Raw genomic sequence first — 112,879 nt, 5'->3', positions numbered from 1 at the left:
ACCTTGCCAATGCCGCACTTGCCTTCGCCGCACTTGCCTTCCTGCGCCTTGGCGGCGTCGCTGGCGGCGAGCATGTAGCCCTGGGCCAGCGGCTCCATGGCGAAGGCCGAACCGGCGAGGGTCAGGCCGGCGAGGGCGGTACCCAGGGCGAGCGCGGCGGGTTTCTGCTTGGTCATGGCGTAACTCCGGAAGGAAGGCGCGGGTGCGGTGCGCCGGGCCGTCGTGGGGCCGCCAGTCTACCCCCGGCGCCGGCCCCGGAGGTTATGCGCGCGTTGACGTCCCGCTCACGGCAGGGCCGTGGGGGCGCTGGTCCCGTCGCGCTTGTCGCGGGGCGGCAACGGCTCGTCGCCATGCCGCAGGAACCAGACGTTCTCGGCGATGTTGGTGGCGTGGTCGCCGACCCGCTCCAGGTTCCGGGCCATGAACAGCAGGTGGGTGCAGGGGGTGATGTGGCGCGGATCCTCCATCATCCAGGTCAGCAGCTCGCGGAACAGGGCGGTGTACTGCTGGTCCAGGCGGGCGTCGTTGTCGCGCACCTGCAGGGCCAGCGTGTCGTCGCCCGTGGCGTAGGCGCGCAGGGCCTGGCGCACCTGGCCGGCGGCCACCATGCCCAGGGCACGCAGCCCGGCGACCTGCGGCAGCGGCGGTGCGGCATGCAGGACGATGGAGCGTTTGGCCACGTTGGCGGCGTGGTCGCCGATGCGCTCGATCTCGGCGGGGATGCGCAGCCCGGCGAGGACCGCGCGCAGGTCGCGCGCCATCGGCCCGCGCAGGGCCAGGCGCATCACGTCCTGGCTGACCTGGCGCTCGGCCTCGTCGATCGCCTCGTCGTTGGCCACGACCCGGCGGGCGGCGCCGTCGTCGCGGCGCTCGACCACGTCCAGCGCCGCCTCCAGCTGCGCCACCGCGGTGTGGCCCATGGCCACGATCCGTTCGACCAGCTGGCGTTGTTCATCGTCGTAGCTCCTGACGATATGCATGGTGCACCTCCGGTGCGTGATTGGTGATTGGTGATTCGAAGAGGCGGAGAAGCACCTGGCTTTGGCTCTTACCAATCACGAATCACAAATCACCAACCACAAGTCTCGAATCCCGAATCCCGCACCGGGCGCTTCGGCGTCAGCCGAAGCGCCCGGTGATGTAATCCTCCGTCCGCCGCTCCGAAGGACTGGAGAAGATCGTTGCGGTGCGGTCGTGCTCGACCAGGTCGCCCAGGTACATGAAGGCGGTGTAATCCGACACGCGCGCGGCCTGCTGCATGTTGTGGGTGACGATCACGATGGTGTAGTCGCGCTTGAGCTCCTCGACCAGCTGCTCGATGCGACTGGTGGAGATCGGGTCCAGCGCCGAGGTCGGCTCGTCCAGCAGCAGCACGTCCGGGCGCAGGGCCACGGCGCGGGCGATGCACAGGCGCTGCTGCTGGCCACCCGACAGGCCCAGCGCCGACTGGCCGAGCTTGTCCTTGACCTCGTCCCACAGCGCGGCCTGGCGCAGCGCCTGCTCGACGCGCCCGGCCAGCTCGGCCTTCGACGGTTTCTCGTGGTGGCGGATGCCATAGGCCACGTTCTCGAAGATCGTCATCGGGAACGGCACCGGCTTCTGGAACACCATGCCCACCCGCGAGCGCAGCCGGTTCATCGGGTACTTCGGCGCGAGGATGTCCTCGCCGTCCAGCAGCACCTGGCCGCTGGCCCGCAGCTTCGGATACAGGGCGTAGATCCGGTTGAACACGCGCAGCAGGGTGGACTTGCCGCAGCCGGACGGGCCGATCAGGGCGGTGACCTGCTTCTCCGGGATGTCCAGGCTGATGTTCTTCAGCGCGTGGAAGCGGTCGTAGTGGAAGTCCAGGCCGCGCGCGGACAGCTTCGCCGGGGTACCCGCCACGGGTGCGGGACGCGCGGCGGCCAGGGGCACGGGCCGGACGGTGGCGGCGGCATTGGTCAGGGGCATGGCCAGGTTTCCGTGGACGTCAGTCATGGGCGATCCGGTTGCGCAGGAGGAGGCCGCGGGCGAGCAGACCCACCAGCAGCACGAAGACGGTCAGCACCAGGGCGCCGGCCCAGGCCAGCACCTGCCAGGATTCGTAGGGGCTGGCGGCGAACTGGTTCATCACCACCGGCACCGTGGCCATCGGCCTGGACACGTCGGTGCTCCAGAACTGGTTGCCGAAGGCGGTGAACAGCAGCGGTGCGGTCTCGCCGGAGATGCGCGCCAGGGCGAGCAGGATGCCGGTGACGATCCCGGCGCTGGCGCTGCGGTAGAGCACCTGCATGGTCACCTTCCACTGCGGGATGCCCAGCGACAGCGCCGCCTCGCGCATCTGCACCGGCACCAGGCGCAGCATCTCGTCGGTGGTGCGCACCACCACCGGCAGGACGATGAAGGCCAGCGCCAGCGCGCCGGCGAACGCGGAGAAGTTGCCGCCGGTGCGCATCACGTAGAGCGTGTACACGAACAGGCCCAGCACGATCGACGGCGCCGACAGCAGGATGTCGTTGACGAAGCGCACCACCGTCCCGATCCTGCGCGCCTTGCCGTACTCGGCCAGCCAGGTGCCGGCAGCCACGCCCAGCGGCGTGCCGATGGCGATGGCCATGGCGCAGACCACCGCGCTGCCGAAGAAGGCGTTGGCCAGGCCGCCTGCTTCCTCCATGGGCGGCGGGGTCACGCGGGTGAACAGGTTCCAGTCGATCCCGGCCAGGCCCTTGGCCAGCAGGGTCCACAGGATCCAGCCGAGGAAGAACAGGCCGAACAGCGCGGTGGCGCAGGACAGCAGCAGGGCGACGGCGTTGGTGATGCGGCGGCGCAGGTACAGCGCACTGGCGCCACGGGGGTTGCCGGCCATCAGTTGCCCTCCCTGCGCGCCAGCTGCATCAGCATCAGGCGGGCGATCGCCAGCACCACGAAGGTGACGATGAACAGGACGAAGCCGAGCAGCAGCAGGGCCGAGCGGTAGGTTTCGGTGGCCTCGCCGAAGTCGTTGGCGATCAGCGCGGCGATGGTGGTGCCCGGCTCCAGCAGCGAGGGCGACAGCCGCACCGCGTTGCCGACCACGAAGGCCACGGCCATGGTTTCGCCCAGGGCACGCCCCAGGCCGAGGAAGATGCCGCCGATCACCGCCGAGCGCGTGTACGGCAGGACCACGTCCCAGCTCACCTCCCAGCGGGTGGCGCCGAGCGCGTAGGCCGACTCCTTCAGCCGGGTGGGCACGGTCAGGAACACCTCGCGCATCACCGAGGAAATGAAGGGGATCACCATGATCGCCAGCACGAAGCCGGCGGTGAGCAGGCCGATGCCCAGCGGCGGACCCTGGAACAGCGGGCCGATGACCGGCAGCGTGCCGAGGTGGTCGTTGAGCCACGGGGTGACGTGTCCGGTCATCACCGGCACCAGCACGAACAGGCCCCACATGCCGTAGATGATCGAGGGGATGCCGGCCAGCAGCTCGATCGCGGTGCCGACCGGCCCGCGCAGCCAGCGTGGTGCGACCTCGGTGAGGAAGAAGGCGATGCCGAAGCTCACCGGCACGGCGATGACCATGGCGACCAGCGCAGTGACCAGGGTGCCGTAGATCGGCGCCAGCGCGCCGAAGCGTTCCTCCACCGGGTTCCATTCGGCCGAGTAGAAGAACGCCATGCCCTGGGCCTGCAGGGCATGGCGTCCGCCCCACAGCATCGACAGTGCCGCGCCGGCCAGGGCAACCAGTACGAACGCCACGCAGGCGCCGAGGGCGTAGCGGAACAGGCGGTCGGCGCGGGCGTCGCTGCGTTCGCGTGCGGCGGCGGTACGCAGGGAATGGGGAATGGCACTCATCGGCGCGTCGGGAGGGCGGGCAGCGGCGGGTCGGTGGGTCGGAACCAGGAAGGCTTCATCGGGGAAGACGCTCCAGGCCGGGAAGGCCGCCGGGATGTGCACATCAGAAGATGTTTCTGTGACATCCGTATGACACCGGCCCCGTCGTGTCGCCGGCGGGCCCCAGCCTGTGGACGAGAAGAAGCGCGGGCCGTCGGGCCCGCGCTCCGCTGCGCGACAGCGGGAGAGGAACTGCCGCTCAGTACTTCAGGTTCTGCGTCCAGTAGGCCTCGATCTGGTGGACCAGCGGGTCCGGCAGCGGCACGTAGTCCAGCCGGCGCGCCTGCGCGTCGCCGTTGGCATAGATCCACTGGAAGAACTGCCGGGCGTTGCGCGCGCCGGCCACGTTCTTCGGCTGCCGCTGCATGAGGATGAAGTTGGTCGCGGTGATCGGCCAGGAGCCTTCGCCCGGGGCATTGGTCATCACCAGGTGGAAGTCCTTGGCCGCGCCCCAGTTGGCGCTGGCCGCGGCGGCGGCGAAGCTTTCCTCGGACGGCTGCACGAAGCGGCCGGCGGCGTTCTTCAGCGAGGCATGCGCCAGCCGGTTCTGCAGCGCGTAGGACAGCTCGACGTAGCCGATGCCGCCCTTGACCTGCTTGACGTAGGCGGCCACGCCCTCGTTGCCCTTGCCGCCGATGCCGGCCGGCCACTGCACCGAGGTGCCTTCGCCGACCTTCTGCTTCCACTCCGGGCTGACCTTGGACAGGTAGTTGACGAAGTTGAAGGTGGTGCCCGAACCGTCGGAGCGGTGGACCACGGTGATCTTCGCGTCGGGCAGGGCCAGGCCGGGGTTGAGCGCGGCGATCGCCGGATCGTTCCAGCGGACGACCTTGCCCAGGAAGATGGAGGCCAGCGTGGGTCCGTCGAGCTTGAGCGCGCCGGGGGCGATGCCCTGCACGTTGACGATCGGCACCACGCCGCCGATCACCGAGGGAAACTGGACCAGACCGTGCTTCGCCAGTTCCTCCGGCTTGAGCGGCGCGTCGGAAGAGCCGAAGTCCACGGTGCCGGCCTTGATCTGGGCGATGCCGCCGCCCGAACCGATCGACTGGTAATTGACCTGCTTGCCGGTCGCCGCCTTGTAGTCGGCCGACCACCGGGACATCACCGGATAGATGAAGGACGCCCCGGCGCCGGTGGCGTCGTTGGCGTGGGCGAGCGGGATGGTGGAAGCGGCCGCGATCAGCACGGCGGCGACGCGGGTCTTGAGCGGAAGGTTCACCAGGCGACTCCGTAGCGGATGGACAGGCCGGATGCGGTCGATGCATCCGTCGCCGCACATTGCAGCGGCATCCGATGACCGCCGTGCGTCGCTTCGATGACGATCCGGTTACAGCGGGGGCGGAGGCCGCTGCACGGCGGGAGGTCTGGTGGGCGGGGGATTGCGTCATGCGGCTGTCATGCGCCGGTCGCATCGCTGTCAGGGAAGCGACGCAAGCTGCGCGGCGACCGGTGGGCTGCCGTCTGCCCGCCCCATTCCATCCACGGAGAAGCCTGCATGCGTCATACCCCCCTCGCCATCGCCCTGGCCGCGGTCCTGGGCAGCACCGCGCCGTTCGCCGCTGCGGCGGCCGATTCCGGCGAACTGGCCGCGCTCAAGGCGCAGCTGGCCGAGCTGCAGGCCAAGGTGGCCGAGCTGGAAACGCGTACCGATGCGCAGTCGGACATCAATGTCGGTACGCAACAGAACCTGGAGGCCATTGCGGCATCCACGCCCAAGGTGGAGACCAAGGGCGGGGTCAAGGTGACCTCGCCGAACGGGAAGTTCGAGGCCTCGCTGGGTGGCCGCATCCAGTTCGACGCCTACGCCTTCGACCGCGACCTGGCCGCCACCACCGGCACCAGCGAGTTCCGCCGCGCGCGCCTGACCCTGTCCGGCAAGGCGCTGGGCTGGGACTACAAGCTGGAGCAGGACTTCGCCGCCGGCAGCAACCTCGACGGCCTGCGCGACGCGTACATCGCCACCGGACTGTGGGGCGGCAAGGCGACCATCGGCCACTTCAAGCCGTACCGCGCGATGGAGGAGCTGACCAGCTCCAACGAGATCCTGATGATGGAGCGCCCGTTCGCCTCGGCCACCGGCCTGTTCAGCGGCCGCCAGTTCCAGCAGGGCGTGGGCTACCTGCGCGCCGGCGACAACTACACGGCCGGCTTCACCGTGTTCAACCTGCGCGGGGCCTCGGGCGCCCGCAACGAGGGCATGGGCGCCTCCGGCCGCGTGACTTTCGCGCCGGTCAACAACGACCGGAACACGCTGCACTTCGGCGCCTGGGCCAGCCAGGAGAACGCCAACCAGGGCTCGGCCGACCTCACGGCCACCGCCAGTTACGCGGGTCGTCGCGGTCCGTCGCTGGCCATCGCCACCACTTCCGGCGCCAGCGGCGACTCGGTGAGCGCGTACGGACTGGAAGCGGCCGGCGCGTTCGGCCCGCTGTTCTTCCAGGGCGAGTACGTGCGCGCCGCGTTCGGCCAGCCGGCCGGCCCGGATCAGGACGTCGAGACCTGGTACCTGCAGGGCAGCTGGCTGCTCAACGGCGGGCACAAGGTCTACAAGTCCGCCACCGGCGTGTTCGGCTCGCCCAGGGTCGACCGCGGCCTGTGGGAGCTGACCGCGCGCTACGACACCATCGGGAACCGCGACCTCGCCGGTCGCGAGGCCAGCAGCACCATCCTCGGCCTCAACTACTACGTGAATCCGAACCTGCGCTTCATGTTCAACTGGACCCGCGGTGACAACGGATTCACCGGCGACCAGACCGGCCAGTACGCGCTGCGTACGCAGTTCAGCTGGTAGGCATCGCCGTCGCACCGGCCACGACCGGCCACGACGCCCCGCTTCGGCGGGGCGTCTGCTTTCCGGGACAGCGTGGCGCGTGACGTTCCCGTCGGCCTGCCCTGGCGTGAGGCCGTGCACCGGGTCGGCGCCGAGCTGCGCCAGGCGTTCAAGTCACGCCGCGACGGCGCGCGGGTCTACGCCGGCACCTTCGCCGTCAGTCGCAACGTGCTGCGCGTCGCCGACGCCCTGGCGCGCGCCTTCGGCGAGGCCGGGGTCGCGCCCGAGGACGCGGCCATCGCCGGGATGCAGGTAATGCATTACGTGCTCGGCTTCGTGATCGAGGAGCAGGCGCTGCCGACCGATCCTGCGCAGGTGGAGCAGCTGAAGGCCGCCTTCATCGAAGCCGTCGAACATGACTATCCCGGCCTGCGCGCGGCCCGCGACGGCCTTCTGCAACCGGACTTCGACGCGCGTTTCGCCGCAGGCCTGGACCTGCTGCTGGACGGGGTGCAGGCGCGCCTGGATGCCGATGGCAGGGAGACGCGTCGATGAGCCGCTTCGAGCCCTGGCGACCGCCTGACCTCGCGCGGCGCGCGCACCGCCTCTGATCCGCTCCACCCGGTGCCCCCAACCGTTCCCCCACCCGGGCGTGCCTTCGCGGCGCGGCCCATCGACGTGACCGGAGTTCCCATGCGGCAAGGATCCTGCGCTGGCCACTGCTGGCGATGGCATCGCTGACGTTGTTGGCCGCCTGTGGCGGCAAGGATGAGGCGGATGAGCCGGCACAACCGCCGGCTGTCACCGTGGCCGCGCCGCAGCCGCAGCAGGTCGCGCGCAGCGTACGCGTATCCGGGCCGGTCGCCGCCTACGAGGAAATGCAGATGGGCGTCGAACTCAACGGCCTGCGGGTGACCGCGCTGAACGTCGACGTCGGCGAGCAGGTACGTGCCGGGCAGGTGCTGCTGACCCTGGACCACCACGCGCTCGACAGCGACCTGGCGCAGGCCCGCGCCTCGCTGCAGCAGGCCGAGGCCGCGCTGGTGCTGGCGCAGGCCAACTACCGCCGCGCCGAAACACTGGCCGTGAAGCGGCTGATCAGTGCCAGCCAGCTGGACGAACTGCGCGCGGCCCGGGTGCAGGCGGAGGCGCAGGTCGCCACCGCGCGCGCCGGACGCGACGCCGCCCAGCTGCGCCGCGACTACGCCGAGCTGCGTGCCCCGGCCGACGGCATCATCTCCAGGCGGCTGGTGCAGCCGGGCCAGGTGGTCGCCGCCGGCACCGAGCTGCTGCGTCTGATCCGCGACGGCCGTCTGGAATGGCGCGCCGAACTGCCCGAGCAGCAGCTGGCCCTGGTCGAGGTCGGCAATCCGGTGGAACTGGCCTGCCAGGGCCGCACCGTCACCGGCCGCGTGCGCGCGGTCAGCCCCGGCGTGGATGCGCAGTCGCGCACCGGCACCCTCTACGTCGACCTGCCCGAGCCCGGCCCGCTGAAGGCGGGCGTGTACCTCGAAGGCCGCATCGTCACCGGCAACGGCCAGGCGCTGATGCTGCCCAGCGAGGCGGTGGTCCAGCGCGACGGCCACAGCTACGTGTTCGTGCTGGGCGAGGACCAGTCGGTGCAGCGCCAGCGCGTGCGCACCGGGCTGGCCGATGGCGGGCGCATCGAGATCGTGGAAGGCCTTGAGCCCGGCCGCGAGGTGGTGGTGAAGGGCGCCGGCTTCCTCGGCGAGGGCGACCGCGTGCGCGTGGTCGCCGACATGGGGGCAGGCGCGCCATGAACATTTCCGCCTGGGCGATCCGCCGGCCGTTGCCGGCGGTGATGGTGTTCTTCGTGCTGTGCGTGGCCGGGTTGTGGGGCTTCCACAAGCTGGCGGTGGCGCGCTTCCCCGACATCGCCTTCCCGATGGTCACGGTCACGGTGATGCAGCCCGGCGCCGTGCCGTCGCAACTGGAAGCGGAGGTCACCCGCCGGGTCGAGGACTCGGTCGCGACCATCCCCGGCATCAAGCGGATCATGTCCACGGTGAACGAGGGCGTGAGCACCACCATGGTCGAGTTCCAGCTGGAAACCGACCTGGCCACCGCGCTGGACGACACCCGCGACGCGGTCACCCGGATCCGCACCGACCTGCCCCAGGACATCCAGGAGCCGGTGATCTCCAAGGTCGACATCGGCGGCGCGCTGATGACCTACGCCCTGGTCGCGCCGCGGATGACCGCGGACGAGGCCAGCTGGTTCGTCGACCGCGAGGTGACCCGCGCCATGTATGGCGTGCCCGGCGTGGCCGAAGTGACCCGCGTCGGCGGCGTCGACCGCCAGGTGCGCGTAGACCTGGATCCGGATGCTCTGCAGGCCTTCGGCGTCACCGCCGGCGACGTGTCCGCGCAGCTGGCGAAGATCCAGGTCGAGCGCGCCGGCGGCCGCGCGCTCCAGGCCGGCAGCGAGCAGGTGATCCGCACCATCGGCACCGTGGCCGATGCGCGCGCGCTGGAGGAGTACAGCATCAGCCTGCCCGATGGCCGCGCGGTGCGGCTGTCGGCGCTGGCGCGGGTCCGCGACGCGGCCGCCGATCCCACCGAGGCCGCGCTGCTGGACGGCGAGCCGGTAGTGGCGTTCTCGATGTCGCGCACCCGGGGATCCAGCGAGGTGGAGGTGGAAGCGGGCGTGCAGGCCGCGCTGGAGCAGCTCAAGGCGGAACATCCGGGCATCGACTTCCGCCTGGTGACCACCGCCATCGACGAGACCCACCGTTCCTATGACTCTTCGATGACGATGCTGTGGGAAGGGGCGCTGCTGGCCCTGCTGGTGGTGTGGCTGTTCCTGCGCGACTGGCGTGCGACCTGGGTGTCGGCGGTGGCGCTGCCGCTGTCGATCATCCCCACCTTCGCGGTCATGCACTGGCTGGGCTTCAGCCTCAACATGATCACCCTGCTGGCGCTGGCGGTGGTGGTCGGCATCCTGGTCGACGACGCGATCGTGGAGATCGAGAACATCGTCCGCCACCTGCGCATGGGCAAGAAGCCGGTCGAGGCCGCGCGCGAGGCCGCCGGCGAGATCGGCAACGCGGTGATCGCCACCTCGCTGACCCTGGCGGCGGTGTTCGTGCCGGTGGCGTTCATGCCCGGCATCGCCGGCAAGTTCTTCCGCGAGTTCGGCTGGACCGCGGCCACCGCGGTGCTGTTCTCGTTGCTGGTGGCGCGCCTGCTCACGCCGATGATGGCGGCCTACCTGCTCAAGCCGCACGACCACGAGGAACGCGAGACGCGGCTGATGCGCTGGTACCTGGGCTGGGTCGACGCCGCCCTGCGCCATCGCGCACGTACGCTGTGGATCGCCACCGGCCTGTTCTTCGCCTCGCTGGCGCTGGTGCCGCTGATCCCGACCACCTTCATCCCGACCTCGGACATGGGCCGCAGCAACCTGAGCCTGGAGCTGCCGCCGGGCACACGCCTGGAGCGGACCCTGGCGGTGGCTGAGCGCGCCCGCGGCCTGCTCGCCGACATCCCGGAGCTGAAGCAGGTCTACACCACGGTCGGCAGCGTGCTCGACCTGGGCGATCCGGGCGCCTCCAGCGTCGGCGAGGCGCGCAAGGCCACCCTGGTGCTGGACTGGGGCCCGGCCGACGGGCGCGGGCGCGACCAGACCACACTGGAACGGGAAGTGCGCCGGCGCCTGTCCGACCTGCCGGGCGTGCGCGTGAGCTACATCAGCTCCGAACCGGGCAACGTGATGCAGCTGGTGCTCTCCGGCGACGATCCGCGCCAGCTCAACGAGGCCGCGCTGGCGCTCGAGCGCGACCTGCGCACCATCCCCGGCCTGGGCAGCGGCCCCCCGCAGATCTCGCGCTACCAGCGCCAGCGCAACGTCACCCTGACCGCCGAACTGAGCGGGCGCCCGCTGGGCGAGGTGATGGAGGCGGTGCAGGGCCTGCCCAGCGTGCAGAACCTGCCGCCCGGCGTGGGCTTCCTCAACGCCGGCGACGCGGAGGTGTTCGTCGAGCTGTTCGTCGGCTTCCTGCTGGCGATGGTGGCCGGCATCGTCTGCATCTACATGGTCCTGCTGCTGCTGTTCAACCATGCGCTGATGCCGCTGACGATCCTGGTGGCGGTGCCGCTGTGCGCCGGCGGCGCCTTCGGCGCGCTGCTGCTGACCCAGAACATGCTGTCGTTGCCGGCGCTCATCGGTTTGCTGATGCTGATCGGCATCGCCACCAAGAACTCGATCCTGCTGGTGGACTACGCGGTGATCGCCGAGGACGGGCAGGGCATGAGTCAGCACGATGCGCTGATTGACGCCTGTCGCAAGTGCGCCCGCCCGATCGTCATGACCACCCTGGCGATGGGTGCGGGCATGCTGCCGATCGCCTTGGGCCTGTCCGTCGACTCCAGCTTCCGCGCGCCGATGGCGATCGCGGTGATCGGCGGCCTGATCACCTCGACCCTGCTGAGCCTGATCGTGATCCCGGCCGTGTACACGGTGCTGGACGACCTGGGCGAGTGGTTCGCGCGGCGCTTCCGCCACCGTTCCAGCCATCCGCCGCGCGAGGCCGAGGCGGGCTGAGCCGGAGCACGCCCTTCCGGCACGGCAGTGCGGTTCCTGCCGTGCCGGCAAGGGTGCTCCCGTGCTGCTCCGGCCGCCGATGCACCCAAGGCAGTGTGTGCAGGGTGCGCGGCAAGGCTTACGATAGGCGCATGGCCGCCGTGGCTTCCCGCGGATGCGCGGGAACGCAGGCGGCCTTCTCGTGGGCGCTTCCAGCCGGCCATCCCGGCCGGCATGGGGTTGCCCGGTTCTGCAAGGGGAAGACGAGTGGCAGGTGTGTTGCGTGGCGTGGTGCTGGCGGGACTGCTGTCCGCCATGGCGTTGGCGGATGCAAGGGCGGAGGAGAAGGTCGATCTGGACATGGTGTCCAGGATCCGGCAGGAGGCCTTCGCGCGGTCGCAGGTGGCGGCCAACCTCAGGGAACTGACCGAGACCGTCGGGCCGCGCCTGACCGTTTCGCCGGCCTACGCGCGCTCCACCGCGTGGGCGCGCGGCAAGCTGCAGGGCTACGGCCTGGCCAACGTGCACGAGGAAGTCTTCGACCCCGCGTTCGGCCGCGGCTGGGAATACCGCAGCTCGCGGGTGGAGATGCTGGCGCCGCGGCAGATGCCGATCCATGCGGCACCGAAGGCCTGGACCCCCGGCACCGGCGGCCCGGTCGAGGGCGAGGTGGTCAAGGCCACGCTCAAGACCACCGAGGACCTGGAGAAGGCCAGGGGCACGCTGCGCGGGAAGATCGTGCTGCTGGAGGACGCGCGCGAGTACAAGCCGTCGGACAAGCCGGATTTCCGCCGCCATGACGAGCAGGGCCTGGGCGAGCTGCAGACCTTCCCGATCCCGGCGGAGAACGGCCCGGAGGAGCAGGAAAAGCGCCTTGCGGAATACCGCAAGCGCCAGGCCTTCACCCGCGGACTCAATGCTTTCCTGGAGCAGGAGGGCGTGCTGGCGACGCTGTCGTTGAGCTCGCGCGACAACGGCATCCTCCGCGTCACCGCCGGTGGCGCGCGCAAGGCCGGCGAGCCGGTGGGCGTGACCGACCTGGTCGTCGCCGCCGAGCACTACAACCAGCTGGTGCGCGCGGTCGAGCGCAAGCAGGAGGTGCGCCTGCGCCTGGACGTCGATGCGGATTTCACCAGCGCGGAGGACCTGGCGGCGACCAACGTGTTCGCCGACCTGCCCGGTTCCGGCAAGGCTGGCGAGGTGGTCGTCATCGGCGCGCACCTGGATTCCTGGCACACCGGCACCGGCGCCAGCGACAACGGCGCCGGCGTGGTGGTGATGATGGAGGCCATGCGCATCCTCAAGGCGGTGGGCGCGAAGCCGAAGCGCACCATCCGCCTGGCCCTGTGGGGCGGCGAGGAGCAGGGCCTGCATGGTTCCTCTGGCTACGTGGCCAGGTACCTGGCCGACTGGCCGGAGCCGACCGATCCGGAACAGAAGGCGCTGCCGCGCGCGTTCCAGCGCGGCACCGGCCCGCTGCAGCGCAAGGCCGGTTACGAGCGATTCTCCACCTACTTCAACTTCGACAACGGCACCGGCCGCATCCGCGGCATCTACGCGCAGGAGAACCATGCCGCGGTGCCGCTGTTCAAGGCCTGGCTGGAGCCGTTCCGCGACCTGGGCGCGGAGATCGTCACCGTGCGCAACACCGGCAGCACCGACCACATCGCCTTCGACCGCGTCGGCCTGCCGGGCTTCCAGTTCGTGCAGGACCCGGCCGACTACATGAGCCGCGTCCACCACACCCACCTGGACACCTACGACCACGTGGTGCCGGACGACCTCAAGCAGGCGGCGGCGATCATCGCCTCGTTCGCCTGGCACGCGGCCAACCGCGAGGAGCGTTTCCCGCGCAAGCCGTTCCGCGACCGCGACGAGCAGTAAGCGGGATCGAGGGGTCCGGTTTCCCGTAGCGGGAAACCGGCACCAGGGAGGCCGCGCGAGCGGCCTCCTTGCGTTTCAGGGCTCCACCGGCCCCGGCGTCTTGTCCGGGAACAGGCACAGGTCGCGGATCACGCACCGGGGGCAGTCCGGCCTGCGCGCCTTGCACACGTAGCGGCCGTGCAGGATCAGCCAGTGGTGCGCGTCCTGCAGGAATTCCGCCGGTACCCGGCGCAGCAGCGCGTCCTCGACCGCGCGCACGTCCTTGCCCGGGGCCAGGCCGGTACGGTTGGAGACGCGGAAGATATGCGTGTCCACGGCCATCGTGGGTTCGCCGAAGGCGGTGTTGAGCACCACGTTGGCGGTCTTGCGGCCCACGCCCGGCAGCGCTTCCAGCGCGGCGCGGTCGCGAGGCACTTCGCCGCCGTGCTGCTCGACCAGGATCCGGCAGGTGGCGATGACGTTCTTCGCCTTGGCGTTGAACAGGCCGATGGTGGAGATGTAGCGCTTCAGCCCGTCCTCGCCCAGGTCGAGGATCGCCTGCGGCGTGTTGGCGACCGGGTACAGGCGGCGGGTGGCCTTGTTGACGCCGACGTCGGTGGCCTGCGCGGAGAGGATCACCGCGACCAGCAGCTCGAACGGCGTCGAATACTCCAGCTCGGTGGTCGGGTGCGGATCGAGTTCGCGCAGGCGCTCGAACATTTCCTGGATCGAGGCCGCGTCCATCAGCCGCGGACGGCGATTGGTGGCGGTCTTCGCCGGGGGGCGCGCCTTGGCGACGGCCTTGGCCACCGCCTTCGCCATGGCCTTCTTCGCCGGCTTCGCCGTCGGCGTTTTCGCCGTCGCGGCTCTCGTCGCGGCGCGGCGGGGTGCGTTCGCCGCCATCAGGACGTGCGCCCCGCGGCGCGGGCCTTGGCCCGCGCCAGCGCGGCGGCAGCCGCCGGTGGCAGGGCCGGCGCCGCGCGCGCTGCAACCGGCGTTTCCGCAACCGGCGCTTCGGCGATCGCAGGCGCCGCGGCCTGCGCGCGACGCGCGGCGCGTTCCTGCGCGCGCCGTTCCAGCCGCGCGGCGCGCGTGCGATAGCGTTCGCGCGCCGCCCAAGCCGTGCGCAGGCGCTGCTGCGCGGCATGGATCGGCGCGTCGTCCCCACCTGCGGCGGCGGGGTAATCCATCAGGCCGGCCTGCAGCGCGGCATCGATGTCGCCGGCGGCCAGCGCCGCCAGCAGGCGTGCGCGCAAGGCGCCATCGGCAAGCGGGGATGGGGGCGCCATGGCTCAGCGATTGCGGAACTGCGGCTTGCGCTTCTCGAGGAAGGCGCCCGTGCCTTCGCGCATGTCCTCGCTGGCGAACAGCAAGGCGAACTGCGCGCTCTCGAACTGCAGCCCTTCCTCCAGTCCGCACTCGCCGCCATGCACGACCGCGTCGAGCACGCCGCGCAGCGCCAGCGGCGCGGACGCCGCCAGTTGCGCGGCCAGCTTCATCGTTTCCGCCTCGAGCTCGGCGGCCGGCACGACGCGATTGACCAGGCCCAGCTGCAGCGCGCGCGCCGCATCGACCGGCGCACCGACCAGGCACAGCTCCAGCGCCGCGGCGCGGCCGGCCAGGCGCAGCAGGCGCTGGGTCCCGCCGAAGCCGGGGATAAGGCCCAGGTTCACTTCCGGCTGGCCCAGCCTGGCGCTGTCCGCGGCGATGCGCAGGTGGCAGGCCATCGCCAGTTCCATGCCACCGCCCAGTGCGTATCCGTTCACCATTGCGATGACCGGCTTGGGCAGGGTTTCGATGCGGCGCATGAGTTTCTGGCCCAGCAGGGAGAACTCGCGGCCCTCGATCGCGGTCAGGCCGTTCATCTCGGCGATGTCGGCGCCGGCGACGAAGGCCTTGGCGCCGCTGCCGGTCAGCACCACCACGCGCACGCCCGGATCGGCCGCCGCCGCTGAAAAGGCGGCGTCCAGCGCCTCCAGCGTCTGCCGGTTCAGGGCGTTCAGCTTTTCCGGGCGGTCGACGGTGATGGTGCGGACGCCATCGGCGTCGCGGCTGAGGACGGGGCTGGCCGTCATGCAGGGCTCCTGTGTGAAGGTGGGGAGGCCGGGAACTTGTGGCCCGACCACCGGTCCGAAGGCCTTGCCCGCTGTGTGGCGGGCCGCCTGTGCGGCCGCTATCCTAGCGCGTCCGATACTGCCGGGACCCCGTCCCGGCGCCACCCTTCCGGAGAAGATCTAGATGAAGTTGCGTCCGATCGCTGTCGCCGTTGCCGCCCTGGCCCTGGCTGGCAGTGCCCTCGCCCAGGACACCACGTCCGAGAAGGGCAAGCTGAGCTACTACTTCGGCTACGACTACGGCAACAACCTGGCCGAACTGCAGGATCGCGGCGAGCAGCTCGACGTGAACTCCGTGGTCAAGGGCCTGCAGGATGCGCTGGCGAAGAAGCAGCCGGCCATCACCGCCGAGCAACTCAAGCCGGCGCTGGAAGCGTTCCAGAAGCGCGAGCAGGCCCGTGCCCAGCAGGCCAAGGCCCAGTACGACAAGGTCGCCGCCGAGAACAAGACCAAGTCCGACCAGTTCATCGCCGGCTTCAAGAGCCAGGCCGGCGTCAAGACCCTGCCCAGCGGCGTCGCCTACAAGGTGATCGAGGCCGGCAGCGGCGCCAAGCCGACCCAGGCCAGCACCGTCGCCCTGCAGGTCGCCGGTCCGTTCCCGTTCGGCCAGCGCCCGGAGCAGGCGCGCCCGGCGCAGGACATCCCGAGCATCAAGGTCAGCGAGGTCGAGATGGCCGCGATGCGCGAGGTGCTGCTGCAGATGCCGACCGGCGCCAAGTGGGAAGTGGCGCTGCCGCCGGACAAGGCCTACGGCGCCGACCCGCGCACCCCGTTCCCGCCGAACGTGGCCGTGGTGTTCGAGATCAAGCTGGTCTCGGTCAAGTAAGCCACCGATCCAGCCTTGTCCCGACTGCGCCGGCCCAGTGGCCGGCGCAGTCGTTTCTGCCGGGCGCGTTCCGCGCTAGGCTTGCCCGAACCATGTGCGTGCGTCCGTGCTTCCGTCCGACTTCCCACCCATCCAGATCGACAGGCCGTCGCCGGCCAGTCCGTGCGTGCGGATCTGCCGCATCGGCGAGGACGGGCTGTGCGGCGGCTGCCTGCGCACCGGCGAGGAGATCGCCGCGTGGTCGCGCATGCACGATGGCGAGCGGCGCCTGCTGATGGACGAGGTGCTTCCCGGGCGCGGCCGCGAACGCCATCCGTTCGTCGAACGCCTGCCGCTGCGCGAGCGCCTGCGCACCGCGCTGTATCCGCTGCGCCATCCGCCGGCCGGCGACGGCTGGAACCGCCGCGAACTGGACGACCTGCTGCCGCCGGCGTCCGCGCTGGCCGAGGCCGCGGTGCTGGTCGGGCTGGTGCCGCGCGAGGACCGCGGCACCCAGGTGCTGCTCACCCGGCGCACCGACGCCCTGCGCCACCACGGCGGCCAGGTGAGTTTTCCCGGCGGTCGCGTCGAACCGGACGACGCCGGCGTGCTCGGCGCGGCGCTGCGCGAGAGCCAGGAGGAGATCGCGCTGGAGCCCAGGCAGGTGGTGCCGCTGGGCTACCTTGATCCGTTCCTGACCATCAGCGGTTTCCGGGTTACCCCGGTGGTCGCCGCGGTGGACCCGGACTACGTCGCGCGTCCGCATCCGGACGAGGTGGCGGAGGTGTTCGAGGTGCCGTTCGATTACCTGATGGCGTCCTCGCACCTGCGCCAGGTGGAGATGGAATACAGCGGCCGCCGGCGCAGCGTGCTCGAGTACGACTGGCCGAACCAGCGCATCTGGGGCGCGACGGCGGCGATCCTGTACAACCTGCGGCGACGGCTGGAGGAAAGCGCATGAGCGGGAGCACGCCCGGTCCCTGGCGGACCCTCGTGGCGGTGGAGCAGCTGGCCGCGGCGCTTGGCGATCCGCAGCTGCGCCTGGTCGATGCACGTGCGGTGCTGACCGACCCGGCCGCAGGCCGCGCCGCGTGGGAAGCCTCGCACCTGCCCGGCGCGGTGCACGCCGACCTCGACAAGGATCTTTCCGACCACTCGGTGGTCGGCCAGGGCCGCCACCCGCTGCCCGATGCCGGGGATCTCGCGAAGCGCGTGGGCGGGTGGGGCATCGGCCCGGAGCACCAGGTGGTGGTCTACGACGCCGGCGACGGCAGCATGGCCGCGGCGCGCTGCTGGTGGCTGCTGAAGCTGCTGGGCCATGCCGACGTGGCGGTGCTCGATGGCGGTTTCGCGGCTTGGCAGGCCGCCGGCCTGCCGGTGGCGACCGATGCCGCCGCGCTCACGCCATTGCCGCCGTATCCGTCCGTCGGCTTCGACCGCTCGCGGATCGCCCGTGCCGAGGACGTGCTGGCGCGCCTGGGCGAGGAGCCGGGCTGGCTGCTCGATGCGCGCGGCGGCGAACGTTTCCGTGGCGAAATCGAGCCGATCGATCCGGTCGCCGGCCACGTGCCCGGCGCGCTCAACCGTCCGTTCGCGCTGAGCCTGCGCGATGGCCGCTTCCGTCCCGCCGCGGAGCTGCGCGCGGAACTGGAACCGCTGCTGCACGGGCGCGCGCCGGACGAGGCGATGCTGATGTGCGGCTCCGGCGTGACCGCCTGCCACCTGCTGCTGGCGATGGAGCACGCCGGCCTGCCCGGGGCGAAGGTCTACGCCGGTTCCTGGAGCGGCTGGATCGCCGATCCCTCGCGCCCGGTGGCGACCGGCGCCTGAGCGCCGTCCAGCGGAAGGGACGTGGCGTCCCTCCCATGCGTCGTCGCCGCGATGCGCCGGTGCAGGGTGGCTTGCGGCAGGTTTAACTCTTGCCGAGCCGGGCCAGCAGCGCGCGCAGGCCGGCCTGGGTGTCCGGCTCGTACCAGTCGTCGGCGAAGCGGTCCAGGTGCAGGTTCTCCGGCGCCAGCGCCTGCACCAGGTCGGCGCGGGCCAGGGCGCGGGTCTGCAGCATCGGCGCGCGCGGCAGGCGCAGCAGCGGTTCCAGCCAGGCGATCGCGCGCGGCACCACCTGTTCGTCCTCGACCAGCTCGTCGACCAGGCCGATGCGCAGCGCTTCCTCGTCCGGGACCATGGCGCCGGCGACCAGCAGGCGTTCGGCGCGGTGCTGGCCGACCACCCGGCGCATCAGCTGCTGCGCGCCATCGGGCACGTGCAGGCCGACCTGGGTCTCGTTCATGCCGATCGCGTAGGGCTTGGCCGGATCCGGCGAACGCGCCATCACCCGGTAATCGCAGCACAGCGACAGCACGCAGCCGCCGGCCGGCGCGTGGCCGGTGATCGCCGCCACCACCGGGATGCGCAGCCCGGCCAGCGCGCGGGCCGCGCCGAAGAACGCGCCCCAGGCCGCGCGCAGGGCGTGGCGGTCCTCGCCCAGCGACATCAGGTGCGGCACGTCGAGGCCGGCCGAGAAGATGCCCTGCGCACCGGACAGCACCACCGCGTCCATGTCCCCGGCCACGGCGGCGTCCAGCGCCGCGATCAGCGCGCGGCACAGCGCCGGGTCGAGCGCGTTCACCGGCGGGCGGGCCAGGCGCAGTTCGCGGATGCGGCCATGGTCGAAGGTCTGGACGTAGGTCATCGGGTGGTCGGGAGGAAGTCGTGGAAGCGGCTATGATAGGGGCATGCTTACCCGTACGTTCCTGCTGGCCCTGGCCCTGCTGCCGTTCGGCCAACCTGCGGCGCAAGCCGCCCCCCCGGCGCCTGCCGCGTCCTGCGTGAGCGTGGAGGACGGCTGGATCCGCCTTCCGCCCGCGCCCCGTCCCATGCTTGCCGGCTTCGGCCGCATCAGGAACGACTGCCGCGACACGCAGGCCGTGGTCGCCGTGCGCAGCCCGCGTTTCGGCGAGGTGTCGCTGCACGAGACCACCGTGGTCGACGGCGTCAGCCGCATGCGCGAACTGCAGCGGCTGCCGCTGGCGCCGGGCGCCGAAGCGGCGCTGCGGCCGGGCGGCCTGCACCTGATGCTGATGCGGCCGGATGCGGCCGCGTTCGCCGAAGGCGAGCGCGTGCCGCTGGTGCTGGTGCTCGAAGACGGCGCCGAAGTGCCGGCCACCTTCGTCGTGCGCCCGGCGGCGCCGCCACGCGGCGACTGACGCAGGCCCGACGCGCGGCGCCGGACGCCGTGCGGCACCCGGTTCGATGACGGCGCGCTGCCGGAACGGCAAGCCCGGCGGCGCAGGCGCGGAATGGAGGAGGCATGAACGTGGCGAGTGAAGGCGGCGGCCAGCCGCGATCGATCCTGCTGGCGAGCGACCTGGACGCGCGCAGCGACCGCGCGCTGGACCGCGCCGTGCAGCTGGCGCAGGCCTGGGGCGCGCGCCTGGTCGTGGCCAACGTGGTCGAGGAGCGGGCGATCGAAGCCCATGCCATCGTGGTGCGCGATCCGCCGTCGTGGTACCGCGGCACCGATCCCGTCCACCTCGCCGAGAAGCACCTGCTGGAGGCCGCCTCCGCGCGCGGCGTGCAGGTCAAGCTGCGGGTCGAGCGCGGCGACCAGGTCGCCGACCGCCTGCTCGAGGTCGCCCGCGAGGAAGGCTGCGACCTGGTGGTGACCGGCGTGGCGCGGCAGGAGTGGCTGGGCCGGATGATCCTCGGCTCCACCGTCGACCAGCTGGCGCGCCGTTCGCCGCTGCCGGTGCTGGTGGTCCGCAATCGCGCGCACGCGCCGTACCGGCGCATGGTGGTGGCCAGCGACTGGTCGCCGTCGTCGGAGAACGCCTTCCGCACCGCCACGACCCTGTTCCCGGAGGCGGCGATCAGCGTCCTGCACGGTTACGACGTGCCGATGGCGGGGCTGATGGATACCGGCCGCGACGACATGCTGGCCATGGCCCGCAAGGACGCGCTGGCCGAGGGCCAGGCCTTCGTCGAACGCTGCCGCCCGCCGGGCGGGGCCAGCTCGGTCAGCCTGGTGGTGGAGCGCGGCGATCCGGCGCTGCTGATGCGCCTGTACGCCGAGCAGTTCCCGGTGGACCTGGCGGTGGTCGCCTCGCACGGCCGCAGCGCCGTGTTCGACGCGCTGCTGGGCAGCGTGGCCCGGCGCCTGGTCGAGGATTCGCCGGTCGACACCCTGATCGTGCGCGATCCGCGCGCGGCCGCGCGCACCGGCTGAAGCGCCGGGAAGCCGGCCGTCCGCGGGAGCAGGGCACGGCCAAGGCATGGACCCGGCAATGCCGCGGATGACGCCGAGTCGGAAGTGCCATGCGGCGAACGCAGGATCTGATCGCGGCTATCCGGAGGATGGTTCTCGGCCAGACAGGCCGCCCGGCGCGGAACGTCCCCTCGCTCGAGCACGAGAGGTGATGGCCATCGTGCGGTGCGGATGGCGCTTGCCCGCCTGGGGCGACCAGGCCAGGCGGCGCGCCTGCACCGTGATGGAGGCGCTTCTGCACAGGTGGGCGGGGCAGTCCGCGTCGCCCGGCGTCCCGGCGCGAAGGCGGGGACTCAGGTCGACGCGGCGCGGATCGGTTCCGGCAGCGGGGCGCTCTTGCCGGTCTGGGTGTCCATCCACACGACCACGACGTTGCCGTCGGAATACAGCACGCTGTCGTCGGCCTGGTCGACGATGCGATGGCCGATGGTGACGCTGCTGGAGCCGAGGCGGTCGACGTACAGCTCGACGATCACGTCGTGCGGCCAGGTCAGCGGACGGCGGTAGTTGATGTTGTTGGCGGCCACCACCGGGGCGACGCGGTCGCGCATCGACACGCCCGGCACGGTAAGCAGCCAGCGCACGCGCGCTTCTTCCAGGTAGGCGACGTACTTGGCGTTGTTGACGTGGCCCATGCTGTCCATGTCGCGCCAGCGGACGCTGATCGGGATGCGCGCGAGCAGCTTGCGCGTCTCGCCGTTGGCGGGGGTATCGGTCATGCGGATGCCTTCTTGTTCCTGTTGTTCTTGCGTGGCGGCAGCACCTGCGGGCGCGGCGTGGCCGCGGGCTTGGTGCCCTTGGCGGTGGTCGACGGCAGCAGCTTCGCGAGGAAGCGGCCGGTGTGCGAGGCCGGGTTGGCGGCGATCTCCTCCGGCGTGCCGGTGGCGATGATCTGGCCGCCGCGGTGGCCGCCCTCCGGGCCCAGGTCCACGACCCAGTCGGCGGTCTTGATCACGTCGAGGTTGTGCTCGATCACCACGATCGTGTTGCCCTCGTCGCGCAGGCGGTGCAGCACGCCGAGCAGGTGCTCGATGTCGTGGAAATGCAGGCCGGTGGTCGGCTCGTCGAGGATGTACAGGGTGCGGCCGGTATCGCGGCGCGACAGTTCCTTGGACAGCTTCACCCGCTGTGCCTCGCCGCCGGAAAGGGTGGTCGCGCTCTGGCCCAGTTTGACGTAGCTCAGGCCGACGTCGACCAGGGTCTCGAGCTTGCGCGCGATCGCCGGCACCGGCTCGAACAGCTTCAGCGCGTCCTCGACGGTCATCTCCAGCACGTCGTGGATGCTGTGGCCCTTGTACAGGATGTCCAGGGTCTCGCGGTTGTAGCGCTTGCCGCCGCAGACGTCGCAGGGGACGTACACATCCGGCAGGAAGTGCATCTCGACCTTGATCAGGCCGTCGCCCTGGCAGGCCTCGCAGCGGCCGCCGCGCACGTTGAAGCTGAAGCGGCCCGGTGAATAGCCGCGCGCGCGCGCTTCCGGCACCTGCGCGAACAGCTCGCGCAGCGGGGTGAACAGGCCGGTGTAGGTGGCCGGGTTCGAACGCGGAGTGCGGCCGATCGGCGACTGGTCGATGTCCACGACCTTGTCGAACAGGTCCAGGCCCTCGATCTCGCGGTACGGCGCCACCGGGTGCGAGGCGCCGTTGATCTCGTTGGCGGCCAGAGCGAACAGGGTGTCGTTGACCAGGGTCGACTTGCCCGAGCCGGATACGCCGGTGACGCAGGTCAGCAGCCCGGCCGGGATGTCCAGGTCCACGTCCTTGAGGTTGTTGCCGCTGGCCCCGCGCAGGTGCAGGGTCATCTTCGGGTTGGGCTTGTGCCGCCTGGCCGGCACCTCGATCCTGCGCTTGCCGGACAGGTACTGGCCGGTGATCGAGCGCGGCGACTTGAGGATGTCCTGCAGGCTGCCTTCGCCGACGATCTCGCCGCCGTGCACGCCGGCGCCGGGGCCGATGTCGAGGATGTGGTCGGCCGAGCGGATCGCGTCCTCGTCGTGCTCGACCACGATCACGGTGTTGCCGAGGTCGCGCAGGCGGGTGAGGGTGCCGAGCAGGCGTTCGTTGTCGCGCTGGTGCAGGCCGATGGACGGCTCGTCGAGCACGTACATCACCCCGACCAGGCCGGCGCCGATCTGGCTGGCCAGGCGGATGCGCTGGGCCTCGCCGCCGGACAGGGTATCGGCCTTGCGCTCGAGCGTCAGGTAGTCCAGGCCCACGTCGACCAGGAAGCCCAGCCGCTCGTTGATCTCCTTGACGATCTTGGTGGCGATCTCGCCGCGCCAGCCGGTCAGCTTGAGGCTGCTGAAGAACGCCAGCGCCTCGTCGATCGGCAGCACCACCAGCGAGGGCAGGGCGCGGTCGGCGACGAAGACGTTGCGCGCGGCGCGGTTCAGGCGCGCGCCGCCGCAGTCGGGGCACGGGCGCTCGCTGATGTACTTGGCCAGTTCCTCGCGCACCGCCGGCGACTCGGTTTCCTTGTAGCGGCGTTCGAGGTTGTTGATGATCCCCTCGAAGCGGTGCTTGCGCTGGGTGCGGCCGCCGCTCTCGGTGAGGTAGGTGAAGGTGATCAGGTCGTCGCCGCTGCCGTACAGCACCGCCTGGCGCGCGTCCTCGGGCAGGTTCTGCCAGGGCGTGTCCACGTCGAAGCGGTAGTGGCGGGCCAGCGAGTTGACCAGCTGGAAGTAGTAGGCGTTGCGGCGGTCCCAGCCGCGCACGGCGCCGGCGGCCAGCGACAGCTCCGGGTGCGCGACCACGCGCGCCGGGTCGAAGAACTCGGCCACGCCCAGGCCGTCGCAGGACGGGCAGGCGCCCATCGGCGCGTTGAACGAGAACAGGCGCGGCTCCAGGTCCGGCAGCGAGTAGTCGCAGACCGGGCAGGAGTACTTGGAGGAGAACAGCTGCGCCGGCGCCGCCGGATCGTCCAGCGACATGACCATGACCATGCCGTCGCCGAGCTTGAGCGCGGTCTCGAAGGATTCGGCCAGGCGCTGCTTGATGTCCTCGCGCGGGCGGAAGCGGTCGATCACCGCCTCGATGGTGTGCTTCTGGCGCAGCGCCAGCGGCGGCACCGCGTCGATCTCGTGCAGCTCGCCGTTGACCCGCACGCGCACGTAGCCCTGCGCGCGCAGCTGCTCGAACACCTGGGCATGCTCGCCCTTGCGCTCGCGCACCACCGGCGCCAGCAGCATCCAGCGCTGCTCCGGGTCCAGCGCCAGCACCTGGTCGACCATCTGGCCGACGGTCTGGGCTTCCAGCGGGTAGCCGTGGTCCGGGCAGCGCGGGATGCCGACGCGGGCGTAGAGCAGGCGCAGGTAGTCGTAGATCTCGGTGATCGTGCCGACGGTCGAGCGCGGGTTGTGCGAGGTCGACTTCTGCTCGATCGAGATGGCCGGGGACAGGCCGTCGATGTGGTCGACGTCCGGCTTCTCCATCACGCTGAGGAACTGCCGCGCGTAGGCCGACAGCGACTCGACGTAGCGGCGCTGGCCTTCGGCGTAGATGGTGTCGAACGCCAGCGACGACTTGCCGGATCCCGACAGGCCCGTGATCACGATCAGCTTGTCGCGCGGGAGGTCGAGATCGATGTTCTTGAGGTTGTGGGTACGGGCGCCGCGGATGCGGATCGTGTCCATCGCCATCGGGCAGGGGTCCGTTGTGGCTGGGGGGAGAGGCCGCGCAGGACGACCAATCGATCAGCCTACCGGGCTGCCGATTTGGGGGCAATTGCCCGGATTGCCAGCCCGCGGTGACGTGGATTCAGCCTGCCGTGGATGAACGCATTCCGTAGCCCGACGCCAGCGCTGCCATCGCCTTCAGGCCCAGGCACCACTCAGCCGCAGGCGCTGCCCTCGGCAACCAGCGCCTTCGGTTGCCGCCGCGCCAGCGCCAGGCTCCACAGGGCCACCGCGAATGCCGATGCCGGCACCAGCGCGCCGACCCAGGGCAGGGCGCCCAGGCCGCCGCCATGCGAGATCACCGCACCGCCCAGCCACGCACCCAGTGCGTTGCCGAGGTTGAATGCGCCGATGTTCAGGCTCGACGCCAGGCTCGGCGCGTCGCCGGCCTGGCGCAGCACCCACAGCTGCAGCGGGGCGACGGTGGCGAAGGCGGCCGCGCCCAGCACACCGGTGGCCAGCACCATCGCCCACGGCTGCGCCAGGACCAGGCCCATTGCCGCCATCACCAGGGCCAGGGTGGCCAGCGTCCACAGCAGCGCCGGTTCCAGGCGGCGGTCGGCCAGTCGCCCGCCCAGCAGGTTGCCGACGATCATGCCCACGCCGAAGACCAGCAGGATCGGCGAGACCGCCGCATCGGCGAAGCCTGTCACCTGGGTCAGGATCGGCTGGATGAAGGTGTAGACGGTGAACATGCCACCGAAGCCCAGCACGGTCATCAGCAGGCCCAGCAGCACCTGCGGCCGCCCCAGTACGCGGAACTCGTCGCGAAACGCCGGTGCCGCTCGCTCGCCGCGCTCGGCAGGCACCAGCGTGGCGATCACCACCGTCGCCACCACGCCAATGGCTGCCACCGCCCAGAACGTGGCGCGCCAGCCGGCCTGCAGGCCCAGCCACGCGCCGGCCGGCACGCCCAGCAGGGTCGCCACGGTCAGGCCGGTGAACATGATCGAGATTGCCGAGGCCTTGCGATCCTCGCCCACCAGGCCGGTGGCGACCACCGCGCCGACACCGAAGAAGGTGCCGTGCGCCAGCGAGGTGATCACCCGGGCGATCATCAGCGTGGTGTAGTTCGGCGCCAGCGCGCAGGCCAGGTTGCCCAGGGTGAACACCACCATCAGCGCGACCAGCACAGTCTTGCGCGGCAGCCGGCCGGTGGCCGCGGTCAGCAGCGGCGCGCCGAAGAACACGCCCAGCGCGTAGCCGGAGATCAGCAGTCCGGCCGCGGCGATGGTGACCTGCAGGTCGGCGGCGACCTGCATCAGCAGGCCCATGATCACGAACTCGGTGGTGCCGATGCCGAACGCGCCGGCGGTCAGGGCGTACAGCGCGACCGGCATGGGCGATCGTCGGGAGGCAGGGAGGGACATGGCGGCGGGGGTGTTGGCGAAGACGGGGCGACAGCCTGGGCCTTTCGCACACTTCGAAAAACAGCGAACATCACCAAGCACTATCAATGGAATCGTGATAATGGACCGTGTCGGCGACCTTGCCCTGTTCCTGCGCGTGCTCGACCTGGGGTCGATCACCGCCGCCGCGCACAGCCTGGACCTGTCGGTGGCGGTGGCCAGCCAGCGGCTGAAGCGGCTGGAAAAGGAACTGGGCGTGCGCCTGCTGCACCGGACCACCCGGCGCCTGCATCCGACTCCCGAAGGCCTGGCCCTGGCCGAGCGCGGCCGGGTGCTGGTCGAGGAACTGGAATCCCTGGGTGCCGGCCTGCGCGAAACGGCGCAGGACGTGGCCGGCACGCTGCGGGTCACCGCCTCGGCCTCGTTCGGGCGCCAGTACATTGCCCCGCTGCTGCCTGAGTTTCTTGGCCGCCATCCGCGCCTGCGGGTCAGCCTGGACCTGGACGACCGCTACATGGACCTGGTTGGCGCCGGCTTCGACCTGGCGATCCGGATCGGCGCGCTGGCCGATTCGGGGCTGGTGTCGCGCCAGCTGGTGGCCAACCACCGCGTGCTCTGTGCCTCGCCTGACTACCTCGAACGTCGGGGCGTGCCCCAGGTCCCTGCTGATCTGGCCGGCCACGACTGCATACTGCTGACCGGCCGCGACGGCCGCCAGGACGTGTGGACCTTGCGGCAGCCCGACGGGTCGCCGGTCTCGGTGCGGGTGTCCGGCCGCTTCGAGAGCAACTACGGCGATGCCCTGCGCGAGGCGGTGCTGGGCGGGCTGGGGATCGCCCTGCACTCGACCTGGCACGTGCACGAGGACCTGCGCCTGGGGCGGCTGGTGCCGGTCCTGTCCGGTTTCCCGCTCCCGCCCAGCGGAATCCATGCGGTCATGCCGGGAAGGCGTATGGTTCTGCCCCGGGTCCGGGCCTTCGTGGACTTCCTGGCCGGGCAGTTCGACCCGCCGCCGTGGCAGGCCGCTGCCGGATGAACGGTCGGACCGGTCGGTTGCGCGTAACCGGCTGAAATCCCTATAATCCCGCTTCTGACCGCCCTCGATGGCGTCAGCGACCACAATAACTACAGAGGAATGCCTGGTCATGTACGCAGTTCTGGTTACCGGCGGTAAGCAATACCGCGTGGCGCAGGGCGAAACGCTCCGCGTCGAGAAGCTCGAGGCCGAAGCCGGCTCCGAGATCAAGTTCGACAACATCCTGCTGCTGGGCGACAGCGACGGGATCAAGGTCGGTGACGCGCTCAATGGCGCCAGCGTGACCGCCAAGGTCGTCGGCCACGGCCGCGCCGACAAGGTCCGCATCATCAAGTTCCGCCGCCGCAAGCACCACATGAAGCGGCAGGGCCACCGCCAGCACTACACCGAAATCGAAATCACCGGCATCGCCGGCTAATCAGTAAGGAGAATCCGTCATGGCACACAAAAAGGGCGTAGGCTCCTCGCGCAACGGCCGCGATTCCAACCCGAAGTACCTGGGCGTCAAGATCTTCGGCGGCCAGGCCGTCGAGGCCGGCAACATCATCGTCCGCCAGCGCGGCACCCAGTTCCATCCGGGCGCCGGCGTCGGCCTGGGCCGCGACCACACCCTGTTCGCGCTGGTCGACGGCAAGGTCGAGTTCTCGACCAAGGGTCCGGCCAAGCGCCGCACCGTCAGCGTCGTCGCCGAGGTCTGATCGCGCGCCGCGCCCGCGGGCGTGGCCGGATCGACGCGAAAGCCCCGCTCCGGCGGGGCTTTCCGTTTCCGGCATCCACAATTTCCTCGGCCGGTGCGGCCTCGCCGCGCCGGCGCGCCGGTAGACTGTGCCGGCGCCGCATTCCCCCATTCCAGGTCCTGTACCCCATGAAGCTCGTCGACGAGGCTGAAATCGAGGTGATCGCCGGCAACGGCGGCAACGGCTGCGTCGGTTTCCGCCGCGAGAAGTTCATTCCGCTGGGCGGGCCGGACGGCGGCGACGGCGGCAACGGCGGCAGCGTCTGGCTGGTGGCCGACGAGAACCTCAACACCCTGGTGGATTTCCGCCACGAGCGGATCTTCCGCGCCCAGCGCGGCGAGAACGGCATGGGCCGGCAGATGTACGGCAAGGGCGGCGAGGACCGGATCATCACGGTGCCGGTCGGCACGGTGGTGACCAACGTCGAGACCGCCGAGGTCATCGGCGACCTGACCCGGCACGGCGACCGCCTGCTGGTGGCCCGCGGCGGCAAGGGCGGGCTGGGCAACATGCACTTCAAGAGCTCGGTCAACCGCGCGCCGCGCCAGGCCACCCCGGGCGAGCCGGGCGAGCACCGCACCCTGCGGCTGGAGCTGAAGCTGCTGGCCGACGTCGGCCTGCTCGGCTTCCCCAACGCCGGCAAGAGCACCTTCATCCGCGCCGTCTCGGCGGCCACGCCGAAGGTGGCGGACTACCCGTTCACCACGCTGTATCCGAACCTGGGCGTGGTCAGCGTCGAGGCGCACCGCAGCTTCGTCATCGCCGACATCCCCGGCCTGATCGAGGGCGCGGCCGATGGCGCCGGCCTGGGCGCGCAGTTCCTGCGCCACCTTCAGCGCACCCGCCTGCTGCTGCACCTGGTCGACATCTCGCCGATGGAGGGCGGGGTGGAGGGCGTCAGCCCGGTCGAGCAGGTGCGCGCGATCGAGCGCGAGCTGGGCAAGCACGACCCCGGACTGCTGGCCAAGCCGCGCTGGCTGGTGCTGAACAAGGCCGACCTGATGTTCGAGGACGAGGCCAGGGCGGCGGCCGGACAGATCGTGGCCGAGTTGGGCTGGGAGCAGCCCTGGTTCCTGGTCTCGGCGCTGGGCCGCGAGGGCACCTGGCCGATCATGCTCGAGGTGATGACCTTCCTGGACCGGCTGCGCATGGCCGAGGCGGAAGCGGAAGACGATGCCGCGCGCTGAGGGGGTGCGGCAGACGGCAAAAAACCCGGCCGGGGCCGGGTTTTTCATTGCGCGCCTGGCGTGCGGCCGGGCGGCAGGGGTGGCGCGGGTGGCGAAGCCCGCGCCGGCAGCCGGATCAGGCGGCCTTGAGCGCCTTGATGCGGGCGTTCAGGCGGGCCTTGTGGCGGGCAGCCTTGTTCTTGTGGATCAGGCCGCGGGCGCTGAAACGGTCCAGGATCGGCTGGGCGGTGGCGAAGGCCGCCTCGGCGCCTGCGGCGTCGTTGGCGTCCAGGGCCTTGAGGACCTTCTTGACGGCGGTACGGAGCTGCGAACGCTGGGCGGCGTTGCGCGCATTGCGCACGACGGTCTGCTTGGCGCGCTTTTTGGCGGACTTGATGTTGGCCACGGCAGTGGATTCCTGGAAAACGGGTGCGAAAACAGAATGGTGGAGTACAGCGAACGCGAAATTATGGCGGATTCAAGTACTTGGGTCAACAGGCCCCGGGCGGCCCGCGCCGGGCGGCCGGAGGCTTCCCGATGAGCGGTCCGCGGCTGCTGCGCTCGACCGCGGTGTTCAGCGCGATGACCCTGCTGTCGCGCATCGCCGGTTTCGCCCGGGACATGCTGCAGGCCACCCTGTTCGGCACCGGCGGGGCGATGAGCGCCTTCATCGTCGCCTACCGCATCCCGAACTACCTGCGCCGGGTGTTCGCCGAGGGCTCGATGGCGATGGCCTTCGTGCCGGTGCTCAACGAGATCAAGGAGCGTGGCGACAAGGCGGCGCTGAAGTCCTTCATCGACCACATGGCCGGCGCGCTGTGCGCGGTGGTGATGGTGGTCTGCGCCGCCGGCATGCTGGCCGCGCCGCTGATCGCGCGGCTGTTCGCGCCGGGCTGGGCCGAGGAGCCGGAGCTGCTGGCGCAGACCGCGCAGATGCTGCGGATCACCTTCCCGTACCTGCTGTTCATCTCGATGATGTCGCTGGCCGCGTCGGTGCTCAACAGCGCCGGCCGTTTCGGCCTGCCGGCGTTCACCCCGGTCCTGCACAACCTGACCATGATCGCGGCGATGCTGTGGCTGGCGCCGCGCTTCGACGTGCCGCCGCGCGGCCTGGCCTGGGGCGTGCTGGTGGCCGGCGCGCTGCAGCTGGTCCTGCTGTGGGGGGCGCTGGGGCGGATGGGGCTGCGCCCGCGGCTGCGGCCGGGGTTCTCGCACCCTGACGTGCGCAAGGTGGCCAGGCTGATGCTGCCGACCCTGTTCTCGTCCTCGGTGGCGCAGGTGAACCTGATCGTCGGCACCGTGTTCGCCTCGCTGCTGGCGGCCGGCAGCGTCGACTGGCTGTACTACTCCGACCGCCTGGTCGAGTTCCCGCTGGGCCTGTTCGGGGTGGCGCTGGGCACGGTGATCCTGCCGCACCTGTCGCGCCGGCACGCGGCCGACGACGCCGAGGGCTACAACGCCTCGCTGGACTGGGGCCTGCGCATGGCCATGCTCGCCGGCATCCCGGCCGGCCTGGGCCTGCTGCTGCTGGCCGAGCCGATCACCGCCACGGTCTACAACTACGGCCACTTCACCGCCTTCGACACGCGCATGGCCGCGTACAGCCTGTCGGCGATGAGCCTGGGCGTGCCGGCCTTCATGCTCAGCAAGGTGCTGGCGCCGGCGTTCTTCTCGCGGCAGGACACGCGCACGCCGATGCGCGCGGCGATCTGGACGGTGGTGGCCAACGTGGTGCTGACGGTGGCCATCGTCACCCCGCTGTGGCGCGCTGGCACCCAGGGCGGCCACGCGGGCATCGCCCTGGCCACCGCGCTGGCCGGCATCGTCAACGCGGCGATCCTCTGGCACGTGCTGCGCAAGTCCGGCCTGTACCGGCCGCAGCCGGGCTGGGGTGGGTTCACCCTGCGCATGGGCGCGGCCTGCGTGGCGATGGCGGCGGTGGTGCTGGCCGCCCGGGCCTGGATCGGCGACTGGACCGCCATCGACGGCGCGACGCAGCGCGTTGCCTGGTTGCTGGTGGCGATCGCCGCGGGTGCGGCCGCCTACGGCCTGGTGCTGCTGGCCCTGGGCTTGCGCCTGCGCCACCTGCGGCACTGACCGTTCCCCGTCCGTGGGCGGCGAAAACCGCCCCGCCAGGCCGCCGCAAGCCCCATGCCGGCTATACTTCGGCGTTCGGCCCCGGCCGGCGCCCGCGCGCCGCCGCGGGGCTGTCCCTCCGGTCATGACGAGATAGATGAGCAGGCTGTTCCGTGACGTCGATGGCGGGTCGTTGTGCCCGCGCGGCAGCGTGGTCTGCATCGGCGCCTTCGACGGCCTCCACCTGGGCCACCGGGCGCTGCTGCGGCACGCCGTGGCGCGGGCGCGGGCGCTGGGCGTGGATGCGGTCGCCCTCAGTTTCGAGCCGCTGCCGCGCGAGTACTTCGGCCGCGGCAACCCGCCGCCGCGCCTGACCCTGCCGCGCGACCGGATCCAGCTGCTGCTGGGCGAGGGCCTGGACCGCCTGGGCCTGCTGCGCTTCAACGCCGCGCTGGCGGCGATGCCGGCCGGGGAGTTCGTGCGCCGCGTGCTGGCAGGCCGGCTGGGCGCGCGCGAGGTCTGGATCGGCCCGGAATTCCGCTTCGGCAACCGCCGTGGCGGCGACCTGGCCCTGCTGCAGGCGATGGGCGCCGAACTGGGCTTCACCGCCGGCGAGATCGCCCCGGTCGAGGCCGGTGGCGAGCGCGTCTCCAGCACCCGCATCCGCGAGGCCCTGGTCGCCGGGCGCTTCGACGAGGTCGCCGCGCTGCTGGGCCGTCCCTACGCCATCGGCGGGCGGGTGGTACGCGGCCGCCAGCTCGGCCGCACCCTCGGCTTCCCCACCGCCAACCTGCGTTTCCCGAAGACCCCGGCGCTGGCCGGGATCTACGCCACCCTGGTCCATGGCCTGGAGGAAGCCGGCGGCCGGCCGTGGCCGTCGGTGTCCAGCTTCGGCACCCGCCCCACCGTGGACGGGGTGGAGCCGCTGCTGGAGGCCCACCTGTTCGATTTCAGCGGCGACCTCTACGGGCGCCACCTGCGGGTCGAGTTCGTCGCCAAGCTGCGCGACGAGGAGAAGTTCCCCGACCTGCCGGCGCTGACCGCCCAGATGCACCGCGACGCGGCCGAGGCCCGTCGCATACTCGCCGCCACCACGGCGGAAGTCCCGCAACCCCATCTCGAAGCCGCTGCGCAACGGTAGACCCGTGACCCAAGACTACAAAGCCACCCTGCACCTGCCCGCCACGGATTTCCCGATGCGCGGCGACCTGCCCAAGCGCGAGCCGCAGACGCTCGAGCGCTGGGAGAAGGAAGGCCTGTACGCCCAGCTGCGCGCGCACGCCAGGGGCCGGCCGCTGTTCGTCCTGCACGACGGCCCGCCGTACGCCAACGGCGCGATCCACCTGGGCCACGCGGTCAACAAGATCCTCAAGGACATCATCGTCAAGTCGAAGTACATGGCCGGCTTCGACGCGCCGTACATCCCGGGCTGGGACTGCCACGGCCTGCCGATCGAGATCGCGATCGAGAAGAAGTACGGCAAGGTCGGGGTGAAGCTCGACGCCACCGAATTCCGGCAGAAGTGCCGCGAGTACGCCGAATCGCAGATCGAGATCCAGCGCAAGGACTTCAAGCGCCTGGGCGTGATCGGCGACTGGGACAACCCGTACAAGACGCTGAATTTCCGCTTCGAGGCCGACGAGATCCGCGCGCTGGCGAAGATCGTCGACAACGGCCACCTGACCCGCGGCGTCAAGCCCGTCCACTGGTGCTTCGACTGCGGCTCGGCGCTGGCCGAGGCCGAGATCGAGTACCAGGACAAGGTCTCCCCGGCGGTCGACGTGGCCTACACCGCGCGCGACGGCCAGGCCGTGGCGCGTGCTTTCGGCGTCGAGTTGCCGGAAGGCGTCGAGGTCGCGGTGCCGATCTGGACCACCACGCCGTGGACGCTGCCGGCATCGCTGGCCATCTCGGTGGGCCCGGAGCTGGAATACGCGCTGGTCGAAGGCCCGGCCCACGATGGCCGCCGCCGCTGGCTGGTGCTGGCCGACGCGCTGGCCGAGCGCGCGCTGGCGCGCTACGGCGTGGCCGGCGTCACCGTGCACGGCCGCGCCGCCGGCGTCACGCTGGAGCACCTGCAGTTCGCCCATCCGTTCTACGACGAACGCGACATCCCGATCATCCTCGGCGGCCACGTGTCGGCCGACGACGGTACCGGCGCGGTCCATACCGCGCCCGGCCACGGCCAGGACGACTACGTCGTCAGCAAGGCCTACGGCATCGTCGACCGCTACACCGCGGCGCAGCTGAACCCGGTCGACGGGCGTGGCGTGTACCTGCCGTCGACCCCGGCCGCGCGTGGCGTCGAACTGGCCGGCCTGCATATCTGGAAGGCCAACGACACCATCATCGACGTGCTGCGCGCCAGCGGCGCGCTGCTGGCTGCGTCGAAGCTCGAGCACAGCTACCCGCACTGCTGGCGCCACAAGACCCCGATCGCGTTCCGCGCCACCCCGCAGTGGTTCATCTCGATGGACCAGGCCCACCTGCGCGCCGATGCGCTGCAGGCGATCAAGGGCGTGAAGTGGTATCCGGAATGGGGCCAGGCGCGCATCACCTCGATGGTCGAGGGCCGCCCGGACTGGACCATCTCGCGCCAGCGCACCTGGGGCGTGCCGATCGCGCTGTTCGTGCACCGCGAGACCGGCGAGCCGCATCCGCGCAGCAGCGAGCTGATGCGCCAGGTTGCCGACCGCGTCGAGCAGGGCGGGGTGGACGTGTGGTATTCGCTGGACCCGGCCGAGCTGCTCGGCGACGAGGCCGGCGACTACGAGAAGATCACCGACATCCTCGACGTCTGGTTCGACTCCGGCGTCACCCACGAAGGCGTGCTGCTGGAGCGCGGCCTGGGCAAGCCGGCCGACCTGTACCTGGAAGGCTCGGACCAGCACCGCGGCTGGTTCCAGTCCTCGCTGCTGACCGGCGTGGCCATCGACAGGGCCGCGCCGTACCGGCAGTGCCTCACCCACGGTTTCACCGTGGACGAGCATGGCCGCAAGATGTCCAAGTCGCTGGGCAACGGCATCGAGCCGCAGGACATCATGAAGAACCTGGGCGCGGACATCCTGCGCCTGTGGATCGCCTCGGCCGACTACTCCAACGAGATGTCGCTGTCGCAGGAAATCCTCAAGCGCAACGCCGATGCCTACCGCCGCATCCGCAACACCGCGCGCTTCCTGCTGGCCAACCTGCACGGCTTCGAGCCGGCGCGCGACCTGCCGGCGCTGGAGGACATGGTCGCCCTCGACCGCTGGATCGTGCACCGCGCCTGGGAAGTGCAGGAGAAGATCAAGGACGCCTACGGGCGCTACGACTTCGCCGCGATCGTGCAGGCCCTGCTGAACTTCTGCAGCGTCGACCTGGGTTCGCTGTACCTGGACGTGACCAAGGACCGCCTGTACACGATGCGCGAGGACTCGCGCGGCCGGCGCAGCGCGCAGGGCGCGATGTACCGCATCGCCGAGGCCTTCGTGCGCTGGATCGCGCCGATCCTCAGCTTCACCGCCGACGAGCTGTGGGGCTACCTGCCCAGGGCCACACCGGAGGGCGAGCGCCTGGGCAACGTGCTGTTCGCGACCTGGTACGAAGGGCTGGCACCGCTGCCGGCCGGCGCCGAGCTCGGCAGCGGCGACTTCGACCGCCTGCTGGCCCTGCGCGAGCAGGTGGCCAAGGTGCTGGAGCCGATGCGCGCCAACGGCCAGATCGGCGCGGCGCTGGAGGCGGAGATCACCATCACCGCCGGCGCCGACACTGCCGCCCACCTGCAGCCGCTGGCCGAGGAGCTGCGCTTCTTCTTCATCAGCGGCGACGTGGCCGTGGTCCCGGCGCAGACCGACGACATCTTCGTCAGCGCCGCGCCGACCACCAAGCCCAAGTGCGTGCGCTGCTGGCACCACCGCGCCGACGTGGGCGTGGTGGCGGAGCATCCGGAGCTGTGCGGGCGCTGCGCCAGCAATGTCGACGGCGCCGGTGAAGACCGGCGGTGGTTCTGATGGCCACCGCCCGGCCCCGTCCCAATGCGATCGTCTGGCTGCTGCTGTCGGCGGCGGTCATCGTCCTCGACCAGTGGAGCAAGGCCTGGGTGCTGTCCAGCCTGCCGGAGTACACGGCGGTGCCGGTGGTCGAGGGCTTCTGGAGCTGGTACCGGACCTACAACACCGGTGCCGCGTTCAGCATCCTGGCCAACGCCGGCGGCTGGCAGACCGTATTCTTCACGCTGCTGGCCTTCGCGATCTGCGGCCTGCTGGGCTGGTGGCTGTGGTGCACCCCGCGCGGCCACTGGCGCCAGGCGGCGCCGTACGCGCTGGTGATCGGCGGCGCGCTGGGCAACGTGGTGGACCGCCTGGTCCACGGCCACGTGGTCGACTTCATCCAGTGGTACTGGCGCGACTACTACTGGCCGGCGTTCAATGTGGCCGACGCGGCCATCGTCGCCGGCGCCATCGGCATCGCCCTGTCCGGCCTGTTCGATGGCGGCCGCGGCAAGCGCGGTTCATGATCGCGGTGCCACGCTATCGCATGGCCTTCCCGGGCCCGTAACCGAGACCCCATGGACGTCATCCTCGCCAATCCCCGTGGTTTCTGCGCCGGCGTCGACCGCGCGATCGAGATCGTCAAGCGTGCCATCGAGACCCTCGGTGCGCCGATCTACGTGCGCCACGAGGTCGTGCACAACCGCTTCGTCGTCGACGACCTGCGCGCCCGCGGCGCGATCTTCGTCGAGGAGCTGGACGAGGTGCCGGACGGCAACACGGTGATCTTCAGCGCCCACGGCGTGTCCCAGGCGGTGCGCGCCGAGGCCGACCGCCGCGGGCTGAAGGTGTTCGACGCGACCTGCCCGCTGGTGACCAAGGTCCACCTGGAAGTGGCGCGCCACTGCCGCGCCGGCCGCGACGTGATCCTGATCGGCCACGCCGGCCACCCCGAGGTGGAAGGCACGATGGGGCAGTGGAAGGCGGACAGCGCCGGCGGTTCGATCTACCTGGTCGAGGACATCGACGACGTTGCCAGCCTCGTCGTCAGCCAGCCGGACAACCTGTTCTACACCACCCAGACCACGCTCTCGGTGGACGACACCCGCGGCATCATCGAGGCCCTGCAGCAGCGCTTCCCGGCGATCCAGGGGCCGAAGAACGACGACATCTGCTACGCCACGCAGAACCGCCAGGACGCTGTGCGCGAGCTGGCCGCGCACTGCGACCTGGTGCTGGTGGTCGGTTCGCCGAACAGCTCCAACTCCAACCGCCTGGCCGAGCTGGCCCGGCGCGAGGGCGTGGAATCGCACCTGATCGACGGCGCCCACGAGATCGACCCGGGCTGGGTCGCCGGCAAGCAGCACATCGGCCTGACCGCCGGCGCCTCCGCGCCGCAGGTGCTGGTCGACGGCGTGATCGCGCGCCTGCGCGAGCTCGGCGCCGCTTCGGTGAGCGAGCTGGACGGCGAGCCGGAGGACATGGTCTTCGCCCTGCCCAAGGAACTGCGCCTGCAGCTGGTGGACTGACCCCGGCTATACCATCCGGATATCTAGCTGGCGCAGCCGGCGCAGGATCTCGAACAGCAGCGCGCTGCGCACCCCGCCGGCCTGGCGCGGCGTGGCGACGAAACCGGTGGCGTTGAAGATGACCTGGCCCTTGTCGATGCCGTCGAGGGTCACGCCCGGCGCCGGCGCGTCGAGGATCGCCGGGTGCTCGCGGAAGGCTTCCAGCAGCAGCTCGCGCACCAGGTCCGCGTCGGTGGACAGCGGCATCGGCAGCACGATCTTCACCAGGCCTTCGGCATTGGAATAGGTGCGGTTGCGCACCGTCTTGGTGATCAGCTCCGAGTTCGGTACCAGCACCGTGGTGCGGTCGCCGGTCTGGATCTCGGTGGCGCGCACGTTGATCCGCCGGATGTCGCCCTCCGCGTCGCCGACCACCACCCAGTCGCCGACCTTCACCGGCCGTTCGGCCAGCAGGATCAGGCCGGAGATGAAGTTCTGCACGATCGCCTGCAGGCCGAAGCCGATGCCGACCGACAGCGCACTGGCGATCCAGGCGATCCGCTCCAGGCCCACGCCGATCGCCGCCAGCGCCATCGCCAGCGCCAGCACCATGGTGCCGTAGCCGAACAGGGTGACGACCGAGGCGCGCATGCCCTCGTCCATCTTCGTGGTCGGCAGGTAGCGCCGCGCCAGCCAGCGCTTGAGCAGGTGGAAGGCGCCGCTGGCCAGCAGGAACACCGCCAGCGCGCGGACCACGTTGGCCGGGCTGAGCACCAGTTCGCCGATGGTGATGCCGCGGGCCAGGCCCAGGGCGCGGTTGACCAGGTCCTCGCCGCCGGCGCCGTACGGCATCGCCAGCGCGATCAGGCCCAGCAGCGCCAGCAGCAGGCGCAGCACTGCCGAAACCAACACCGCCGCGCGTTCGACCAGCAGCGGATCCAGTCCGTAGCGGCTGCTGACCCGGCGCCCGGCCACGCCCTTGGCGCCGAGCACGGCAAAGGCCAGGTCGTCGGCGAAGCGCATCGCCAGGAACAGCGTCGCCAGCACCACCCCGGTCCACACCAGCTGCAGGGCGATGAAGCCGGACAGGGCCACATGGCCGGTGAACAGGCCGAGCAGGGCCAGCGACGCGCACACCCAGCCGATGCTGGTGGCGAAATTCATCCACGGCCGGAAATGCGGCTTCGGCGCGGCGGCATCGGGCTGGGCCTGCGCCTCGGCGCGCGCGGCCGCCGACTGCAGGCGGCGGATCCGCAGCAGCGCCCACAGCACCACGAAGGTGGAGACCAGCGCCGCCAGCGCGGTCAGCGCCACCGCCAGCGGCAGGCTGGCGTTGACCAGCGTGCCGAGCCGCTGCGGGAAGGTCGCGAGCACGATCGCCAGCGCCGCGGCCAGGGGCAGCGGCCGCAGCGTGCGGGCCCCCTCGTCGGAGATCGCCGGCAGCCGCCACGACGGGCTGCGCACCGCCAGCAGCACTGCGCCGAGCGTGGTCACGAAGGTGCCGAACACCAGCAGGCCGCCGGCGAGGCTGGCGAGATGGGCGACGGCCGCCGGGGCATCGGCCGGCAGCAGCGCCGCACGCAGCAGGCTGACGATCCACCACGCCGCCAGCGTCGACAGCAGCAGCCGCGCCACCGCCGGTGCCGAGCGGCGCAGGCGTCCGGGCGGTATATGCCGGCCGACCAGCTTCGGCACCGTGCGCACGCCGAACCAGCCGACCACCACCGCGACCAGCGCGGCCAGGGCCAGCAGCAGCGGCGAGCGCACCGGCCCGGCGCGCCAGTGCCCGGCGACGGTCTCGCGCGTCTGCTGCCACAGGCCCAGCACGCGCGCCTGGTCGCGGTCGCGGCTGTCCGCCAGCTCGCTCCAGAAGCGCGGGTTCCACGGCGGCGTGGTGCGGCGCGACAGGGTCTGGTGGAACGCCGCCTGGCGCTGCGCGGCGATCCGGTCCAGCAGCTGGCCGCTCTCGACCACGGTCAGCCGGGCCTGGCGCAGTTCGGCGTCGACCTCGTTGCGCTGCTCCTGAAGCTCGCGGCGCTCGCGGGTGACCTCCACCGCCTCCTGGCCTTCCGCGGTCGGGCCCTCGCCCAGTTCGGCCAGGCGCGCATCGAGGCTGTCCAGCTGCGGGCTGCGCTCGGCGATGGTCTTCTCGGCCAGCGCCTGGATCTTCAGGACCGCGTCGCGCGAAGCCTGCAGCGAGGCGTCGTCGTCCTGTTCCGGCAGGGCCGCGCCGATCTTCTCCAGCTGCTGGCGGGCCTGGTCCAGCGACGGCGCCTGCGCGAAGGCCGGCAGGGCCAGCAGCAGGGCGAGCAGGACGGTGAAGACGGCGGTCAGGCGGGCCGGGAAGTGCATGCGGCGGCAGGTCGTTGCAGAGGGGCTAACTTAACACCCGCCGCAGCGGGCTTCCGTCGCGCCGGGGCCGGAAACGACAAGGCCCCGCCGAAGCGGGGCCCGTCGCGAAGCTGGTGCCGGAAACAGGAGTCGAACCTGCGACCTACGCATTACGAATGCGCCGCTCTACCAACTGAGCTATTCCGGCAATGACCGGACGCTGGCGCGGCCGGGCCGGGAATTCTAACGGGTCGCGGCCGGGCAGGCCATAGCGGGGCGGTGACGGGCCCGGGGCGTTGTGACGTCCGCGCGGCCGTCCTGCGTTCCCCAGGATCGGCCGGGCGGTGCGCCGGTAGAGCGGGGCTTGTCCCGCTGCTCTTTTCGCCATGTCGCTTCGCCGGGCGGGGGAGTCGGGCGAGCCCGACTCTACGGTGAGGCACGGCGAGTCTCGCCAGCGGAGACGGGCGGCGGCTACATTGGCCGTCCCCAACCGCCGGATCCGCCACGTGGCCAAGCCTTCCGCCAAGACCAGCGCCCGCATCGCCTACGTCTGCGGCGAATGCGGCGCCGAGTACAGCAAGTGGCAGGGCCAGTGCGGCGAATGCAGCGCCTGGAATTCGCTGTCCCAGGTGGTGCTGGAGCCGGCCGCGTCCGCCGCCAGTCCGGCCGCCTCGCGCCGCGGCGGCTGGGCCGGCAAGGTCGATCCGCCGAAGGTCACCGCGCTCAAGGACGTCAGCCAGCTGGCCGAAGTGCGCGTGTCCACCGGCATCGGCGAGCTGGACCGCGTGCTGGGCGGCGGCCTGGTCGAAGGCGCGGTGGTGCTGGTCGGCGGCGATCCGGGCATCGGCAAGTCGACCCTGCTGCTGCAGGCGCTGGCGACGATGTCGGCGCAGCTGCCGGCGCTGTACGTCACCGGCGAGGAATCGCTGGCCCAGGTGGCCGGTCGCGCGGTGCGCCTGGACCTGCCGCTGGACAACCTGCAGGCGCTGGCCGAGACCGGCATCGAATCGATCCTGCAGCACGCCTCGCAGGCGAAGCCGCGCGTGGTCGTCGCCGACTCGGTGCAGACCCTGTGGAGCGAGACCCTGACCGCCGCGCCGGGCTCGGTCAGCCAGGTACGCGAGAGCGCGGCGCGGCTGGTGCGCTATGCCAAGGAGACCGGCACCGCGGTGTTCCTCGTCGGCCACGTCACCAAGGAAGGCGGCATCGCCGGCCCGCGCGTGCTCGAGCACATGGTCGACGCGGTGCTGTACTTCGAGGGCGAGAGCGGCAGCCGTTTCCGCGTGCTGCGCGCGTTCAAGAACCGCTTCGGCGCGGTCAACGAGCTGGGCGTGTTCGCGATGGGCGACAAGGGCCTGAAGGAAGTGCCCAACCCGTCGGCGATCTTCCTCTCCGGCAGCGCGCGCCAGCCGGGCAGCTGCGTGATGGTCACCCGCGAGGGCACCCGCCCGCTGCTGGTCGAAGTGCAGGCGCTGGTCGATTCCTCGCCGCTGTCCAATCCGCGCCGGGTAGCGGTGGGCCTGGAGCAGAACCGCCTGGCCATGCTGCTGGCCGTGCTGCACCGGCATGGCGGGGTGGTGGTGGGCGACCAGGACGTGTTCGTCAACGTGGTCGGCGGCATCCGCGTGCAGGAAACCGCCGCCGACCTGCCGGTGCTGCTGGCGGTGCTGTCCTCGCTGCGCGACCGCGCGCTGGCGGACAAGACCGTGGCCTTCGGCGAGGTCGGCCTGTCCGGCGAGATCCGCCCGGTGCCCAACGGCGAGGAGCGCCTGCGCGAGGCAGCCACGCACGGCTTCAGGCGTGCGATCGTGCCGAAGGCGAACGCGCCCAAGTCCGGCAGCTTCAAGGGCCTGGAAGTGATCGCGGTGGAGCGGCTGGCGCAGGCGCTGGACGCGGCGGCGGACTAGCCGCGCGCTGCCTCGTTTCAGCGCTGCAGCGTGTCCAGGACGGCGAGCAGTGGCGCGGGCGCGTCGGCTGCGCGCGTATCCAGCGCGACGTCGGGCGCGATGCCTTCGAGTTCGTTGGTGCCGTCGGCGAGGAACCTCGCGCAGTCGGGCATCGCCACCTCCAGCGACAGCACGTCCAGCCGGGTGCGCGTGGCCTCGCTGGTGTAACCGCAGCCGGCGCCGTGCGTGCGTTCGCCGACCACCGTGGCCACGCGGTTCTGCTGCGGCCAGGCGACGAAGTCCTCCGCCGCCGAAGCCGTGCCGCGGTCGGCCAGGACCAGCACCGGACCGCGCCAGGCGCCGATGCCCTGGAGGCGTTCGTCCGCGCCGGCGGGGGCGAGCACCGGACAGACCGGTTCGTTGCGCCAGACCGCGTCGCGGTCGCATGCCGGCCCGACGCGGCGGGATGCGGCACGGGTGAGCATCCGGGCGGTCACCAGCGCGACGACTTCGGCCACCCATTCGCTGCCGCCGCCATTGCCGGTCACGTCCACCAGCAGCCGGGTCGCGCCGTCGCGGCCCAGGGTTTCCAGCGAATCGACCAGCAACCGCTGCTGTTCGGCCCGCACCGCCAGTTGCAGCGCATACGCATCCATGCCCGGGCGGAACACGCGCTGGCAGGCCGCCAGGTACCGGCGCTCGGAGAACTGGGCGATGCGGACGACGCCGATGTCGCCGAGGCGGCCGAGCGGGAAATCGCCTGCGCGCAGCTGCCGCCAGCCCGGCATTTCCGCGAAGGGAAAGGCGAAGGCGTGGTTGCCTTCCTCGTAGCCTGCCGATGGGCAGTCCGCCACCGTAGCCGGCGCGGCTGCCGCCGGCGGAACCTGGGAAGAGCTGCCGCTGGTGGCAGGCGGCGACGGCTGGCGCCGCGGTTCAAGGCGCAGGTGCGGATCGTCGAAGCGCCTGAGGAAGGCCCTGAGCGCGAGCGAGGCGCGCAGGCGCGAGTGCGCGGTGGCCAGCGCGTGGGTGGTCTGGCGGTCCAGTTCGGCCAGGTCCAGGCCACGGTGGTCCCGGATCCAGTCCAGGTTGGCGTAGCCATGGGCCAGGTCGTGCTTCAGGCGCGCGTAGTCGGACAGCCAGGCGTCGCGGTCGTAGGTGACCACGTCCCAGAGACCGGCAGCGGCGACCGCCAGCCCGAGCAGCACGAGGGCTCGACGGAACCAGCGTCCCTTGGGTTTGCGTGCTTCCTGCATGGCCGGTCTCCTGCCTGGAAGACGCGGAAACTAGGCAGGCGGCAGGTGGCCCGCAAGCGTGCATGCGACGAGCCGGCGCACTTCGCGACGGAACCCGGTGGGGACGGAATGAAAGACCTGGCCTGCGACGGCGGTGGGGCGATCCTGCGCGATGCGGACGGGGCGACGGAAGGCCGCCAGGTGCCGGGTGGGGCTCTCTCAGCGCCCCGCGTCGTCGGCGAACATGCGCCGCACGCTGCCGCCCGCCGCGGGCAGCGCGGCTTCCTCCTGCGGCGCAGGCGTGGCCACCAGCAGCAGGCGGCCATTGCGCACGGCCGTGCCCCGCGCCTGCGGCACGCGCGCTGCGGCGACCGCGCTGGCCGCCACGTCGTTGTCGCCGTCGGCCGACAGGACGAACTCCTCGCCCTCCTGCTGCAGCCCGCCACCGTCGATCAGCGCCTGCATCTGTCCCGCATCGAGGCCGATGCGCAGGTGGCCGTCGGCGCCGGCGTCCAGGGTCAGCAGGCCGCCGGGGGACGCCGCATCCTCGCCGTCCTGGACGTCCATCGTGCCCGCGTCATCGGCGGGCGTAGTGGCGGCGAGCAGGCCGGACACCATCAGCGCCGGGATGCTCCCCCCGAGCGGCGGCTGCCACTGCGAACCGATGCCGGGGAGCGGCTCGCGCCCGGCGAGGAACTCGCCATCGGCGATGTCGAGGGTGGACGTCACCAGCTGCGCCGCATCGACCCGCGCGCCCGGCGCGAACAGCACGCCGGCCGGATTCACCAGGTAGACGTGGCCGTTGGCGGACAGGCTGCCGGCGATGCGCGACGGATCACCGCCCAGCACCCGGTTCAGCGCCACCGAGGTCGACGAGGGCTGTACGAAGCGCACCGCCGCGTCGGCGCCGATGTCGAAGCGGCTCCACTCCAGGATCGCGCGCCGGGTCTGCTGTGAGATGGTGAGGGTCCGGTCCTTGCGCGACAGTTCCGCCTTGCCGGCGACCACGCGGCCGTCTTCCGGCAGCGCATCGCGGTCCTGCGCCATGGCCAGTGCCGGCAGCAGCGCGAGCAGCGCCAGCGAGCAGGTGCGCGCGGTGCGGCGGGAGCGGGAGGGGACACGTTCGGGACGGGTGTGCATGGGTAGGTCCTGGCGCGTGCGCTCAGCGCGGGAAGCGCTGGCGCAGGTTGAACCATAGCTGCGGCGCGCGCCCGGTGCCATCCTGGTTGTTGCCGTCGAATGTACCCGGGTTGCTGCCGACCGGCACGCCCACGCTCAGAGCGGCGGTCAGGCCGCCGCGGATCCAGCGCAGGCCGAGGCCGGCGGCGGCCAGCTCGTAGCGGTTGCGGGTGCCGTACTCCCAGGGATCCCGGCGCAGGCGCACGCTGCCGCCGTCGATGAAGCCGTAGCCGTCCAGCTCGCCGCCACCGCGGGTGGCCAGCACCCGGTGCAGCTCCAGCTGCAGCGCCGCCCCGCTGTCGCCGGGCGCCTCGTTGAGCGGATAGCCGCGCACCCCCGAAGGGCCGCCGAGGACGAACTGCTGCGACGAATCGAGGTTGTCGAAGGCCCATTGCCCGCTGAAGCGCGCGCGCAGGTACCACTCCGGCGCCAGCCAGCGGTCATGGCGCAGTTCCAGCCGGGCCAGCGAGTACGGACCATGCACGCCGGGGCCGGACGCATCGGCCAGCAGGTCGTCGGGCAGGGCCAGCCGCGCCCGGCCGGCGACCAGGTCGAGGATCCATGCGGTATGGGCGCCATTGCCGCCGCGGTGGACCGCATCGCCGAACAGGGTCAGGGTCAGGTCGCGCAGGTGGCGCCGGCGCAGGTCCTCGCCGAAGCTGGCGTCGTCCTGGCGGCGCCGGCTCCAGGCCAGTTCCGTTTCCAGGTTCCAGTCCGCGCTGCGGTGCAGCGGGTAAGTCAGCCCGGCGCGGTACGTGCGCGAGGCGCCGCTGGCCTCGAGCAGCTCGAACTCCTTGCCCAGCCGGTAATGCAGCGTGCTGTAGCCCAGGTTGCCGCGCAGTCCGCCGGCGCCCAGTGGCAGTGCATAGCTGCCGCCGAGGTACTCCAGGTCGCGCCCGCGCATGCCGGTGGCGGAAAGCTGGTCGCTGTAGCCACTGGGGTTGGCCAGCGACACGTGGCCGACCGCCTGGCCGCGACCGGTGTAACGGCTGCCGTCGTTGCCGACCGCCAGGCTGCCTTCGAGCAGCGGCCGGTCCTGCACGTGCAGCAGCAGGTCGCTGGTGCCCGGATCCTGGCCGGGCTGCAGCACGCCGTCGACGTAGACGCCCGGCAGGTCGTTGGCCAGCAGCAGGCCGCGTTCCAGGCGGTACAGGGAATAGGGCTCGCCGGCACGCAGGCCGCGCCCGGCCAGCGCGGCGACGAAGTCGCCGTTGGCGCGGGTGCCGTCGTCCAGCACGCCCAGGCGGCCGAACCGGCCTTCCAGCACCTGCACCACCACCGTGCCGTCGGTGATGTCCTGCTCGGGCAGCTGGGTGCGGGCGAACCAGCCGTGTTCGCGATACACGGCGACGATCCGGCGCAGCGCGGCCTGCAGGTCGGCGAACCGCAGCGGCTGGTCGCGCCACGGCGCCAGGGCCTGCTGCAGCGTCGCCTCCGGCACCAGGGTCGCGCTTTCCAGCACGAAGCGGTGGACCACGAACTCCGGCCCGTCCCGGGTCGCCTCCGTGCCCTCGCCGGTTCCGGCCGGCGGTGGCGGCTCGGGCGCCGGCGAAAGCGAACGTTCGGCCTGGCGCTGCACCTGCCCGGCATCCGGCGGTGGCGCGGCCAGGCTGGCGGCGGGCACGACGAACAGGGCCAGGCAGGATGCCAGCCGGCGTCCGATTGCCTGGCCCGGACGCGAGAGGAGGGACGGGCCGCTCGCGCGCACCTGCATGGTCCTTGGTCAGGTTCGGCCGAGCACCAGCTCGAGCATGAACTTGCTGCCGAAGAACGCCAGCAGCAGCAGCGCCATCGCGGTCAGGGTCCAGTGCACGGCCTTGGTGCCGCGCCAGCCGTAGCGCCAGCGCCCCAGCAGCAGGCCGCCGAACACCAGCCACGACAGCGCGCTCAGCACGCTCTTGTGGACCAGGTGCTGGGACAGGAAGTCCTCGACGAACAGCACGCCGGTGAGCAGGGTGAAGGTCAGCAACAGGAAGCCGACGGTGATCGTGCGGAACAGCACGGTCTCCAGCTGGGTCAGCGGCGGCAGCGCGCGCAGCCAGGCATTGAACTGGCGCCGGCGCAGCGCCCGCTCCTGCAGCCACAGCATGCCGGCCAGCAGCGCGGCGATGGCCAGCGTCGCGTAGGCCAGCAGGGCCAGCCAGGCGTGCAGCTGCAGGCGCCAGTCCAGCACCGGCGAAGGCGCGTGGCCATGGCCGTGGTACAGCGCCAGCAGCGCCGCCGCCAGCGGGAACACCACCACGCCCACCGCGGCGGTGCGCCCGCGCACGCCGAACAGCACGGTCATCGCCGCCATGCCCATGCCCACCAGCGACAGTGCCGAGTAGAAGTGCATGTCCGGCCCGCCGTTGGTGCGCCACGCGACCAGGGCGTGGTAGCCGACGTGCAGGGCGACCGCGGCCAGGGCGGGCCAGCGCCAGGCACCGGCGGCGGAACCGTCGTGGGCCACGGACCGCAGCAGCAGGCCGCTGGCCAGCAGGTAGGCAAGGATGGCGATGAGAACGATTGTCATCCGGCGAGTGTCGCACGGCAGCACGGCGGAACGGAATGCCGCCAGCATGGAACACACACGGCCGTGATCCGGATCACGCGCCGTGCGACCAGGCGCGATGCCTGTCCGCGGGGCTCGCCACCCCTGCCCGACCGCGGCGGTGCGCCACCGGCGGGCGCCGTGGGGCGGTCCCGGTTGCTCAGTGGTCGCCGCCGACCGGCCGCGGCCCCTTGGCGGCGAACGGCGGCCTGGCGAACCAGACGAACGCGATCACCACCAGGAAGATGATCCCGAGCAGGTGGAAGATCTCGTTGAAGCCGATCTGCGCAGCCTGCTGGCTGATCTCCTGGTTGAGCAGCAGGGCCCCGCGCGTCAGGTCGCCCTGGCCCAGCCGGGTGGCCATCTCGCGCAGGCCGTCGTCGTACGCGGGCAGGTGCTCGGTCAGCCGCGCGTGGTGGATGGTGGTGCGCTGGTTCCAGGCCCAGGTGGTCAGCGAGGCGGCGAAGCTGCCGCCGAGGGTGCGGACGAAGGTGGCCAGGCCCGAGCCGGCGGCGATCTCGTGCGGCTCCAGGTCCGACAGCAGGATCGTCAGCACCGGCATGAAGAACAGCGCCACGCCCAGGCCCTGGATCAGCTGGATGACCGCCACGCGCTGGAAGTCCACGTCCAGGTTGAAGCCGGCGCGCAGGAAGCTGGTGAAGGCCATGACGATGAAGGCGAAGCTGGCCAGCAGGCGCAGGTCGAAGCGGGTGGCGTACTTGCCCACCAGCGGCGTCAGCAGGATCGGCAGCACGCCGATCGGGGCGGTGGCGAAACCGGCCCAGATCGCGGTGTAGCCCATGTTCCGCTGCAGCCACAGCGGCACCATCAGGCCGATGGCGAAGAACGCGGCGTAGGCCATCACCATCGCCACCGTGCCGGCGGCGAAGTTGCGGTGCCGGAACAGGCGCAGGTTGACGATCGGGTCCTTCTCGGTCAGTTCCCAGATCACGAACACGGCCAGGGCGATCACCGCGACGATGGTCAGGACCACGATCTCGGTGGACTGGAACCAGTCCTTCTCGTTGCCCAGGTCGAGCATGATCTGCAGCGCGCCCACGCCCAGCACCAGCGTGGCCAGGCCGATGTAGTCCATCTTCGGCCGCTCGGTGCGCTCCGGACGCCCCTTCATCTGCCGCGACACCACCCACGCGGCGAACACGCCGATGGGCACGTTGATGAAGAAGATCCACTCCCAGCTGTAGTTGTCGGTGATCCAACCGCCGAGGATCGGCCCGGCGATGGGCGCCACCACGGTGACCATGGCCAGCAGCGCCAGCGCCTGCCCGCGCTTGGCCGCCGGGTAGATCGACAGCAGCAGCGCCTGGGTGAGCGGGTACATCGGCCCGCAGACGAAGCCCTGCAGGGCGCGCGCCGTCACCAGCATGCCCATGCTCTGCGAGATGCCGCACAGCAGCGAGGTGACGACGAAGGCCATCGTCGCCCAGGTGAACAGCCGCACCTCGCCGAAGCGGCGGGTGAGGAAGCCGGTCAGCGGCAGCGCGATGGCGTTGCTGACCGCGAACGAGGTGATCACCCACGTCGCCTGGTTGGCGCTGGCGCCGAGGTTGCCGGAGATGGTCGGCAGCGAGACGTTGGCGATGGTGGTGTCCAGCACCTGCATGAACGATGCAAGCGCCAGGCCCAGCGTGGTCAGGGCGACGCTGGGCGGACTGAACGGCTGCGCCGGTGCCGCCGCCCGCGCGGGCGGCGTGCCGGTGCCTTCGGGCTGGGCGGCGATGGTGGCCATGGGGGAGGGCTTCCGTCCGCGTCAGCCGCGGGCGTGCGGCAGGTTCTGCTCGATGATCTTCGTGATCAGCGCATTGGCGTCGTCCAGCTGCCTGCGGTAGACGGCGGTGGCGAAGCGGGGCTCGTCGGCGTTGCGCGGTTGCGACAGGACCGGGCCGCTCTGGTCGCGCATGGCCACGTCCACGTGCATGCTCAGGCCCAGGCGCAGCGGATGCTCGGCCAGCTGCTGCGGATCGAGTTCGATGCGCACCGGCACGCGCTGCACGATCTTGATCCAGTTGCCGGAGGCGTTCTGCGCCGGCAGCAGCGAGAACGCGCTGCCGGTGCCCAGGCCGAGGCTGGCGACCTTGCCCTGGTAGCGCACGCTGCCGCCGTACAGGTCGGCGCGGACCTCCACCGGCTGGCCGATGCGCATGCGGTGCAGCTGGGTTTCCTTGAAGTTGGCCTCGACCCACATCTGCTCCAGCGGCACCACGGTCATCAGGGTGGCGCCGGGCTGCACGCGCTGGCCCAGCTGCACCTGGCGCTTGGCCACGTAGCCGGAGACCGGCGCGACGATGGCGGTGCGCTGCAGGGCCAGGTAGGCCTGGCGCAGCTGCGCGGCGGCGGCCTGCACCTGCGGCTGTTCCTGCACGGTGGTGGCGTCCACGAGCGCGCGGCTGCGCTGCAGGTTGCCCTGCGCGGTGCCCAGCGCGGCCTCGGCGGCGGCGAGCACGTCGCGGGCGTGGGCCAGTTCCTCGCGCGAGATCGCGCCGCTGGCGACCAGGCCCTCGCGGCGCTTCACGTCGGCGCGGGCCTGCTCGACCGCGACCTGGCGCGCGCGCAGTTCGGCCTGCGCGGCATCGGCGCTGCTGAACAGCCCACGCACCTGGCGCACGGTGGCGGCCAGGTTGGACACGGCCTGGTCGTACGCGACCTGGGCGTCGTCCGGATCCAGCCGCACCAGCACGTCGCCGGCCTCGACCTTGTCGCCGTCGTCGGCCTCGATGCCGACCACGGTGCCGCTGGTCTGCGGCACCACGCTGACGACGTTGCCCTGCACGTAGGCGTCGTCGGTGTCCTCGTGCCAGCGCAGGTGCAGGAAGTAGTAGGCCAGCCACCCGAGCAGCGCGGCGACCACGACCAGCAGCACGACCTGCAGGGCGCGCTTGCGCTTGCCGTTGGAAGCCGCCGCGGCGGGCTGGGCGGAAGCCTGGGGATTGATTTCGGTGGTCATGGGCGTGGGGGAGGTCAGGAGTTCGGTTCGGAAGCGGTGGCCGACGCGGACGCGGGTACGTCGAGGTCGAGGCCGCCGCCGAGGGCGCGGTCGAGCTGGACCGTGGCCTGGTAGCGCTGGGCGCGCAGCGTGGTCTGCTGCTGTTCGATCTGCAGCAGCGGGCGCTGCGCGGACAGCACCTCGAGCTGGGTGCCGACGCCGGCTTCGTAGCGGGACTGCGCCAGCTGCAGGGCGGCATTGGCCGCGTCGTGCGCTTCGGCCAGCGAGCGCTCCTGCGCGTCGAGCGAGCGGATCGCCTGCACCGCGTCGGTCACCTCGTGCAGGGCGTCGACCACGCCCTGGTTGTAGGTGGCCACGGCCAGGTCGTAGTCGGCGTCGCGCGCGTCGAGGTTGCTGCGCAGGCGGCCGCCGTCGAAGATCGGCAGGCTGATCGCCGGGCCGCCGAAGCCCAGCGCGGCGTCGCTGGCGAACAGGTCGGAGAAGCCGGTCGCGGCCAGACCGACCAGGCCGCTGAGGTCCACGCTCGGCCGGAACTGCGCCTTCGCCGACCTGATGCCCTGCGCGGCCGCTTCCACGCGCCAGCGCGCGGCGACCACGTCCGGGCGGTGGCCCAGGAGCTCGCTCGGCAGCACGCCCGGCAGCGCCGGCGCCGGTGCCTGCAGCAGCTGCGGGCGGGCGATGTCCAGGCCGCGGTCGGGACCCTGCCCGAGCAGGGCGGCGATCGCATTGCGCAGCGCGTCGATCTGCTGCTGCGCCGCTTCGGCCTGGGCCTTTGCGGTGGCGATCGCGGTTTCGGCGTTGCGCAGCGCAAGCGTGCCGTCGATGCCGGCCTCGACGCGCTGCCGGCCCAGCTGCAGCAGGCGCTCGCTGCGCTCCTGTTCGCGCAGCGCCACGTCCTTCGCCTCGAAGGCCTGGGCCAGGGCGATGTAGCTGCGCGCGACGTTCGCGGCCAGGCCCAGCCGTGCGGCCTGCGCCTCGACCTGGCTGGCGCGGGCCTGGCCCAGCGCGGCCTCGTACTCGGCGCGCTTGCCGCCCCACACGTCCAGCGGCCAGTCGAAGTTGAGGGTCAGCAGCGCGTTGTGCAGCAGGCTGCCGCCCAGTTCGTCGCCGGCCAGGCCTTCCGGCAGCTGGGCCACCGCGTACTGCGCGCTGCCGCCGACGGTGGGCTTGCGCGCGGCGGCGGCCAGGCCGGCCTGGGCGCGCGCCTTGCGCACGCGCGCGTCCGCGGCGGCCAGCGAGGGGGTGCCGGCGAGGGCCTCGGAGACCAGCGCGTCCAGCTGCGGGTCGCCGAAGGCGCGCCACCAGTCCAGGGCCGGGAAGGCGGCGTCGCTGAGCGGCGTGCCGGCCAGGCTGCGCGAGGTGGCGTGGCTGTCCAGGTCGCGGGGCTGGGCGACCGGCTCGAGGCCGCCGGTGCTGGCGCACCCTGCCAGCGCGATCGCGAGGAACAGGGGCGCGATGGCCGCGCGGACGCGGCCGGAGTGGGGGGAGGGAAACATCGTCAGTTTTCCGGGGTGGAAAGGTTGTCGCGGACCTGTTCGAGCAGGCCGATGAACTGCGCGCGCTGGGCGTCGTCGAGCCCTTCCAGGGCGATGTCGCGGACCCGCTCGCCGCACTGGGCGATGTCCCGGGCGATGCGCTGCCCGGCCTCGGTCAGGCGGATGTGCAGGGCGCGGCGGTCGTCCGGATCGGCGACACGCATGACCAGGCCGCGCTCCTCCAGCCGGTCGAGCAGGCGGGTCATGGCGCCCGGGCTGAGCTCGGCCATGCGGGCCAGCTCGGTGACGTTGGCCACTCCGTCGGCCAGCTTCTTGATGGCAAGGAACTGGCTGAAGTTGAGGTCGTGGCCGGCCTGGCGCAGTTCCCGCTCCCAGCGGGTGCGCATGGCATCGCGGACCTGCCGCACGAGCAGGCCCAGGGCGGAGCCGCTGCAGATGGGGGAGGGCGTGGACATGCGCGGGGATGATACTCGCCTGCTCAATATTTGCAATGTCAAATATTGCTCCATCAATGGGTTGGCTCAGCAGGCGTTCAACTGGCCCCGGCCCCCGGCCCCCGGCCCCCCGCGTCCGGCCCCCCGCGTCCGGCCCCCCGCGTCCGGCCCCCCGCGTCCGGCCCCCCGCGTCCGGCGTCCGGCGTCCGGCGTCCGGCGTCCGGCGTCCGGCGTCCGGCAAGCGCGTGGCGCCGCAGCGCAGCGGGACGGGGAACAGGCCGGCGCTGGCGGCGGCGGGGGCAGCAGGGCGCGCGGGCTATAATCGCCGGCCGTTTTCCGCCTCCGGGCCTGCCTGCATGTTCGAATCCCTGACCCAGCGCCTCTCCGGCACCATCGACCGCCTGCGCGGCCGTGGCCGGCTGACCGAATCCAACATCAGCGAGGCGGTGCGCGAGGTGCGCATCGCGCTGCTGGAGGCCGACGTCGCCCTGCCGGTGGTCCAGGCCCTGATCCAGCGGATCAAGGTGCGCGCGGTCGGCCAGGAGGTGCTGAAGTCGCTGACCCCGGGCCAGGCCCTGATCAAGGTCGTGCGCGACGAGCTGACCGCGGTCATGGGCTCGCAGGCCACCGACCTGAACCTGAACGTCCCGGCCCCGGCGGTGATCCTGATGGCCGGCCTGCAGGGCGCCGGCAAGACCACCACCGTCGGCAAGCTCGCGAAGCACCTCAAGGACAAGCGCAAGAAGAAGGTGATGGTGGTCAGCGCCGACGTCTACCGTCCGGCCGCGATCGAGCAGCTGAAGACCCTGGCCGAGCAGACCGGCGTGCTGTTCTTCCCGTCCGACGCCGGGCAGAAGCCGGAGGACATCGTCCGCGCCGCCATTGCCGATGCGAAGAAGTCCTTCGCCGACGTGCTGATCGTCGACACCGCCGGCCGCCTCGCCATCGACGAGGCGATGATGGCCGAGATCAAGGCGCTGCACGCCGCGGTCAATCCGGCCGAGACCCTGTTCGTGGTCGACTCGATGACCGGCCAGGACGCGGCCAACACCGCCAAGGTCTTCTCCGAGGCGCTGCCGCTGACCGGCGTGGTCCTGACCAAGACCGACGGCGATGCCCGCGGCGGCGCCGCGCTGAGCGTGCGCTACATCACCGGCAAGCCGGTGAAGTTCGTCGGTACGGGCGAAAAGCTCGACGGCCTGGACGTGTTCCACCCGGACCGCGTCGCCGCGCGCATCCTCGACATGGGCGACGTGCTGTCGCTGGTCGAGCAGGTCGAGCAGAACGTCGACCAGGAGAAGGCGGCGAAGCTGGCCGCCAAGGTCGCCAAGGGCAAGAAGTTCGACCTCAACGACATGCGCGACCAGCTCGAGCAGATGCAGAACATGGGCGGCATCGCCGGCCTGATCGACAAGCTGCCGGGCCTGGGCCAGGTGCCCGAGCACCTCAAGCAGCAGGTCGCGCAGAGCCGCGAGGTGCCGCGGATGATGGCGATCATCGGCTCGATGACGCCGAAGGAGCGCCGCAACCCCGACCTGCTCAACGGCTCGCGCCGCGCCCGCATCGCCCGCGGTTCCGGCACCACCCCGGCCGACGTCAACAAGCTGCTCAAGCAGTACCAGCAGATGGAAAAGATGATGGGCAAGCTGGGCCGCGGCGGCATGAAGGGAATGAAGGGCATGATGCGCGGCCTGCAGGGCATGATGGGCGGCGCGGGCCGCGGCGGCCTGCCGTTCCGCTGATCCGGGAGCGGCGGATGACCTCGCGGTTGCACGCCTTGGTCTCCGCCCGCGACGTTGTCGCATGGCACCGGCCGCGGCCGGTACCGGTCCCGCCGTCGATCCCGCTGCCGCGGTGCCGTGCGGCCGCCCGGTTCGCCCCATGAGTGCTGCCGCGCCATCCATCGCGCTGCTCAACGGCCAGCCGGCCGATGCCGAGCCGGCGGCGCTGCGCGTTGCGGCGCAGGTCAACTACGGGCACTTCACCTCGCTGCAGGTGCGCGGCGGCCGCGTGCAGGGCCTGGACCTGCACCTGCAGCGCCTGCGCCAGGGCAACGCCGAACTGTTCGACGCACCGCTGGACGAGGCCCAGGTCCGCGCCTGGATGGCGCAGGCCGCCGCGGCGCTCGATGGGGACTGTTCGCTGCGCGTCACCGTGTTCGCGCGCGGCTTCGACCACCGCCAGCCGCTGCGCGCGCTGCAGCCGGACGTGCTGGTCGCCGCCTCCGCGCCGGCGACGCCGGCGGGCCGGGCGATCCGGGTGCGCAGCGCCGCGTTCGTGCGCCCGTTCCCGCACATCAAGCATGTCGCCACCTTCCCGCTGTTCCAGCACCGCCGGCTGGCGCTGCGCGCCGGTTTCGACGACGCGCTGTTCGTCGATGGCAAGGGCGGTGATGCCCGCGTCGTGGAAGGCACGGTCTGGAACATCGGCTTCTGGGATGGGGCGCGGGTCGTGTGGCCCGAGGGCCCCGCGCTGCGCGGCACCTCCGAGCGGCTGCTGCAGGCCGGCCTGGACGCGCAGGGATGCGCGCAGCAGGTCCAGCCGGTGACGCTGGCGGAGGTGGGTGGCTTCGCCGCCGCGTTCGCGGTCAACGCCAGTGGCCTGCAGCGCATCCGCGCCATCGACACGGTGGATTACCGCGAAGCGCCGCGGCTGGACGCGCTGCTTGCAGCCGCCATGTCGCACGCCCCCTGGGACTCCCTGCAGCCCGGATAAGGCGAGGGCCGCATCCGGGGAGGAGTGGGGAGAGGGCGGTATCCCGGCGGGAGTCGCTACCCGGCCCTCACTCCCGGCCCCTCTCCCGGGGGAAGAGGGGCCGGGGTATCACGCCGCCGAGGGGGCGGGGCGCAGCCGCCGCGCCAGCCGCACGCGCAGCCGGTCCAGGGCGAGGAACACCGCCGGCGTCGTGTAGAGCGTCAGCACCTGGCTGACCAGCAGGCCGCCGACGATGGCGATGCCCAGCGGGCGGCGCATTTCCCAGCCCTCGCCGGCGCCGAGCATCAGCGGCAGCGTGCCCAGCAGCGCCGCGACGCTGGTCATCAGGATCGGACGGAAGCGCAACCGCGCCGCCTCCAGGATCGCCGCGTGCGCCGGCTGGCCTTCGCGCTGTGCGGCCAGGGCGAAGTCGACCATGAGGATGGTGTTCTTCATCACCACGCCGACCAGCAGGAACAGGCCCAGCAGCGAGATCAGGTTGAGCTCGCCGTCGAACACCAGCAGCGCCAGCAGCGCGCCGATGCCGGCGGAGGGCAGGATCGAGAGGATCGCCAGCGGCTGCAGCAGGCTCTCGTACAACACGCCCAGCACCAGGTACACCGCCAGCACCGCGCCGAGGATCAGCCACAGCTGGCGGTTGCGCAGCTCCTGCACCGCGCCGGCCTCGTCCCCCAGCTTCGCCTGCACGCCGGTCGGCAGCATGATCCGGGCCATCGCCTCGTCGATCGCCGCGGTGGCTTCCTCGAGCTTGACCCCGGGTGCGAGGGCGAAGCTGATCCGCGTGGCCACGAACTGCGAACGGTGCTGGATGCGGTCCGGCGCCATGCCGTAGTCCCAGCGGGCGAACGCCGACAGCGGGACGCGCCGGCCGTCGCCGCCGATCACGTAGACCTGGTCCAGCGTCTCCGGCGAGGTGGTGTAGCGCGGGTCGAGCTCCATCACCACGCGGTACTGGTTGAGGCTGTCGTATAGCGTCGCCACCTGGCGCTGGCTGAAGGAGTTGTCGAGCACGGTGCCGACCATGCGCATGTCCACGCCCAGCCGCGCGGCGGCCTCGCGGTCGATCTGCAGCTGCACCTGGCGCATGCCTTCGTCGCCGCTGGAATCCACGTCCACCAGCTGCGGCAGCGCGGCCAGCGCGTCGCGCACCTTCGGCGTCCACTCGCGCAGGGGGGCGATGTCGCCGGCCATCAGGCGCAGGTCGAGGTTGCCGTCATCGTTGCCGCCGCCGATGCGGATGTCCTGGTCGACCCACAGCCACAGGTTGCCGCCGGGCACCTTCGGCAGGCCCTCGCGCAGGCGGTCGATGACCTCGCGGCTGGACACGCCGCGCTCGGCCAGCGGCTTCATCTGCATCATCACGAAGCCGTTGTTCACGCCGGTGCCGCCGCCGATGTAGCCGGCGATGTCGGCGATCGCCGGGTCCTGCAGCAGGTACTCGCGGTAGGCCTGGATCTTCGGCTGCATCACCTGGAAGGACAGGCCGTCGTCGCCACGCACGAAGCCGCGCAGCTGGCCGGTGTCCTGCTGTGGCACGGTGCCCTTGGGTACCTTGGCGAACAGGAAGGCGTTCAGCGCCACCGTCGCCGCGAGGATGCACAGCGCCAGCGGCAGGCGGGCGAGGGTGCGGTCCAGCGAGCGCAGATACAGCCGGCGCAGGCCGCCGAACAGCAGTTCGCCCAGCCGCTCCCACGGCGGCACGACGCGGTCCGGGCCGGCGCTGCGCAGCATCCGCGAGCACAGCGCCGGGGTGAAGCTCAGCGAGACCACCACCGATACCGTCATCGCCGCCACCAGGGTCAGCGAGAACTCGCGAAAGAGCTTTTCGACGAAGTCGTCCAGGAACAGGATCGAGACGAACACCACCGCCAGGGCGATGTTCATCGACAGCAGGGTGGCACCGACCTCCCCGGCGCCGCGCATCGCCGCCGCCACCGGCGACAGCCCCGCGGCCAGGTGCCGGGAGATGTTCTCCAGCACCACGATGGCGTCGTCCACCACCAGCACCGCGGCCACGATCAGCGCCATCAGCGACAGCGTGTTGAGCGAGAACCCGGCCAGCCAGATGATCGCCAGCGCGCCGAACAGCGACACCGGGATCGCCAGCGAGGGCACCAGCGCCGCGCGCCAGCTGCCGAGGAAGGCCAGCACCACCAGCACCACCAGGCCGATCGCCAGCACCAGGGTGGCCTCGGCCTCGCGCAGGGTGGCGCGGATCACCGGCGAGCGGTCCATCACCACCTTCATGTCCACGCCGGCCGGCAGCAGCGCGCGCAGCGTGTCCATCTGCGCGTGGATCGCGTCGACGGTGCGGATGATGTTGGCGCTGGGCTGGCGGTTGACCATCATCAGCACCGCGGCGCGGCCGTTGTGGAAGCCGGAGGCGTAGCGGTTCTCCGTGCCTTCGCCGACCTGGGCCACGTCGCGCAGGTGCACGGCACGGCCGTCGCGCCAGGCCACGACCAGGTCGCGGTATTCCTCGGCGGTGCGCAGCTGCAGCGCCGCCTCGACCTGCCACTGGCGGTCGTCGCGGGCCACCGTGCCCAGCGGCCGCAGCGCGTTGGCGTTGCGGATCGCGCCAGCCACTTCCTCCAGGGCGATGCCGTACTGGTTCAGCGCCGCCGGGTTGAGCGAGACGCGCACCGCCGGCAGCGAGCCGCCGCCGACGCTGACCTCGCCCACGCCGGGCACCTGCGCGATCTTCTGCGCCAGCACGGTGGAGGCCACGTCGAAGACCTGCGCCGGGGTGAGCGTGTCCGAGCTCAGCGCGATGGTCATGATCGGCGCCTGCGACGGATTGATCTTGCGGTACTGCGGCATGCCCGGCATGCCCGAGGGCAGTTGCGCGCGCGCCGCGTTGAGCGCCGCCTGCACCTCGCGCGCGGCCTCGTCGATGTCGCGGTCCAGCGAGAACTGCAGGTCGATGCGGGTATTGCCCTGGTTGCTGCCGGAGGTGATCCGGGTGATGCCGGGGATGGTGCCGAGCGCGCGTTCCAGCGGCGTGGCCACGGTGGCGGCCATCGATTCGGGGCTGGCGCCGGGCAGGCTGGCGCTGACCTGGATGGCCGGGTAGTCGACCTGCGGCAGCGGCGCCACCGGCAGCTGGCGCAGCGCCAGCAGGCCGCACAGCACCACCGCCACGGCCAGCAGCACGGTCGCCACCGGACGTTCGATGAACACCCGCGACAGGTTGGGCGAGGACGCCGGTTCCATCTCAGGCAGCCGCCGCATCGGTGCGGGCGTCGGCGGCCGGGTCCTCGCCGCGGCGGGCGAGGCGGTCGAAGAACAGGTACACCACCGGCGTGGTGAACAGGGTCAGCACCTGGCTCACCACCAGGCCGCCGACCATCACCAGGCCCAGCGGCTGGCGCAGCTCGGCGCCGGAGCCGGAGGCGAACATCATCGGGATGGCCGCGAACAGCGCCGCCAGGGTGGTCATGAGGATTGGGCGGAAGCGCAGCAGCGCGGCGCGGTGGATCGCCTCGCGTGGCGCCAGGCCCTGCTCGCGCTCGGCCTCCAGGGCGAAGTCGATCATCATGATCGCGTTCTTCTTCACCAGGCCGATCAGCAGGATGATGCCGATCACCGCGATCAGGTCCAGGCTGCGCCCGGACAGCAGCAGCGCGGCCAGCGCCCCCACGGTGGCCGAGGGCAGGGTGGAGAGGATCGTCACCGGGTGGATGAAGCTCTCGTAGAGCACGCCCAGCACGATGTACATCACCAGCACCGCGGCCAGGATCAGCCACAGCGTGCTGGACAGCGAGTTGCGGAACGCCTGCGCCGCGCCCTGCAGGCGCAGCTCGACGCTGGCGGGCATGCCGATGGTCTCGCGCGCCCGCTCGATCGCCGCCACCGCCTCGCCCAGCGACGCGCCCGGCGCCAGGTTGAACGACACGGTGACCGCCGGGAACTGGCCGAGGTGGCTGACCTGCAGCGCGGTCGGCCGCGTTTCCACCCGGGCCAGGCCCGACAGCGGCGTCTGCCGGCCGTCGGCGGTGGCCACGTGGATGCGGCCGATCGCCTCCGGCCCGAGCTGGAAGCGCGGATCGGCCTCCAGCACCACCCGGTACTGGTTGGCGTGGGTGAAGATGGTCGAGACCTGGCGCTGGCCGAAGGCGTCGTAGAGCGCGTCGGCGATCGCCGACACCGGCACGCCCAGGCGCGCGGCGGCGTCGCGGTCGATGTCCAGCCACGCCTGCAGACCCTGGTCCTGCAGGTCGCTGGCCACGTCGGCCAGCGCCGGCTGCCTGCGCAGTTCCTCCAGCATGGCCTGGGTCCAGCGCGACAGCTCGGCCAGGTCCGGCGTGGTCAGCGCGAACTGGTACTGGGTACGGCTGACCCGGTCCTCGATGCTCAGCTCCTGCACCGGCTGCAGGTACAGGTCGATGCCGGGCACGGTCGCGGCGCGCTGCTTGAGCCGCTCGATGATCTCCTGCGCGCCGGCGCTGCGCTCGGCATGCGGCTTGAGCTCGATCAGGAAGCGGCCGCTGTTGAGGGTGGCGTTGCTGCCGTCCACGCCGATGAACGACGAGAGCGTGGCCACGTCCGGGTCGGCGAGGATGACCGCGGCCAGCGCCTGCTGGCGCCTGGCCATGGCCTCGAACGAGACCGACTGCGGCGCCTCGCTGATGCCCTGGATGAGGCCGGCGTCCTGTACCGGGAAGAAGCCCTTGGGCACGGCGAGGTACAGCGCCACGGTCAGCGCCAGGGTGGCGGCGGTGGCGGCCAGCACCAGCGGCTGCCGCGCCAGCACCCAGTGCAGGCCGCGGTCGTACAGCGCGACCACGCGGTCGAAGATATCGCCCTGCGCGCCGGCCCCGTCGCCCTCGCCATGGCCGTGGCCGGCCTTGAGGAAGCGAGCGCACAGCATCGGCGTCAGGGTCAGCGAGACCACCAGCGAGATGCCGATCGCCACCGCCAGGGTGATGGCGAACTCGTGGAACAGCTTGCCGACCACGTCGCCCATGAACAGCAGCGGGATCAGCACCGCCACCAGCGACACGGTCAGCGAGACCAGGGTGAAGCCGATCTGGCGCGCGCCCTTGAGCGCGGCCTCCAGCGGGCCTTCGCCGTCCTCCATGTGCCGGGCGATGTTCTCCAGCATCACGATCGCGTCGTCGACCACGAAGCCGGTGGCGATGGTCAGCGCCATCAGGGTGAGGTTGTTGAGCGAGAAGCCGGCCAGCAGCATCACCCCGAAGGTCGCCACCAGCGACAGCGGCACCGCGATGGAGGGGATGATCGTGGCCGGGATGGTGCGCAGGAACACGAAGGTCACCAGCACCACCAGGCCGATCGCCAGCAGCAGCTCGTGCTGCACGCCCTTGATCGAGGCGCGGATCGACTCGGTACGGTCGCTGAGCACGCCCACGTCCACCGCCGCCGGCATCGACGCCCGCAGCTGCGGCAGCAGCGCGTGGATGCGGTCGACCACCTCGATCACGTTGGCGCCGGGCTGGCGCTGGATGTTGACCAGGATCGCCGGCGTTTCGCCGGACCAGGCGGCCAGCTGGCGGTTCTCCGCGCCCTGTTCGACCGTGGCCACGTCGCCCAGTCGCAGCGGCGCGCCGTTGTTCCAGGCCAGCACCAGGTTGCGGTATTCCTCCGCCGAACGCATCTGGTCGTTGGCGTCGAGCATGGTCGCGCGGGTCGGGCCGTCGAAGCTGCCCTTGGGCATGTTGACGTTGGCCGCGTTGATCGCGCGGCGGATGTCGCCCATGCCCAGCCCCGCCGAGGCCAGCGCGTGCGGATTGACCTGGATGCGCACCGCAGGCCGCTGTCCGCCGGCGAGGCTGACCAGGCCCACGCCCGGCAGCTGCGACAGGCGCTGGGCCATGCGCGTGTCGACCAGGTCGTAGACCTCCGGCAGCGCCATCGACGAGGAGGTGACCGCCAGGGTCAGGATCGGGGTGTCGGCCGGGTTGACCTTGCGGTACACCGGCGGCATCGGCAGGTCGTCCGGCAGGAAGTTGGAGGCGCCGTTGATCGCCGCCTGCACCTCCTGCTCGGCCACGCCCAGGTCCACCTCCAGCGCGAACTGCAGCGTGATCACCGAGGCCCCGCCGGAGCTGGTGGAGCTCATCTGGTTGAGGCCCGGGATCTGGCCCAGGCGCCGTTCCAGCGGCGCGGTCACCGCGCTCGTGGTCACCGCCGGGCTGGCGCCCGGATACAGGGTCAGCACCTGGATGATCGGGTAGTCGACCTGGGGCAGCGCCGAGACCGGCAGCAGGCGGTAGGCGAACAGGCCCGACAGCAGCAGCGCCAGCATCAGCAGCGAGGTCGCCACCGGGCGCAGGATGAACGGGCGGGAGAGGTTCATTGCGCGGCAGCCGCCTTCGCGGCAGCGGTGTCGCCGGCTCCAGGCGTCGCGGTGGGCACGCCGTCGGCGTCGACCACCTGCACCTTGCCGCCCTCGCGCAGGCGGTCCAGGCCCTCGAGCACCACGCGATCGCCTTCCTGCAGGCCTTCGAGCACGGCGACGCGGCCCTCGTGGCTGGCGCCGAGCTTCACCTCGCGCACGCTGGCGGTGTCGTCCTCGCCGACCACGTACACGTAGGTGCCGCGGTTGCCGAACTGCACCGCCGCGTCGGGGATCGAAACCACGTCGGTGCTGCCCAGGCGCAGGCGCACGTTGACCGACTGGTTGGGGAACAGCGATTCGTCCGCGTTGTCGAACAGGGCGCGCAGGCGCAGCGTGCCGGTCTGCACGTCGATGCGGTTGTCCAGGCTGGAGAGCCTGCCGGTGGCCAGCGGCTGGCGCTCGTCGCGGTCCCAGGCCTGCACCGCCAGCGCCTTGCCGCCGCGCACCGCGGCCTGCACGGTGGGCAGCACGCTTTCCGGCAGCGCGAACACCACGCTGATCGGGCGGGTCTGGGTGAGGGTGGCGATGCCGTCCTCGTCGCCGGCGCGCACCAGGTTGCCCACGTCCACCGTGCGCAGGCCGATGCGGCCGTCGATCGGCGCGACGATGCGGGTGTAGTCCAGTTGCAGCTTCGCCTCGTCGACCGCGGCCTGGTCGCTCTCGCGGCGGCCTTCGAACTGGCGTACGCGCGCCTGCAGGTCGGCCACTTCCTGGGCGGATACGAAGTTGGCGCCGGCCAGGTCGCGGAAGCGCTTGAGCTGGATGCGGGTGTTCTCCAGCTCGGCCAGGTTCTGCTTCTGCTCGCCCTGGACCTGGGCCAGGCGCACCTTGAACGGGGCCGGGTCGATCTCCGCCAGCAGCTGGCCGGCGCGGACCTGCTGGCCCTCGTCGAAGGCGATGCGCACCAGCTCGCCCTCGACCCGCGGGCGCACGGTCACCGTGCGCAGCGGGCTGACCGTGCCCAGCGCCTTGATTTCCAGGTCCAGCGGGCCGCGGCTGGCGGTGGCCACCCGCACGGGGGTCGGCGGACGCTCGCCCCAGCCCCCCCGACCCGCCTGGGGCGCCGCCTCGTCCCCGCCGCTGCAGCCGCGCCACAGGAGCACCAGGGCCAGCACCAGGCCGAGGACCAGGAGCGCTTTGAACAGGCGGGGCAGCTTTTTCATCATGTGTCCGTAGGGCGGCGGGCCAGGGGCCCGCCGTTGGGAGTGTTCGGGGTGGTTGCCGGGCGGTCCGGCAGGAGGCGCCGCTTCCCCCGCCGGGCGGCGCGCCCGTCGACAAGGAGCGACCGGCACGGCGCGTGCCACGATGCAGGGTCGATGTTACGGAACCCGTCCCGCCACAGGGCGTGACTATGGTCATGGCTCATGCCGGAAATGCGCCTGATCGGGTATGCCGGGTTGGAATGGCGCGTATTCCGCAACAGCCGGGTGGCGGTGGGCGGCGGCGCACGGTCCCGCGGCGGCGCAGCTGCTTGGATATCCCGGGGGGGGCGGGCATGCCGCCGGGGCAGGCCGGCCGGGGGAGGCGGGTGGTTTTCCTGGCCGCCCTGATCCGCTAGAATTGCCGGCTTACCTCGCCATCCTGGCGACTGGGCAACACGAAAACACCATGGTCAAGATCCGTCTCACCCGCGGCGGCGCGAAGAAGCGTCCGTTCTACCACATCGTCGTCACCGACTCGCGCAGCGCCCGCGACGGCCGCAACATCGAGCGCGTCGGTTACTACAACCCGGTTGCCGCCGGCAACGAGCAGCGCATCGTGCTGGACATCGCCCGCGTCGACCACTGGGTCGGCCACGGCGCCCAGCTGACCGAGAAGGTCCGCAGCCTGTACAAGGAAGCGACCAAGGCCCAGGCGGCCGCCGCCTGAGCCGGCAGGCCGCCGGTAGCCCGGCGGCCTCACCGCACGCATGAACGACGAAGGGCGTCCCACCTACCCGCGGAAGCCGCAACGGCTGATCCTGCTGGGCCGGGTGACGGGCGCCTTCGGCGTGCGCGGCGACGTCAAGCTCGAGTCCTGGACCGAGCCGCGCGCGCAGATCTTCCGCTACCAGCCATGGATCCTGCGCTCGGCCAACGGTGTCGAGCGCGAGCTGCGCGGCGCGAAGGGCCGCGACACCGGCAAGCACGTGGTCGCGACCCTGCCGGGCTGCGACGACCGCGACGCCGCCGAGGCCCTGCGCGGCACCGAGATCCTGGTCCCGCGCGAGGCCCTGCCGCCGCCGGCGCCAGGCGAGTACTACTGGGTGGACCTGGAAGGCCTGCGCGTGGTCACCCTCGAGGGCGTGGACCTGGGCGAGGTCTCGCACCTGCTCTCCACCGGCGCCAACGACGTGATGGTGGTCCGTGGCGACCGCGAGCGCATGCTCCCGTTCGTGCAGCCGGACTACGTGAAGTCGGTGGATTTCGAAGCCGGCACGATCACGGTCGACTGGGATCCGGAGTTCTAGGAGCCGTGATTCGTCATTGGTGATTGGTGATTGGAAAGAGCGGTACGCTCGTTCCGCCGGTCCCAGCTGGTCGCCAGCGCTTCCTGCTTCTTCGAATCACCAATCCCGAATCACCAATCCCGGCTTTCCATGCGCCTCGACATCGTCAGCCTGTTCCCCGAAGAGGTCGATCGCTGCACGGCGTTCGGCGTCACCGGGCGTGCGCGCGAGCGTGGGCTGATCGGCCTGCACGGCTGGAACCCGCGCGATTACGCCGACGGCAACTACCGCAAGACCGACGACCGAACCTTCGGCGGCGGCCCGGGCATGGTCATGCTGGTCGAGCCGCTGCGGCGCTGCCTGGCCGCGGTGCGCGAAGCCGATCCGGCGCCGGTGCACGTGGTCTACCTGAGCCCGCAGGGCCGGCGCCTGGACCAGAAGCGCGTGCGCGAACTGGCGGCCATGCCGCGCCTGGTGCTGCTGTGCGGCCGCTACGAGGGCGTGGACGAGCGTCTGGTGCAGGCCGAGGTCGACGAGGAGCTGTCGATCGGCGACTACGTGCTGTCCGGTGGCGAACTGGCGGCGGCGGTGGTCATCGACGCGGTGGCGAGGCTGCAGGACGGGGCGCTGAACGACGCCGGCTCGGCCGAGCAGGACAGCTTCGAGGATGGCCTGCTGGACTGCCCGCACTACAGCCACCCGGTCGAGCACGCCTACGGCACCGTCCCGGCCGTGCTGCGTTCGGGCAACCATGCCGCGATCGCCCGCTGGCGCCGGCAGCAGGCGCTGGTCCGTACCTGGCAGCGGCGCCCGGACCTGCTGGAGGGCCGCGAGCTGTCGAAGGCCGACCGCAAGCTGCTGGAAGAAGGGCTGGCCGCGCTGGAACAGCGCCCGGACGGCAATCCGGAGCCGGCGGCCGGCTGAGGCGGTCCACCGCCGGTCGGGCGACTAGCCACGGGCGGCCCGGACCCGTTACAATGCCGGATTCCTGCGGGCGGCAGGCCCACCACGGGCGCCGAGGCAGGCATCCACAACAACAATCGCGCAGCGCAATCCGGCGACTGCGCCAGCCCTAAGTTGTCGAATACGACACGCCCACCCGAACTGAAGAGTCGGTCACCATGAGCAAGCTGAACAAGTCCATCATCGCGGAATTCGAGTCCGCCCAGATCACCCGCGAACTGCCGAAGTTCAGCCAGGGCGACACCGTCGTGGTGAACGTCAAGGTCAAGGAAGGCAACCGCGAGCGCGTGCAGGCCTATGAAGGCGTGGTCATCGCGATCAAGAACGCCGGCCTGAACTCGTCGTTCACCGTGCGCAAGATCTCGCACGGCTACGGCGTCGAGCGCGTGTTCCAGACCCACAGCGCCACCATCGACTCGGTCGAAGTGAAGCGCCGCGGCAAGGTCCGCGCCGGCAAGCTGTACTACCTGCGTGGCCTGGAAGGCAAGGCTGCCCGCATCAAGGAAGACCTGGCCGCCGTCGCCAAGGCCAAGGCCGAGAAGGCCGCCGGCTGATCGCCGCGCACCCTGGTGCATCCGCAACGGCCGCCTCCGGGCGGCCGTTCGCGTTTCCGTGGCTGGCAATCGGGCCGCCGTGCCCGCCATCGCCGGCGCGGTTGCCTTCCTCGCCCACATGCCATCCCCGGCGTGGGTGCCCTTGTAGAGCGGGGCTTGCCCCGCTGTCCCCGCCTGCCAGGGCGACACCGGGCGAAAGGTAGCGGGGCAAGCCCCGCTCTACAGGTGACGTCGCCCGCGCACGGCTGCGTGCGCCGGGCTGGCGCCCGACGCGGCCTCGGCGGCACACTGGGCTGGTTCCCACGGAAGGAGCGGTAATGGCGATGTCCAAGATTGCGGCCCTGGCGCGCATCGTGCCGGCCATGGGCCTGGTGGCGCTTCTCGGCGGTTGCGCGACCGGCGACCGGTACGCGGCTCTGGATTCCGCGCAGGGTCCCTGCGCGGCGCAGTACCGTGCACACCGCGACAGCGCACCGGCGCCCGCGGGACTGTCCCGCGAGGAGCGTGCCCGCTACGAGGAACGCAGGCGCGACTACCACGTCTCCCGCGACTGCCAGCGTGCGGCGGAGGCGGAAGTCACGATCTGGTCATCCGCTCCGTCGGACCCTATCAAGCCCGATTTCAGCGGCAAGCGCAGTGACTGAAGCAGTACCCCTGGAACATGTGCGGCTGGACGTGTGGTTGTGGGCCGCGCGTTTCTTCCGCACGCGCAGCCTGGCCAAGCAGGCGGTGGAAACCGGCAAGGTGGACGTCGCCGGCCAGCGCGCCAAGCCCTCGCGCTCGCTGCGGGTGGGCGAATCGCTGCAGGTCACCCGCGGCGAGGAGCGGTTCGACATCGTGGTCCGCGGCCTCAGCGAAATCCGCGGTCCGGCGCCGGTGGCGCAGGCCCTGTACGAGGAAACCGCCGAGTCGAAGACCCGCCGCGAGGAACAGCGCCTGCAGCGCGCCGCCATGCGCGACGGCTACCGTCCGCCGGAACACAAGCCGGACAAGCGCGCACGGCGCCTGATCCAGGCGCTGGGCGACATCGACGCGACGTAGCCTGGCACGTGCCGGTTTCGATGCCTTGAAAAGCCACAGCACGGGCTTCGGAAGAGGCCGCCGCCCCAAGGGGGTAAGGCGCGACAAAGCCCCTCTCCCACCAGGAGCGGGGCGATGGAAGCCACGCCCTCTACGCCCCCGAAGTCGCGCTGCCGCGACTGCGTCCGAAGCGCGCCACCTGGAAGCCGCCTCACTACCAGCAGCCGCGGCGTGATGCGGTGAGCCAGCGGGGCGTGCGATGCGCCAACCGTCGCCAGCGCCATGGTTCATTCCCGGCGCCCCCCTGGGGCTGCGGCGGCGCCGTCCGGAGCCGGTCACCGCGGCAAGCGCTCAGCGCTTTCCGCCGAACAGGCCCAGGCCGATGTTCAGCAGGTCGCTGGCGTCGACGTCGCCGTCGCCATCGCGGTCGAGCAGCGATTCCAGCGCGCCGCCGCCGGACTGCTGGCGCACCTGCGCGCGCTCCTGGCCGAGCAGCTGGCCCAGGCCGCCGGCGTCCAGGCCCTGCGCGCGGCTGCGGTTGGCCAGGAACGACAGCACGATCGGCGCCAGCACCGCCAGCAGCTTCATCGCCTGGCTGCTGCCCAGGCCGGTGGCCTGGCCCAGGCCCTGCGCCGCCCGCGGCTGCGCGCCGCCGAGGACGTGGCCGAGGATCGCCGCGCCGTCGGTCTGGCGGCTGTTGCCACCACCGCCGAGCACCGCGCCCAGCAGGCTGCCGATATCCGGGCCGCCGGCATGGTCGCGTTGCAGCGCGCCGAACAGGGCCTCGGCGCCCTGCGGCTGCGCGCTGTTGCGGCCCAGCGCGCCGAGCAGCAGCGGCAGCGCGGTGGCCACCGCATTGCTGGCCTGCGCCGGATCGGTGCCGAGCTGGCGCGCGATCTGCTGGATGGGCGCACCCTGCAACTGCGCGAACAGTTCCTGGGTGAGCAGGGGCTGCGTGTTCATGGCGGTCTCCTTACCCGGAGGACGGGAAGGCCACGATACGCCTGTCCGCGGGCGCCGACGGAACCTGCGACGTCGCTGCTTGCAGGAACAGGCCGGCTTCGCCGGGCCGCCGGGAACAGGCCCCATCCTGGAGGTGGCATGCCCTCGCAGCGTGCTGCGCGCCAGCGGGCGCACCTGGGAGCGCGCAGAACCCCCGCGAACGCCGGGTCGCTCGAGGCGCGCGGCCGGGCAGTGGCCGCGCCCGCCGTTCCCATCGGCAGCGCATGCTGTCCCGCGCATCCCAGGCCATGAGTGCAGGACGTCACGAACAAACGGCCCGGCGCTGGGCGCCGGGCCGTCGTGGTGCAGCAGGTAGCGCGTCGATCAGGCCAGCAGGTCGAAGCGGTCCAGGTTCATCACCTTGGTCCACGCGGCGACGAAGTCGTTCACGAACTTCTCCTGGCCGTCCGACGAGGCGTAGACCTCGGACAGCGCCCGCAGTACCGAGTTGGAGCCGAACACCAGGTCCACGCGGGTCGCCGTCCACTTCACCGCGCCGCCCTTGCGCTCGCGCACCTCGTAAAGCGTGCGGTCCTGCGAAGCCGGCTTCCACTCGTAGGCCATGTCGAGCAGGTTGGCGAAGAAGTCGGTGCTCAGCACGCCCGGGCGATCGGTGAACACGCCGTGGCGGCTGCCATCCCAGCTGGCGTCGAGGGCGCGCAGGCCGCCGACCAGCACGGTCATCTCCGGCGCGGTCAGGGTCAGCAGCTGGGCCTTGTCGACCAGCAGGTGCTCGGCCGGCACTTCCGACGGGCCCTTGATGTAGTTGCGGAAGCCGTCGGCGAACGGCTCCATGTGGCGGAAGGAGTCGACGTCGGTCTGCTCCTGCGCCGCATCGACGCGACCCGGGGTGAACGGCACCTCGACGTACACGCCGGCCGCCTTGGCCGCCTGCTCGATCGCCACGCCGCCGGCCAGCACGACCAGGTCTGCCAGCGACAGGCGGGTCTCAGGCTGCAGCGCTTCCAGCTTCTCCAGCACCTTGATCGCGCGCTGGTTGACCTGCCAGCCGCGCTGCGGCTCCAGGCGGATGCGCGCACCGTTGGCGCCGCCGCGCTTGTCGCCACCGCGGAAGGTCGAGGCCGAAGCCCAGGCCAGGGTGACCAGGTCGCCGGCCGGCAGGCCCAGCGCCTCGATCTTCGCCTTGGCGTCGGCGATGTCGGTGGTGGTCGGGTTGTGCACCGGCTTCGGCAGCGGGTCCTGCCAGATCAGGTCTTCGGCCGGCACTTCCGGACCGAGATAGCGCGCCTTCGGCCCCATGTCGCGATGGACCAGCTTGAACCAGGCGCGGGCGAAGGCGTTGGCGAAGGCCTGCGGATCGTCGCGGAAGCGGCGCGAGATCGGCCCGTAGATCGGGTCGAAGCGCAGCGACAGGTCGGTGGTCAGCATGGTCGGCTTGCGCTTGGGCGACTCCGGGGTCGGGCCCGGAATGAAGGGCTCGACGTCCTTGGCCACCCACTGGTGGGCGCCGGCCGGCGACCTGGTCAGCTCCCACTCGAAGTCGAACAGGAACTTGAAGAAGTCGTTGCTCCACTGCGCCGGGGTGCTGGTCCAGGTCACTTCCAGGCCGGAGGTGATGGTGTCGGCGCCCTTGCCGGTGCCGAAGCTGTTGGCCCAGCCCAGGCCCTGCATTTCCAGGTCGGCCGCTTCCGGATCCGGGCCGACGTGGTCGGCCGGGCCGGCGCCATGGGTCTTGCCGAGGGTGTGGCCGCCGGCGATGAGCGCGACGGTCTCCTCGTCGTCCATGCCCATGCGGCCGAAGGTCACGCGGATGTCGTGCGCGGCCAGCAGCGGATCCGGGTTGCCGTCGGGGCCTTCCGGGTTCACGTAGATCAGGCCCATCTGCACCGCGGCCAGCGGGTTTTCGAGGTTGCGGCTGTGGACCTTGCCGTCGGCATCGTCCTCGGAGACCAGCACGCTCTCGCCCTCGGGCTTGGGCACGCCTTCCGACCCGCGGGCATAGCGCTCGTCGCTGCCCAGCCAGGTCTTCTCGCGGCCCCAGTACACGTCCAGGTCCGGCTCCCAGGTGTCCTCGCGGCCAGCGCCGAAACCGAAGGTGCGGAAGCCGGCATGCTCCAGGGCGACGTTGCCGGCCAGGATCATCAGGTCGGCCCAGGAGATCTTCTGGCCGTACTTCTTCTTGATCGGCCACAGCAGGCGACGCGCCTTGTCGAGGTTGACGTTGTCCGGCCACGAATTGAGCGGGGCGAAGCGCTGCTGGCCCCGGCCGCCGCCGCCGCGGCCGTCACCGACGCGGTAGGTGCCGGCGCTGTGCCAGGCCATGCGGATCATCAGGCCGACGTAGCTGCCGAAGTCGGCCGGCCACCAGTCCTGCGAATCGGTCATCAGGGCCAGCAGGTCCTTCTTCAGGGCGGCGTAGTCCAGCTTCCTGAACTCCTCGCGGTAGTTGAAGTCCTTGCCCAGCGGGTTGGACTTCTCCGAGTGCTGGCTCAGCAGGTCAAGGCGCAACTGGTTCGGCCACCAGTCGCGATTGGTGGTGCCGGTGCCGGCCGCGCCGGCGTGGAAAGGACACTTCGTTTCGGTCGACATGGGACTGCCCCTCTGCTCTGGTGTCGCCGGTGCGTGGCGACGGATTGAAGCGATGCGGATCGCAGGATCCGCCGGCGTGGCTTCGCCGGCACTTTCGCGGTGGAAGAGCCGGTGCGGGGGCGCTTCCGTAGCCGCGGTGAATCGTCGAGCGACAGGTTAGGTATGTTGGGCTATCAATGAAAATTGTTAGTTGCGAACTTAACGATAGGAGCGAGCTATCGTTTGCGGGGCGTTTGCGACCCGGGAAAGGCCAAGCGCATCCGGTCCAGCACGAGGTCCGCAGCGCGGAGGGGCCAGGCGACGGGGCGCGGGCCACGCTCCTGGCCCGCGCCCTGCTGGAACTGTCGACCGTCCACCTGCCCGCCGCTCCGGGGGCTGTCGAGATTACTCCCGCCGCAGCGTGGTGGATCACTCCGGGCGCGGCGTGGTCGCCGTGCTCGGCGGCAGCACCGGATTGGACACCACCGGCTGCCGCCCGGTGAGCGTGTGCAGGAAGCGGGTGATGGCTTCGACCTCGCCGGCGTCGAGTTCGTGGCCCAGCTGGCTGCTGCCCATGATCGCCACGGCCTGGCCGAGGTCCCACACCTGGCCGCTGTGGAAGTAAGGCGCGGTGAGCGCGACGTTGCGCAGGGGCGCGGCGCGGAACACGTATTCGTCGCTGGCGGTCTGGGTCACCGCGAAGCGGCCCCTGTCACCGGTTGGCAGCACCTGCGCGCCGGGCTTCTCGACCACGCCGAACGGGTAGTAGGCCTGGCCGCCGATGTTTGGGCCGTTGTGGCAGCTGCTGCAGCCCTTGTCGATGAACAGCGACAGGCCGCGCAGTTCGGCCGCGTCGAGGCTGTCCTTGCCGGCGAGGAACTGGTCGAAGCGCGAGTCCGGCGTGACCAGGGTGGTCTCGAACGCTTCCAGCGCACGCGCCATGTTCTCGAAGTTGACCGGGTCGCGCTCGCCGGGGAAGGCCTTGCCGAAGGCTTCGACGTAGCCGGGGATGCTGCGCAGCGTCGCTTCCACGCGTTCGGGCGTGTTGTTCATCTCGACGCTGGCCTGGACCGGGCCCTTGGCCTGTTCCTTGAGGTCGGCGGCGCGGCCGTCCCAGAACTGGGCGACGTTGAGCACCGCGTTGAGCACGGTCGGCGAGTTGCGCGGGCCCTTCTGCCAGCCGTGGCCGATCGAGGTGGGGACGTTGTCGGCGCCGCCGGTGGCGACGTTGTGGCAGGTGTTGCAGCTGAGCACGTGGCTGCGCGACAGGCGCGGTTCGAACCACAGCGACTTGCCCAGCTCGATCTGCGCCGGGGTGATCTTCTCCCCGCGCACCTCGTCGATCTTCTGCGGGATCGGGCCAAACAGTGCCTTGGCGGTCTCGCGCAGCGAGGCCGCGTCGGGCGCGGGCGTGGTGGATGCGGCGGGCGCCGGGGTGGCGGCGTGCAGGCTGGCGCAGGCCAGGACCAGGGCAGTGGCGAGGAGGGTGGCGCGGTGGCGCATCGCAGGAATCTCCGGTGGGGCTTCCACCGTTCTTATCCGCCGGTGCGTGGGCGGCGGCATTGACTGCGATCAAAGCCGCCTCCGCCGCTATGCTTGGGGCCCTTCGTGCGAGGCCCCGAACGGATGACGACCCGCGCCACGCGCCTGCTGCGGATGCTCGACGAACTGCGCCAGCGGCGCGGTCCGGTGCGTGGTGCGCAGCTGGCCGCGCGCCTGGGCGTGAGCCTGCGCACGGTCTACCGCGACATCGACGCGCTGCGCGCGCAGGGCGCGGAGATCGACGGCGACGTCGGCGTCGGCTACCGGATGCGCCCGGGCTTCGTGATGCCGCCGATGATGTTCCCGGACGAGGAGCTGGAGGCACTGGTACTGGGGGCACGCTGGGTGGCCTCGCATGCCGATCCCGAGCTGGCTGCCGCCGCCAACCGCGCGCTGGACCGGATCACCGGGGTGTTGCCGGAACGCCTGCGCCTGCAGGTGGAAACCAGCGGCCTGTTCGCCCCGCACTGGCGCCCACGCGACCCGGAACCGTGGCTGCCGGCGCTGCGCCAGGCGATCCGCGACGGCCACGCGGTGCGCATGCGCTACCGCGACGCGGAAGGACGCGACAGCGAGCGGGTGGTGTGGCCGTTCGCGATGGCCTTCCTCGACGACATGCGCCTGCTCGCGGCCTGGTGCGAGACACGCGCCGATTTCCGCCACTTCCGCGCCGACCGCGTGCTGGAGCTGGAAAACACCGGCCGCCCGTATCCCGAACAGCGCCACCAGCTGCTGCGCCGCTGGGAGCAGCAATGCCTGGGCCGCCGCGCAAGCCGGAGCAGTGATCCGATTACCCCTCTCCCCCCGGGGGAGGGGCAGGGGAGAGGACCGGGCGCGCAGCACACCTGAGGCACCGACGGACGTCCGCCCACCCGGGGCTTCTTTCGCGGTTGCCAAACGGTTTATCCGATACCGTCGGGCACCGACCCTCTCGCCAGACGTCTCCCGATGGGAGGGGGAGTGTGCAACGCTACTGACACTTGCTGTCAGCAGCCCCGCTGCAGACTTCCGGTTCCTTCCAGTGACGGAGACGACCGATGGGCAAGACGCTGACCTTCTACACCAACCCGCAGTCGCGGGCGCGCATCACCCGCTGGATGCTGGAGGAGACCGGGCTGCCCTACGAGGAAGTCGTGCTCGACTTCGGCACGACGATGAAGTCGCCCGGATACCTGGCGATCAATCCGATGGGCAAGGTGCCGGCGATCCGGCACGGCGACCTCGTCGTCACCGAGAACGCCGCGATCTGCGCCTACCTGGCCGACCTGGTGCCGGAGACGGGCCTGGCGCCGCCGGTCGGCTCGCCGGAGCGCGGCAGCTACTACCGCTGGTTGTTCTTCCTCGCCGGCCCGGTGGAATCGCTGCTGACCGCGAAGGAGACCGGCGCCCTGGCCAACCCGCTGGCCGCCGGTTACGGCACGGAGGCCGACCTGCTGCGCACGCTGGAGCAGGCGGTGGCCGGGCGCCAGCACCTGGTCGGCGACCGCTTCACCACCGCCGACCTGCTGATGGCGGCCTTCCTCGGTTACTACATGTGGATTGGCGCGCTGGAGAAGAGGCCGGCGTTCACCGCCTTCGCCCAGCTGCATGCGTCGCGCCCGGCGGCGGTGGCCGCCAACGCGCGCGACGACGAGCTGGCGGCGGCTCATCCGTTCCAGCCAGCGGCCCAGGAGGCCTGAAGCATGGACAGGACCTGCCACGGCAGCTGCCACTGCGGCGCGGTGCGTTACCGGGCCACGCTCGACCTGGCTGCCGGCACCGGCAAGTGCAACTGCACCTACTGCAGCAAGATCCGTAACTGGAGCGCGACGCCGAAGGACTTCCAGCTGCTGCAGGGCGAGGAAGCGCTGGGCGACTACGCCAAGGACTGGGGCGAGGGCAACATCCACCACCGTTTCTGCAGCCGCTGCGGCGTGACGGTCTACGGGCACGGTTACATCCCGCAGGCCGGTGGCGCCTTTGTTTCGGTGCAGGTCAACACCCTGGACGACGCCAGCATCGACGAGCTGGTTTCCGGGCCGATGCACTACGCCGACGGATTGCACGACAACTGGATGAACCCACCCGCCGACACCCGTGCGATGTAGGTACTCCGCCCCGCTCCCGGAGGGAAAGCGGGAAAGGCCGCCTCGTAGAGCGGGGCTTGCCCCGCTGCCTGCCGCGACACCACCTCCGGTGCGTGGGACCGGGCAAGCCCGGCGCCACGACGCGTAGCCCGGGTAAGCAAAGCGCACCCGGGGCCCTGCGTGGCCAACGGCGACGATGCGTTACAGCAGCGACTTCAGCCGGTAGAGGGCTTCCAGCGCCTGCTTCGGCGTCAGCTCGTCCGGGTCCAGTGCGGCCAGTGCTTCCTGCGCCGCCGAAGGCGCGGCGGCGAACAGGCCGAACTGTTGCGGCGCATCCAGCGCCTGCGGGGCGACCTCGGCCGCGTGCGTCTCGCGACCGCGCTGCTCCAGCTCGGCCAGGCGGCGACGCGCCTGCTGCAGCGTCGCCTTCGGCAGGCCGGCCAGCGCCGCCACCTGCAGGCCGAAGCTGCGGTCGGCCGCGCCTTCGCGCACCGCGTGCATGAACACCAGCGAATCGCCGTGCTCCACCGCGTCCAGGTGCACGTTGGCGATGCCGCTTTCCGGCGTGGCCAGCGAAGTCAGCTCGAAGTAGTGGGTGGCGAACAGGGTCCAGCAGCGGTTGACGGTAGCGAGGTGGCGCGCCACCGCGTCGGCCAGGGCCAGGCCGTCGTAGGTCGAGGTGCCGCGGCCGATCTCGTCCATCAGCACCAGCGACTGCGGCGTGGCGTGGTGCAGGATGTAGCTGGTCTCGGCCATCTCGACCATGAAGGTGGACTGGCCGCGCGCGAGGTCGTCGCCGGCGCCGATGCGGGTGAGGATGCGGTCGATCGGGCCGATCTGCGCCCGCGCCGCCGGAACGAAGCTGCCGATGTGCGCCAGCAGCACGATCAGCGCGTTCTGGCGCATGTAGGTGCTCTTGCCGCCCATGTTCGGACCCGTGATCACCAGCATCCGCCGCGCGCTGCCGTCGCGGTCGCCATAGAGTTCGAGGTCGTTGGGCTCGAACGGCTCCTCGCGCACCGCCTCGACCACCGGATGGCGGCCGCGCTCGATGCACAGGCAGGGCGCGTCGGTCAGCTCCGGGCGCGACCAGTCCAGCGCCTGCGCGCGCTCGGCGAAGCAGGCCAGCACGTCCAGTTCGCTCAGCGCGGCGGCGCAGCGCTTGAGCGGCTCCAGCACGGTGTTGAGCGAATCCAGCAGCGCGTCGTAGAGGAACTTCTCGCGTGCGAGCGCACGTTCGCGCGCGGACAGCACCTTGTCCTCGAAGGCTTTAAGTTCCTCGGTGATGTAGCGCTCGGCGCCGGTCAGGGTCTGGCGCCGGGTGTAGTGCACCGGGGCCTTGTCGGACTGGCCCTTGCTGATCTCGATGTAATAGCCGTGGACCCGGTTGTAGCCGACTTTCAGCGTGGCGATGCCGGTGGCCGCGCGCTCGCGCGCCTCCAGGTCGACCAGGAACTGGTCGGCATGGGTCGACAGCCGCCGCAGCTCGTCCAGCTCGGCGTCGTAGCCCTCGGCGATCACGCCGCCGTCGGCCAGCTTCAGCGGCGGCTGCGGGGCGATGGAAGAAGCCAGCAGGTGGGCAATCTCGTCGTGCTGGCCCAGTTCGTTCGACAGCGCCTGCAGCCGCGGCGAATCCAGCGGCGCCAGCGCCTGGCGGATGCCGGGCAGCAGGGCCAGCGCATCGCGCAGCGTCGACAGGTCGCGCGGCCGCGCCGAGCGCAAGGCGACGCGGGTGAGGATGCGTTCGACGTCGCCGAGCCCGCGGAAGCAGTCGCGCAGGCCGTCGTCGGCGCGCTGCTCGACCAGCGTCGCCACCGCATGGTGGCGGCCGCCGACCACGCCGCGGTCGCGCAGCGGCCGGTGCAGCCAGCGCCGGAGCAGGCGCCCGCCCATCGGGGTGATGGTCGAGTCCAGCACGCCCAGCAGGGTGTGGCGGGTCTGGCCGTCGACGCGGGTGTCCAGTTCCAGGTGGCGGCGGGTGGCGGCGTTCATCGCGATCGCCTCGCCGGAGGTTTCCAGCGCGATCGAGGTCAGGTGCGGCAGCTGCTGCTTCTGCGTCTCCTCGACGTAGCCCAGCAGCGCGCCGGCGGCGGCGATGGCCAGCGGGCGGTCGTCGATGCCGAAGCCGGTGAGGTCGTGCAGGCCGAAGAAACGCAGCAGCTGGCGGCGTCCGCTGTCCGGATCGAACAGCCACGGCGGCCGGCGCCGCAGCGCGCCGGCGGAGAGCGTGGGCCAGCCTTCCTCGTCCGGCACCAGCAGTTCGGCCGGTTCCAGGCGTGCCAGTTCGGCTTCGAGCTGGTCGGTGTTCTCGACCTCGTTGACCAGGAAGCGGCCGGCGGACAGGTCGGCCCAGGCCAGGCCATAACCGTTGCGACCGCGGGCCACCGCCATCAGCAGGGTGTCGCGGCGCTCGTCCAGCAGCGCCTCGTCGGTGACCGTGCCGGGAGTGACAATCCGCACCACCTTGCGCTCGACCAGGCCCTTGCTCGCCGCCGGATCGCCGATCTGCTCGCAGATCGCCACCGACTCGCCCAGCGCCACCAGCCGCGCCAGGTAGCCCTCGTAGGCGTGCACCGGCACGCCGGCCATCGGGATCGGCGCGCCGCCGGAGCTGCCGCGCTGGGTCAGGGTGATGTCGAGCAGGCGCGCGGCCTTGCGCGCGTCGTCGTAGAACAGCTCGTAGAAGTCGCCCATCCGGAAGAACAGCAGCAGGTCCGGGTACTCCGCCTTGGCGGCGAAGAACTGCTTCATCAGCGGGGTGTGTTCGGGCGCTGCGGACTTGTCTGCTGGCTTGGACATCGGCTCGGGGATATTGCGGGGCGGCCGATTGTACCGGCCGCGGCCCCGCTCAGCCCCGCAGGGCCTGCTGGCCGGGCGGCTCGGGCAGCGGGCCGTCGGCCACCACCACGCGGTCGCGGCCGCCGCGCTTGGCCTGGTACATGGCCGCGTCGGCGCGGGCGAGCACGCGTTCGTAGTCCGGGTGCCCGTCCTGCATTGCGACGCCGATGCTGGCGGTCAGCTGCAGGCGCTCGCCGCCGGGCAGCGCCAGCGGCGCTTCGGCGATCGCCCGGCGCAGGGCGTGGGCGATGGCCACCGCCTCGGTCTGGCTGACCGAGCCCAGCACCACCACGAACTCCTCGCCGCCATAGCGGAACAGGTAGTCGCTGCCACGGGTGTTCTCGACCAGGATCGAGGCCACGTGCTGCAGGGCGCGGTCGCCGGCCTCGTGGCCGTGGTTGTCGTTGATCGACTTGAAGTGGTCCAGGTCCAGCATCAGCACCGCGAACTGGCGGCCGGTATTGGCCTGCAGCGCGACTTCGCGGCGCAGGATGGTCGGCAGGAAGCGGCGGTTGAGCAGGCGGGTGAGGGCGTCGCGACCGGACTCCAGGTCGCCGATGCCCTCGAACAGGATCCCGACCAGGTTGCGGATCTCGCCCGTCCAGCCGCGGATGTCCTCGAGCAGGGCGCGGCGGCCGGCGGCGTCGGCGGCCGCGGGCAGACGTTCGCGCAGCTCGCCGTCGATGCGCTCGGTGAGCTCGCCGACCTGGCGGGTCTCGGTGGTCTCGCCAAAGCTGGCCAGGCCCTTGTGCAGGAACCACAGGCCGAACTCCGAACGCGACAGCAGCAGGTTTTCCACCGGGCCGGGCTGTTCGGCGGTCAGCGCGTAGAGCAGGGCGTTCTCCCAGGCCAGCAGCAGGGCGCGCTGGCGCTCGCGTTCGGTGCCTACGTTCTGGATCAGCGAGAACAGACGGAACGAGCCGTCCAGTTCGCCGGCGGCTTCGCGCGAGCGGGTGTAGGAGCGGGTCATCGATTCCAGAGCCAGGTCGAACAGCACGCCCGCGTGCACGCAGGCCTCCAGCGCCAGGGCGTCGTCGCCGGCGCGCTGGCGGATCGCCGCGTAGAGGACCTCCTTGAGCATGCGCATGCCACGCCCGACCAGGTCCACCGGGATGCCGATGCGGGCATGCACGTGGCCGATGTGCTCGTGCAGTCGCTGCAGGTCCGCCGTGTCATCGATCCCGGCGCGCACCAGCTGCCGCGCCCAGCGCTGCAGCGATGGCTTGAGCCGTTCCTGGACCTGGCCCGGATCGAGGAAGCGGGCGGCACGCGGATCCGCCAGCAAGCCGTCGTAGAAGTGCTCGGCCAGGGCCGGGCCGTGGGCGTCCACCAGTTCCTGGAGCATGGCCGCGAGTGGGACCGGCACGCCGGCGACCCGACGCTTCCAGTCCTCGATCAGGCGGAGGTCGGGTGGGGTCTGCTCGGGGGATTGCGCAGCTGGCGTCATGGTGGCGGTACGGTCCATGCCCAATTATCGCCCGCAGGCCCGGCCCCGTGTGCTGAACGGCGGTCATGGCTGGACAGAGGGTGGGCGCATGTTGCGCCGGTTGCGCCGCCCACGGGTTCGCGCCGCAGGCGGTGGCCGTTGCGGCCTCGGGCCAGGCGGGAGCCAACGGGAAGCGTCTGTCCTGCCCGGGTGTGCGGGCCACGGTCGCGGCATCTCCGACGCGAGGCACGGGCCGATGTGTTCTGGCCCTGTGCGGGCGCGGAAGGGCCCGCACAGGGCGCCCTCAGCCGCGCAGCAGCGCGCGGAGGTGGTCGAGCTCGCCGGCTTCGTCCAGCTTCAGGTCCTCCAGGCCCTCGAGCGCTTCGGCCAGCAGCTCGCGTCCACGCTCGACCTCGCCGGTGCCGAGCAGGTTCTCGCCGCGCAGGGCCTGGAGCCGGTGGCGCCAGCCGGGCGTCGAGTCGCCGGCGGTGAGGACCTCCGGATCCAGTGGCGCCATCCGCGCCAGCGCCTCGGCATGGCGGCCCTGGCGGGTGAGCAGTTGCGCGAGGGTGAAGGTATAGACCTGGGCGTGCGGGTTGGCGTCGCCGCCTTCCTTGCGCAGCCGGGCGACGATGTCCTCGAGGAGGCGCATCGCCGCCACCTGGTCGCCGCATTCGGCTTCCTGCTCCGCCAGGTTGCCGGCCTCGACCAGGGTGCCCTGCGAATCGGCACCGAAGCTTTCCACCATGCCGGCATGGACGGTGCGCATGGAAGCCAGCGCGGCCGGGCAGTCGCCGCCACGCGACTGGATGCTGGCCACCGTCGACAGCTGCACCAGCGCCTGCCAGCTCTTCTCGCCCATGACCCTGGCCGAGGCCTGCTGGGCGGTCATCGCCAGCGGCAGCGCTTCGGTGTAACGGCCCTGGTTGCGCAGCACGCGCGCCAGGTTCATGTGCAGGGCCGAGACATAGATGTCGCCGATCTTCTCCGCCGCGTAGCGCGGATCGGCCAGCGTTTCCCTGAGCAGGGCCTCGGCGTCGTCCAGCCTGTCCAGGCGCAGGTAGGTGTCGGCGAGATTGACGCGGATGCCGGCGCCCAGCTGCGCGTCGTCGGCCAGCACCAGGCGTTGCAGCTGGTCGGCCCGGCGCAGGGCGGGCTCGGCTTCCTTCACCTTCTGCTGCTGGTTATGGAGCACGCCGCGCAGGTAGGCGGCACGCAGCGCCACCAGGCTTTCGTCGCCCAGGCGCGCGCCGGCCAGCGCGTCGGTTTCCTCCAGGTAGGCGGCGGCTTCGGCGAACTTCTGCGCGTAGGCCAGCATGCCGACCAGCTCGTAGCGCGCGCGGACAGTGACCTCGTCGGCCGGGCCGAACGCCTTTTCGTAGCTGGCCACGGCGGCGCGCAGATGGCGCTCGCCCTTGCCGCGGTCGCCCAAGGAGCGCCAGGAGACGCCCAGAGCGCTCTGCACGCTGCCGAGAGTGGCGGGGTCGTCCTTGAACTTGCCGTCGATGCTCGCCGAGGCGTGGTCGAGCATGTCCTTGATGGTCGGTTCCTTCTCGTAGGCGCTGCCGCCCGGCGCCAGCGCGCTGAGCAGGTCCTTGCTGAGGAACTGCACCACGGCTTCCGCGCGCCTGGCCTGCTGCTCGGCGCGCGTGTACTGCTCGGCGGTCCTGCGTTCGGCGGCGATGGAGCGCTGCAGCAGCCAGCTGGTGGTGCCGAGGCCCGCCACCAGCAGCACGCCGGCGGCGATGGCCCACGGTCGCCGCGCGCGCGCCTTCGCCAGCCTGCGTTCGCCTTCCTCCACCCGCGCCCGTACCGCCTGTTCCAGCGCCAGCTGCCCGCGGCGCGCCTCCAGCGTGCGGATCCTTCCGGCGAGTTCGGCGGCCGAGGCCGGACGCCTGGCCGGGTCGCCGTTCGCGGCCTCGGCGATGTCCCTGCGCAGCAGCGGATCGTCGACGTCCTGCTCCCAGCCCGGCGAGAGCGGACGGCGGAAGTCGCCGACGACCAGCTGGTACAAGGTCACGCCCAGCGCGTAGATATCGCTCCTGACCGTGGGGGACTGGCCCGCGGTCAGTTCCGGGGCCAGGTACAGCGGGGTACCGGTGGTGTCGTCGGCGAGCGCCTGGGTCCGGGTCAGGCCCAGGCGGGTGATTCCAAGCGCATCGATGCTGCCGCTGTCGAACAGCCGGCTGCTGCCGAAGTCGGCCACGCGCAGGTGCGGGGCGCCGTCGGCTTCGTAGACCAGCAGGTTGGCCGGCTTGATGTCCTTGTGCAGCACGCCGACGCCGTGCGCGGCGGCCACGGCTTCGGCGGCCTCGGCGAACAGCGCCAGGCGCTGCTCCAGCGGCAGGGTGGTGATGTCCTGGCCTTCGGGCCAGCGATCCAGGCTCACGCCGTCGTACCGGGCCTCGACGAAGTAGGGCGCGGCCTCGAAATCCCAGTCCAGGACGCGGACGAAGTCGTCGCGGTCGCCAAGCGCCTCGCGCAGGAGGCGGGCGATGGTCACCTCGCGCTTCAGGCTGTCCAGGCCGGTGCCTGCGAGGCTGAACTTGAACACGCGGGTGTCGCCGGTCTTGGCATGGCGCGCCAGCCATACCTCGTTGCCCTCGGTGCGGGCCAGCGGAGTGGCGAGCTTCCAGTTGGGGCGACGCGGTACCGCGTCGCCGACCGACAGGCGACTGGCTTCCGGCAGGAATTCCACCACCTTGCGCGACACCGGCACCGACAACCGGTAGCCGACACGGGCAAGGGTGGTGATCACTGCCTGGCCTTCGTCGTTCATGGCCCGGCGCAGCTTGCCGATGGTGTTGGTCAGCACGGCTTCGACCACGATGCGGCCGGCCCAGACCGAGGCGAGCAGTTCGTCCTTGGTGACGGCTTCGCCTGCGTGGCGCAGGAGGTACTGGAGCACTTCCAGCGGCTTGCGCTCGACCTCGACCGGCTGGCCGGCGACGCGCAGTTCCCAGCGCGCCTCGTCGAATTCGGCGTTACCGAAGGTCCAAAGATATGCGCGTGGCGCCGGCTCTCCGACCGTGTCCATCATCCCTGCTTTCCCCCGTGGGCGGCAGAAGGATCAGGGGCTTGCAGGCCGCTGACGTTCTGCTGCGTGCGCGACAGCCTAGCCGATGGCCGACCGCGATCACAACGCGGCGTGCCCGAAGGCATGGTTCCCGCAGGGCTTTGCCCGCGTTTCCGCAGGCGTAGCAGGAACCACAGGCCCGCAGGCGTACACTCGATGCAGGCGCTGTCGATGCGCCGCGATCCGCCCGGCCGGCGCCCGCGCGCCAGGCCTGGCGATGAAGCCGAGGAGGCCCGATGCGTGTCCCCCACCACGCCGCCGCCATCGTGCTCCTGGCCGCCGCGCTGGCGACCGGGACTGCCACGGCCGCCGATGCCGCTGCCGAGACCGCCAGCCTGGTGACCACACTGCGCCAGGTGCCGCCGGAGTCGAAGGAGCAGTTCCTGCTGCGTGTAGGCGCCTGGATGGCGGAACGGCAGGAGGACACCGGGCACGAGAGCTGCGGGAACATCTGCCGGACCAGCGGCGGCGAACTGGCCGTGATGCTGTTCACCAGCCAGCGCAGCCACTGGTGCCGGATGAGCTTCGCCTGCCCGCTGAGCCATCCGCACATGACCGCCGAGACCATTCACTCGCATCCGGCCTCGCCTGGCGGTGGCGGCTTCTCGCGCTCGGACTACCGGCTCGGCCCGGGCTACCTGGTGCGCGGTCGGCGCATGTACTACCAGGACGGTCCGGGCACCGCCGCGCCGTTCCCGGCGCCGGAGCCGCGGGACTGTAATAGTCTCCGCTGCGCAGGAAACCGATAGTGCGCGGCATGGCCCACCATCACGACCACGACCACCATCACGAGGCCGGGCACGGCCACCACGACCACGAGCATGGACACGGCCACGCCCATGGCCACCACCATGGCCCGGGCGGGCACAGCCATATCCCCGCGAAGATCCGCCACGAACGACCGCTGTGGTGGGCGCTTGGCCTGACCGCCACGGTGCTGCTGGTCGAGTTCGCCGGCGCCTGGTTCACCAACAGCCTGGCCCTGCTGTCCGACGCGGCGCACATGGCCACCGACACCCTGGCCCTGGCCATCGCCCTGGTCGCGGTGCGGCTGTCGCGGCGTCCGCCGGATGCACGGCGCACCTATGGCTACGCCCGCTTCGAGGCACTGGGTGCGCTGGCCAACGGCATGCTGCTGTTCGCGCTGGCCGGCTACATCCTGTGGGAAGCCTGGCAGCGCTTCCGTGCGCCGTTGCCGGTCGCCAGCATGGGGATGCTGGCGGTGGCGCTGGTCGGGCTGGTGTGCAACCTCGTCGCCATGCGCCTGCTCCATGCCGGCAGCGGCGAGAGCCTCAACATGAAGGGCGCCTACCTCGAGGTCTGGAGCGACATGCTCGGCTCGCTGGCGGTGGTGGTCGCCGCGCTGCTGATCCGCTGGACCGGCTGGGTGTGGATCGACCCGGTACTGGCGGTGATGATCGGCCTGTGGGTGCTGCCGCGGACCTGGGTGCTGGCGCGCGAGGCGCTCAACGTACTGATGGAAGGCGTGCCGCGCGGCCTGGACCTGGCCGCGGTGGACGCCGACCTGCGCGGTCACCCGGGCGTGGAGGGGGTCCACGACTTGCACGTCTGGGCCCTGGCTTCGCGCACCCCGGCGATGACCGCGCACGTGGTGGTGGTGGCCGGGGTCGATGCCTCGGAGGTGCGCCGCGGGCTGGCCGGGCTGCTCGAGCAGCGCCACGGCATCCGCCACGTGACCCTGCAGATGGAGGAGGGCCACGACGACGGCTGCGGCGGGCCCGGCTGCGGCCACGGTCGGGCTCCGGCCTGAGGGGCAGGGGAGTCCATCCCGAAACACGTGCCGGCGTATCGCCGCAGTGCAGAATGCGTCACACATGAGGGCGGTTTAACGTCGCCCTTACGTTTACGTATTCCGGACCACCACGGAGGCAACACCTGCCTCGCCCGCCAGGGCGCCCGCAGCAGCACGACACCACCAGATGCATCACCTTGAAGGGGAGGGGATCATGGCCTGTGCAAGCCTGCAACACACCGGACTCGCAATCGCTGTCGCCACCGCGCTGAGCGTCATCGCCGCCATGCCGGCCCACGCCCAGGAGGCCGCGGGACCGGCGAAGGAGGAACCGGTCACCCTGGCCGGCCTGACCGTCACCGCGCAGAAGCGCGAGGAAGCGCTGCAGGACGTGCCGATCTCGGTGACTGCGATCTCCGAACAGCTGCTGCGCGACACCGGCATCAGCGACATCAAGGACCTGCAGATCCTGGTGCCCGGCCTCACCGTGACCAGTACCCAGAGCGAGGCGATCACCACCGCGCGCATCCGCGGCATCGGCACGGTGGGCGACAACGTCGGCCTGGAATCCTCGGTGGGCGTGGTGATCGACGGCGTGTACCGGCCGCGCAACAGCGTCGGCTTCGGCGACCTCGGCCAGCTGGAGCGCATCGAGGTGCTGAAGGGCCCGCAGGGCACGGTGTTCGGCAAGAACACCTCCGCCGGCGTGATCAACGTGGTCACCCGCCGCCCGAGCTTCACCCAGAGCGCCGAAGGCGAGCTGACGGTGGGCAACTACGGCGCATGGGGCGTGTCGGGCGCCTACAACGACGCCATCGGCGAGAACAGCGCCTTCAACATCTACGCCGCCAAGCGCAGCCGCGACGGCTGGATGGACGTGCGCACCGGCAACGGCCCGCGCCGCGAGACCGACGACTACGACCAGAACTTCCACACCCTGCGCGCCAAGCTGCTGCTGGAGCCCACGGAGGACCTGGAGATCCTGGTCAGCACCGACTTCACCAGCCGCGAGGAGAACTGCTGCACGGCGGTGCAGACCACGGTCGGCGGCACCTCGGCGATCATCAACGCGGTGGCCGGCGGCGGCAAGGCGATCGCCGCGCCCGGCGACGATCCGTTCGGGCGGGTGGCCTACAGCAACCGCAGCACCGAGCAGGACATCAAGGACAAGGGCATCTCGGTGCAGGTCGACTGGGGCGGCATCGGCCTCGGCGACGCGACCCTGACCTCGATCACCGCGTGGCGCGACTGGCAGGCCATCAACGGCCTGGACTACGACTTCAGCACCGCCGACCTGATCTACCGCAACGCCGACGAGAACGAGTCGTTCAGCGGCTTCGAGACCTTCAGCCAGGAGCTGCGCCTGACCGGCGCCACCGACACGGTGGACTGGATGGTCGGCTTCTTCTATTCCGACGAAGACCTCACCCGCAGGGAGAGCTACCGCGTCGGCGCCGGCTACGAGCCGTACCTGTCGACCCTGGTCGGTTCGCAGCTGCTCGGGCAGATGGCCGCGGCGCTGGCGCCGATGGGGCTGAGCGTGGACACCTCCAACCCGGCGCTGCTGCTGTCGCAGGTCTCCGGGCGCCCGTTCGGGACCAATTTCACCGGACTGGGTGCGCTGGACCGCCACGAGCAGAGCGCGAAGAGCACGGCGCTGTTCACCAACAACACCTGGCACGCCACCGACGCCCTCGACCTGACCCTGGGCCTGCGCTACACCCGCGAGAAGAAGACGCTCGACTCGGCCTACAGCAATCCCAACGGCAGCGCCGGCTGCGCCGCGACCCTGGCCAACCCGACCGGTCGCGTCGGCGCGGCCATCGCCCAGCGCATCAACGGCTTCGCCTCGCTGCCCGGGCCGACCCAGCAGGCGATCCTGGCCCAGCTGCTGCCGGTGGCGGTGCCGGCGATCGCCGGACGCATGTGCCTGCCGTGGACCAACGTGCTCCACGACGGCCGCAGCGTGCACCAGTCCAGCGAGGAGAAGGAGTGGTCCGGCACCCTCAAGGCGGCCTACCGCTGGAGCGAGCAGGTGATGGGCTACGCTTCGGTCGCCCGCGGCTACAAGGGCGGCGGCTTCAACCTCGACCGCGTGCAGTCGGCCGACGGCAGCTCCGCCGGCGCGGCCGGCATCCTCCCGGCGGACGACACCTCGTTCCCGGCGGAGTTCGTCGACAGCTACGAGCTGGGCACCAAGACCACCTGGGCCGGCGGCAACCTGCTGTTCAACGCCGCGCTGTTCTACCAGAAGTACGAGGACTTCCAGCTCAACAGCTTCCTCGGCACCAGCTTCGTGGTGCGCTCGATCCCCGAGGTGGTGTCCAAGGGCGTGGACGCCGAGCTGCTGTGGCAGCCGGTGTCGGGGCTGATGGTCCAGGGCGGCCTGATGTACGCCAACACCCGTTACGGCGACGACATCCCGGGCGCGGACTTCGTCGAGCCCACCGGCGCCCTGTACAAGCTGCCCGGTGCGCAGATGAGCTTCGCGCCGAAGTGGTCCGGCTCGGCCTCGGTGACCTACGAGTGGGATCTCGCCGGCAACCTGGTCGGCCGCTTCAACCTCGGCGCCAAGTACATGTCCGACTACAACACCGGCTCGGACCTGGACGTGGAGAAGAAGCAGGACGCCTTCACCGTGGCCAACGCCAGGCTCGGCTTCGGCGCGCGCGACCAGCGCTGGATGCTGGAGCTGTGGGCGACCAACCTGTTCGATACCGAGTACGTGCAGGTGGGCTTCGACGGTCCGCTGCAGGTGGCCAGCAACGTGCCCAACGACCCGCTCAATACCTACAACGCCTTCCTCGGTGCGCCGAGGATGTACGGCGTGACCTTCCGCGCACGGTACTGACGGCGCGCGAAGTCAGCGATCAGGGGGGCGCCCGGTGCGCCCCCCTGATCCATCCGCGAGACAGGCGCGGCGGTTTGGGCTACAACTCGCGGCGAGCCCCTACTCCCGGATGCCGATGTCCACTCCCACCGACGCGCAGCTGCGCGAACAGGCCCAGGTCCTGGGCGACCGGCTGCGCGCCGCGCGCGATTCCCTGGTCACCGCCGAAAGCTGCACCGGCGGCTGGATCGCCAAATGCCTGACCGACATCGCCGGGTCCTCGGACTGGTTCGACTGCGGCATGGTCGTGTACAGCTACGAGGCCAAGCAGGCGCTGCTGGGCGTGCACCCGCAGACCCTGGAGGAGCACGGCGCGGTGAGCCGCGAGACCGCGATCGAGATGGTCTCCGGCGCGCTGGTCCACTCCGGTGCCACCGTGGCGGTGGCCGTGACCGGCATCGCCGGACCGGGCGGCGGCGGCCCGGGCAAGCCGGTGGGCACGGTGTGGATCGCGTGGAAGCGGCGCGGCGGTTACGCGCGCGCGCAGCTGTTCCATTTCGCCGGCGACCGCGAGGCGGTGCGCCGGCAGACCGTGGGCCAGGCGCTGCTCGGCATCGGGGAACTGCTGCCATGAACCAGCGCGCCGGTGGCTGGACGGAGGAGGGCACCTGATGTGGGAGACCCTGGGTACGGTCCGTGACCTGGGCCGGCTGCAGCAGATCGCCTCGGTCCTGATCGGCTACGGCTTCGGCGACATGGTCAGGCGCATCGGCATGGCCGGGGCGCTGGAACGCGCCGGCCGCATCCTGCACTGGCGCGACCCGGAGGCGATGGCGCACATGGCCCCGCCGGTGCGCGTGCGTCGCGCGCTGGAGGATCTGGGCCCGACTTTCGTCAAGCTCGGCCAGGTGCTGGCCACGCGCGTGGACCTGCTGCCGCCGGAATGGACCACCGAGCTGGGCAAGCTGCAGAACGCGGTGCCGGCACTGCCGTTCGAACAGGTACGCCCGCAGCTGGTCGAGGACCTGGGCGGCGATCCCGCGGAAGTCTTCGCGCGCATCGAGGAGACGCCGCTGGCCGCCGCCTCCCTGGCGCAGGCGCATCGTGCCTGGCTGGCCGACGGCAGCGCGGTGGTGCTGAAGATCCGCCGCCCTGGCATCCGCGACCTGGTCGAGGCCGACCTGCGCCTGCTGGCGCGCCTGGCCGAGATCGTCGAGGCGCGCGCGCCGGACCTGCGCCGCTACCGGCCCACCCAGGTGGTGCACGAGTTCAGCCTGTCGCTGCGCCGCGAGCTGGACTTCGCCGGCGAGGGGCGCAACGCCGAGCGCATCGCCGCCAACTTCGCCGGCAACGACGCCATCGTCGTGCCGAAGGTGTACTGGCAATGGACCTGCGAGCGGCTCAACGTGCAGCAGCTGCTCGACGGCATCCCCGGTACCGACCTGGCCGCGGTGGACGCCACCGGCCTGGAACGCGCCGCGCTGGCCCGCACCGGCGCCGACATCGTGCTGAAGATGGTGCTGGAGGACGGCTTCTTCCACGCCGACCCGCACCCGGGGAACATCTTCTACCTGCCGGGCGGGCGCATCGGCGTGATCGACTTCGGCATGGTCGGACGCATCTCCGACCAGCGCCGTTTCCAGATCGTGCAGCTGCTCCACGGCCTGGTCGCGCGCGAGCCGGAGGCGGTGGCCGACGTGCTGGTGGACTGGGGCGAGGGCAGCGGCGAGGTCGACGAATCGCGCCTGCAGGGCGACGTCGGCGCCTTCGTCGACCAGTACCGCGGGGTCCCGCTGAAGGACCTGCGCATGGGCCTGATGCTGTCGGACGTGACCGCGATCCTGCGCGAGCACGGGCTCAGCCTGCCGCCGGACCTGGCACTGATGATCAAGGCCTTCCTCACCCTCGAAGGCATGGGCCGGCAGCTGGACCCGGACTTCGACATGGCCGGCGCGGCGCGGCCGTACGTGGAGCAGGTGCTGCTGAAGCGCTGGTCGCCGCGCGCGCTGCTGCGGCGCGGACGCCGTGGTGTGCTGGACGCGCTGGAACTGGCCGGCGACATGCCGCGCGAACTGCGCCGGCTGCTGCGGATGACCCGGCGCGGGCGCCTGCACATGCAGATGGAGGTCACCTCGCTGAAGGCCTTCGGCGACCAGGTCGACCGCGCCGCCAACCGCCTGACCATGGGCGTGGTCACCGCCGCGCTGGTGATCGGCTCGTCGATCGTGATGCACAGCGCCGGCGGCGGCGTACCCAGCCGCTGGCTTCTGGCGCTGGGGGTGATGGGCTTCGTCGGTGCCGCCCTGACCGGGCTGTGGATCCTGCTGTCGATCTGGCGCAGCGGGAAGGGGTAGAGGGCATCCGCGCGCGCTTCCGCGCGGGCGTTCGTGCCGGTGGATGCGCGCCTGCTGGCGTGTCGCGCCGGGGGACTTCCCCCGTCGGCGGACGCCGCTTCCGTAGAGCGGGGCTCGCCCCGCTGCTTTCGACATGTCGCGGCAGGCGTGTAGAGCGGGGCTTGCCCCGCTGCTTTCCGCGTATGGCTTCGGCAGGCGGGGGAGCGGGGCAAGCCCCACTCTACGGGTCAGTCCCCGGGGCGGTATTCGAGCAGGTCGCCGGGCTGGCACTCCAGCACCCGGCAGATCGCCTCCAGTGTGGCGAAGCGCACGCCCTTGACGTGGCCCTGCTTGAGCAGCGACAGGTTGGTCTCGCTGATGCCGATGGCGTCGGCCAGCTCCTTCGACTTCATCTTGCGCCGCGCCAGCATCACGTCGAGGTTGACGACGATGGGCATCAGACGATGCTCCGCGCGTCGTCGGACGCGTCGGCGCCGATCCGGATCCGCCAGGCCAGGCTGTAGAGGCAGGTGCAGGCGACCACGGGCAGGCCGATGCCGGCGCCGAGGCCACCCAGGAAGTGCGGGATCGAGTCGAAGCCGGAGCGGATCGTGTCGACCACCACCCCGTCCAACGCCGCGATCACGTGGGCGAGGCCGGTCAGGACGCCGGCCAGCATCGGCAGCGCGATCAGGCTGATGACGATCGAGTGGGAGAGACGGCGCACTGCCGCGGCGGTCCTGCGGTTGAGCGGGGTCGGCTGGTCGAAGCGGTTGCCGAGGCGGTACAGCATGGCGATGGGCAGCAGCAGCTGCAGGCCGGTGAGGGCGAAGGCAGGGGTGAGCAGGACCTTGAGCACCGGGCCGAGGGCCGCCGGGTCGGAAACCACCAGGTCGAAATGCCGCGCCAGCAGGTCCGCATCCAGGGCGTCCGGCAGCAGCCAGAGCAGGGCCACCGCCCACAGCGTGTAGCCCACCAAGGCGACGCCGGCGGCCAGCGACACCCGGCGCAGCTTGCGGCCATGGCCGCGGACGTTGTCTTCGACGGTACGCAGCGGTTCCATCTGCAAATCCCGGGTAATGGAATTTATGCAGAACATAAAACAATTTACCCGGGAGTCAGGCGGCTTGCGTCGCCGGGCTGGTTAGTAGTAATACTGCTAACCATGGACCTGACCGATACCCAGCAAGCCATCCTGGCCCTGATCGCCGAGCGCATCGAAGCCGAGGGCCTGCCGCCTTCGCAGGCCGAGATCGCCCGCGCCTTCGGCTTCAAGGGCGTGCGCGCGGCGCAGTACCACCTGGAGGCACTGGAGGCGGCCGGGGCGATCGAGCGCCTGCCGGGTCGCGCCCGCGGCATCCGCCTGAAGGTCGCGCCGGTGCCGCCGCAGGCCGAGCTTGCGTTGGCGGCGGCTTCGAATGACGACGCCCTGCGCCTGCCGGTGCTGGGCCGGGTCGCCGCCGGTGCGCCGATCGGCGCCGACGTGCCGGTCGGCATGGCCGAAAGCTTCGTGGTCCTGGACCGCGTGCTGTTCTCGCCGGCGCCGGACTACCTGCTGAAGGTGCAGGGCGATTCGATGCGCGACGAGGGTATCTTCGACGGCGACCTGATCGGCGTGCACCGCACCCGCGAGGCGCGTTCGGGGCAGATCGTGGTGGCGCGGGTGGACGAGGAGATCACGGTCAAGCTGCTGAAGATCGGCAAGGACCGCATCCGCCTGCTGCCGCGCAATCCCGACTACGCGCCGATCGAGGTGCTGCCGGACCAGGATTTCGCCATCGAGGGCCTGTACTGCGGCCTGGTCCGGCCCAACCGCTGATGGCCGCGGGGCGGGCCGGCGCGGCGTTTTCCGACATCCCGGCGCGGCGCGTGACGATGGCCGGGCCCCGCCGACGCGACTAGTTTCAGTTCCATCGGCGGCCGTCGCAGCCTGTGCGACCGGCCTGCCGCAGACTTCGCAACACACCACTGACACCCGAGGACACCCCAGATGGACGAGAACAAGAAGCGCGCCCTTGCCGCCGCCCTGAGCCAGATCGACAAGCAGTTCGGCAAGGGTTCGGTGATGCGCATGGGCGACCGCGCGATCGAGGCGGTCGAGGTCATCCCGACCGGTTCGCTGATGCTGGACATCGCCCTGGGCATCGGCGGCCTGCCGAAGGGCCGCGTGGTCGAGATCTACGGTCCGGAATCCTCGGGCAAGACCACCCTGACCCTGCAGGCGATCGCCGAGTGCCAGAAGCAGGGCGGCACCGCCGCCTTCATCGACGCCGAGCACGCCCTGGACCCGATCTACGCCGCCAAGCTGGGCGTCAATGTCGACGACCTGCTGCTGTCGCAGCCGGACACCGGCGAGCAGGCGCTGGAAATCGCCGACATGCTGGTGCGCTCGGGCGCGGTCGACATCCTGGTGGTCGACTCGGTCGCCGCGCTGACCCCGAAGGCCGAAATCGAGGGCGAGATGGGCGACCAGCTGCCCGGCCTGCAGGCCCGCCTGATGAGCCAGGCCCTGCGCAAGCTGACCGGCAACATCAAGCGCTCCAACACCCTGGTGATCTTCATCAACCAGCTGCGCATGAAGATCGGCGTGATGATGCCGGGCCAGAGCCCGGAAACCACCACCGGGGGCAACGCGCTGAAGTTCTACGCCTCGGTGCGCCTGGACATCCGCCGCATCGGCTCGATCAAGAAGGGCGACGAGATCATCGGCAACCAGACCAAGATCAAGGTGGTCAAGAACAAGCTGGCGCCTCCGTTCAAGCAGATCGTCACCGAGATCCTGTATGGCGAGGGCATCAGCCGCGAGGGCGAGCTGATCGACATGGGCGTGGAGGCCAAGCTGGTCGAGAAGTCCGGTGCCTGGTACGGCTACGGCAGCGAGCGCATCGGCCAGGGCAAGGACAACGCCCGCCAGTACCTGCGCGAGAACCCCGCGGTGGCGGCGAAGATCGAAGCCGAGCTGCGCGAGAAGTTCCAGCCGGCGGAGGCGTCGCGTGACGAAGGCGAGGGCGACGACGACTGAGTCGAGGCCCGTGTATCCCGTCCCCTGCCGGCGTGAAGTCAGTGGCGCGCCGGCGGGGGACGGTCTTGAAGGCCAGGATGGGCAGGCGCCACGGACGGCGCACACTTCCAGCAGAACGCCCTGACCGGACTTGCGATGGCTACTGACCCGCACTTCGTCGACTACGTGCTCGAGCAGGCCGGGCTGGGCGACGCGTTGGCATCGCGACGCATGTTCGGTGAGTTCGGGCTGTACCTGGACGGGGTGTTTGTCGCGGTGGCCGCCGACAACATGCTGTTCCTCAAGCCCACCGGGGCCGCCCGCGAGCTTCTGCCGGCAGTGGTCGAAGCGCCCCCGTATCCGGGCGCGCGCCCATGGTTCGTGGTCGACGAGGCACTCGACGACCCGGAGCTGCTGCGACGCCTGCTGCGCACCACCGCCGCCGCGCTGCCGGCGCCCGGGCCGAAATCCGCTTCCCGGGCCGCGTCCGCTCCGGGTCTTACGTCCCGCCGTGCCACGCGTCCACGCCAGTAGGCCCGCGATCCCGATCCGCCGTTTCCAGCCGATGTCCGAGCCTTCCCGCCGCAAGCCACGTACGCCGCAGACCCCGGTGCAGCGGGCACTGGGCCTGCTGGTGCGGCGCGAGCATTCGCGCAAGGAGCTCACCCGCAAGCTGGCCGTCCGTGGCGTCGATGCCGAGGAGGCCGCCAGCGCGGTGGAGCGGCTGGCCGGGGAGGGCTGGCAGGACGACGCCCGCTTCGCCGAGTTCCTGGTCCGCAGCCGGGCCAACGCCGGTTACGGCCCGCTCTTCATCCGCGCCGAACTGGGCACCCATGCCCTGGGCGGCGAGGTGGCGGCCGCGGCCCTGGACGGCTTCGAGGGCGACTGGAACGAGATCGCCCGCGACCTGGTGCGCCGCCGCTTCGGCCCCGAAGGCCCGGTCGACCTGGCCCAGCGCCGCAAGGCCGCCGACCTGCTGGCCCGGCGCGGTTTCGATGGCGACACCATCCGCGCGGCCACCCGCTGGGACCCGGACGACTGACCGCCCGGTCAGGGGGCGATGAGGCCGGAAAGGCCATGCGGGGTCCGGACGGCCGATGCCTGTTTACCCCCTGTCCGCCGGCGAATGGGCCCGCTCTGATACCCTTTGCAGGTTGATTTCCCGTTCCTCCGGGCGCGCCGCCGTGCCGTCCCGGCCGGACCCGTCCCCAGCGAAAGCCAGATGACCCCCACCACCCCGTACACGACTGCCCGCATCCGCAGCGACTTCCTCGAATTCTTCAAGGGCAAGGGCCATACCATCGTGCCCTCCGCGCCGCTGGTGCCGGGCAACGACCCGACCTTGCTGTTCACCAACTCGGGCATGGTCCAGTTCAAGGACGTGTTCCTGGGCGCGGAGAAGCGCAGCTACGTGCGCGCGGCCGATGTCCAGCGCTGCCTGCGCGCCGGCGGCAAGCACAACGACCTCGACTCGGTCGGCTACACCGCGCGCCACCACACCTTCTTCGAGATGCTGGGCAACTGGTCCTTCGGCGACTACTTCAAGAAGGAAGCGATCGCCTGGGCGTGGGAGCTGCTGACCGGCGTGTGGAAGCTGCCGAAGGAGCGCCTGCTGGTCACCGTCTACCACACCGACGACGAGGCCTACGCGATCTGGCGCGACGAGGTCGGCATTCCGGAAGACCGCATCATCCGCATCGGCGACAACAAGGGCGCGCCGTTCGCCTCGGACAACTTCTGGCAGATGGCCGACACCGGCCCCTGCGGCCCGTGCACCGAGATCTTCTACGACCACGGCGAGCACATCGCCGGCGGTCCTCCGGGTTCGCCCGACGAGGACGGCGACCGCTTCATCGAGATCTGGAACCTGGTGTTCATGCAGTTCGACCGCCAGCCCGACGGCACCCTGGTGCCGTTGCCGGCGCCGTGCGTGGACACCGGCATGGGCCTGGAGCGCCTGGCGGCGATCCTGCAGCACGTCCACACCAACTACGAGATCGACCTGTTCCAGGCACTGATCCGCAAGGCCGCCGAGCTGACCGGCACCGGCGACCTGGAGAACAAGTCGCTGCGCGTGATCGCCGACCACATCCGTGCCTGCTCGTTCCTGATCGTCGACGGCGTGCTGCCGTCGAACGAGGGCCGCGGCTACGTGCTGCGCCGGATCATCCGCCGCGCCCTGCGCCACGGCTGGATGCTGGGCGTGCGCCAGCCGTTCTTCCACAAGCTGGTCGGCACGCTGGTCGAGCAGATGGGCGAGGCCTATCCGGAACTGCCGGCCGCGCAGGACACCGTCGAGCGCGCGCTGAAGGCCGAGGAGGAGCGCTTCGCCGAGACGCTCGACTCGGGCATGCGCATCTTCGACGAGGTCGCCGCGCGTGCGACCGGCGGCGTGATCCCCGGCGGCGACGTGTTCCGCCTGTACGACACCTACGGTTTCCCGGTCGACCTGACCGCGGACATGGCGCGCGAGCGCAACATGACCGTGGACATGGCCGGCTTCGAGGCGGCGATGGAGCAGCAGCGCGAGACCGCGCGCGCCGCAGGCAAGTTCGGCGGCGGCGTGCAGCTGCCGGCCGAGCTGGTGGCCACGCTGCAGCCGACCGCGTTCCTCGGCTACGACCAGCTGCAGGCCGACGGCCTGAAGGTCGTGGCGCTGCTGCGCGACGGTCGCCCGGTGGAGGAGGTCGCCGCCGGCGACGAGGTCATCGTCCTGCTCGACCGCACCCCGTTCTACGCCGAATCCGGCGGCCAGGTGGGCGACACCGGCACGCTGGAGGCGCCGCGCGTGCGCATCGAGGTGACCGACACGCAGAAGTTCGCCGGCCAGTTCCACGGCCATGTCGGCCGCGTCGCCGAGGGCTCGCTGAAGATCGGCGACGAGCTCTCCGGTTCGGTCGATGCCGCCCGGCGCGCCAGCACCGTGCTCAACCATTCGGCCACCCACCTGCTGCACGGCGCGCTGCGCGGCCTGCTCGGCACCCACGTGGCGCAGAAGGGCTCGCTGGTCGCGCCAGACCGCCTGCGTTTCGACTTCTCGCACTTCCAGCCGGTCGCGGCCGAGGAGCTGGAGCGCATCGAGCGCATGGTCAACGACGAAGTCCGCGCCAACCATCCGGTGGTGATCCAGCAGATGGGCATCCAGGAAGCGCTGGACATGGGCGCGATGGCGCTGTTCGGCGAGAAGTACGGCGAGCGCGTGCGCGTGGTGAAGATGGGCGAGTCGGTCGAGCTGTGCGGCGGCACCCATGTCGGCCGCACCGGCGAGATCGGCCTGTTCAAGATCGTCTCCGAAGGCGGCGTGTCCGCCGGCGTGCGCCGCATCGAGGCACTCACTGGGCAGGGCGCGCTGGACTACGTGGCCAACGAGAGCCGCAGCCTCGACGAGGCGGCCGCGGTGCTCGGCGGCAACCGCGCCGACGTGGTCGACAAGGCCCGTGCGCTGGCCGAACGCGTGCGTCGCCTGGAGCGCGAGATCGAATCGTTCAAGGCCAAGGCGGCCAGCAGCGCCGCCGCCGACCTGGCCGCGTCCGCGGTCGACGTGGGCGGGATCAAGGTGCTGGCGGCGCGGCTGGAAGGCATGGACGCCAAGGGCCTGCGCGAGGCTGTGGACCGCCTCAAGCAGCAGCTGGGCGACACTGTGGTGCTGCTCGCCGGCACCCAGGGCGGCAAGGCCGCACTCGTCGCGGGCGTGAACGGATCCGCAACGGGCAAGGTCAAGGCCGGCGAACTTCTGGCCCATGTCGCCGGTCGTATCGGAGGCAAGGGCGGCGGCCGCCCGGATCTCGCCCAGGGTGGTGGCGAGGACGGGCCCGCCCTTGCCCTTGCGCTCCAGGACGTTCCCGCGTGGGTAGGCGAACGCCTGCACTGACCGCGCGCCCCTTAACGACCGTCACCATCGGCCTTGCCGGTCCGATGGTGACGGCAGTACGATCAGCCGGTTGTTTCCGCACGCTGCTGGTTGGACGCGCATGGCCCACCCTGGACCTGCGCAGCCGGCGAAGGCACGCCGGCGCCATGGAGAAGACAATGCTGATTCTGACCCGCCGCGTAGGCGAAACCCTGATGATCGGAGATTCGATCACCGTCACCGTGCTTGGGGTGAAGGGCAATCAGGTGCGCATCGGCATCACCGCACCCAAGGACGTTTCCGTGCACCGCGAGGAGATCTACCAGCGGATCCAGCGCGGCGAGGCGCCGTCCAGCGGTGGTGAATCCGACCAGTCGGCCTGAGCCGACAAAAACGTTTGCCGCGAAACGGCCCAGACGGTATCCTTTCGCGGCCCGCGGCGGACACACACCGAGTCGCGGGCTCCCCGGAGTGATGCCCGAGAGGCCGAAGGGGCTCCCCTGCTAAGGGAGTATAGGGTCAAAAGCTCTATCGAGGGTTCGAATCCCTCTCACTCCGCCAGTTCATGCGAAAGCCCGCAGCGATGCGGGCTTTCGTGTTTTCAGGCCGTGCTTCGGCGAACCGCCGACGGGACGCGGAGGCGGGCAAGGCCTGTGGCCTGCGATGTTTGTGGCTGTGCGGGTTCCCGGCCTGCTTGCGTCGCGCGCGCGTCACGCATGTGCCGCCTTCTTCCACTTCCACTCGCGTGGCCGGCTATCGCCGCGGAGGTACAGCGGATGGCGCGGCTCGCCGGCGCGGGTGAGTCCCAGGTGGTGCATGCGATGGCCGGCCTCGCGAAGCAGGCGGGCGACGTCGGCGCCGCGTCCGCGCCAGGCGCCGTCCATGCCCCAGGCGCAGACGATGCGCTCGCTGGCCGCGGCAGCCTGCAGGATCCACGCGTCGTTGTCGGGGCCGACGGGGTCGTCGGCGGCATGGAGATCGCGTGGCGAGGTGGCGCGCCACGCGAACAGGTTGGCCACGAGCAGCTGATGGAAACCCCAGGCCCGAGCAAAGCCCATGCAGCGCCGGATCGTGGGATCGTCGACTTCGCCGTCGGCGATGCTGGGATTGAGCATGACGAAGGTGCAGGTACGCATCCGCGCGGGCCGGGCGAAGGTGCGCACCAGCCGGTAACGGTAGCGCCCGCATGGTGACAGCTCGGCACTCCTGCCAACGGCTCCGGTCATCTGCCTGCGTTTCACGACGGGGTCGGGCGGATCATCGCCGAAGGCGGGCGCGCATGCAGCGGGTGCAGTGCACCCTGGAGTGCCGCGACCGGGACGTGTGGCAACCTCGCCTTGCGCGGCCCGCATGCGCGCGGGATGTCATGCGGATCGCAGGCGAAAAAAAAGACTGCCGACGTTTCCGTCGGCAGTCTTCGAAAAATGGCGCGCCCGGAGAGATTCGAACTCCCGACCGCCTGGTTCGTAGCCAGGTACTCTATCCAGCTGAGCTACGGGCGCGCTGCGAGGAGCGGAATTATGCTGGTCGGGCTCAGGTTCGTCAACATTCCGGCGAAAAATTTTTCAGGTCGCTTGCGGCAAAGGCCCTGGCGACCTCTTCCGGCTGCTTCATCCAGCCGAAATGCCCGGACGGGGTAAGCGGCGCGATGGCCGCGTCGAGGGCGAGGATGCGCGCCGGTGCATTCGGCAGCTTGTCGACCAGGGCCTGCATCGACGCGCGGGGCGCCAGCCAGTCGTGTGCCGGCAGCAGGCCGGTCACCGGCGCCCGCACGCGGGCCATCCCGGCTTCCAGGTCGGCCTCGAGTCCGGTGGCCGCATAGTGGTTGGTCAGGCCCACGCGCGCCCAGTCCGCGATCAGGCCGCGGGCTTCGGTGCCGCCGAAGCCCAGGCGCCGGCCGGGCAGCACGCCCTGGCGCCGCGCCAGCCAGGGCAGGAAGCGGAACAGCAGCGGCAGCAGCCAGCGACGCGGCGGCGGGAAGGTGCGCCAGTACGGCGTGCCGGCGGCGACCAGCCACAGGCCCGCGAAGGCTTCCGGATGCTGGCCGGCGAAGCAGCAGGCCAGCTGGCCACCGAGGCTGTGCCCGCCGATGAGCAGTGGCAGCGAAGCATCGTCGGCGGGCAGGGCCTGCAGGCTGGCCGGCAGATCCAGCGCGACGATCTCGCGGTAACCCCAGTCGACCGCGCGCGAAGGACGCAGCGAGCTGCTGCCGTTGCCGCGCCACTCGTGCAGGTACGTGGCGATGCCGTGCGTGGCCAGCGCATCGGCGAAGGGCAGGTAGTGGCGCGCGGCCACGCCCAGCGCGGGCAACCACAGCAGCCGCGCGCGCGGCGCATCGGGCCTGCGCCCGATGAGGATCCAGCGGTGCCCGTCGGCAGCGACGACGGGCAGTTCCGGAGCGGCGACGGTCATCGGCCAGGCAGGGTGGCGAAGTGGTCGAGCACCACGACGTCGCCCCTGCCGGGGCGGTAGCCGCCGCGCAGCGCGGCATGCACGTAGTCGACCGCGGCGGCGCAGGCCGCGCGCAGCGACAGCCCGCGCGCGAGGTTCGCGGCCACCGCCGAGGCGAGCGTGCAGCCGGTGCCGTGCGCCTCGAGCCGCAGCCGCGGATGGGCGGTGCGCTGTTCGCCATCGGCGTCGGCGAGGATGTCGACCACCTCGCCGGTGCCGGCCAGGTGCCCGCCCTTGAGCAGCACCGCCGGCGCGCCCAGCACGCGCAGCGCCGCGGCGGCCTGCGACATCGCGGCGAGGTCGGCGATCTTCCAGCCCAGCAGCAGCTCGGCTTCAGGCAGGTTCGGCGTGACCACCGTGGCCAGGGGCAACAGGCGGGTACGCAGGGCCTGCAACGCGGATTCCTCGAGCAGGCGTGCGCCGCTGGTGGCGATCATCACCGGGTCGAGCACCACGTGTGCCGGGCGGTGGCGTTCCAGCGCGCGGGCCACGGTCTCGATCACCGCGGCGCTGGCGAGCATGCCCAGCTTCACCGCGCGCACGTCGAAGTCCTCGAAGCAGGCCTCGAGCTGCGCGTCGAGGAACTCCATCGGCGGCACGTGCACTGCGGTCACGCCGCGGGTGTGCTGCGCGGTCAGCGCGGCCAGCGCGGACAGGCCATGCACGCCGTGGGCGGCGAAGGTCTTCAGGTCGGCCTGGATGCCTGCCCCGCCGCCGGAATCGGAGCCGGCGATGGTCAGGACGGAGGCGGGGCGGGTGTGGGCGGCCGATGGGGTCATCGGCCTATTGTGCCTCGGCCCGCGTGCCCGGTGCGTGCGTGGCCAGCGAGGCGGCCAGGCGCAGGGCGTGCTCGAAGTTGGAGGCGAAGCGCACCTGCGCGTGCAGCGCGCCGAAGTCCATCTCCGCCAGCACCCGGTTGGGCTGGGCCTGCAGCCCCGACACCACCAGCACGATCCCGCGGCGTGCGCAGCGCCGCGCCAGGTTGCCCAGTGCGTGCACGCCCGATGCGTCGATGATCGGGACCAGGCCCATGCGCAGGATCAGCACCTTCGGCGGCGCGACGAAGGTGTCCAGCAGGTTGTCCAGGCGGTTGGCCGCGCCGAAGAACAGCGGCCCGCTGATCCGGTAGACCTCCACCCCTGGCGGCAGGCGCTCGCGCTGCTGCTCGTCGGTGCGGCGCGGGTCGTCGGGCGCCAGTTCGTCGTCGGAAGCGCGGATGCCGGAACTGATTTCCACGCTCTCGGCCATCCGGTACATGAAGACCACCGTGGCGATGGCCAAGCCGACCTGGATGGCCACGGTCAGGTCGAAGAACACGGTCAGGCCGAAGGTCGCCAGCAGCACGATGCGGTCGCCCCACGGCGCCGACAGGGTGTGGCGGAAGTGCTGGTACTCGCTCATGTTCCAGGCCACCACCAGCAGCACCGCGGCCAGCGCCGGCAGCGGCACATGGCCCATCAACGGCGCCAGCACCAGCACGAACACCAGCAGGAACAGCGCGTGCAGCATGCCCGCCACCGGCGTGCGCGCCCCGGCGCGGATATTGGTGGCCGTGCGCGCGATCGCGCCGGTCGCCGGCAGCCCGCCGAACAGCGCCGAGCCGACGTTGGCCACGCCCTGCGCGACCAGTTCGCCATTGGAGCGGTGGCGGCCGCCGGTCATGCCGTCGGCGACCACCGCCGACAGCAGCGATTCCACGCCGGCGAGGAAGGCGATGGTGAACGAGCTCGGCAGCAGTTCGAGCGTTCGCTCGAACGGGATGTGCGGGATCTCGAACGCCGGCAGCGCCGAAGGCAGCTCGCCGAACCGCGAGCCGATGGTGTCCACCGGCAGGCCGGCCACCAGCGCCACCGCAGTGCAGGCCAGCAGCGCCAGCAGGAAACCCGGCCAGTTCGGTCGCCAGCGGCGCTGCACGACGATCACCGCCAGGCCCAGCACGGTCAGCGCCACCGTCGCCGGCCGGGTGGTGGCCAGGTGCTCGATGTAGGCGGTCCAGCGCGGGATGAACTCCGCCGGCACCGCGTCCATGCGCAGGCCCAGCGCATCCTTGACCTGGCTGGAGAAGATGCTGACCGCGATGCCGGCGGTGAAGCCGGTGATCACCGGCTGCGGCATGTACTTCATCAGCGTGCCCAGCCGCAGCAGCCCGGCGGCGATGAGCATCAGCCCGGCCAGCAGGGTACATAGCACCAGGCCGCCGAAGCCGAACCTCTCGATCACCACGAACACCACCGGGATGAACGCCGCGGTCGGCCCGCCGATCTGCACCCGCGAGCCGCCCAGCGCCGAGATCAGGAAGCCGGCGATGATCGCCGTGTGCAGGCCCTTTTCCGGCGTGGTGCCGCTGGCGATCGCCAGGGCCATGGCCAGCGGCAGGGCGACGATGGCCACGGTGAGGCCGGCCACCGCGTCGGCGCGCAGGTCGTTCCAGCCGTAGCCCTCGCGCAGGGCCGTGTGGAGCTTGGGTACGAACTGCGACAGGTACTGGCGTACGTCGGTGCTCGCCATCGGCTCCCCCTTCGGGTCAGCGTGGTTGCAGAGGTTCCCGGGTGCGGTCCGGCGCGGTCTGCTTCGGGCGCGACCGGCGCAGCGTCCAGTTGCGGTAGACGACGTAGCCGATGCCGGTCAGGCCGGTGAGCGTGGCCGGGACCAGCAGCGCCTTGTAGTGCCAGGCGCGGAACGCCCACGCGCCGAGGATGCCGCCGCCCAGGAAGCCGCTGATGATCAGCCCGCTCAGGGTGAGGCGGCGCATCGGCAGGGGCATGCCGCGCAGCAGGTGGCCCAGGCCGATGCCCAGGTCGGTGAACATGCCGGTGAGGTGGGTGGTGCGCACGATCGCGCCGCTGTAGGTCGTCACCATCGCGTTCTGCAGGCCGCAGGCGGTGGACGCCAGCAGCGCGCCGAAGATCTGCCGGTTCTCGAACATCGGCACCGAGGCGGCCAGCAGCAGCGCTTCGATCGCCAGCACAACGCCGTAGCGCCGGCCCAGGCGCAGCGTGCTGTCCTGGATGATCAGGCCGCTGATCGTCGCGCCCAGGCTGAAGGCGATGAGCACGGCCCACAGGTGGCCGACGGAGCGCCAGTCGCCGCCGGCCAGGGACGCGCCGAGCAGGGTGGTGGTGCCGGTGAGGTGGCTGACCGCCTGGTGCTCGAAGCCGAGGTAGCCGATCGCGTTGACCATGCCGGCGATGCACGCCAGCGTCACCGCGCCGACCCAGACCCAGCGAGGCAGCTGCACGCCCATGGTCAGCGACCGGCCTCCTTGAGGCGCACGCCGCGGCCTTCGCCGCGGCTGGGCTGGCCCGGGCCGATCAGTTCGATGCCCGCCGCGTCGAGCGCGTCGACCACCTTCATCAGCGTGTCGACCACGCCGCGCACGGTGCCCTCGCTGGCTTCCATGCGCTGGATCGTCGGCAGCGACACGCCCGACAGCGCGGCCAGCTGGCGCTGGTCGATGCCGAGCAGGGCGCGGGCGGCGCGTAACTGGGCAGCGGTGAGCATGCCCGGAATTGTCCTCCTCCAGCCATGCCTATGCAAGTTTCAGGCTTGCCTGGTGATGTTTGAGACATCAAACGCGCCTGCCGACGCCCGGCCCTGCCATCGCTGCCGTGCCAGCGTCGCCGGGCCCCGACCCTCCGCCCGGTCCCCCGCTCCGCGCCCCCGGCCCGCGCCCATGCCGTCCCGCCGGGGCATGCCGGCGGGCCGCGGTCAGAGCACTTCGGAAGCGAAGTCGGCCAGGCGCGAACGTTCACCGCGGCGCAGGGTGATGTGCGCGCTGTGCGGCCAGTCCTTGAAGCGGTCCACCGCGTACGTCAGGCCCGAAGTAGTCTCGGTCAGGTACGGGGTGTCGATCTGCTCGACGTTACCCAGGCAGACGATCTTGGTGCCCGGGCCGGCACGGGTGATCAGGGTCTTCATCTGCTTGGGCGTGAGGTTCTGCGCCTCGTCGAGGATCAGGTAGCGCGACAGGAAGGTGCGCCCGCGCATGAAGTTCATCGAACGGATCTTGATCCGGCTGGCGAGCAGGTCGTTGGTCGCCGCGCGGCCCCAGGCGCCGCCTTCCTGGTTGTGGGTGAGCACCTCCAGGTTGTCGGTCAGCGCGCCCATCCACGGGGTCATCTTTTCCTCCTCGGTGCCTGGCAGGAAGCCGATGTCCTCGCCGACGCTGACCGTGGCGCGGGTCATGATGATCTCGCGGTAGCGCTGCTGGTCCATGGTCTGGGCCAGGCCGGCGGCCAGCGCCAGGAGGGTCTTGCCGGTGCCGGCGGTGCCGAGCAGGGTGACGAAGTCGATCTCCGGGTCCATCAGCGCGTTGAGCGCGAAGTTCTGCTCGCGGTTGCGCGCGGTGATGCCCCACACCGCGTGCTGGCCGCCGCGGAAGTCGTCGACCAGCGACAGGGTGGCCCTGCCGCCTTCCACCCGGGTGACGCGCAGTTCGACCTCGTCCTCGCCGGGCAGGTACAGGAACTGGTTCGGGTGCCAGTCCTCGTCCTCGGCCAGCACCACCTCGTAGCTGGTGCGGCCGCGGTCGGACCAGGAGCGCAGGTCGGCGGAGTGGCGCTTCCAGAAGTCCTCCGGCAGCTCGGTGGCGCCGGTGAACAGCAGGCTGAAATCGTCCAGCGCGCGGTCGTTCTCGTAGTCCTCCGACACGATCCCCGCGATCGCCGCCTTGATCCGCAGGTTGATGTCCTTGGAGACGAACACCACCGGGATCTCCGGCGGGGTCTGCTCCTTCAGCGCCAGGATCGCGCCGAGGATGGCGTTGTCCGGGATCACCGCGCCGAAGCTCTTGCCGGCCTCGAAGTGGTCGGTCTGGAAACGCAGCACGCCGGCGCTCTGGCGGCCGCGCAGCTGCACGCCCTGCGGCTGCTGCAGCGGGATGCCGTCGGCCATCCGCTCCAGGCCGGAGGCTTCCACCAGTTCGTTGAGGAAGCGGCTGACCTGGCGCGCGTTGCGGCTGGCCTCGGACGTGCCTTTCTTGGCGTTGTCGAGTTCCTCGATGACCTGCATCGGCAGGTAGATGTCGTGCTCCTCGAACTTGAACAGCGCGGTGGGATCGTGCATCAGCACGTTGGTATCCAGCACGTAGATGCGCTTGCCTCGGGTCATCGTGGCTTCCTGGTGGGAGGGGCGGCGTCCGCGCCGGCGTGCACGGCGCGCACGGAGGGCGGACAGGGGCGCGCCGTCGCGGCCTGCGGGGCAGGGCGACGGCGGGAGGTGGCGGCGATGGCGGTCACTGCGTGGTTTCGGCCTTCAGTGCGTCGAGCACGGCCTGGGCGTGGCCGGGAACCTTGACCCCGCGCCATTCGCGGGCGATGCGCCCGTCGGGCGAGATGAGGAAGGTGCTGCGGACCACGCCCAGCACCTTGCGCCCGTACATGTTCTTCTCGTGGATCACGTCGAAGGCGCGACACAGCGCTTCGTCGGCGTCGCTGACCAGCGGGAAGCGGAAGCCCTGCTTCGCGCAGAAGTTGTCGTGCGACTTCACCGAATCGCGCGAGACGCCCAGCACGTCGGCGCCGAGTTTCGCGAACTCCGGCAGCAGCGCGTTGAAGTCCAGGCCCTCGGTGGTGCAGCCGGGCGTGCTGTCCTTCGGGTAGAAGTACAGCACCAGCCAGCGGCCCTTGTAGTCGGCGAGGGTGGCGGTGCGGCCGCCGGACAGGGCCAGCGGCAGCTTGAGGGTGGCGCGGTCGAGCCTGGTGGTACTCATGGGGTGCCGGCCTCCCGACGTTCCGCCTCCAGGGCGTCCACCCGCTTCTTCAGGCCGGCCACTTCCTTCTGCTGGGCCGCGAAGAGCGCGAGGGCGATGAGGAACAGGACGAATTCCAACGAGGCCTCCTGCGGTCAGAACTTCATCGGGTCCATGATGGCGTCGAGGTTCAGGTGGTCGCAGAACTCGAGGAAGTCGTCGCGCAGGGCGGCGATGTGCATGTTCGCCGGCACGCCGATGGTCACCTGCGCCGAGAACATCTCCGCGCCGGTCTGCATGGCGCGGTAGCGGGTGCTCTGCAGGTTCTCGATGGTGATGCCCTGGCGGTCGAAGAAATCGGCCAGCTGGAACAGGATGCCGGGCTTGTCCGCCGCCACCACCTCGACGATGTAGGGCAGCAGGTTGGACTGCACCTGCTTGGCGGCGGTGCGGTACCAGTTGAGCTTGAGGCCTTCCTCGCGCTCGAGGCGGCCGAGCATGGTTTCCAGCTTCGCCACCGCGTCCCACGAACCGGTTGCCAGCGCCGTCATCGACACATCGCGGCCGACCGTGGCCAGGCGTGCGTCGACGAGGTTGCAACCGCTGTCGGCGATGCGCCGCGTCACCGCCAGCAGCGGCGACTCCGGATGCGTCGTGTAGGCGTTGATCAGGAGGTGGTTCTCGTTCGGCGAGGGCCGGGGCGGGGTGTCGGTCAAGTCGGCTTCCGGCATTGTGTTGCTTAGGCTGAATGGCGGGCCGCAAAGGGCCTGTGCCTGGTGGGCAGCATACTTGCCCGTGCTTTCGGGCCGCAAGTATGATCGGGCTCCCGAAAAGCGGCCCGCGCCACGCGCCAGCCGCCGAAACCAGAGCGGAACGCTTTGCACCCCACCGGCCTGATCACCGCGCTTGCGACCCCGTTCGACGAGGCCGGCGCGCCCGACCTCGATGCCTGGCGCCGGCTGCTGGAATGGCAGCTGGCCGCGGGCGTCCAGGGCCTGGTCGTGGCCGGGTCCACGGGCGAGGCGGCGATGCTCTCGGACGACGAATACGACACCGTGCTGCAGGTGGCGGTTGAAACCGTCGCCGGCCGCGTGCCGGTGCTGGCCGGCACCGGGCAGCAGGGCACCGCGCACACCGTCGACCGCACCCGCCGCGCGGCGGCGGCCGGCGCCGATGCGGCGCTGGTGGTGGTGCCGCCGTACGTGCGCCCGACCCAGGCCGGCATGCTGGCGCATTTCCGCGCCGTCGCCGACCAGGGTGGACTGCCGGTCGTGCTTTACAACGTTCCCGGCCGCACCGGTTCGGACCTGCTGCCGGAAACCGTGGCCGAGCTGGCCGCGCACGGCAACATCGTCGGAATCAAGGAAGCAGTGGCCGACCGTGCCCGGGTCGAGGCGCTGGTCGCGCTGCGCTCGCCGGGGTTCGCCGTGCTGGGCGGTGACGACGCCAGCGCCGCGCGTTCGATGCTGGCCGGAATGGATGGCCTGGTGTCGGTCGGCGCCAACGTCGCCCCGTCGGCCTACCGCCACCTGTGCGACCTGGCCCGTGCCGGCGATGCCGGCAACGCGGCGCTGGCATGGGACGCGCGACTGGCGCCGCTGCATGCGTTCTGCGGCGTCGAACCCAATCCCATCCCGGTCAAGGCGCTGCTGCAGCGCCTCGGCTACGGCCACGGCCCGCGCCTGCCGCTGCTGCCGCTGTCAGCGCAGCACCACGAGCAGGCCGCGCGTATCGTGGCGCTGGTCCGTGAACTCGAAGCACACCACGGCCGCGAACCGCTCGCGGCCTGACCCATCAACGGAGAGCTATGCCGATGTCCCAGTCTTCCCGCCTTGTCCGCGCTTCCGCGGGCGTGCTGCTGGCCTTCACCGTGGTCGCGTCGCTGGGCGGCTGCTCCTGGTTCCGCAAGGGCGCGCGTGGCGACTATGCGCTGAGCCCGGAGGCGCGTCCGCTGGAAGTGCCGCCGGACCTGAACCTGCCCGACACCTCCGGTGCGATGGCGCTGCCGCCGGCCTCCGGCCAGCGTCCGCAGCAGGTCCCCGGCGCCGCGCCGGCGGCCTCGCCGAGCGGCTTCACCGTGGACGGTACCCGCGACGAGGTGTTCGCCCGCGTCGGCACCGCGCTGGAAGGCATCGAAGGCCTGACCATCTCCAGCCGCGCCCAGCTGCTGGGCACCTACGACGTCAGCTACGAGGGCACCGACTTCCTGGTGCGCGTGGTCGCGGTGGAGAACGGCGCCTACGTGTCGGCGGTCGATCCGCGCGGCGTGCCGGCCACGGCGCCGGCGGCGCTGAAGGCCATCGCCGCGGTGCAGGCGGCGCTCGCGCGCTGACCCGCACGCCGGCGGCAAACGAAAAGGGCGCCCATTGGGCGCCTTTTCCGTATCCATCGCCAGGAGCGGCGCGCGCAGGCGCGCGGGAAGGCTCAGCGTTCCAGCAGCGGCAGCTTGCCGGGCTTGCCGTCCCACTCGGCCGCGTCGGGCAGCGGCTCCTTGCGCACGGTGATCACCGGCCAGGCGCGGGACAGTTCGGCATTGAGCGCCACGAAGGCTTCCTGGCCGGCCGGCACGTCGTCTTCCGGGTAGATGGCCTTGGCCGGGCATTCCGGTTCGCACAGGGTGCAGTCGATGCACTCGTCCGGGTCGATCACCAGGAAGTTGGGGCCTTCATGGAAACAGTCGACCGGACACACCTCCACGCAGTCGGTGTACTTGCACTTGATGCAGTTCTCGGTGACGACGAAGGGCATGGCGGTGTATTGCGGAAGGAACTGGCTGCATATTCTAAGCCAGCGGCCGCCCGCCGTGCCCGCCGGGACAATCAGGCCAGGCCGCGGGCCCGCGCCAGGCGATGGATCCCCGCCGCGGCCAGCTCCTCCGGATGGCGCAGGACTTCGACCCCGCGCGCCTGCAGCGCGTGGGCGTAGCGCTCCGCCAGGGCCTCGTTGCCGACCAGGTGCACCGGCGCGGGCAGGCCGGCCAGCGCCGCCTGCAGTTCGTGGCCGATGAGCAGGCCCGACAGGTAGGAGGGCAGGGCCGCAGCCGGGAAGCGGTTGAACAGCGAGGCGGTGCGCACGCCGAACAGGTCGTGCAGCAGCCCGCCGGCCGGATCGGCGCTGCAGGCCAGGCCGGCGTCGAACGCGGCCGGATCCAGGGGCGGCTCGCCCGGGGGCATGCTGCGGCCGAGGATGCTGTGCGTGCGCAGCAGCGCGTAAAGCTCGCCGGTCAGCGCGGTGGACAGGCGCACGATGGCGCCGTCGCGCACCTGCACCCACTTGCTGTGCGTGCCCGGCAGGCAGACCGTGTGCATGCCCGGGCCCAGCGCCGGTTCCAGGCCAACGACCTGGGTCTCCTCGCCGCGCATCACGTCGCCGGCGGCGGTGCTGCGGTCGGCCATCCCGGGCACGCACCACAGCGCGCGCCCGGCCAGGCCCGGCGCCTCGGCGGACGCGTCCAGGCGGAGCATGCCGGCGGCCAGCGCGCCGACGTCGGCCGGGCAGCGCACGTACGGAACCTCGATCCAGCCGCCGCGCGCGCCGACCATGCCAGCCATCACCACCAGCGGATCGTTCCAGCCGTCAATCAGGCCGGCGAGGACGCGGCCGAAGCGGCCTTGGCAGGACAGTGCGCCTTCGTCGCTGCGGCGCCGCTCGAGCACGCTGCCGTCGTCGGCCAGGCGGTAGGCGCGCAGGCTGCTGCCGCCCCAGTCGACCGCGATCACGGCAGCACCACCCGGCTTTCGGGCAGGCCCAGGCGGCGCCAGAGCGGCACCGCGTAAAGGCTGCCCGATTCCGGTGCCGCCGCGCGCGCGCTGGCGTCGAGGCCCTGCGGCGAGGTGATCACGTAGAGCGTATCGAGCGCCTCGCCGCCGATGGCGCAGCACGACGGCTGCGGCACCGGCATCGGCACGATGCAGTCGGTGCTGCCGTCGGCGCGGTAACGCACCACGCGGGCGCCGCCCCATTGCGCGTTCCACAGCGCGCCCTCGGCGTCGATGCAGGAACCGTCGGGCGCGGCGCCGTCCAGGTCGACGCGGGCGAACTGGCGCGAAGGGCCGACCTGCGCGGCGTCGGGATCGTAGTCGCAGGCCAGGATCACCGGCTGTATCGAATCGCACCAGTACAGGGTGCGGCCGTCGGGCGAGAAGCAGATCGAGTTCGGGATCGCGCTGGGCGGCAGCGGCAGGAGGCGCAGGCCGTGGTGCGCCGAGTACTGGTAGAACGTCCCGATCGCGGACTTGTCCGCCGATTCGTCCATCGTGCCGAACACGAAGTTGCCATGGCGGTCGGCGCGGCCGTCGTTGCTGCGGGTACGCGGTTCGTCGGCCTGCACGTCGGCGAGGTGCCGGAGCGGCAGTTCGCCGTGCCCGCGCAGCGCCGCGTCCAGGTCCGCGCGCTGCAGCGATTTCGCCAGGGCCAGCAGCAGCGAGCCGTCGGTGGCCAGGGCCATGCAGCAGGGCCGGTCGGGCAGCACCCAGCAGCGCGAGACGCCGCTGGCCGGGGCGTGCATCCACAGCCGCGAACCGTCGATGTCGACCCACAGCACCAGCGCGCGGCGCTCGGACCACAGCACCCCCTCGCCATGCGCGCAGCGTGAGGGGACGACCAGTCGGGCCATGGGTTCGGCGGGCTCCATCGCCGCCTTTCTACCATTCCGCGACGCTGCCGTCCGCATGGCGCCAGACCGGGTTGCGCCAGTCCGGCGGGTTGGCGTGGGCGTGGCGCAGGCGGTCCTCGTCGATCTCCACGCCCAGGCCGGGGCGCGGCAGGGCGGCGATGTCGCCGCCGACGCAGGCGAAGTCCTCCTTGTTGAGGACGTAGTCGAGCAGGTCGGCGCCCTGGTTGTAGTGGATGCCGATGCTCTGTTCCTGCAGCACCGCGTTGTGGGCGACGAAGTCCACCTGCAGGCAGGCGGCCAGCGCCACCGGGCCGAGCGGGCAGTGCGGCGCCAGGGCCACGTCGCAGGCCTCGGCCATCGCCGCGATCCTGACGCATTCGGTGATGCCGCCGGCGTGCGACAGGTCCGGCTGCAGGATCGACAGGCCGCCGGCCTCGAGCACGCGCTTGAACTCGAAGCGCGAGTACATGCGCTCGCCGGCGGCCAGCGGGATCGGGGTGGCCGCGGCCAGGCGCGGGTAGTACTCGGCCTGTTCCGGCAGCACCGGTTCCTCGACGAACAGGGGCCGGTACGGTTCCAGTTCGCGCAGCAGCACGCGCGCCATCGGCGCGGCGACGCGGCCGTGGAAGTCGATGCCGAAGTCGACGCTGTCGCCGAAGGCCTCGCGCACCGCGGCCACCCGCGCCAGCGCCGCGTCGACCGCGCGCGGGCTGTCGACCATCCGCAATTCCTCGGTGCCGTTGAACTTGAAGGTGTCGAAGCCCAGCTCGCGGTAGCCGCGGATGTGCTCGACCAGCTCGGCCGGGCGGTCGCCGCCGACCCAGCGGTAGGTCTTCATGCGGTCGCGCACCAGGCCGCCGAGCAGCTCGTACACCGGCACGCCCAGCGCCTTGCCCTTGATGTCCCACAGCGCCTGGTCGATGCCGGCGATGGCGCTCATCAGCACCGGGCCGCCGCGGTAGAACCCGCCGCGGTACAGGGTCTGCCACAGGTCGTTGATCCGCGCTGGATCGCGCCCGACCAGGTACTCCGCCAGTTCGTGCACCGCCGCCTCGACGGTGCGGGCGCGCCCCTCGACGACCGGCTCGCCCCAGCCGCTGATGCCCTCGTCGGTCTCGACCTTGAGGAACAGCCAGCGCGGCGCGGCGTGCCAGGTGGTGAGGCGGCTGATCTTCATCGAGTGTCCTTCGTCGACGAGGCGGATAAGGCCTGGCGGAACCGGCGCGCGTTGGCGCGCGTGGTTCCGATGTCCTGGCCCGGGCGGTAGAGCTCGCCACCGATGCCCGCGCCGTCGCTGCCGGCGGCGAGGTAGTCGCCCAGCGTGTCCGGGCCCACGCCGCCGACCACGAACAGCGGCACCGGCGGCAGCACCGCGCGCAGCGCGCGCACGTGGCCCGGGCCGTAGGTGGCGGCGGGGAACAGCTTGAGCATCTGCGCGCCGGCGTCGAGCGCGGCGAAGGCCTCGCTGGCGGTGGCGAAGCCGGCAATCACCTGCAGGCCGGCCGCTACCGCGTGGCGGATCAGCGGCGGGTGGGTGTTCGGGGTGACGATGAAGCGCGCGCCGAGTTCCTGCAGCGTGTCCACCTCGGCCGGGCGCAGCACGGTGCCGCCGCCGATCCAGGCGCGATCGCCATGTTCGCGCACGCACGCGGCGATGCCTTGCTCCCACTGCGGCGAATTGAGCGGGATCTCGATCGCGTCGTAGCCCTCCTCGACCAGCGCGCCGACGTGCGCGCTGGCTTCGCCGGCGCCGATGCCGCGCAGGATCGCGATCAGCGGCAGCCGGAACGGCAGGCGCGCAGGGGAGCCGCCGGCGGGCGGCGCCAGGGGATCAGCCATGGGCGGGCGCGCCCGCGGGGCGCGGCGTCGTGCGGGCCGGTGGAGCGGACACGGATTCCGGTCCACGCCCCGCGGTACTGGAACCAGTCATGGCCTCCTCCCAGGCGGATCCCTGCAGCGCCGGCGTGGCGGGACAGGGGTGAATACGGGCGGCGGTAGCCTCGCGCGGGCAGCTATGTTGGGCAAATGAAATTTTCGCCGTAATCTATTCCCGGGATGAATAGATCTCCGGAGGGGGAGATGGCAAAGCCGATCAACCATGCGCACTGGTCCAATCCGTCGCGCCTGAAGACGCGGCACCTGCTCCTGCTGATGCACCTGGACGAGCAGGGCTCGGTGCTGCGCGCGGCCGAGGCGGCGCGCATGACCCAGCCGGCGGCATCGAAGCTGCTGGCCGAGATGGAGGGCCTGCTCGGCGTGCCGCTGTTCGAGCGCCACGCCCGCGGGGTGGCGCCGACCTGGTACGGCCAGGTGCTGATACGGCGCGCGCGCAGCGCCCTGCTGGAGATCGGTCGCGCCCAAGAGGAGATCGCCGCGCTGCGCGACGGCCGCATGGGCCAGGCTTCGATCGGCACCGTGGTCAATCCCGGCACCAACCTGGTCCCGCAGGCGGTGGCCGCGGTCAAGCGCCAGCACCCGGACATCCTGGTGCGGATCGAGATGGACTACAGCCGTCCGCTGGTGGCCAAGCTGCTGGACGGCCAGCTGGACCTGGTGATTGGCCGGATCATGGATCCGGAGGACGGCGCCGAGCTGGTGTTCGAACCGCTGGCCGACGAGCCGCATTCGGTGGTGGTGCGCGCTGGACATCCGCTGGCCGCCCGCGCTGCGCTCTCGCACGCGGACCTGGAGGAATATGGCTGGATCCTGCCGCCGCCGGACAGCGTGCTGCGCGCGCGCCTGGAGACCATGTTCCTGGAGCGTGGCCTGGTGGGCTCGCGCAACACCGTCGAAACTTCCTCGCTGCCGGTGACGATCAACCTGCTGCGTTCCAGCGACCTGCTGACCGCTTTGCCGGTGGAGGCGGTGGCGCCGTATGTGCAGGCGCAGCAACTGGCGGTGCTGCCGCTCGAACTCGGGGTAAGCATGGAATCGTTCGGCATCGTCCGCCGCCGCGGGCACCAGCTGTCGCCGGCCGCGGAAAAGATGCTCGAAGCGCTGCGCGCCACGGCCCGGGAGCTGTATCCCGCCGGCGGCCACTGAGCTTTTCCTCGGGGTTCCCCCGATGCAGCCGTGCCTCCCGACCAAGGGGGGCACGAAGTGCTTCATTTTTGGGAATGTTAGCGCTACCTTTGTGATGACGGTCCGGCCTGGGAGCTCACGCACGGCCGCCGTCCACAACCTAAACAAGCTGGACGTTCGTTTACAGGTCTCTGGGAGGGGAACTGCAATGTCGAGGCAACACCTTCGTGCCGCCCGCGGCGGCGCCATGCCGTACGCGTCTTTCCGTACCAACCGATGCATGCTGGCGCTGGGGATCGCCCTGGCGCTGTCATCCGTCGCCCTGCAGGCCCAGGCCCAGGCGGCGGCCGATCCCGCTCCCGCCAACGACGCCGTCGAGCTCGAGACCGTCGAGGTGAAAGGCCTGCGCGGCAGCCTGATGCGCGCGCAGGACATCAAGCAGGACGCCGAACAGATCATCGACTCGGTCACCGCCGAGGACATCGGCGCGCTGCCCGACCGCAGCGTCACCGAGACCCTCAAGCGCGTCTCCGGCGTGACCGTCACCGGTTTCGCGGCGCGTGACGATACCGACCACTTCTCCGCCGAAGGCAGCGGCGTGATGATCCGCGGCCTGACCTTCGTCCGCGGCGAGCTCAACGGTCGCGACGTGTTCAGCGCCAATGGCGGCCGCGGCCTGAGCTTCGAGGAGATCCCGTCCGAGCTGATGGCGGGCGTGGACGTGTACAAGAACCCCTCGGCCGAGATCATCGAAGGCGGCCTGGGCGGCACGGTCAACCTGCGCACCCGCAAGCCGTTCGACGAGCCGGGTCGCAAGATCGCCGGCAGCGTCGACGTCAACTATGGCGACAAGGCCAAGGACGCGCGTCCCTCGGCCTCGTTCCTGTTCTCCGACCGCTGGCAGACCGGCGTGGGCGAGATGGGCTTCCTGGTCAACGCCTCGTACTCCGAGCTGGCCACCCAGTCCGACGGCATCCAGATCCAGCCGTTCTCCCGCCGCGGCCGCACCCCGGCCGAACAGCCCGAAGGCCTGCCCGACGGCGCAGGCTGGGTCTACGACTGGGAGCAGGAGGCGTGGGTGTCCGCCGACAGCCAGCGCGACCTGCTGCTGGAAGGCACCGACCGCGACCACGTGTTCGTCCCCGGTGGCGTGAACTGGCGCCGCACCGACTTCGAGCGCAAGCGCCAGGGCGGCGCCATCGCGTTCCAGTGGCGCCCGAGCGACGACACCGAGGTCTCGACCCAGGTCATCACCTCCAGGTACGACATGAGCTGGCGCGAGCACTTCATGGAGTACGCCGGCGCCGGCGAGGCCAACAACACCGACAACTGGAACGGCGACCCGGACTACTTCGGTAACGCCTACGACGGCGGCGACGGCCTGGCCGACCGCACCAACCGCCTCATCCCGATGCCGGGCACCCGCTTCCTGTACGACGAGAACGGCCGCTTCCTGAAGGGCTCGATCCGCCTGGGCGGCTGGCGCGGCCAGCCGGGCGACGACTCCAACGGCATGTACCAGGGCCCGGGCATCCAGTTCGCCGTGGGCAACCGCTACAACGTGCAGAGCTCGCAGACCACCGACTGGTCGACCAGCATCCGGCACTACATGACCGACAAGCTGATCATGCGGGCCGACTTCCAGTACGTGAAGGCCGAGAGCGACCAGGTGGACTTCTCAGTCCACACCTCGACCCTGATGGAAGGCATCACCCTGGACCTGACCGGCAAGTACCCGTCGGTCACCCTGGACGACCCGAGCTTCCCGCTGCAGCAGCAGAACTACTTCTGGCGTTCGGCCATGGATCACCTGGCCGACAACGAAGGCACAGAGCGCGCCGCGCGCCTGGACTTCGAGTACAGCTTCGACAGCGACTGGTGGCGCATGGCCCGCTTTGGCGTCCGCCTGGCCGACCGCGAGTACACCAGCTTCTACACCACCTACAACTGGCGGGTGATCTCCGACGACTGGAACCGCATCCAGAACCCGGATCCGACCCGTCCGCCGGTGGCGTGGATCGACCAGTTCTACAGCGACCAGTCGCAGCTGTACACGCTGAAGGACTTCTTCCGCGGCAAGGCCAACGTCCCGACCCAGTTCTGGGCCGCGGCCGACAGCTTCGTCGACATCGCCAAGGTCCGCGACACGCTGGCGACCATTCCCGGCGCGCAGTGGACCCCGGTCGAGTACACGCCCGACGCGGTCAACAGCCAGGAAGAACGCACCCAGGCCGCCTACGGCATCCTGTACTTCGACAACAGCGCCAACGGCCTGCCGGTGGACGGCAACGTCGGCGTGCGCGTGGTCAAGACCAGCGTCGAGTCCGTCGGCGGCGGCCTGATGCCCGACATGACCGGCGCGTACCTGGACGACGTGCTGCCGGAGGTGCGCGAGGCGTTCTACGGCCAGTACTTCGAGAACACGACCCGCAGTTCGTACACCGACGTACTGCCCAGCCTGAACCTCCGCGTGCGCTTCGACCACGGCCTGCAGTGGCGTTTCGCTGCGTCCAGGGCCATCGCGCGTCCGGAGTTCCGCCTGATGCAGAACTGGGTGACGTTGAGCGCGAATGCGGCCGGTTGCGCCACCGCCCGCCGTGACGGCCTGCGCGAGGAAATGTGCGGCTTCGACGACCTGAGCTACAGCGGCAGCGGCGGCAACCCCGAGCTGAAGCCGATGCGCGCCAACCAGTTCGACACCGCACTGGAGTGGTACTTCGGCCCGGCCAACAGCGCCTACATCACCGTGTTCGCCAAGGACGTCAAGGACTACTTCGCGACCTCGGTGGGCTCGGAGATCCTGGCTGACGGCCGCGAGTACGTGATGACCCGCACCCGCAACCTGGACGAAGGCAAGATCCGCGGTTTCGAGGTGGGCTACTCGCAGTTCTTCGACTTCCTGCCGGGCTTCGGCGTGCAGGCCAACTACACCTTCGTGGACAGCTCCGGCGGCACCAATGCCGACGTCAGCATCCCCGACGGCACGCCGGCGGAAGTCCCGGTCGAGCTGCCGCTGGAAGGCCTGTCGCGCCGCAGCTACAACGTGATGGGCATCTACGAGCGCGGCCCGGTCTCGCTGCGCCTGGCCTACAACTGGCGTTCGCGTTACCTGCTGACTTCCAGCGACGTGATGCCGGCGATGCGCCAGCCGGTGTGGAACGATGACTACGGCCAGCTGGACGGTTCGATCTTCTTCAACATCAACTCGAACATCCAGCTGGGCCTGCAGGCCAACAACCTCACCAACAGCACCACCAGGCTGCTGATGGGGCCGCGTGGCTACCGTCGCGACGGGTTCATCGACGAGACGCTGTACAAGCGCGCCTGGTTCGAGAACGACCGTCGCTACTCGCTGGTGCTGCGCGCCAGCTGGTAGGAGGGTGCGGCAGGGGGCCCGCGCGGTCGGGGAGCCGCGCGGGCTCCCGTTTCCTCCGGTCCGCCGGGGGCGCGACCCTGGCCAGGGCGTGGCCGCTGTCACACCGCGCGACCCGCCCGGAAGCTTGGAAAACCATAGGTTTACCGGTGTGGTATTCCGCTCGGGTATAGCTCGGGCGCAAATCTTCATTGGCTTTGGGCGGCGGCAGCTGCCTATCGTGCCGGCCGAGGGTGTATCCGGCCGCGCGTTCCAGTCCTTCCTCCGCGAATGACAGCGCTGGCGAAACCCTGCCGGCCCTGCCGGCCCAACAAAGCGAAGTTTTCGGTCGTCAGTGTCCTGGGAGGGAACTGTGATGTCGAAATACCCCGTCCGCGCCGCCGCCGGCGCCACGTCGCGCCTGCCTGTCCGTCTGGTCCGCTCCACCCTGGCCCTGGGCATCGCCCTGGCCCTGCCTGGCGGGGTGCTCTGTGCCCAGGAGACGCAGGAGGAGCAGGCCGCCCCCGCCCCCGAAGCCGTCGAACTGGAGACCGTGCAGGTCCAGGGCATCCGCGCCAGCGTGATGCGCGCGCAGGACATCAAGCGCGACGCGGACACCTTCGTCGACTCGGTCACCGCCCAGGACATCGGGGCGCTGCCGGACCGCAGCGTCACCGAAACCCTGTCGCGCATCCCGGGCGTGACCATCGACCGCTTCCTGGCCGTGGGCGACCCGGAGCACTTCTCGGCCGAGGGCAACGGCGTGCAGGTGCGCGGCCTGACCCAGGTCCGCTCCGAACTCAATGGCCGCGACAGCTTCTCCGCCTCCGGCGGCCGCGGCCTCAGCTTCCAGGACGTGCCGTCGGAACTGCTCGCCGGCGTGGACGTTTACAAGAACCAGACCGCCGAGATGATCGAAGGCGGCCTGGGCGGCACCGTCGACCTGCGCACCCGCCTGCCGTTCGACTTCGAGGCCGAGAAGCTGGCCGCCAGCTTCAGCCTCAACCGCGGCGACTTCGCCAGGAAGACCAGCCCGTCGGCCTCGGTGCTGTACAGCAACCGCTGGAACACCGGCGCCGGCGACTTCGGCATCCTGGTCGACCTGGCCCGTTCCGACCTGGCCACGCGCACCGACGGCATGTTCGTGCGCCCGTTCTTCCTCAACAGCAACTCCGACGTCGACGGCGACGGCAGCAACGACGCGTTGTGGGTGCCGCGCGGCGCCGACTGGCGCACGCTGAACTACGACCGCGAGCGCAGCGGCGCCTACCTGGCCATGCAGTGGCGTCCGAACGACGACGTCGAGGTCGTCGCCACCGCGTTCCAGAGCAGCTACAACGAGCTGTGGAACGAGGACGCGATCTTCGTCGACAACGACCCGACCCAGGTGTTCCTCGACCCCAGCCAGCCGTACCAGCTGGACGGCAACGTCGTCCGCTCCGGCCGCATCTCCCAGCCCGGCGGCGTGCCGATGGGCACCGACATCCGCGCCTCCAACCGCCGCTCGAAGACCACCGACTTCTCCGCCGGCCTGCGCTGGACGGTCAACGACCGCGTCGACCTGTCCACCGACGTGCAGTACATCAAGGCCGACACGAAGAGTCTCGACTCCACCGTGGCGCTGGGCCTGCGCATGCCGTACATCGACGTCGACCTGGGCGGCGGGCTGCCGTCGATCGGCGTG

Annotated in this window: 95 protein-coding genes, 3 tRNA genes and 1 pseudogene (2 of these 99 only partly in view); 48 read left to right on the top strand and 51 right to left on the bottom strand. The window is 71.1% G+C overall.

The window, feature by feature from the left end; genetic code table 11:
• From PSEJ35_RS0101555 to pstS, 6 genes are all read right to left on the bottom strand, one after another.
• A protein-coding gene (locus PSEJ35_RS0101555; protein ID WP_028916243.1) for a hypothetical protein crosses the window boundary here: on the bottom strand, window positions 1-176 show its 5' end (the start). The gene continues 244 nt to the left of window position 1, outside the view; 176 of the gene's 420 nt are visible here — the first part of the coding sequence; it begins with the start codon at window positions 174-176; its stop codon lies off the left edge, out of view.
• Between the two features lie 108 nt (window positions 177-284).
• Window positions 285-980 (bottom strand): phosphate signaling complex protein PhoU, encoded by a 696-nt coding sequence (gene phoU, locus PSEJ35_RS0101550; RefSeq protein WP_028916242.1) that lies wholly within the window; start codon window positions 978-980, stop codon window positions 285-287.
• Window positions 981-1,119: 139 nt separating this feature from the next.
• Window positions 1,120-1,950: a phosphate ABC transporter ATP-binding protein PstB gene (gene pstB, locus PSEJ35_RS0101545; protein WP_051412409.1), complete on the bottom strand. Its 831-nt coding sequence runs from the start codon at window positions 1,948-1,950 to the stop codon at window positions 1,120-1,122.
• A 19-nt stretch (window positions 1,951-1,969) separates the two neighbouring features.
• Window positions 1,970-2,845 carry a phosphate ABC transporter permease PstA gene (gene pstA / locus PSEJ35_RS0101540; protein WP_028916240.1) on the bottom strand — a complete coding sequence of 292 codons (876 nt, stop codon included), beginning with the start codon at window positions 2,843-2,845 and terminating at the stop codon, window positions 1,970-1,972.
• Window positions 2,845-3,813, bottom strand: coding sequence for a phosphate ABC transporter permease subunit PstC (pstC, locus tag PSEJ35_RS0101535; RefSeq protein ID WP_028916239.1), 969 nt, complete (start codon window positions 3,811-3,813; stop codon window positions 2,845-2,847). Before pstC ends, pstA begins: the two co-directional genes overlap by 1 nt.
• A gap of 238 nt (window positions 3,814-4,051) precedes the next feature.
• Window positions 4,052-5,074 (bottom strand): phosphate ABC transporter substrate-binding protein PstS, encoded by a 1,023-nt coding sequence (gene pstS, locus PSEJ35_RS0101530; RefSeq protein ID WP_028916238.1) that lies wholly within the window; start codon window positions 5,072-5,074, stop codon window positions 4,052-4,054.
• Between the two features lie 276 nt (window positions 5,075-5,350).
• On the opposite strand from pstS, the gene PSEJ35_RS15095 reads away from it, so the two are divergent.
• The 5 genes from PSEJ35_RS15095 to PSEJ35_RS0101505 all read left to right on the top strand — a co-directional run bounded on the left by PSEJ35_RS15095 (window position 5,351) and on the right by PSEJ35_RS0101505 (window position 13,052).
• On the top strand, window positions 5,351-6,646 hold the full coding sequence (locus PSEJ35_RS15095; protein WP_051412408.1) for a porin: 1,296 nt from the start codon (window positions 5,351-5,353) through the stop codon (window positions 6,644-6,646).
• A 72-nt stretch (window positions 6,647-6,718) separates the two neighbouring features.
• Window positions 6,719-7,180 (top strand): TetR/AcrR family transcriptional regulator C-terminal domain-containing protein, encoded by a 462-nt coding sequence (locus PSEJ35_RS15090; protein ID WP_084635385.1) that lies wholly within the window; start codon window positions 6,719-6,721, stop codon window positions 7,178-7,180.
• A 251-nt stretch (window positions 7,181-7,431) separates the two neighbouring features.
• A complete protein-coding gene (locus PSEJ35_RS0101515) occupies window positions 7,432-8,406 on the top strand; it encodes an efflux RND transporter periplasmic adaptor subunit (protein WP_232207552.1) in 975 nt (324 codons plus the stop codon).
• The gene (locus PSEJ35_RS0101510; RefSeq protein WP_028916236.1) at window positions 8,403-11,189 is read left to right on the top strand and encodes an efflux RND transporter permease subunit; all 2,787 of its coding nucleotides are present in this window, start codon (window positions 8,403-8,405) and stop codon (window positions 11,187-11,189) included. The genes PSEJ35_RS0101515 and PSEJ35_RS0101510 overlap by 4 nt, the downstream gene beginning before the upstream one ends.
• Before the next feature lie 294 nt (window positions 11,190-11,483).
• On the top strand, window positions 11,484-13,052 hold the full coding sequence (locus PSEJ35_RS0101505) for a M20/M25/M40 family metallo-hydrolase (RefSeq protein WP_156924700.1): 1,569 nt from the start codon (window positions 11,484-11,486) through the stop codon (window positions 13,050-13,052).
• Between the two features lie 75 nt (window positions 13,053-13,127).
• Here PSEJ35_RS0101505 and nth read toward each other — a convergent pair whose 3' ends face one another.
• The 3 genes from nth to PSEJ35_RS0101490 all read right to left on the bottom strand — a co-directional run bounded on the left by nth (window position 13,128) and on the right by PSEJ35_RS0101490 (window position 15,106).
• A complete protein-coding gene (nth, locus tag PSEJ35_RS0101500) occupies window positions 13,128-13,775 on the bottom strand; it encodes an endonuclease III (RefSeq protein WP_051412422.1) in 648 nt (215 codons plus the stop codon).
• 158 nt (window positions 13,776-13,933) lie between these two features.
• Entirely contained in the window at window positions 13,934-14,320 is a 387-nt protein-coding gene (locus PSEJ35_RS0101495; RefSeq protein WP_028916233.1) for a hypothetical protein, read from the bottom strand.
• Window positions 14,321-14,323: 3 nt separating this feature from the next.
• Entirely contained in the window at window positions 14,324-15,106 is a 783-nt protein-coding gene (locus PSEJ35_RS0101490; protein WP_028916232.1) for an enoyl-CoA hydratase-related protein, read from the bottom strand.
• Between the two features lie 163 nt (window positions 15,107-15,269).
• Here PSEJ35_RS0101490 and PSEJ35_RS0101485 point away from each other — a divergent pair, with 163 nt between their 5' ends.
• From PSEJ35_RS0101485 to PSEJ35_RS0101475, 3 genes are all read left to right on the top strand, one after another.
• Complete coding sequence (locus tag PSEJ35_RS0101485) at window positions 15,270-15,971, top strand: FKBP-type peptidyl-prolyl cis-trans isomerase N-terminal domain-containing protein (protein WP_028916231.1); 702 nt, start codon at window positions 15,270-15,272, stop codon at window positions 15,969-15,971.
• A gap of 166 nt (window positions 15,972-16,137) precedes the next feature.
• Window positions 16,138-16,911: a CoA pyrophosphatase gene (locus PSEJ35_RS0101480; RefSeq protein WP_232207551.1), complete on the top strand. Its 774-nt coding sequence runs from the start codon at window positions 16,138-16,140 to the stop codon at window positions 16,909-16,911.
• Window positions 16,908-17,780, top strand: a complete 873-nt coding sequence (locus tag PSEJ35_RS0101475; protein ID WP_028916229.1) for a sulfurtransferase — start codon at window positions 16,908-16,910, stop codon at window positions 17,778-17,780. The genes PSEJ35_RS0101480 and PSEJ35_RS0101475 overlap by 4 nt, the downstream gene beginning before the upstream one ends.
• An 82-nt stretch (window positions 17,781-17,862) precedes the next feature.
• Here PSEJ35_RS0101475 and PSEJ35_RS0101470 read toward each other — a convergent pair whose 3' ends face one another.
• Window positions 17,863-18,639, bottom strand: a complete 777-nt coding sequence (locus PSEJ35_RS0101470) for an enoyl-CoA hydratase/isomerase family protein (RefSeq protein ID WP_028916228.1) — start codon at window positions 18,637-18,639, stop codon at window positions 17,863-17,865.
• A 43-nt stretch (window positions 18,640-18,682) separates the two neighbouring features.
• Between PSEJ35_RS0101470 and PSEJ35_RS0101465 the strand changes: the two genes are divergently transcribed.
• Both PSEJ35_RS0101465 and PSEJ35_RS0101460 read left to right on the top strand, forming a co-directional pair.
• The gene (locus tag PSEJ35_RS0101465) at window positions 18,683-19,153 is read left to right on the top strand and encodes a copper chaperone PCu(A)C (protein WP_028916227.1); all 471 of its coding nucleotides are present in this window, start codon (window positions 18,683-18,685) and stop codon (window positions 19,151-19,153) included.
• Between the two features lie 104 nt (window positions 19,154-19,257).
• Complete coding sequence (locus PSEJ35_RS0101460; RefSeq protein ID WP_037082004.1) at window positions 19,258-20,172, top strand: universal stress protein; 915 nt, start codon at window positions 19,258-19,260, stop codon at window positions 20,170-20,172.
• A 332-nt stretch (window positions 20,173-20,504) separates the two neighbouring features.
• Here the strand turns inward: PSEJ35_RS0101460 and PSEJ35_RS0101450 are convergent, their stop codons facing one another.
• From PSEJ35_RS0101450 to PSEJ35_RS0101440, 3 genes are all read right to left on the bottom strand, one after another.
• Window positions 20,505-20,930 (bottom strand): thioesterase family protein, encoded by a 426-nt coding sequence (locus PSEJ35_RS0101450; protein WP_028916225.1) that lies wholly within the window; start codon window positions 20,928-20,930, stop codon window positions 20,505-20,507.
• Window positions 20,927-23,848, bottom strand: coding sequence for an excinuclease ABC subunit UvrA (uvrA, locus tag PSEJ35_RS15085; protein WP_037082075.1), 2,922 nt, complete (start codon window positions 23,846-23,848; stop codon window positions 20,927-20,929). The genes PSEJ35_RS0101450 and uvrA overlap by 4 nt, the downstream gene beginning before the upstream one ends.
• A 191-nt stretch (window positions 23,849-24,039) precedes the next feature.
• Window positions 24,040-25,254 (bottom strand): MFS transporter, encoded by a 1,215-nt coding sequence (locus PSEJ35_RS0101440; protein ID WP_028916224.1) that lies wholly within the window; start codon window positions 25,252-25,254, stop codon window positions 24,040-24,042.
• A gap of 100 nt (window positions 25,255-25,354) precedes the next feature.
• Here PSEJ35_RS0101440 and PSEJ35_RS0101435 point away from each other — a divergent pair, with 100 nt between their 5' ends.
• The 4 genes from PSEJ35_RS0101435 (at window position 25,355) to cgtA (ending at window position 28,193) form a co-directional block, all read left to right on the top strand.
• On the top strand, window positions 25,355-26,269 hold the full coding sequence (locus PSEJ35_RS0101435; protein ID WP_028916223.1) for a LysR family transcriptional regulator: 915 nt from the start codon (window positions 25,355-25,357) through the stop codon (window positions 26,267-26,269).
• 109 nt (window positions 26,270-26,378) lie between these two features.
• Window positions 26,379-26,687 (top strand): 50S ribosomal protein L21, encoded by a 309-nt coding sequence (gene rplU, locus PSEJ35_RS0101430; RefSeq protein ID WP_028916222.1) that lies wholly within the window; start codon window positions 26,379-26,381, stop codon window positions 26,685-26,687.
• A 19-nt stretch (window positions 26,688-26,706) separates the two neighbouring features.
• The gene (gene rpmA, locus PSEJ35_RS0101425) at window positions 26,707-26,967 is read left to right on the top strand and encodes a 50S ribosomal protein L27 (protein WP_024868095.1); all 261 of its coding nucleotides are present in this window, start codon (window positions 26,707-26,709) and stop codon (window positions 26,965-26,967) included.
• A 167-nt stretch (window positions 26,968-27,134) separates the two neighbouring features.
• Window positions 27,135-28,193: an Obg family GTPase CgtA gene (gene cgtA / locus PSEJ35_RS0101420; RefSeq protein ID WP_028916221.1), complete on the top strand. Its 1,059-nt coding sequence runs from the start codon at window positions 27,135-27,137 to the stop codon at window positions 28,191-28,193.
• A gap of 115 nt (window positions 28,194-28,308) precedes the next feature.
• On the opposite strand, the gene rpsT is transcribed toward cgtA, so the two are convergent.
• On the bottom strand, window positions 28,309-28,578 hold the full coding sequence (gene rpsT / locus PSEJ35_RS0101415; RefSeq protein WP_024868097.1) for a 30S ribosomal protein S20: 270 nt from the start codon (window positions 28,576-28,578) through the stop codon (window positions 28,309-28,311).
• Between the two features lie 131 nt (window positions 28,579-28,709).
• On the opposite strand from rpsT, the gene murJ reads away from it, so the two are divergent.
• From murJ to ispH, 5 genes are all read left to right on the top strand, one after another.
• A complete protein-coding gene (murJ, locus tag PSEJ35_RS0101410) occupies window positions 28,710-30,269 on the top strand; it encodes a murein biosynthesis integral membrane protein MurJ (RefSeq protein ID WP_028916220.1) in 1,560 nt (519 codons plus the stop codon).
• Between the two features lie 136 nt (window positions 30,270-30,405).
• Complete coding sequence (locus PSEJ35_RS15080; protein ID WP_051412405.1) at window positions 30,406-31,389, top strand: bifunctional riboflavin kinase/FAD synthetase; 984 nt, start codon at window positions 30,406-30,408, stop codon at window positions 31,387-31,389.
• A 4-nt stretch (window positions 31,390-31,393) separates the two neighbouring features.
• The gene (ileS, locus tag PSEJ35_RS0101400; RefSeq protein WP_028916219.1) at window positions 31,394-34,240 is read left to right on the top strand and encodes an isoleucine--tRNA ligase; all 2,847 of its coding nucleotides are present in this window, start codon (window positions 31,394-31,396) and stop codon (window positions 34,238-34,240) included.
• Window positions 34,240-34,746, top strand: coding sequence for a signal peptidase II (gene lspA, locus PSEJ35_RS0101395; RefSeq protein ID WP_028916218.1), 507 nt, complete (start codon window positions 34,240-34,242; stop codon window positions 34,744-34,746). The genes ileS and lspA overlap by 1 nt, the downstream gene beginning before the upstream one ends.
• Before the next feature lie 51 nt (window positions 34,747-34,797).
• The gene (gene ispH, locus PSEJ35_RS0101390) at window positions 34,798-35,748 is read left to right on the top strand and encodes a 4-hydroxy-3-methylbut-2-enyl diphosphate reductase (RefSeq protein WP_028916217.1); all 951 of its coding nucleotides are present in this window, start codon (window positions 34,798-34,800) and stop codon (window positions 35,746-35,748) included.
• Between the two features lie 6 nt (window positions 35,749-35,754).
• Here the strand turns inward: ispH and PSEJ35_RS0101385 are convergent, their stop codons facing one another.
• On the bottom strand, window positions 35,755-38,079 hold the full coding sequence (locus tag PSEJ35_RS0101385; protein ID WP_028916216.1) for a DUF3772 domain-containing protein: 2,325 nt from the start codon (window positions 38,077-38,079) through the stop codon (window positions 35,755-35,757).
• 111 nt (window positions 38,080-38,190) lie between these two features.
• Window positions 38,191-38,266 (bottom strand) — tRNA-Thr (locus PSEJ35_RS0101380).
• A 298-nt stretch (window positions 38,267-38,564) separates the two neighbouring features.
• Here PSEJ35_RS0101380 and radA point away from each other — a divergent pair.
• Entirely contained in the window at window positions 38,565-39,965 is a 1,401-nt protein-coding gene (radA, locus tag PSEJ35_RS0101375; RefSeq protein ID WP_028916215.1) for a DNA repair protein RadA, read from the top strand.
• Between the two features lie 17 nt (window positions 39,966-39,982).
• On the opposite strand, the gene PSEJ35_RS0101370 is transcribed toward radA, so the two are convergent.
• The 8 genes from PSEJ35_RS0101370 to PSEJ35_RS0101335 all read right to left on the bottom strand — a co-directional run bounded on the left by PSEJ35_RS0101370 (window position 39,983) and on the right by PSEJ35_RS0101335 (window position 49,801).
• Entirely contained in the window at window positions 39,983-41,197 is a 1,215-nt protein-coding gene (locus tag PSEJ35_RS0101370; protein WP_084635384.1) for a S41 family peptidase, read from the bottom strand.
• A 198-nt stretch (window positions 41,198-41,395) separates the two neighbouring features.
• A complete protein-coding gene (locus PSEJ35_RS15075) occupies window positions 41,396-42,316 on the bottom strand; it encodes a filamentous hemagglutinin N-terminal domain-containing protein (RefSeq protein ID WP_051412404.1) in 921 nt (306 codons plus the stop codon).
• 22 nt (window positions 42,317-42,338) lie between these two features.
• The gene (locus PSEJ35_RS15070; protein WP_084635383.1) at window positions 42,339-44,069 is read right to left on the bottom strand and encodes a ShlB/FhaC/HecB family hemolysin secretion/activation protein; all 1,731 of its coding nucleotides are present in this window, start codon (window positions 44,067-44,069) and stop codon (window positions 42,339-42,341) included.
• Between the two features lie 9 nt (window positions 44,070-44,078).
• A complete protein-coding gene (gene ccsA, locus PSEJ35_RS0101355; RefSeq protein WP_028916213.1) occupies window positions 44,079-44,867 on the bottom strand; it encodes a cytochrome c biogenesis protein CcsA in 789 nt (262 codons plus the stop codon).
• A gap of 178 nt (window positions 44,868-45,045) precedes the next feature.
• On the bottom strand, window positions 45,046-46,626 hold the full coding sequence (locus tag PSEJ35_RS0101350; RefSeq protein WP_028916212.1) for a DHA2 family efflux MFS transporter permease subunit: 1,581 nt from the start codon (window positions 46,624-46,626) through the stop codon (window positions 45,046-45,048).
• Window positions 46,627-46,656: 30 nt separating this feature from the next.
• Window positions 46,657-47,850: an EmrA/EmrK family multidrug efflux transporter periplasmic adaptor subunit gene (locus PSEJ35_RS0101345; protein WP_028916211.1), complete on the bottom strand. Its 1,194-nt coding sequence runs from the start codon at window positions 47,848-47,850 to the stop codon at window positions 46,657-46,659.
• Window positions 47,851-47,864: 14 nt separating this feature from the next.
• Window positions 47,865-49,346, bottom strand: a complete 1,482-nt coding sequence (locus tag PSEJ35_RS0101340; protein WP_037081997.1) for an efflux transporter outer membrane subunit — start codon at window positions 49,344-49,346, stop codon at window positions 47,865-47,867.
• A 2-nt stretch (window positions 49,347-49,348) separates the two neighbouring features.
• Window positions 49,349-49,801: a MarR family transcriptional regulator gene (locus PSEJ35_RS0101335; RefSeq protein WP_028916209.1), complete on the bottom strand. Its 453-nt coding sequence runs from the start codon at window positions 49,799-49,801 to the stop codon at window positions 49,349-49,351.
• Window positions 49,802-50,136: 335 nt separating this feature from the next.
• Between PSEJ35_RS0101335 and ffh the strand changes: the two genes are divergently transcribed.
• A complete protein-coding gene (gene ffh / locus PSEJ35_RS0101330; protein ID WP_028916208.1) occupies window positions 50,137-51,522 on the top strand; it encodes a signal recognition particle protein in 1,386 nt (461 codons plus the stop codon).
• Window positions 51,523-51,661: 139 nt separating this feature from the next.
• Window positions 51,662-52,495 carry an aminotransferase class IV gene (locus PSEJ35_RS0101325; RefSeq protein ID WP_028916207.1) on the top strand — a complete coding sequence of 278 codons (834 nt, stop codon included), beginning with the start codon at window positions 51,662-51,664 and terminating at the stop codon, window positions 52,493-52,495.
• A 108-nt stretch (window positions 52,496-52,603) separates the two neighbouring features.
• Here PSEJ35_RS0101325 and PSEJ35_RS0101320 read toward each other — a convergent pair whose 3' ends face one another.
• From PSEJ35_RS0101320 to PSEJ35_RS15060, 3 genes are read right to left on the bottom strand one after another with little or no spacing between them, the layout of a single operon-like run.
• Window positions 52,604-55,708, bottom strand: a complete 3,105-nt coding sequence (locus tag PSEJ35_RS0101320; protein ID WP_028916206.1) for an efflux RND transporter permease subunit — start codon at window positions 55,706-55,708, stop codon at window positions 52,604-52,606.
• A 1-nt stretch (window position 55,709) separates the two neighbouring features.
• On the bottom strand, window positions 55,710-58,814 hold the full coding sequence (locus tag PSEJ35_RS0101315; protein ID WP_028916205.1) for a multidrug efflux RND transporter permease subunit: 3,105 nt from the start codon (window positions 58,812-58,814) through the stop codon (window positions 55,710-55,712).
• Complete coding sequence (locus tag PSEJ35_RS15060) at window positions 58,811-60,019, bottom strand: MdtA/MuxA family multidrug efflux RND transporter periplasmic adaptor subunit (RefSeq protein WP_037082066.1); 1,209 nt, start codon at window positions 60,017-60,019, stop codon at window positions 58,811-58,813. Before PSEJ35_RS15060 ends, PSEJ35_RS0101315 begins: the two co-directional genes overlap by 4 nt.
• Window positions 60,020-60,464: 445 nt before the next feature.
• On the opposite strand from PSEJ35_RS15060, the gene rpsP reads away from it, so the two are divergent.
• The 6 genes from rpsP to PSEJ35_RS0101280 all read left to right on the top strand — a co-directional run bounded on the left by rpsP (window position 60,465) and on the right by PSEJ35_RS0101280 (window position 63,842).
• A complete protein-coding gene (rpsP, locus tag PSEJ35_RS0101305; protein WP_028916204.1) occupies window positions 60,465-60,725 on the top strand; it encodes a 30S ribosomal protein S16 in 261 nt (86 codons plus the stop codon).
• 40 nt (window positions 60,726-60,765) lie between these two features.
• On the top strand, window positions 60,766-61,305 hold the full coding sequence (gene rimM / locus PSEJ35_RS0101300) for a ribosome maturation factor RimM (protein ID WP_051412403.1): 540 nt from the start codon (window positions 60,766-60,768) through the stop codon (window positions 61,303-61,305).
• A 129-nt stretch (window positions 61,306-61,434) separates the two neighbouring features.
• Window positions 61,435-62,208: a tRNA (guanosine(37)-N1)-methyltransferase TrmD gene (gene trmD / locus PSEJ35_RS0101295; protein ID WP_028916202.1), complete on the top strand. Its 774-nt coding sequence runs from the start codon at window positions 61,435-61,437 to the stop codon at window positions 62,206-62,208.
• Between the two features lie 197 nt (window positions 62,209-62,405).
• Window positions 62,406-62,801: a 50S ribosomal protein L19 gene (gene rplS, locus PSEJ35_RS0101290; protein WP_028916201.1), complete on the top strand. Its 396-nt coding sequence runs from the start codon at window positions 62,406-62,408 to the stop codon at window positions 62,799-62,801.
• A gap of 317 nt (window positions 62,802-63,118) precedes the next feature.
• A complete protein-coding gene (locus PSEJ35_RS0101285; RefSeq protein ID WP_028916200.1) occupies window positions 63,119-63,445 on the top strand; it encodes a hypothetical protein in 327 nt (108 codons plus the stop codon).
• The gene (locus PSEJ35_RS0101280) at window positions 63,438-63,842 is read left to right on the top strand and encodes a S4 domain-containing protein (protein WP_028916199.1); all 405 of its coding nucleotides are present in this window, start codon (window positions 63,438-63,440) and stop codon (window positions 63,840-63,842) included. The genes PSEJ35_RS0101285 and PSEJ35_RS0101280 overlap by 8 nt, the downstream gene beginning before the upstream one ends.
• Before the next feature lie 330 nt (window positions 63,843-64,172).
• On the opposite strand, the gene PSEJ35_RS0101275 is transcribed toward PSEJ35_RS0101280, so the two are convergent.
• From PSEJ35_RS0101275 to PSEJ35_RS0101265, 3 genes are all read right to left on the bottom strand, one after another.
• Window positions 64,173-64,784, bottom strand: a complete 612-nt coding sequence (locus PSEJ35_RS0101275) for a DUF937 domain-containing protein (RefSeq protein WP_028916198.1) — start codon at window positions 64,782-64,784, stop codon at window positions 64,173-64,175.
• A gap of 363 nt (window positions 64,785-65,147) precedes the next feature.
• Window positions 65,148-67,373 (bottom strand): catalase/peroxidase HPI, encoded by a 2,226-nt coding sequence (gene katG, locus PSEJ35_RS0101270; RefSeq protein ID WP_028916197.1) that lies wholly within the window; start codon window positions 67,371-67,373, stop codon window positions 65,148-65,150.
• A 408-nt stretch (window positions 67,374-67,781) separates the two neighbouring features.
• Window positions 67,782-68,855 carry a cytochrome-c peroxidase gene (locus PSEJ35_RS0101265; protein WP_028916196.1) on the bottom strand — a complete coding sequence of 358 codons (1,074 nt, stop codon included), beginning with the start codon at window positions 68,853-68,855 and terminating at the stop codon, window positions 67,782-67,784.
• Between the two features lie 123 nt (window positions 68,856-68,978).
• Here PSEJ35_RS0101265 and PSEJ35_RS15055 point away from each other — a divergent pair.
• The 3 genes and pseudogenes from PSEJ35_RS15055 to PSEJ35_RS0101250 form a co-directional block, all read left to right on the top strand.
• A pseudogene (locus PSEJ35_RS15055) lies at window positions 68,979-69,644 on the top strand (YafY family protein); the annotation flags it as partial.
• Between the two features lie 287 nt (window positions 69,645-69,931).
• On the top strand, window positions 69,932-70,573 hold the full coding sequence (locus PSEJ35_RS0101255) for a glutathione S-transferase family protein (RefSeq protein ID WP_028916195.1): 642 nt from the start codon (window positions 69,932-69,934) through the stop codon (window positions 70,571-70,573).
• 3 nt (window positions 70,574-70,576) lie between these two features.
• The gene (locus PSEJ35_RS0101250; protein WP_028916194.1) at window positions 70,577-70,981 is read left to right on the top strand and encodes a GFA family protein; all 405 of its coding nucleotides are present in this window, start codon (window positions 70,577-70,579) and stop codon (window positions 70,979-70,981) included.
• A gap of 180 nt (window positions 70,982-71,161) precedes the next feature.
• Here PSEJ35_RS0101250 and mutS read toward each other — a convergent pair whose 3' ends face one another.
• The 3 genes from mutS to PSEJ35_RS17090 all read right to left on the bottom strand — a co-directional run bounded on the left by mutS (window position 71,162) and on the right by PSEJ35_RS17090 (window position 78,261).
• A complete protein-coding gene (gene mutS, locus PSEJ35_RS0101245) occupies window positions 71,162-73,759 on the bottom strand; it encodes a DNA mismatch repair protein MutS (protein WP_028916193.1) in 2,598 nt (865 codons plus the stop codon).
• Window positions 73,760-73,808: 49 nt separating this feature from the next.
• On the bottom strand, window positions 73,809-75,263 hold the full coding sequence (locus tag PSEJ35_RS0101240) for a diguanylate cyclase (RefSeq protein ID WP_156924693.1): 1,455 nt from the start codon (window positions 75,261-75,263) through the stop codon (window positions 73,809-73,811).
• 265 nt (window positions 75,264-75,528) lie between these two features.
• Entirely contained in the window at window positions 75,529-78,261 is a 2,733-nt protein-coding gene (locus PSEJ35_RS17090; protein ID WP_037082058.1) for a winged helix-turn-helix domain-containing protein, read from the bottom strand.
• 275 nt (window positions 78,262-78,536) lie between these two features.
• On the opposite strand from PSEJ35_RS17090, the gene PSEJ35_RS0101230 reads away from it, so the two are divergent.
• The 5 genes from PSEJ35_RS0101230 (at window position 78,537) to ubiB (ending at window position 85,237) form a co-directional block, all read left to right on the top strand.
• On the top strand, window positions 78,537-79,049 hold the full coding sequence (locus tag PSEJ35_RS0101230) for a hypothetical protein (RefSeq protein ID WP_028916191.1): 513 nt from the start codon (window positions 78,537-78,539) through the stop codon (window positions 79,047-79,049).
• Window positions 79,050-79,057: 8 nt separating this feature from the next.
• Complete coding sequence (locus PSEJ35_RS15045) at window positions 79,058-80,071, top strand: cation diffusion facilitator family transporter (RefSeq protein ID WP_084635391.1); 1,014 nt, start codon at window positions 79,058-79,060, stop codon at window positions 80,069-80,071.
• 196 nt (window positions 80,072-80,267) lie between these two features.
• Entirely contained in the window at window positions 80,268-82,904 is a 2,637-nt protein-coding gene (locus tag PSEJ35_RS0101220) for a TonB-dependent receptor (protein WP_028916190.1), read from the top strand.
• Between the two features lie 115 nt (window positions 82,905-83,019).
• Window positions 83,020-83,517, top strand: a complete 498-nt coding sequence (locus PSEJ35_RS0101215) for a CinA family protein (protein ID WP_028916189.1) — start codon at window positions 83,020-83,022, stop codon at window positions 83,515-83,517.
• Window positions 83,518-83,554: 37 nt separating this feature from the next.
• On the top strand, window positions 83,555-85,237 hold the full coding sequence (ubiB, locus tag PSEJ35_RS0101210; RefSeq protein WP_028916188.1) for a 2-polyprenylphenol 6-hydroxylase: 1,683 nt from the start codon (window positions 83,555-83,557) through the stop codon (window positions 85,235-85,237).
• 227 nt (window positions 85,238-85,464) lie between these two features.
• On the opposite strand, the gene PSEJ35_RS0101205 is transcribed toward ubiB, so the two are convergent.
• Window positions 85,465-85,674 (bottom strand): helix-turn-helix transcriptional regulator, encoded by a 210-nt coding sequence (locus PSEJ35_RS0101205; RefSeq protein ID WP_028916187.1) that lies wholly within the window; start codon window positions 85,672-85,674, stop codon window positions 85,465-85,467.
• Window positions 85,674-86,279 (bottom strand): hypothetical protein, encoded by a 606-nt coding sequence (locus tag PSEJ35_RS0101200; protein WP_028916186.1) that lies wholly within the window; start codon window positions 86,277-86,279, stop codon window positions 85,674-85,676. The genes PSEJ35_RS0101205 and PSEJ35_RS0101200 overlap by 1 nt, the downstream gene beginning before the upstream one ends.
• Window positions 86,280-86,381: 102 nt before the next feature.
• On the opposite strand from PSEJ35_RS0101200, the gene lexA reads away from it, so the two are divergent.
• The 7 genes from lexA (at window position 86,382) to PSEJ35_RS0101165 (ending at window position 92,628) form a co-directional block, all read left to right on the top strand.
• Complete coding sequence (gene lexA / locus PSEJ35_RS0101195; protein ID WP_028916185.1) at window positions 86,382-87,035, top strand: transcriptional repressor LexA; 654 nt, start codon at window positions 86,382-86,384, stop codon at window positions 87,033-87,035.
• Window positions 87,036-87,206: 171 nt separating this feature from the next.
• A complete protein-coding gene (recA, locus tag PSEJ35_RS0101190; protein ID WP_028916184.1) occupies window positions 87,207-88,238 on the top strand; it encodes a recombinase RecA in 1,032 nt (343 codons plus the stop codon).
• Window positions 88,239-88,373: 135 nt separating this feature from the next.
• Window positions 88,374-88,751 (top strand): TfoX/Sxy family protein, encoded by a 378-nt coding sequence (locus tag PSEJ35_RS0101185; protein ID WP_028916183.1) that lies wholly within the window; start codon window positions 88,374-88,376, stop codon window positions 88,749-88,751.
• 31 nt (window positions 88,752-88,782) lie between these two features.
• Window positions 88,783-89,259: a recombination regulator RecX gene (recX, locus tag PSEJ35_RS0101180; protein WP_028916182.1), complete on the top strand. Its 477-nt coding sequence runs from the start codon at window positions 88,783-88,785 to the stop codon at window positions 89,257-89,259.
• A 180-nt stretch (window positions 89,260-89,439) separates the two neighbouring features.
• The gene (gene alaS / locus PSEJ35_RS0101175; RefSeq protein WP_028916181.1) at window positions 89,440-92,088 is read left to right on the top strand and encodes an alanine--tRNA ligase; all 2,649 of its coding nucleotides are present in this window, start codon (window positions 89,440-89,442) and stop codon (window positions 92,086-92,088) included.
• 158 nt (window positions 92,089-92,246) lie between these two features.
• Complete coding sequence (csrA, locus tag PSEJ35_RS0101170) at window positions 92,247-92,450, top strand: carbon storage regulator CsrA (RefSeq protein WP_028916180.1); 204 nt, start codon at window positions 92,247-92,249, stop codon at window positions 92,448-92,450.
• An 85-nt stretch (window positions 92,451-92,535) separates the two neighbouring features.
• A tRNA-Ser gene (locus PSEJ35_RS0101165) sits at window positions 92,536-92,628 on the top strand.
• A gap of 149 nt (window positions 92,629-92,777) precedes the next feature.
• Here PSEJ35_RS0101165 and PSEJ35_RS0101160 read toward each other — a convergent pair.
• From PSEJ35_RS0101160 to PSEJ35_RS0101110, 11 genes are all read right to left on the bottom strand, one after another.
• Complete coding sequence (locus tag PSEJ35_RS0101160; protein WP_028916179.1) at window positions 92,778-93,293, bottom strand: DUF1643 domain-containing protein; 516 nt, start codon at window positions 93,291-93,293, stop codon at window positions 92,778-92,780.
• Between the two features lie 199 nt (window positions 93,294-93,492).
• A tRNA-Arg gene (locus PSEJ35_RS0101155) sits at window positions 93,493-93,569 on the bottom strand.
• Between the two features lie 40 nt (window positions 93,570-93,609).
• Window positions 93,610-94,479: an alpha/beta fold hydrolase gene (locus PSEJ35_RS15040; protein WP_037081990.1), complete on the bottom strand. Its 870-nt coding sequence runs from the start codon at window positions 94,477-94,479 to the stop codon at window positions 93,610-93,612.
• Window positions 94,476-95,297, bottom strand: coding sequence for a bifunctional hydroxymethylpyrimidine kinase/phosphomethylpyrimidine kinase (gene thiD, locus PSEJ35_RS0101145; RefSeq protein WP_028916178.1), 822 nt, complete (start codon window positions 95,295-95,297; stop codon window positions 94,476-94,478). Before thiD ends, PSEJ35_RS15040 begins: the two co-directional genes overlap by 4 nt.
• A gap of 4 nt (window positions 95,298-95,301) precedes the next feature.
• Complete coding sequence (locus tag PSEJ35_RS0101140) at window positions 95,302-97,026, bottom strand: SulP family inorganic anion transporter (protein WP_028916177.1); 1,725 nt, start codon at window positions 97,024-97,026, stop codon at window positions 95,302-95,304.
• A gap of 16 nt (window positions 97,027-97,042) precedes the next feature.
• Window positions 97,043-97,762 (bottom strand): YoaK family protein, encoded by a 720-nt coding sequence (locus PSEJ35_RS0101135; protein ID WP_028916176.1) that lies wholly within the window; start codon window positions 97,760-97,762, stop codon window positions 97,043-97,045.
• Window positions 97,763-97,764: 2 nt separating this feature from the next.
• The gene (locus PSEJ35_RS0101130; RefSeq protein WP_028916175.1) at window positions 97,765-98,019 is read right to left on the bottom strand and encodes a helix-turn-helix transcriptional regulator; all 255 of its coding nucleotides are present in this window, start codon (window positions 98,017-98,019) and stop codon (window positions 97,765-97,767) included.
• Window positions 98,020-98,226: 207 nt separating this feature from the next.
• Window positions 98,227-99,627, bottom strand: a complete 1,401-nt coding sequence (locus tag PSEJ35_RS0101125) for a PhoH family protein (RefSeq protein WP_028916174.1) — start codon at window positions 99,625-99,627, stop codon at window positions 98,227-98,229.
• Window positions 99,628-99,751: 124 nt separating this feature from the next.
• Window positions 99,752-100,228, bottom strand: a complete 477-nt coding sequence (locus tag PSEJ35_RS0101120) for a peroxiredoxin (protein ID WP_028916173.1) — start codon at window positions 100,226-100,228, stop codon at window positions 99,752-99,754.
• Window positions 100,225-100,347: a hypothetical protein gene (locus tag PSEJ35_RS17745; protein ID WP_255326708.1), complete on the bottom strand. Its 123-nt coding sequence runs from the start codon at window positions 100,345-100,347 to the stop codon at window positions 100,225-100,227. The genes PSEJ35_RS0101120 and PSEJ35_RS17745 overlap by 4 nt, the downstream gene beginning before the upstream one ends.
• A gap of 15 nt (window positions 100,348-100,362) precedes the next feature.
• Window positions 100,363-100,938 carry a glycine cleavage system protein R gene (locus PSEJ35_RS0101110; RefSeq protein WP_156924692.1) on the bottom strand — a complete coding sequence of 192 codons (576 nt, stop codon included), beginning with the start codon at window positions 100,936-100,938 and terminating at the stop codon, window positions 100,363-100,365.
• A gap of 147 nt (window positions 100,939-101,085) precedes the next feature.
• Between PSEJ35_RS0101110 and dapA the strand changes: the two genes are divergently transcribed.
• Window positions 101,086-101,997, top strand: a complete 912-nt coding sequence (gene dapA, locus PSEJ35_RS0101105) for a 4-hydroxy-tetrahydrodipicolinate synthase (RefSeq protein ID WP_028916172.1) — start codon at window positions 101,086-101,088, stop codon at window positions 101,995-101,997.
• A gap of 23 nt (window positions 101,998-102,020) precedes the next feature.
• The gene (locus PSEJ35_RS0101100; RefSeq protein WP_028916171.1) at window positions 102,021-102,539 is read left to right on the top strand and encodes a hypothetical protein; all 519 of its coding nucleotides are present in this window, start codon (window positions 102,021-102,023) and stop codon (window positions 102,537-102,539) included.
• Window positions 102,540-102,631: 92 nt separating this feature from the next.
• Here the strand turns inward: PSEJ35_RS0101100 and fdxA are convergent, their stop codons facing one another.
• The 5 genes from fdxA to PSEJ35_RS0101075 form a co-directional block, all read right to left on the bottom strand.
• Window positions 102,632-102,955, bottom strand: a complete 324-nt coding sequence (gene fdxA / locus PSEJ35_RS0101095; protein ID WP_024868157.1) for a ferredoxin FdxA — start codon at window positions 102,953-102,955, stop codon at window positions 102,632-102,634.
• Between the two features lie 71 nt (window positions 102,956-103,026).
• Window positions 103,027-103,926: a 2-dehydro-3-deoxygalactonokinase gene (locus tag PSEJ35_RS0101090; RefSeq protein ID WP_028916170.1), complete on the bottom strand. Its 900-nt coding sequence runs from the start codon at window positions 103,924-103,926 to the stop codon at window positions 103,027-103,029.
• On the bottom strand, window positions 103,923-104,822 hold the full coding sequence (locus PSEJ35_RS0101085) for an SMP-30/gluconolactonase/LRE family protein (protein ID WP_232207550.1): 900 nt from the start codon (window positions 104,820-104,822) through the stop codon (window positions 103,923-103,925). The genes PSEJ35_RS0101090 and PSEJ35_RS0101085 overlap by 4 nt, the downstream gene beginning before the upstream one ends.
• Window positions 104,823-104,850: 28 nt before the next feature.
• Window positions 104,851-105,999, bottom strand: coding sequence for a galactonate dehydratase (gene dgoD / locus PSEJ35_RS0101080; RefSeq protein ID WP_028916168.1), 1,149 nt, complete (start codon window positions 105,997-105,999; stop codon window positions 104,851-104,853).
• Complete coding sequence (locus PSEJ35_RS0101075; protein WP_037081988.1) at window positions 105,996-106,661, bottom strand: 2-dehydro-3-deoxy-6-phosphogalactonate aldolase; 666 nt, start codon at window positions 106,659-106,661, stop codon at window positions 105,996-105,998. Before PSEJ35_RS0101075 ends, dgoD begins: the two co-directional genes overlap by 4 nt.
• Window positions 106,662-106,901: 240 nt before the next feature.
• On the opposite strand from PSEJ35_RS0101075, the gene PSEJ35_RS0101070 reads away from it, so the two are divergent.
• The 3 genes from PSEJ35_RS0101070 to PSEJ35_RS0101060 all read left to right on the top strand — a co-directional run.
• Window positions 106,902-107,864, top strand: coding sequence for a LysR substrate-binding domain-containing protein (locus PSEJ35_RS0101070; RefSeq protein ID WP_028916166.1), 963 nt, complete (start codon window positions 106,902-106,904; stop codon window positions 107,862-107,864).
• A gap of 259 nt (window positions 107,865-108,123) precedes the next feature.
• On the top strand, window positions 108,124-111,219 hold the full coding sequence (locus PSEJ35_RS0101065) for a TonB-dependent receptor (RefSeq protein WP_037081985.1): 3,096 nt from the start codon (window positions 108,124-108,126) through the stop codon (window positions 111,217-111,219).
• Window positions 111,220-111,571: 352 nt separating this feature from the next.
• Window positions 111,572-112,879: the 5' portion of a TonB-dependent receptor gene (locus tag PSEJ35_RS0101060; RefSeq protein WP_028916164.1), read on the top strand. The gene runs 1,653 nt beyond the window's last position; 1,308 of the gene's 2,961 nt are visible here — the first part of the coding sequence; it begins with the start codon at window positions 111,572-111,574; its stop codon lies beyond the right edge, outside the window.

This window comes from Pseudoxanthomonas sp. J35, assembly GCF_000513995.1.
Taxonomy (GTDB): domain Bacteria; phylum Pseudomonadota; class Gammaproteobacteria; order Xanthomonadales; family Xanthomonadaceae; genus Pseudoxanthomonas.
Note: the sequence above shows the minus strand (reverse complement) of the source record. Positions and strands in the feature narration are given on the sequence as shown.

Bases quoted from the DNA above. Each gene is read 5' to 3' on its own strand.
- PSEJ35_RS0101120 (WP_028916173.1), bottom strand. From the start codon at position 100,228: ATGAGTACCACCAGGCTCGACCGCGCCACCCTCAAGCTGCCGCTGGCC.
- PSEJ35_RS0101135 (WP_028916176.1), bottom strand. From the start codon at position 97,762: ATGGGCGTGCAGCTGCCTCGCTGGGTCTGGGTCGGCGCGGTGACGCTG.
- PSEJ35_RS15045 (WP_084635391.1), top strand. From the start codon at position 79,058: ATGGCCCACCATCACGACCACGACCACCATCACGAGGCCGGGCACGGC.
- PSEJ35_RS0101340 (WP_037081997.1), bottom strand. From the start codon at position 49,346: ATGTTTCCCTCCCCCCACTCCGGCCGCGTCCGCGCGGCCATCGCGCCC.
- rimM (WP_051412403.1), top strand. From the start codon at position 60,766: ATGAACGACGAAGGGCGTCCCACCTACCCGCGGAAGCCGCAACGGCTG.
- ispH (WP_028916217.1), top strand. From the start codon at position 34,798: ATGGACGTCATCCTCGCCAATCCCCGTGGTTTCTGCGCCGGCGTCGAC.
- PSEJ35_RS0101185 (WP_028916183.1), top strand. From the start codon at position 88,374: ATGGCTACTGACCCGCACTTCGTCGACTACGTGCTCGAGCAGGCCGGG.
- mutS (WP_028916193.1), bottom strand. From the start codon at position 73,759: ATGTCCAAGCCAGCAGACAAGTCCGCAGCGCCCGAACACACCCCGCTG.
- alaS (WP_028916181.1), top strand. From the start codon at position 89,440: ATGACCCCCACCACCCCGTACACGACTGCCCGCATCCGCAGCGACTTC.
- PSEJ35_RS0101275 (WP_028916198.1), bottom strand. From the start codon at position 64,784: ATGAACACGCAGCCCCTGCTCACCCAGGAACTGTTCGCGCAGTTGCAG.
- PSEJ35_RS15095 (WP_051412408.1), top strand. From the start codon at position 5,351: ATGCGTCATACCCCCCTCGCCATCGCCCTGGCCGCGGTCCTGGGCAGC.
- PSEJ35_RS0101205 (WP_028916187.1), bottom strand. From the start codon at position 85,674: ATGCCCATCGTCGTCAACCTCGACGTGATGCTGGCGCGGCGCAAGATG.
- ffh (WP_028916208.1), top strand. From the start codon at position 50,137: ATGTTCGAATCCCTGACCCAGCGCCTCTCCGGCACCATCGACCGCCTG.
- pstC (WP_028916239.1), bottom strand. From the start codon at position 3,813: ATGAGTGCCATTCCCCATTCCCTGCGTACCGCCGCCGCACGCGAACGC.
- dgoD (WP_028916168.1), bottom strand. From the start codon at position 105,999: ATGAAGATCAGCCGCCTCACCACCTGGCACGCCGCGCCGCGCTGGCTG.
- PSEJ35_RS0101465 (WP_028916227.1), top strand. From the start codon at position 18,683: ATGCTTACCCGTACGTTCCTGCTGGCCCTGGCCCTGCTGCCGTTCGGC.
- PSEJ35_RS0101065 (WP_037081985.1), top strand. From the start codon at position 108,124: ATGCTGGCGCTGGGGATCGCCCTGGCGCTGTCATCCGTCGCCCTGCAG.
- PSEJ35_RS15070 (WP_084635383.1), bottom strand. From the start codon at position 44,069: ATGCAGGTGCGCGCGAGCGGCCCGTCCCTCCTCTCGCGTCCGGGCCAG.
- PSEJ35_RS0101265 (WP_028916196.1), bottom strand. From the start codon at position 68,855: ATGCGCCACCGCGCCACCCTCCTCGCCACTGCCCTGGTCCTGGCCTGC.
- PSEJ35_RS0101370 (WP_084635384.1), bottom strand. From the start codon at position 41,197: ATGCAGGAAGCACGCAAACCCAAGGGACGCTGGTTCCGTCGAGCCCTC.
- fdxA (WP_024868157.1), bottom strand. From the start codon at position 102,955: ATGCCCTTCGTCGTCACCGAGAACTGCATCAAGTGCAAGTACACCGAC.
- PSEJ35_RS0101335 (WP_028916209.1), bottom strand. From the start codon at position 49,801: ATGTCCACGCCCTCCCCCATCTGCAGCGGCTCCGCCCTGGGCCTGCTC.
- PSEJ35_RS0101460 (WP_037082004.1), top strand. From the start codon at position 19,258: ATGAACGTGGCGAGTGAAGGCGGCGGCCAGCCGCGATCGATCCTGCTG.
- PSEJ35_RS0101325 (WP_028916207.1), top strand. From the start codon at position 51,662: ATGAGTGCTGCCGCGCCATCCATCGCGCTGCTCAACGGCCAGCCGGCC.
- nth (WP_051412422.1), bottom strand. From the start codon at position 13,775: ATGGACGCGGCCTCGATCCAGGAAATGTTCGAGCGCCTGCGCGAACTC.
- PSEJ35_RS15080 (WP_051412405.1), top strand. From the start codon at position 30,406: ATGAGCAGGCTGTTCCGTGACGTCGATGGCGGGTCGTTGTGCCCGCGC.
- PSEJ35_RS0101485 (WP_028916231.1), top strand. From the start codon at position 15,270: ATGAAGTTGCGTCCGATCGCTGTCGCCGTTGCCGCCCTGGCCCTGGCT.
- PSEJ35_RS0101435 (WP_028916223.1), top strand. From the start codon at position 25,355: ATGGACCGTGTCGGCGACCTTGCCCTGTTCCTGCGCGTGCTCGACCTG.
- cgtA (WP_028916221.1), top strand. From the start codon at position 27,135: ATGAAGCTCGTCGACGAGGCTGAAATCGAGGTGATCGCCGGCAACGGC.
- PSEJ35_RS0101125 (WP_028916174.1), bottom strand. From the start codon at position 99,627: ATGACCCGAGGCAAGCGCATCTACGTGCTGGATACCAACGTGCTGATG.
- ccsA (WP_028916213.1), bottom strand. From the start codon at position 44,867: ATGACAATCGTTCTCATCGCCATCCTTGCCTACCTGCTGGCCAGCGGC.
- recA (WP_028916184.1), top strand. From the start codon at position 87,207: ATGGACGAGAACAAGAAGCGCGCCCTTGCCGCCGCCCTGAGCCAGATC.
- rpsP (WP_028916204.1), top strand. From the start codon at position 60,465: ATGGTCAAGATCCGTCTCACCCGCGGCGGCGCGAAGAAGCGTCCGTTC.
- ubiB (WP_028916188.1), top strand. From the start codon at position 83,555: ATGTGGGAGACCCTGGGTACGGTCCGTGACCTGGGCCGGCTGCAGCAG.
- PSEJ35_RS15075 (WP_051412404.1), bottom strand. From the start codon at position 42,316: ATGCACACCCGTCCCGAACGTGTCCCCTCCCGCTCCCGCCGCACCGCG.
- PSEJ35_RS0101495 (WP_028916233.1), bottom strand. From the start codon at position 14,320: ATGGCGCCCCCATCCCCGCTTGCCGATGGCGCCTTGCGCGCACGCCTG.
- PSEJ35_RS0101470 (WP_028916228.1), bottom strand. From the start codon at position 18,639: ATGACCTACGTCCAGACCTTCGACCATGGCCGCATCCGCGAACTGCGC.
- uvrA (WP_037082075.1), bottom strand. From the start codon at position 23,848: ATGGCGATGGACACGATCCGCATCCGCGGCGCCCGTACCCACAACCTC.
- PSEJ35_RS0101085 (WP_232207550.1), bottom strand. From the start codon at position 104,822: ATGGCCCGACTGGTCGTCCCCTCACGCTGCGCGCATGGCGAGGGGGTG.
- pstA (WP_028916240.1), bottom strand. From the start codon at position 2,845: ATGGCCGGCAACCCCCGTGGCGCCAGTGCGCTGTACCTGCGCCGCCGC.
- PSEJ35_RS15060 (WP_037082066.1), bottom strand. From the start codon at position 60,019: ATGAAAAAGCTGCCCCGCCTGTTCAAAGCGCTCCTGGTCCTCGGCCTG.
- PSEJ35_RS0101160 (WP_028916179.1), bottom strand. From the start codon at position 93,293: ATGACCGGAGCCGTTGGCAGGAGTGCCGAGCTGTCACCATGCGGGCGC.
- PSEJ35_RS0101255 (WP_028916195.1), top strand. From the start codon at position 69,932: ATGGGCAAGACGCTGACCTTCTACACCAACCCGCAGTCGCGGGCGCGC.
- PSEJ35_RS0101320 (WP_028916206.1), bottom strand. From the start codon at position 55,708: ATGGAACCGGCGTCCTCGCCCAACCTGTCGCGGGTGTTCATCGAACGT.
- PSEJ35_RS0101450 (WP_028916225.1), bottom strand. From the start codon at position 20,930: ATGACCGATACCCCCGCCAACGGCGAGACGCGCAAGCTGCTCGCGCGC.
- csrA (WP_028916180.1), top strand. From the start codon at position 92,247: ATGCTGATTCTGACCCGCCGCGTAGGCGAAACCCTGATGATCGGAGAT.
- phoU (WP_028916242.1), bottom strand. From the start codon at position 980: ATGCATATCGTCAGGAGCTACGACGATGAACAACGCCAGCTGGTCGAA.
- PSEJ35_RS0101490 (WP_028916232.1), bottom strand. From the start codon at position 15,106: ATGACGGCCAGCCCCGTCCTCAGCCGCGACGCCGATGGCGTCCGCACC.
- PSEJ35_RS0101315 (WP_028916205.1), bottom strand. From the start codon at position 58,814: ATGAACCTCTCCCGCCCGTTCATCCTGCGCCCGGTGGCGACCTCGCTG.
- PSEJ35_RS0101285 (WP_028916200.1), top strand. From the start codon at position 63,119: ATGGCGATGTCCAAGATTGCGGCCCTGGCGCGCATCGTGCCGGCCATG.
- PSEJ35_RS15040 (WP_037081990.1), bottom strand. From the start codon at position 94,479: ATGACCGTCGCCGCTCCGGAACTGCCCGTCGTCGCTGCCGACGGGCAC.
- PSEJ35_RS0101240 (WP_156924693.1), bottom strand. From the start codon at position 75,263: ATGGACCGTACCGCCACCATGACGCCAGCTGCGCAATCCCCCGAGCAG.
- PSEJ35_RS0101505 (WP_156924700.1), top strand. From the start codon at position 11,484: ATGGCGTTGGCGGATGCAAGGGCGGAGGAGAAGGTCGATCTGGACATG.
- PSEJ35_RS0101385 (WP_028916216.1), bottom strand. From the start codon at position 38,079: ATGCACTTCCCGGCCCGCCTGACCGCCGTCTTCACCGTCCTGCTCGCC.
- recX (WP_028916182.1), top strand. From the start codon at position 88,783: ATGTCCGAGCCTTCCCGCCGCAAGCCACGTACGCCGCAGACCCCGGTG.
- PSEJ35_RS0101075 (WP_037081988.1), bottom strand. From the start codon at position 106,661: ATGGCTGATCCCCTGGCGCCGCCCGCCGGCGGCTCCCCTGCGCGCCTG.
- PSEJ35_RS0101110 (WP_156924692.1), bottom strand. From the start codon at position 100,938: ATGCCGGAAGCCGACTTGACCGACACCCCGCCCCGGCCCTCGCCGAAC.
- PSEJ35_RS0101200 (WP_028916186.1), bottom strand. From the start codon at position 86,279: ATGGAACCGCTGCGTACCGTCGAAGACAACGTCCGCGGCCATGGCCGC.
- PSEJ35_RS0101130 (WP_028916175.1), bottom strand. From the start codon at position 98,019: ATGCTCACCGCTGCCCAGTTACGCGCCGCCCGCGCCCTGCTCGGCATC.
- rplU (WP_028916222.1), top strand. From the start codon at position 26,379: ATGTACGCAGTTCTGGTTACCGGCGGTAAGCAATACCGCGTGGCGCAG.
- lspA (WP_028916218.1), top strand. From the start codon at position 34,240: ATGGCCACCGCCCGGCCCCGTCCCAATGCGATCGTCTGGCTGCTGCTG.
- lexA (WP_028916185.1), top strand. From the start codon at position 86,382: ATGGACCTGACCGATACCCAGCAAGCCATCCTGGCCCTGATCGCCGAG.
- rplS (WP_028916201.1), top strand. From the start codon at position 62,406: ATGAGCAAGCTGAACAAGTCCATCATCGCGGAATTCGAGTCCGCCCAG.
- katG (WP_028916197.1), bottom strand. From the start codon at position 67,373: ATGTCGACCGAAACGAAGTGTCCTTTCCACGCCGGCGCGGCCGGCACC.
- PSEJ35_RS0101140 (WP_028916177.1), bottom strand. From the start codon at position 97,026: ATGGCGAGCACCGACGTACGCCAGTACCTGTCGCAGTTCGTACCCAAG.
- PSEJ35_RS17090 (WP_037082058.1), bottom strand. From the start codon at position 78,261: ATGGACACGGTCGGAGAGCCGGCGCCACGCGCATATCTTTGGACCTTC.
- pstB (WP_051412409.1), bottom strand. From the start codon at position 1,950: ATGCCCCTGACCAATGCCGCCGCCACCGTCCGGCCCGTGCCCCTGGCC.
- PSEJ35_RS0101440 (WP_028916224.1), bottom strand. From the start codon at position 25,254: ATGTCCCTCCCTGCCTCCCGACGATCGCCCATGCCGGTCGCGCTGTAC.
- rpmA (WP_024868095.1), top strand. From the start codon at position 26,707: ATGGCACACAAAAAGGGCGTAGGCTCCTCGCGCAACGGCCGCGATTCC.
- PSEJ35_RS0101215 (WP_028916189.1), top strand. From the start codon at position 83,020: ATGTCCACTCCCACCGACGCGCAGCTGCGCGAACAGGCCCAGGTCCTG.
- murJ (WP_028916220.1), top strand. From the start codon at position 28,710: ATGAGCGGTCCGCGGCTGCTGCGCTCGACCGCGGTGTTCAGCGCGATG.
- PSEJ35_RS0101475 (WP_028916229.1), top strand. From the start codon at position 16,908: ATGAGCGGGAGCACGCCCGGTCCCTGGCGGACCCTCGTGGCGGTGGAG.
- thiD (WP_028916178.1), bottom strand. From the start codon at position 95,297: ATGACCCCATCGGCCGCCCACACCCGCCCCGCCTCCGTCCTGACCATC.
- PSEJ35_RS0101250 (WP_028916194.1), top strand. From the start codon at position 70,577: ATGGACAGGACCTGCCACGGCAGCTGCCACTGCGGCGCGGTGCGTTAC.
- PSEJ35_RS0101510 (WP_028916236.1), top strand. From the start codon at position 8,403: ATGAACATTTCCGCCTGGGCGATCCGCCGGCCGTTGCCGGCGGTGATG.
- PSEJ35_RS0101220 (WP_028916190.1), top strand. From the start codon at position 80,268: ATGGCCTGTGCAAGCCTGCAACACACCGGACTCGCAATCGCTGTCGCC.
- PSEJ35_RS0101230 (WP_028916191.1), top strand. From the start codon at position 78,537: ATGCGTGTCCCCCACCACGCCGCCGCCATCGTGCTCCTGGCCGCCGCG.
- PSEJ35_RS0101345 (WP_028916211.1), bottom strand. From the start codon at position 47,850: ATGACCACCGAAATCAATCCCCAGGCTTCCGCCCAGCCCGCCGCGGCG.
- PSEJ35_RS0101070 (WP_028916166.1), top strand. From the start codon at position 106,902: ATGGCAAAGCCGATCAACCATGCGCACTGGTCCAATCCGTCGCGCCTG.
- trmD (WP_028916202.1), top strand. From the start codon at position 61,435: ATGCGCCTCGACATCGTCAGCCTGTTCCCCGAAGAGGTCGATCGCTGC.
- PSEJ35_RS0101100 (WP_028916171.1), top strand. From the start codon at position 102,021: ATGTCCCAGTCTTCCCGCCTTGTCCGCGCTTCCGCGGGCGTGCTGCTG.